Annotated in this window: 119 protein-coding genes and 2 pseudogenes (1 of these 121 only partly in view); 78 read left to right on the top strand and 43 right to left on the bottom strand. The window is 66.6% G+C overall.

The features are described 5' to 3' along the window. The 5 genes from AB4Z42_RS13555 to AB4Z42_RS13535 all read left to right on the top strand — a co-directional run. Positions 1–174, top strand: partial view of a DUF4129 domain-containing protein gene (locus AB4Z42_RS13555; protein WP_442009705.1) — the final stretch only. The gene continues 801 nt to the left of window position 1, outside the view; only the last 174 of its 975 coding nucleotides appear in the window; its start codon lies beyond the left edge, outside the window; it ends in the stop codon at positions 172–174. After that, positions 171–656, top strand: a complete 486-nt coding sequence (locus tag AB4Z42_RS13550) for a hypothetical protein (RefSeq protein ID WP_442009704.1) — start codon at positions 171–173, stop codon at positions 654–656. Before AB4Z42_RS13555 ends, AB4Z42_RS13550 begins: the two co-directional genes overlap by 4 nt. After that, a complete protein-coding gene (locus AB4Z42_RS13545) occupies positions 656–1,615 on the top strand; it encodes an AAA family ATPase (RefSeq protein ID WP_442009703.1) in 960 nt (319 codons plus the stop codon). Before AB4Z42_RS13550 ends, AB4Z42_RS13545 begins: the two co-directional genes overlap by 1 nt. Before the next feature lie 69 nt (positions 1,616–1,684). Next, the gene (locus AB4Z42_RS13540; RefSeq protein ID WP_442010036.1) at positions 1,685–2,887 is read left to right on the top strand and encodes a DUF58 domain-containing protein; all 1,203 of its coding nucleotides are present in this window, start codon (positions 1,685–1,687) and stop codon (positions 2,885–2,887) included. Continuing rightward, positions 2,884–3,315 carry a hypothetical protein gene (locus AB4Z42_RS13535; protein WP_442009702.1) on the top strand — a complete coding sequence of 144 codons (432 nt, stop codon included), beginning with the start codon at positions 2,884–2,886 and terminating at the stop codon, positions 3,313–3,315. The genes AB4Z42_RS13540 and AB4Z42_RS13535 overlap by 4 nt, the downstream gene beginning before the upstream one ends. Here the strand turns inward: AB4Z42_RS13535 and AB4Z42_RS13530 are convergent. Beyond that, positions 3,312–3,977, bottom strand: coding sequence for a DUF899 domain-containing protein (locus AB4Z42_RS13530; protein WP_442009701.1), 666 nt, complete (start codon positions 3,975–3,977; stop codon positions 3,312–3,314). The genes AB4Z42_RS13535 and AB4Z42_RS13530 overlap by 4 nt on opposite strands. Before the next feature lie 117 nt (positions 3,978–4,094). Between AB4Z42_RS13530 and AB4Z42_RS13525 the strand changes: the two genes are divergently transcribed. Further along, complete coding sequence (locus AB4Z42_RS13525) at positions 4,095–5,396, top strand: MFS transporter (RefSeq protein WP_442009700.1); 1,302 nt, start codon at positions 4,095–4,097, stop codon at positions 5,394–5,396. Between the two features lie 4 nt (positions 5,397–5,400). Continuing rightward, positions 5,401–6,045, top strand: coding sequence for a TetR/AcrR family transcriptional regulator (locus tag AB4Z42_RS13520; RefSeq protein ID WP_442009699.1), 645 nt, complete (start codon positions 5,401–5,403; stop codon positions 6,043–6,045). A gap of 29 nt (positions 6,046–6,074) precedes the next feature. Here AB4Z42_RS13520 and AB4Z42_RS13515 read toward each other — a convergent pair whose 3' ends face one another. Then, positions 6,075–6,335: a hypothetical protein gene (locus AB4Z42_RS13515; RefSeq protein ID WP_442009698.1), complete on the bottom strand. Its 261-nt coding sequence runs from the start codon at positions 6,333–6,335 to the stop codon at positions 6,075–6,077. Positions 6,336–6,499: 164 nt separating this feature from the next. Here AB4Z42_RS13515 and AB4Z42_RS13510 point away from each other — a divergent pair, with 164 nt between their 5' ends. After that, entirely contained in the window at positions 6,500–6,772 is a 273-nt protein-coding gene (locus AB4Z42_RS13510; RefSeq protein ID WP_442009697.1) for a hypothetical protein, read from the top strand. On the opposite strand, the gene AB4Z42_RS13505 is transcribed toward AB4Z42_RS13510, so the two are convergent. Further along, positions 6,769–7,113, bottom strand: a complete 345-nt coding sequence (locus tag AB4Z42_RS13505; RefSeq protein WP_442009696.1) for an aminopeptidase — start codon at positions 7,111–7,113, stop codon at positions 6,769–6,771. The two genes, AB4Z42_RS13510 and AB4Z42_RS13505, sit on opposite strands and share 4 nt — an antisense overlap. A 137-nt stretch (positions 7,114–7,250) precedes the next feature. Between AB4Z42_RS13505 and AB4Z42_RS13500 the strand changes: the two genes are divergently transcribed. Continuing rightward, the gene (locus AB4Z42_RS13500) at positions 7,251–8,150 is read left to right on the top strand and encodes a DMT family transporter (RefSeq protein WP_442009695.1); all 900 of its coding nucleotides are present in this window, start codon (positions 7,251–7,253) and stop codon (positions 8,148–8,150) included. Here the strand turns inward: AB4Z42_RS13500 and AB4Z42_RS13495 are convergent. After that, the gene (locus AB4Z42_RS13495) at positions 8,147–10,348 is read right to left on the bottom strand and encodes a SpoIIE family protein phosphatase (protein WP_442009694.1); all 2,202 of its coding nucleotides are present in this window, start codon (positions 10,346–10,348) and stop codon (positions 8,147–8,149) included. The genes AB4Z42_RS13500 and AB4Z42_RS13495 overlap by 4 nt on opposite strands. A 237-nt stretch (positions 10,349–10,585) precedes the next feature. On the opposite strand from AB4Z42_RS13495, the gene AB4Z42_RS13490 reads away from it, so the two are divergent. From AB4Z42_RS13490 to AB4Z42_RS13465, 6 genes are all read left to right on the top strand, one after another. Then, a complete protein-coding gene (locus AB4Z42_RS13490) occupies positions 10,586–10,954 on the top strand; it encodes an STAS domain-containing protein (RefSeq protein WP_442009693.1) in 369 nt (122 codons plus the stop codon). Positions 10,955–11,052: 98 nt separating this feature from the next. Continuing rightward, the gene (locus tag AB4Z42_RS13485; protein ID WP_442009692.1) at positions 11,053–11,313 is read left to right on the top strand and encodes a hypothetical protein; all 261 of its coding nucleotides are present in this window, start codon (positions 11,053–11,055) and stop codon (positions 11,311–11,313) included. A 206-nt stretch (positions 11,314–11,519) separates the two neighbouring features. Next, on the top strand, positions 11,520–11,780 hold the full coding sequence (locus AB4Z42_RS13480; RefSeq protein ID WP_442009691.1) for a hypothetical protein: 261 nt from the start codon (positions 11,520–11,522) through the stop codon (positions 11,778–11,780). A gap of 36 nt (positions 11,781–11,816) precedes the next feature. After that, positions 11,817–13,412 carry a S53 family peptidase gene (locus tag AB4Z42_RS13475; protein ID WP_442009690.1) on the top strand — a complete coding sequence of 532 codons (1,596 nt, stop codon included), beginning with the start codon at positions 11,817–11,819 and terminating at the stop codon, positions 13,410–13,412. Next, positions 13,409–14,611, top strand: a complete 1,203-nt coding sequence (locus AB4Z42_RS13470) for a zinc ribbon domain-containing protein (protein WP_442009689.1) — start codon at positions 13,409–13,411, stop codon at positions 14,609–14,611. The genes AB4Z42_RS13475 and AB4Z42_RS13470 overlap by 4 nt, the downstream gene beginning before the upstream one ends. Then, positions 14,608–15,336 (top strand): hypothetical protein, encoded by a 729-nt coding sequence (locus tag AB4Z42_RS13465; protein ID WP_442009688.1) that lies wholly within the window; start codon positions 14,608–14,610, stop codon positions 15,334–15,336. The genes AB4Z42_RS13470 and AB4Z42_RS13465 overlap by 4 nt, the downstream gene beginning before the upstream one ends. On the opposite strand, the gene AB4Z42_RS13460 is transcribed toward AB4Z42_RS13465, so the two are convergent. From AB4Z42_RS13460 to AB4Z42_RS13445, 4 genes are all read right to left on the bottom strand, one after another. After that, positions 15,333–15,491, bottom strand: a complete 159-nt coding sequence (locus AB4Z42_RS13460) for a hypothetical protein (RefSeq protein ID WP_442009687.1) — start codon at positions 15,489–15,491, stop codon at positions 15,333–15,335. The genes AB4Z42_RS13465 and AB4Z42_RS13460 overlap by 4 nt on opposite strands. A 90-nt stretch (positions 15,492–15,581) precedes the next feature. Further along, positions 15,582–16,211: a sigma-70 family RNA polymerase sigma factor gene (locus tag AB4Z42_RS13455; protein ID WP_442009686.1), complete on the bottom strand. Its 630-nt coding sequence runs from the start codon at positions 16,209–16,211 to the stop codon at positions 15,582–15,584. Positions 16,212–16,288: 77 nt separating this feature from the next. After that, positions 16,289–18,478, bottom strand: a complete 2,190-nt coding sequence (locus AB4Z42_RS13450) for an elongation factor G-like protein EF-G2 (RefSeq protein WP_442009685.1) — start codon at positions 18,476–18,478, stop codon at positions 16,289–16,291. A gap of 115 nt (positions 18,479–18,593) precedes the next feature. Beyond that, the gene (locus AB4Z42_RS13445) at positions 18,594–19,013 is read right to left on the bottom strand and encodes a TIGR03668 family PPOX class F420-dependent oxidoreductase (RefSeq protein WP_442009684.1); all 420 of its coding nucleotides are present in this window, start codon (positions 19,011–19,013) and stop codon (positions 18,594–18,596) included. 141 nt (positions 19,014–19,154) lie between these two features. On the opposite strand from AB4Z42_RS13445, the gene AB4Z42_RS13440 reads away from it, so the two are divergent. Next, positions 19,155–19,757 carry a TetR/AcrR family transcriptional regulator gene (locus AB4Z42_RS13440; protein ID WP_442009683.1) on the top strand — a complete coding sequence of 201 codons (603 nt, stop codon included), beginning with the start codon at positions 19,155–19,157 and terminating at the stop codon, positions 19,755–19,757. A 109-nt stretch (positions 19,758–19,866) separates the two neighbouring features. Continuing rightward, positions 19,867–20,127, top strand: a complete 261-nt coding sequence (locus tag AB4Z42_RS13435) for a hypothetical protein (protein WP_442009682.1) — start codon at positions 19,867–19,869, stop codon at positions 20,125–20,127. Positions 20,128–20,179: 52 nt separating this feature from the next. Here AB4Z42_RS13435 and AB4Z42_RS13430 read toward each other — a convergent pair whose 3' ends face one another. Continuing rightward, positions 20,180–20,710: a hypothetical protein gene (locus AB4Z42_RS13430; RefSeq protein ID WP_442009681.1), complete on the bottom strand. Its 531-nt coding sequence runs from the start codon at positions 20,708–20,710 to the stop codon at positions 20,180–20,182. Positions 20,711–20,857: 147 nt separating this feature from the next. Here AB4Z42_RS13430 and AB4Z42_RS13425 point away from each other — a divergent pair, with 147 nt between their 5' ends. The 4 genes from AB4Z42_RS13425 to AB4Z42_RS13410 are packed head-to-tail and all read left to right on the top strand — an operon-like array spanning position 20,858 to position 24,676. Then, positions 20,858–21,988, top strand: a complete 1,131-nt coding sequence (locus AB4Z42_RS13425; protein WP_442009680.1) for an ABC transporter substrate-binding protein — start codon at positions 20,858–20,860, stop codon at positions 21,986–21,988. A 14-nt stretch (positions 21,989–22,002) separates the two neighbouring features. Then, positions 22,003–22,860, top strand: a complete 858-nt coding sequence (locus tag AB4Z42_RS13420; RefSeq protein WP_442010035.1) for an ABC transporter permease — start codon at positions 22,003–22,005, stop codon at positions 22,858–22,860. After that, positions 22,857–23,630, top strand: a complete 774-nt coding sequence (locus tag AB4Z42_RS13415; RefSeq protein ID WP_442009679.1) for an ABC transporter permease — start codon at positions 22,857–22,859, stop codon at positions 23,628–23,630. The genes AB4Z42_RS13420 and AB4Z42_RS13415 overlap by 4 nt, the downstream gene beginning before the upstream one ends. Next, positions 23,627–24,676 carry an ABC transporter ATP-binding protein gene (locus tag AB4Z42_RS13410; RefSeq protein ID WP_442009678.1) on the top strand — a complete coding sequence of 350 codons (1,050 nt, stop codon included), beginning with the start codon at positions 23,627–23,629 and terminating at the stop codon, positions 24,674–24,676. The genes AB4Z42_RS13415 and AB4Z42_RS13410 overlap by 4 nt, the downstream gene beginning before the upstream one ends. A 4-nt stretch (positions 24,677–24,680) precedes the next feature. Here the strand turns inward: AB4Z42_RS13410 and AB4Z42_RS13405 are convergent, their stop codons facing one another. The 10 genes from AB4Z42_RS13405 to AB4Z42_RS13360 all read right to left on the bottom strand — a co-directional run bounded on the left by AB4Z42_RS13405 (position 24,681) and on the right by AB4Z42_RS13360 (position 34,977). Continuing rightward, complete coding sequence (locus AB4Z42_RS13405) at positions 24,681–25,259, bottom strand: orotate phosphoribosyltransferase (RefSeq protein ID WP_442009677.1); 579 nt, start codon at positions 25,257–25,259, stop codon at positions 24,681–24,683. A 14-nt stretch (positions 25,260–25,273) separates the two neighbouring features. After that, positions 25,274–26,074: a HugZ family pyridoxamine 5'-phosphate oxidase gene (locus AB4Z42_RS13400; protein WP_442009676.1), complete on the bottom strand. Its 801-nt coding sequence runs from the start codon at positions 26,072–26,074 to the stop codon at positions 25,274–25,276. Between the two features lie 14 nt (positions 26,075–26,088). Beyond that, positions 26,089–26,433 carry a YbaB/EbfC family nucleoid-associated protein gene (locus AB4Z42_RS13395; protein ID WP_442009675.1) on the bottom strand — a complete coding sequence of 115 codons (345 nt, stop codon included), beginning with the start codon at positions 26,431–26,433 and terminating at the stop codon, positions 26,089–26,091. Then, a complete protein-coding gene (locus AB4Z42_RS13390) occupies positions 26,430–27,968 on the bottom strand; it encodes a PPE domain-containing protein (protein WP_442009674.1) in 1,539 nt (512 codons plus the stop codon). The genes AB4Z42_RS13395 and AB4Z42_RS13390 overlap by 4 nt, the downstream gene beginning before the upstream one ends. Before the next feature lie 4 nt (positions 27,969–27,972). Further along, on the bottom strand, positions 27,973–29,370 hold the full coding sequence (eccE, locus tag AB4Z42_RS13385; protein ID WP_442009673.1) for a type VII secretion protein EccE: 1,398 nt from the start codon (positions 29,368–29,370) through the stop codon (positions 27,973–27,975). After that, positions 29,367–30,713 (bottom strand): type VII secretion-associated serine protease mycosin, encoded by a 1,347-nt coding sequence (gene mycP / locus AB4Z42_RS13380; RefSeq protein ID WP_442009672.1) that lies wholly within the window; start codon positions 30,711–30,713, stop codon positions 29,367–29,369. Before mycP ends, eccE begins: the two co-directional genes overlap by 4 nt. A 200-nt stretch (positions 30,714–30,913) precedes the next feature. After that, on the bottom strand, positions 30,914–31,171 hold the full coding sequence (locus tag AB4Z42_RS13375) for an HPr family phosphocarrier protein (protein ID WP_442009671.1): 258 nt from the start codon (positions 31,169–31,171) through the stop codon (positions 30,914–30,916). A gap of 34 nt (positions 31,172–31,205) precedes the next feature. Further along, entirely contained in the window at positions 31,206–33,230 is a 2,025-nt protein-coding gene (locus AB4Z42_RS13370) for a PTS fructose transporter subunit IIABC (RefSeq protein WP_442009670.1), read from the bottom strand. After that, complete coding sequence (locus AB4Z42_RS13365; RefSeq protein WP_442009669.1) at positions 33,227–34,213, bottom strand: 1-phosphofructokinase family hexose kinase; 987 nt, start codon at positions 34,211–34,213, stop codon at positions 33,227–33,229. The genes AB4Z42_RS13370 and AB4Z42_RS13365 overlap by 4 nt, the downstream gene beginning before the upstream one ends. Continuing rightward, positions 34,210–34,977, bottom strand: coding sequence for a DeoR/GlpR family DNA-binding transcription regulator (locus AB4Z42_RS13360; protein WP_442009668.1), 768 nt, complete (start codon positions 34,975–34,977; stop codon positions 34,210–34,212). Before AB4Z42_RS13360 ends, AB4Z42_RS13365 begins: the two co-directional genes overlap by 4 nt. A gap of 102 nt (positions 34,978–35,079) precedes the next feature. Here AB4Z42_RS13360 and AB4Z42_RS13355 point away from each other — a divergent pair, with 102 nt between their 5' ends. Further along, a complete protein-coding gene (locus tag AB4Z42_RS13355; protein WP_442009667.1) occupies positions 35,080–36,807 on the top strand; it encodes a phosphoenolpyruvate--protein phosphotransferase in 1,728 nt (575 codons plus the stop codon). Between the two features lie 28 nt (positions 36,808–36,835). Next, positions 36,836–37,783 (top strand): pirin family protein, encoded by a 948-nt coding sequence (locus AB4Z42_RS13350; RefSeq protein WP_442009666.1) that lies wholly within the window; start codon positions 36,836–36,838, stop codon positions 37,781–37,783. Here the strand turns inward: AB4Z42_RS13350 and AB4Z42_RS13345 are convergent. Genes AB4Z42_RS13345 through AB4Z42_RS13335 form a run of 3 tightly spaced genes read right to left on the bottom strand, consistent with a single transcriptional unit; the run spans position 37,764 to position 41,014 of the window. After that, positions 37,764–39,929, bottom strand: coding sequence for an FUSC family protein (locus AB4Z42_RS13345; RefSeq protein WP_442009665.1), 2,166 nt, complete (start codon positions 39,927–39,929; stop codon positions 37,764–37,766). The two genes, AB4Z42_RS13350 and AB4Z42_RS13345, sit on opposite strands and share 20 nt — an antisense overlap. 1 nt (position 39,930) lies before the next feature. Next, positions 39,931–40,455, bottom strand: a complete 525-nt coding sequence (locus tag AB4Z42_RS13340) for a hypothetical protein (RefSeq protein WP_442009664.1) — start codon at positions 40,453–40,455, stop codon at positions 39,931–39,933. Next, positions 40,448–41,014, bottom strand: a complete 567-nt coding sequence (locus AB4Z42_RS13335) for a TetR/AcrR family transcriptional regulator (protein WP_442009663.1) — start codon at positions 41,012–41,014, stop codon at positions 40,448–40,450. Before AB4Z42_RS13335 ends, AB4Z42_RS13340 begins: the two co-directional genes overlap by 8 nt. 145 nt (positions 41,015–41,159) lie before the next feature. Here AB4Z42_RS13335 and AB4Z42_RS13330 point away from each other — a divergent pair, with 145 nt between their 5' ends. From AB4Z42_RS13330 to AB4Z42_RS13295, 8 genes are all read left to right on the top strand, one after another. Continuing rightward, entirely contained in the window at positions 41,160–41,798 is a 639-nt protein-coding gene (locus AB4Z42_RS13330) for a TetR/AcrR family transcriptional regulator (protein WP_442009662.1), read from the top strand. 116 nt (positions 41,799–41,914) lie between these two features. Continuing rightward, on the top strand, positions 41,915–42,853 hold the full coding sequence (locus tag AB4Z42_RS13325) for a class I SAM-dependent methyltransferase (RefSeq protein ID WP_442009661.1): 939 nt from the start codon (positions 41,915–41,917) through the stop codon (positions 42,851–42,853). A gap of 103 nt (positions 42,854–42,956) precedes the next feature. Continuing rightward, complete coding sequence (locus tag AB4Z42_RS13320; protein WP_442009660.1) at positions 42,957–44,366, top strand: aldehyde dehydrogenase family protein; 1,410 nt, start codon at positions 42,957–42,959, stop codon at positions 44,364–44,366. Positions 44,367–44,377: 11 nt separating this feature from the next. After that, complete coding sequence (locus AB4Z42_RS13315; protein WP_442009659.1) at positions 44,378–45,241, top strand: SDR family oxidoreductase; 864 nt, start codon at positions 44,378–44,380, stop codon at positions 45,239–45,241. Next, positions 45,241–46,209, top strand: a complete 969-nt coding sequence (locus tag AB4Z42_RS13310; RefSeq protein WP_442009658.1) for an NADPH:quinone oxidoreductase family protein — start codon at positions 45,241–45,243, stop codon at positions 46,207–46,209. Before AB4Z42_RS13315 ends, AB4Z42_RS13310 begins: the two co-directional genes overlap by 1 nt. Beyond that, positions 46,209–46,913 carry a haloacid dehalogenase type II gene (locus tag AB4Z42_RS13305; protein ID WP_442009657.1) on the top strand — a complete coding sequence of 235 codons (705 nt, stop codon included), beginning with the start codon at positions 46,209–46,211 and terminating at the stop codon, positions 46,911–46,913. The genes AB4Z42_RS13310 and AB4Z42_RS13305 overlap by 1 nt, the downstream gene beginning before the upstream one ends. A 23-nt stretch (positions 46,914–46,936) precedes the next feature. Further along, positions 46,937–47,686: a methyltransferase domain-containing protein gene (locus AB4Z42_RS13300; protein ID WP_442009656.1), complete on the top strand. Its 750-nt coding sequence runs from the start codon at positions 46,937–46,939 to the stop codon at positions 47,684–47,686. A 15-nt stretch (positions 47,687–47,701) separates the two neighbouring features. Next, positions 47,702–48,187, top strand: coding sequence for a DUF456 domain-containing protein (locus tag AB4Z42_RS13295; protein WP_442009655.1), 486 nt, complete (start codon positions 47,702–47,704; stop codon positions 48,185–48,187). Positions 48,188–48,202: 15 nt separating this feature from the next. Here the strand turns inward: AB4Z42_RS13295 and AB4Z42_RS13290 are convergent, their stop codons facing one another. From AB4Z42_RS13290 to AB4Z42_RS13280, 3 genes are read right to left on the bottom strand one after another with little or no spacing between them, the layout of a single operon-like run. After that, a complete protein-coding gene (locus AB4Z42_RS13290) occupies positions 48,203–49,483 on the bottom strand; it encodes a glycosyltransferase (protein ID WP_442009654.1) in 1,281 nt (426 codons plus the stop codon). A gap of 24 nt (positions 49,484–49,507) precedes the next feature. After that, positions 49,508–50,311, bottom strand: coding sequence for a tyrosine-protein phosphatase (locus AB4Z42_RS13285; RefSeq protein WP_442009653.1), 804 nt, complete (start codon positions 50,309–50,311; stop codon positions 49,508–49,510). Then, a complete protein-coding gene (locus AB4Z42_RS13280; protein ID WP_442010034.1) occupies positions 50,308–51,540 on the bottom strand; it encodes an acyl-CoA dehydrogenase family protein in 1,233 nt (410 codons plus the stop codon). The genes AB4Z42_RS13285 and AB4Z42_RS13280 overlap by 4 nt, the downstream gene beginning before the upstream one ends. Before the next feature lie 46 nt (positions 51,541–51,586). Here AB4Z42_RS13280 and AB4Z42_RS13275 point away from each other — a divergent pair, with 46 nt between their 5' ends. Then, complete coding sequence (locus AB4Z42_RS13275) at positions 51,587–52,120, top strand: nuclear transport factor 2 family protein (protein WP_442009652.1); 534 nt, start codon at positions 51,587–51,589, stop codon at positions 52,118–52,120. Here AB4Z42_RS13275 and AB4Z42_RS13270 read toward each other — a convergent pair whose 3' ends face one another. Continuing rightward, complete coding sequence (locus AB4Z42_RS13270; protein WP_442009651.1) at positions 52,121–52,369, bottom strand: hypothetical protein; 249 nt, start codon at positions 52,367–52,369, stop codon at positions 52,121–52,123. It lies immediately after the preceding gene. A gap of 213 nt (positions 52,370–52,582) precedes the next feature. Here AB4Z42_RS13270 and AB4Z42_RS13265 point away from each other — a divergent pair, with 213 nt between their 5' ends. From AB4Z42_RS13265 to AB4Z42_RS13255, 3 genes are read left to right on the top strand one after another with little or no spacing between them, the layout of a single operon-like run. Beyond that, the gene (locus tag AB4Z42_RS13265) at positions 52,583–53,224 is read left to right on the top strand and encodes a response regulator (protein WP_442010033.1); all 642 of its coding nucleotides are present in this window, start codon (positions 52,583–52,585) and stop codon (positions 53,222–53,224) included. Positions 53,225–53,226: 2 nt separating this feature from the next. Beyond that, positions 53,227–54,414, top strand: coding sequence for a sensor histidine kinase (locus AB4Z42_RS13260; RefSeq protein WP_442009650.1), 1,188 nt, complete (start codon positions 53,227–53,229; stop codon positions 54,412–54,414). A gap of 42 nt (positions 54,415–54,456) precedes the next feature. Then, a complete protein-coding gene (locus tag AB4Z42_RS13255) occupies positions 54,457–55,356 on the top strand; it encodes an alpha/beta fold hydrolase (protein WP_442009649.1) in 900 nt (299 codons plus the stop codon). Here the strand turns inward: AB4Z42_RS13255 and AB4Z42_RS13250 are convergent. The 4 genes from AB4Z42_RS13250 to AB4Z42_RS13235 are packed head-to-tail and all read right to left on the bottom strand — an operon-like array spanning position 55,346 to position 60,363. Next, complete coding sequence (locus AB4Z42_RS13250) at positions 55,346–56,485, bottom strand: acyl-CoA dehydrogenase family protein (protein ID WP_442009648.1); 1,140 nt, start codon at positions 56,483–56,485, stop codon at positions 55,346–55,348. The two genes, AB4Z42_RS13255 and AB4Z42_RS13250, sit on opposite strands and share 11 nt — an antisense overlap. A gap of 11 nt (positions 56,486–56,496) precedes the next feature. Next, a complete protein-coding gene (locus tag AB4Z42_RS13245) occupies positions 56,497–57,381 on the bottom strand; it encodes an EamA family transporter (protein WP_442009647.1) in 885 nt (294 codons plus the stop codon). 9 nt (positions 57,382–57,390) lie between these two features. Continuing rightward, positions 57,391–58,836: a Re/Si-specific NAD(P)(+) transhydrogenase subunit beta gene (gene pntB / locus AB4Z42_RS13240; RefSeq protein WP_442009646.1), complete on the bottom strand. Its 1,446-nt coding sequence runs from the start codon at positions 58,834–58,836 to the stop codon at positions 57,391–57,393. 3 nt (positions 58,837–58,839) lie between these two features. Next, on the bottom strand, positions 58,840–60,363 hold the full coding sequence (locus AB4Z42_RS13235; RefSeq protein WP_442009645.1) for a Re/Si-specific NAD(P)(+) transhydrogenase subunit alpha: 1,524 nt from the start codon (positions 60,361–60,363) through the stop codon (positions 58,840–58,842). A 110-nt stretch (positions 60,364–60,473) separates the two neighbouring features. Between AB4Z42_RS13235 and AB4Z42_RS13230 the strand changes: the two genes are divergently transcribed. Continuing rightward, on the top strand, positions 60,474–61,115 hold the full coding sequence (locus AB4Z42_RS13230; RefSeq protein WP_442009644.1) for a DUF3159 domain-containing protein: 642 nt from the start codon (positions 60,474–60,476) through the stop codon (positions 61,113–61,115). On the opposite strand, the pseudogene AB4Z42_RS13225 reads toward AB4Z42_RS13230, so the two are convergent. Then, positions 61,100–61,210: pseudogene (locus AB4Z42_RS13225) on the bottom strand (CAP domain-containing protein); the annotation flags it as partial. The gene AB4Z42_RS13230 and the pseudogene AB4Z42_RS13225 sit on opposite strands and share 16 nt — an antisense overlap. A 141-nt stretch (positions 61,211–61,351) precedes the next feature. On the opposite strand from AB4Z42_RS13225, the gene AB4Z42_RS13220 reads away from it, so the two are divergent. The 5 genes from AB4Z42_RS13220 (at position 61,352) to AB4Z42_RS13200 (ending at position 67,250) form a co-directional block, all read left to right on the top strand. Next, complete coding sequence (locus AB4Z42_RS13220; RefSeq protein WP_442009643.1) at positions 61,352–62,011, top strand: TetR/AcrR family transcriptional regulator; 660 nt, start codon at positions 61,352–61,354, stop codon at positions 62,009–62,011. A gap of 8 nt (positions 62,012–62,019) precedes the next feature. Next, positions 62,020–63,816, top strand: coding sequence for an acyl-CoA dehydrogenase (locus AB4Z42_RS13215; protein ID WP_442009642.1), 1,797 nt, complete (start codon positions 62,020–62,022; stop codon positions 63,814–63,816). Between the two features lie 158 nt (positions 63,817–63,974). Beyond that, the gene (locus AB4Z42_RS13210) at positions 63,975–65,006 is read left to right on the top strand and encodes a tripartite tricarboxylate transporter substrate binding protein (protein ID WP_442009641.1); all 1,032 of its coding nucleotides are present in this window, start codon (positions 63,975–63,977) and stop codon (positions 65,004–65,006) included. A gap of 3 nt (positions 65,007–65,009) precedes the next feature. Beyond that, complete coding sequence (locus AB4Z42_RS13205; protein ID WP_442009640.1) at positions 65,010–65,558, top strand: tripartite tricarboxylate transporter TctB family protein; 549 nt, start codon at positions 65,010–65,012, stop codon at positions 65,556–65,558. 12 nt (positions 65,559–65,570) lie between these two features. Further along, entirely contained in the window at positions 65,571–67,250 is a 1,680-nt protein-coding gene (locus AB4Z42_RS13200) for a tripartite tricarboxylate transporter permease (protein WP_442009639.1), read from the top strand. Here AB4Z42_RS13200 and AB4Z42_RS13195 read toward each other — a convergent pair. The 3 genes and pseudogenes from AB4Z42_RS13195 to AB4Z42_RS13185 form a co-directional block, all read right to left on the bottom strand. After that, positions 67,140–67,730, bottom strand: a pseudogene (locus tag AB4Z42_RS13195) (FadR/GntR family transcriptional regulator); the annotation flags it as partial. The gene AB4Z42_RS13200 and the pseudogene AB4Z42_RS13195 sit on opposite strands and share 111 nt — an antisense overlap. Continuing rightward, positions 67,727–68,848 carry an L-talarate/galactarate dehydratase gene (locus tag AB4Z42_RS13190; RefSeq protein ID WP_442009638.1) on the bottom strand — a complete coding sequence of 374 codons (1,122 nt, stop codon included), beginning with the start codon at positions 68,846–68,848 and terminating at the stop codon, positions 67,727–67,729. The gene AB4Z42_RS13190 and the pseudogene AB4Z42_RS13195, both read right to left, overlap by 4 nt. Before the next feature lie 67 nt (positions 68,849–68,915). Beyond that, entirely contained in the window at positions 68,916–70,028 is a 1,113-nt protein-coding gene (locus AB4Z42_RS13185) for an alcohol dehydrogenase catalytic domain-containing protein (RefSeq protein WP_442009637.1), read from the bottom strand. Between the two features lie 29 nt (positions 70,029–70,057). On the opposite strand from AB4Z42_RS13185, the gene AB4Z42_RS13180 reads away from it, so the two are divergent. Continuing rightward, positions 70,058–70,504, top strand: a complete 447-nt coding sequence (locus AB4Z42_RS13180) for an acyl-CoA thioesterase (protein ID WP_442009636.1) — start codon at positions 70,058–70,060, stop codon at positions 70,502–70,504. A gap of 15 nt (positions 70,505–70,519) precedes the next feature. Beyond that, positions 70,520–70,960, top strand: coding sequence for an SRPBCC family protein (locus AB4Z42_RS13175; RefSeq protein WP_442009635.1), 441 nt, complete (start codon positions 70,520–70,522; stop codon positions 70,958–70,960). Here the strand turns inward: AB4Z42_RS13175 and AB4Z42_RS13170 are convergent. Beyond that, positions 70,957–71,646 carry a GntR family transcriptional regulator gene (locus tag AB4Z42_RS13170; protein ID WP_442009634.1) on the bottom strand — a complete coding sequence of 230 codons (690 nt, stop codon included), beginning with the start codon at positions 71,644–71,646 and terminating at the stop codon, positions 70,957–70,959. The two genes, AB4Z42_RS13175 and AB4Z42_RS13170, sit on opposite strands and share 4 nt — an antisense overlap. A 122-nt stretch (positions 71,647–71,768) precedes the next feature. Here AB4Z42_RS13170 and fadD5 point away from each other — a divergent pair, with 122 nt between their 5' ends. The 17 genes from fadD5 to AB4Z42_RS13085 all read left to right on the top strand — a co-directional run bounded on the left by fadD5 (position 71,769) and on the right by AB4Z42_RS13085 (position 89,179). Further along, the gene (gene fadD5, locus AB4Z42_RS13165; protein ID WP_442009633.1) at positions 71,769–73,412 is read left to right on the top strand and encodes a fatty-acid--CoA ligase FadD5; all 1,644 of its coding nucleotides are present in this window, start codon (positions 71,769–71,771) and stop codon (positions 73,410–73,412) included. A 212-nt stretch (positions 73,413–73,624) separates the two neighbouring features. Continuing rightward, a complete protein-coding gene (locus AB4Z42_RS13160) occupies positions 73,625–74,422 on the top strand; it encodes an MlaE family ABC transporter permease (RefSeq protein ID WP_442009632.1) in 798 nt (265 codons plus the stop codon). A 1-nt stretch (position 74,423) separates the two neighbouring features. Next, positions 74,424–75,293 carry an MlaE family ABC transporter permease gene (locus tag AB4Z42_RS13155; protein WP_442009631.1) on the top strand — a complete coding sequence of 290 codons (870 nt, stop codon included), beginning with the start codon at positions 74,424–74,426 and terminating at the stop codon, positions 75,291–75,293. A 4-nt stretch (positions 75,294–75,297) separates the two neighbouring features. Next, on the top strand, positions 75,298–76,509 hold the full coding sequence (locus tag AB4Z42_RS13150; RefSeq protein WP_442009630.1) for an MCE family protein: 1,212 nt from the start codon (positions 75,298–75,300) through the stop codon (positions 76,507–76,509). Beyond that, positions 76,506–77,537 (top strand): virulence factor Mce family protein, encoded by a 1,032-nt coding sequence (locus tag AB4Z42_RS13145; RefSeq protein WP_442009629.1) that lies wholly within the window; start codon positions 76,506–76,508, stop codon positions 77,535–77,537. The genes AB4Z42_RS13150 and AB4Z42_RS13145 overlap by 4 nt, the downstream gene beginning before the upstream one ends. Beyond that, a complete protein-coding gene (locus AB4Z42_RS13140) occupies positions 77,534–79,117 on the top strand; it encodes a virulence factor Mce family protein (protein WP_442009628.1) in 1,584 nt (527 codons plus the stop codon). Before AB4Z42_RS13145 ends, AB4Z42_RS13140 begins: the two co-directional genes overlap by 4 nt. Before the next feature lie 12 nt (positions 79,118–79,129). After that, entirely contained in the window at positions 79,130–80,776 is a 1,647-nt protein-coding gene (locus AB4Z42_RS13135; RefSeq protein WP_442009627.1) for a virulence factor Mce family protein, read from the top strand. Next, positions 80,776–81,936: a virulence factor Mce family protein gene (locus tag AB4Z42_RS13130; protein ID WP_442009626.1), complete on the top strand. Its 1,161-nt coding sequence runs from the start codon at positions 80,776–80,778 to the stop codon at positions 81,934–81,936. Before AB4Z42_RS13135 ends, AB4Z42_RS13130 begins: the two co-directional genes overlap by 1 nt. A 3-nt stretch (positions 81,937–81,939) precedes the next feature. After that, positions 81,940–83,505 (top strand): MCE family protein, encoded by a 1,566-nt coding sequence (locus AB4Z42_RS13125; RefSeq protein WP_442009625.1) that lies wholly within the window; start codon positions 81,940–81,942, stop codon positions 83,503–83,505. Beyond that, on the top strand, positions 83,475–84,110 hold the full coding sequence (locus AB4Z42_RS13120) for a hypothetical protein (RefSeq protein ID WP_442009624.1): 636 nt from the start codon (positions 83,475–83,477) through the stop codon (positions 84,108–84,110). Before AB4Z42_RS13125 ends, AB4Z42_RS13120 begins: the two co-directional genes overlap by 31 nt. Continuing rightward, positions 84,107–85,084 (top strand): RDD family protein, encoded by a 978-nt coding sequence (locus AB4Z42_RS13115; RefSeq protein ID WP_442009623.1) that lies wholly within the window; start codon positions 84,107–84,109, stop codon positions 85,082–85,084. The genes AB4Z42_RS13120 and AB4Z42_RS13115 overlap by 4 nt, the downstream gene beginning before the upstream one ends. Next, positions 85,081–85,632, top strand: coding sequence for a mammalian cell entry protein (locus AB4Z42_RS13110; protein ID WP_442009622.1), 552 nt, complete (start codon positions 85,081–85,083; stop codon positions 85,630–85,632). The genes AB4Z42_RS13115 and AB4Z42_RS13110 overlap by 4 nt, the downstream gene beginning before the upstream one ends. After that, the gene (locus AB4Z42_RS13105; protein WP_442009621.1) at positions 85,599–86,450 is read left to right on the top strand and encodes a mammalian cell entry protein; all 852 of its coding nucleotides are present in this window, start codon (positions 85,599–85,601) and stop codon (positions 86,448–86,450) included. The genes AB4Z42_RS13110 and AB4Z42_RS13105 overlap by 34 nt, the downstream gene beginning before the upstream one ends. Positions 86,451–86,468: 18 nt before the next feature. Then, positions 86,469–87,179: a YoaK family protein gene (locus AB4Z42_RS13100; protein WP_442009620.1), complete on the top strand. Its 711-nt coding sequence runs from the start codon at positions 86,469–86,471 to the stop codon at positions 87,177–87,179. Between the two features lie 76 nt (positions 87,180–87,255). Continuing rightward, on the top strand, positions 87,256–87,534 hold the full coding sequence (locus AB4Z42_RS13095; protein ID WP_442009619.1) for a hypothetical protein: 279 nt from the start codon (positions 87,256–87,258) through the stop codon (positions 87,532–87,534). A 39-nt stretch (positions 87,535–87,573) separates the two neighbouring features. Further along, positions 87,574–88,404 carry an SDR family oxidoreductase gene (locus AB4Z42_RS13090; RefSeq protein ID WP_442009618.1) on the top strand — a complete coding sequence of 277 codons (831 nt, stop codon included), beginning with the start codon at positions 87,574–87,576 and terminating at the stop codon, positions 88,402–88,404. Position 88,405: 1 nt separating this feature from the next. Further along, positions 88,406–89,179, top strand: a complete 774-nt coding sequence (locus tag AB4Z42_RS13085) for a fructosamine kinase family protein (protein ID WP_442009617.1) — start codon at positions 88,406–88,408, stop codon at positions 89,177–89,179. Here the strand turns inward: AB4Z42_RS13085 and AB4Z42_RS13080 are convergent. Continuing rightward, positions 89,176–90,204, bottom strand: coding sequence for a phosphodiester glycosidase family protein (locus AB4Z42_RS13080; protein ID WP_442010032.1), 1,029 nt, complete (start codon positions 90,202–90,204; stop codon positions 89,176–89,178). The two genes, AB4Z42_RS13085 and AB4Z42_RS13080, sit on opposite strands and share 4 nt — an antisense overlap. Positions 90,205–90,431: 227 nt before the next feature. Here AB4Z42_RS13080 and AB4Z42_RS13075 point away from each other — a divergent pair, with 227 nt between their 5' ends. Both AB4Z42_RS13075 and AB4Z42_RS13070 read left to right on the top strand, forming a co-directional pair. After that, complete coding sequence (locus AB4Z42_RS13075) at positions 90,432–90,881, top strand: SRPBCC family protein (RefSeq protein WP_442009616.1); 450 nt, start codon at positions 90,432–90,434, stop codon at positions 90,879–90,881. Beyond that, a complete protein-coding gene (locus tag AB4Z42_RS13070; protein WP_442009615.1) occupies positions 90,878–91,156 on the top strand; it encodes a GlsB/YeaQ/YmgE family stress response membrane protein in 279 nt (92 codons plus the stop codon). Before AB4Z42_RS13075 ends, AB4Z42_RS13070 begins: the two co-directional genes overlap by 4 nt. Here the strand turns inward: AB4Z42_RS13070 and AB4Z42_RS13065 are convergent. Both AB4Z42_RS13065 and AB4Z42_RS13060 read right to left on the bottom strand, forming a co-directional pair. After that, the gene (locus tag AB4Z42_RS13065; protein WP_442009614.1) at positions 91,153–92,457 is read right to left on the bottom strand and encodes a PQQ-dependent sugar dehydrogenase; all 1,305 of its coding nucleotides are present in this window, start codon (positions 92,455–92,457) and stop codon (positions 91,153–91,155) included. The two genes, AB4Z42_RS13070 and AB4Z42_RS13065, sit on opposite strands and share 4 nt — an antisense overlap. Next, positions 92,435–93,196, bottom strand: a complete 762-nt coding sequence (locus AB4Z42_RS13060; protein WP_442009613.1) for a pirin family protein — start codon at positions 93,194–93,196, stop codon at positions 92,435–92,437. Before AB4Z42_RS13060 ends, AB4Z42_RS13065 begins: the two co-directional genes overlap by 23 nt. A 68-nt stretch (positions 93,197–93,264) precedes the next feature. On the opposite strand from AB4Z42_RS13060, the gene AB4Z42_RS13055 reads away from it, so the two are divergent. Further along, the gene (locus AB4Z42_RS13055; RefSeq protein ID WP_442009612.1) at positions 93,265–93,729 is read left to right on the top strand and encodes a MarR family winged helix-turn-helix transcriptional regulator; all 465 of its coding nucleotides are present in this window, start codon (positions 93,265–93,267) and stop codon (positions 93,727–93,729) included. Here AB4Z42_RS13055 and AB4Z42_RS13050 read toward each other — a convergent pair. Continuing rightward, the gene (locus AB4Z42_RS13050) at positions 93,704–94,828 is read right to left on the bottom strand and encodes an NDMA-dependent alcohol dehydrogenase (RefSeq protein ID WP_442009611.1); all 1,125 of its coding nucleotides are present in this window, start codon (positions 94,826–94,828) and stop codon (positions 93,704–93,706) included. The two genes, AB4Z42_RS13055 and AB4Z42_RS13050, sit on opposite strands and share 26 nt — an antisense overlap. A gap of 200 nt (positions 94,829–95,028) precedes the next feature. Between AB4Z42_RS13050 and AB4Z42_RS13045 the strand changes: the two genes are divergently transcribed. After that, on the top strand, positions 95,029–95,832 hold the full coding sequence (locus tag AB4Z42_RS13045; protein ID WP_442009610.1) for an endonuclease domain-containing protein: 804 nt from the start codon (positions 95,029–95,031) through the stop codon (positions 95,830–95,832). Here AB4Z42_RS13045 and AB4Z42_RS13040 read toward each other — a convergent pair. Next, on the bottom strand, positions 95,829–96,812 hold the full coding sequence (locus tag AB4Z42_RS13040) for a sigma-70 family RNA polymerase sigma factor (RefSeq protein ID WP_442009609.1): 984 nt from the start codon (positions 96,810–96,812) through the stop codon (positions 95,829–95,831). The genes AB4Z42_RS13045 and AB4Z42_RS13040 overlap by 4 nt on opposite strands. A gap of 72 nt (positions 96,813–96,884) precedes the next feature. Here AB4Z42_RS13040 and AB4Z42_RS13035 point away from each other — a divergent pair, with 72 nt between their 5' ends. From AB4Z42_RS13035 to AB4Z42_RS13000, 8 genes are all read left to right on the top strand, one after another. Beyond that, complete coding sequence (locus AB4Z42_RS13035) at positions 96,885–97,724, top strand: alpha/beta hydrolase (RefSeq protein ID WP_442009608.1); 840 nt, start codon at positions 96,885–96,887, stop codon at positions 97,722–97,724. Beyond that, a complete protein-coding gene (locus AB4Z42_RS13030; protein WP_442009607.1) occupies positions 97,721–98,710 on the top strand; it encodes a hypothetical protein in 990 nt (329 codons plus the stop codon). Before AB4Z42_RS13035 ends, AB4Z42_RS13030 begins: the two co-directional genes overlap by 4 nt. 72 nt (positions 98,711–98,782) lie before the next feature. Further along, positions 98,783–99,535 (top strand): DUF2786 domain-containing protein, encoded by a 753-nt coding sequence (locus AB4Z42_RS13025; protein ID WP_442010031.1) that lies wholly within the window; start codon positions 98,783–98,785, stop codon positions 99,533–99,535. Further along, complete coding sequence (locus AB4Z42_RS13020) at positions 99,532–100,026, top strand: TIGR04338 family metallohydrolase (protein ID WP_442009606.1); 495 nt, start codon at positions 99,532–99,534, stop codon at positions 100,024–100,026. The genes AB4Z42_RS13025 and AB4Z42_RS13020 overlap by 4 nt, the downstream gene beginning before the upstream one ends. Before the next feature lies 1 nt (position 100,027). Continuing rightward, on the top strand, positions 100,028–100,699 hold the full coding sequence (locus AB4Z42_RS13015) for an O-methyltransferase (protein ID WP_442009605.1): 672 nt from the start codon (positions 100,028–100,030) through the stop codon (positions 100,697–100,699). 75 nt (positions 100,700–100,774) lie between these two features. Further along, positions 100,775–103,006 (top strand): xanthine dehydrogenase family protein molybdopterin-binding subunit, encoded by a 2,232-nt coding sequence (locus tag AB4Z42_RS13010; RefSeq protein ID WP_442009604.1) that lies wholly within the window; start codon positions 100,775–100,777, stop codon positions 103,004–103,006. Beyond that, complete coding sequence (locus AB4Z42_RS13005; RefSeq protein ID WP_442009603.1) at positions 103,003–103,548, top strand: (2Fe-2S)-binding protein; 546 nt, start codon at positions 103,003–103,005, stop codon at positions 103,546–103,548. The genes AB4Z42_RS13010 and AB4Z42_RS13005 overlap by 4 nt, the downstream gene beginning before the upstream one ends. Next, the gene (locus tag AB4Z42_RS13000; protein ID WP_442009602.1) at positions 103,545–104,537 is read left to right on the top strand and encodes an FAD binding domain-containing protein; all 993 of its coding nucleotides are present in this window, start codon (positions 103,545–103,547) and stop codon (positions 104,535–104,537) included. Before AB4Z42_RS13005 ends, AB4Z42_RS13000 begins: the two co-directional genes overlap by 4 nt. Positions 104,538–104,564: 27 nt before the next feature. Here the strand turns inward: AB4Z42_RS13000 and AB4Z42_RS12995 are convergent, their stop codons facing one another. Continuing rightward, positions 104,565–105,248, bottom strand: coding sequence for an IclR family transcriptional regulator (locus AB4Z42_RS12995; RefSeq protein ID WP_442009601.1), 684 nt, complete (start codon positions 105,246–105,248; stop codon positions 104,565–104,567). A 66-nt stretch (positions 105,249–105,314) separates the two neighbouring features. On the opposite strand from AB4Z42_RS12995, the gene AB4Z42_RS12990 reads away from it, so the two are divergent. From AB4Z42_RS12990 to AB4Z42_RS12975, 4 genes are read left to right on the top strand one after another with little or no spacing between them, the layout of a single operon-like run. Next, entirely contained in the window at positions 105,315–106,652 is a 1,338-nt protein-coding gene (locus AB4Z42_RS12990; RefSeq protein WP_442009600.1) for an FAD-binding oxidoreductase, read from the top strand. After that, the gene (locus AB4Z42_RS12985) at positions 106,652–107,428 is read left to right on the top strand and encodes a DAPG hydrolase family protein (protein ID WP_442010030.1); all 777 of its coding nucleotides are present in this window, start codon (positions 106,652–106,654) and stop codon (positions 107,426–107,428) included. Before AB4Z42_RS12990 ends, AB4Z42_RS12985 begins: the two co-directional genes overlap by 1 nt. 26 nt (positions 107,429–107,454) lie before the next feature. Beyond that, positions 107,455–107,973 (top strand): hypothetical protein, encoded by a 519-nt coding sequence (locus AB4Z42_RS12980; RefSeq protein WP_442009599.1) that lies wholly within the window; start codon positions 107,455–107,457, stop codon positions 107,971–107,973. Between the two features lie 39 nt (positions 107,974–108,012). Further along, complete coding sequence (locus AB4Z42_RS12975) at positions 108,013–108,405, top strand: SRPBCC family protein (protein ID WP_442009598.1); 393 nt, start codon at positions 108,013–108,015, stop codon at positions 108,403–108,405. On the opposite strand, the gene ilvD is transcribed toward AB4Z42_RS12975, so the two are convergent. After that, positions 108,402–110,108, bottom strand: a complete 1,707-nt coding sequence (ilvD, locus tag AB4Z42_RS12970; protein ID WP_442009597.1) for a dihydroxy-acid dehydratase — start codon at positions 110,106–110,108, stop codon at positions 108,402–108,404. The two genes, AB4Z42_RS12975 and ilvD, sit on opposite strands and share 4 nt — an antisense overlap. A gap of 79 nt (positions 110,109–110,187) precedes the next feature. On the opposite strand from ilvD, the gene AB4Z42_RS12965 reads away from it, so the two are divergent. Beyond that, complete coding sequence (locus AB4Z42_RS12965) at positions 110,188–110,826, top strand: DUF305 domain-containing protein (protein ID WP_442009596.1); 639 nt, start codon at positions 110,188–110,190, stop codon at positions 110,824–110,826. Next, positions 110,819–111,166: a metal-sensitive transcriptional regulator gene (locus tag AB4Z42_RS12960; RefSeq protein WP_442009595.1), complete on the top strand. Its 348-nt coding sequence runs from the start codon at positions 110,819–110,821 to the stop codon at positions 111,164–111,166. Before AB4Z42_RS12965 ends, AB4Z42_RS12960 begins: the two co-directional genes overlap by 8 nt. A 1-nt stretch (position 111,167) precedes the next feature. Here AB4Z42_RS12960 and AB4Z42_RS12955 read toward each other — a convergent pair whose 3' ends face one another. Beyond that, positions 111,168–111,557, bottom strand: a complete 390-nt coding sequence (locus AB4Z42_RS12955; RefSeq protein WP_442009594.1) for a PPOX class F420-dependent oxidoreductase — start codon at positions 111,555–111,557, stop codon at positions 111,168–111,170. Positions 111,558–111,942: the final 385 nt, after the last annotated feature.

Here is a 111,942-nt window from a genome sequence, read left to right as displayed (position 1 = left end):
GCGGTGGACAACCGCGCGCTGCGCGCGGACAGCGCCACCGAGCTGGTCGAGTTGTTCGAAGAGGCGAGGTTCTCTCCACATGTCATGACCGAGGCGCATCGTGACGCAGCCGTGCAGGTCTTGGAGCGTGTGCTGGCCGAACTGCCCGACGACGCTGCGCGGAGCCTCGCATGAAAAAGCTTGTCGCAGCGGGGTTCTTGATCGTCATCGGCGTGGAACTCATGGCATTCGCCGGTGCCGACCGACGATTGATCCTCATCATGTCCGGGATCGCGCTCGCCTGTGCGCTGCTTGCCGTGCGGTGGTTCCTGCTGCGCGAGGCCGAGCTCGGCGACGAGGAGCCGCGCGCAGACGATGCCGCAGAGTCGTTGCGCCGCTGGCTGTCCCGCACTGAAACGTTGATCAGCCAGGCCGACGCCACCCGCAGGGACTGGGACCGGCATCTGCGGCCCACGCTGGCCCGGCAGTTCGAAATGGCGACCGGGCAGAAGCGAGCCAAGGACCGCGCCGCCTACAACGCGACCGGACGGATGCTGTTCGGTACGGACCTCTGGGCGTGGGTCGATCCCGAGAACGTGGCGCGCGGCGGGGTCGACGAACCGGGACCGGGGCGCGATGCGCTCGACGAAATTCTGCAACGGCTGGAGCGGGTGTGATGGAGTCCTCGAGCACGACAACCACCGCGAACTGCGAATCGGTTCTCGACGAGATCGGCCGGGTGGTGGTCGGCAAGCGCGGCGCGCTCACCCTCATACTCATCACGGTGCTGGCAGGCGGTCACGTGCTCATCGAGGACCTTCCCGGCCTCGGCAAGACGCTCATCGCGAGGTCGTTCGCCGCGGCGCTCGGGCTGGACTTCAAGCGGGTGCAGTTCACCCCGGACCTGCTCCCCGCCGATCTGCTGGGGTCGACGGTGTACGACATGCAGTCCGGCCGATTCGAGTTCCGCCCCGGACCGATATTCACGAATCTGCTTCTCGCAGACGAGATCAACCGAACACCGCCCAAAACGCAGGCGGCGCTTCTCGAGTCGATGGCCGAGGGGCAGGTCAGCATCGACGGTGTCACACACAAGCTGCCCGCCCCGTTCATCGTGCTGGCCACCGACAACCCGATCGAGTACGAGGGCACCTATCCACTGCCGGAGGCGCAACTGGACCGGTTCACCATCCGGCTCGAACTGCGGTATCTGTCCGAACAGGAGGAGGCGTCGATGCTGCGCCGCCGGATCGATCGTGGTTCCGCCGACCCGACGGTGCACCAGGTCGTCGATGCGCATGAACTGCTCGCGATGCGCGAGGCGGTGGAACAGGTCACCGTCCATGACGATGTGCTCCGCTACGTGGTGTCCCTGGCCGCGGCGACACGTCAGCATCCGCAGGTCGCGGTGGGCGCCAGCCCGCGGGCCGAGCTCGACCTCGTTCAACTGGCCCGGGCCCGCGCGTTGCTGCTCGGCCGCGACTACGTGATCCCCGAAGACGTCAAATCGCTTGCCGTGGCGTCGATGGCTCACCGGATCAGCCTGCGTCCGGAGATGTGGGTGCGCCGGGTCCACGGCAGCGATGTGGTCGAGGAGCTGCTGCGACGGCTGCCCGTACCGCGGACACAGGTGTGACCCGATGTGATCGAGAGCCGTAACACCGAGGCCCAGTTACGTTGGCGCCCTTCGTCACTCACGCTGGCGATGCTCACCTGCGCAGCGGTATTGCTTGCGGTGGCGGTGATCGGCTCGCTGTGGCAGCTCGTGGCGTTCGCGGCGCCGTTGCTTGGCGTGGTGTGCTCGGTCGGTTGGCAGCGTCCTGTCCCCTCGGTCATCGTGCGCGGTAATCCCGGGACGCACCGCTGCTTCGAGAGCGAACCAGCCGAGGTGACGGTGTGGGCGGTCGCCGAACCCGAGACCGATTCCGATGCACTCGAACTCAGCGTCGAGGTGGTCGACGGAATGCGAATCGAGAAATCCGAGAAGGAGTCGCCTGTTCGGGGCACCGCCGTCGTCGCCGCGGACCGCTGGGGCCGGTACCCGATCCAGGGCCGGATCACCGTGGCCGCGCGCGGCGGACTGCTCCAGGGGACCGGCGTCGTCGATGCCGCGGACGTATACGTGTTCCCGATGGCACCGCCACAGTCGACGGCGATTCCGCGGACCGACCTGCTCGACCGCCTCGGCACGCACCTCACCCGGCACATCGGGCCGGGCGTCGAGTACGCCGATGTCCGCAAATACGTGCCCGGTGATCACCTGCGCACGGTCAATTGGCCGGTGAGTGCGCGCCGGGGCAGTCTGCACGTCACACAACGGCTCACCGATCGCGCCGCCGACGTGGTGGTGCTGGTGGACAGTTATCCGCAGCCTGCCGGCCCCGCTACCGAGGCCACCGACCGAACGGTGCGGGGCGCGGTTCAGGTGGTGCAGAGCGCGCTGCGCAGCGGTGACCGGGCGGGGGTCGTCGCGCTCGGCGACCGGCGCCCACGCTGGCTCGGCGCAGACATCGGACGGCGCCAGTTCTATCGGGTACTCGACGCGGTGCTCGCGGTGGACGGCGGCTTCGAAACCACGCCGGGCACACTGGCCCCGCGCGCGGCGGTCCCGCCCGGCGCCATCGTCGTCGGGTTCTCCACTCTCCTCGACACCGAGTTCGCGCTTGCCCTGATCGACCTGCGCAAGCGCGGGCACACCGTCGTCGCCGTCGACGTACTCGAGGGGGTGCCGTTCGCGGACGAATGCGACCCGGTGGTCGCCCGCATGTGGTCGCTGCAGCGGGCATTCATGTACCGGGACATGGGCACCGTCGGCGTCGACGTGGTCGCATGGCGTCAGGTCGACACCCTCGACGCGGCGATGCAGCTGGTACCGGATCATCGGCGCACCTCGCGGAGGCGGCGATGAACCGCGCCCTGTCGACCGCCTTCGGCCTGGTGATGATCGCGGCGGCCGCCGTCGCCGCGGATGATGCGGCGCTGATCGCAGCGGGACTGGCCACGTGTGCAGTGTTGGTGGGCAACGTCTTTCGGCCCTTTGCCACGCTGGCGGTCCTGGCCGCTGCCGCCGCGCTGGTGCTCAACGACGCGCCGGCCATGCTGGCCGCACTGTCCGGACTCTGTGCGGCCTGCTATCTGGTGCTCCGCCACACCGCTGCCATCACGGCGCCGACGGTCATTGGCGCCGTGGGGTTTACGGCAGTCGGGCTGGCAGCGGTGTCACTGCCGCTCGAGCTGCCGTGGGTGCCGCTGATCGCGCCGGTCGCCGTGCTCACGCTGGTTGCGCTCGCCACGCGGCCGTACTGGGCCGACCGAGTGTCCCGCGCCGCCCGTTAACCCGGATACTCGTCGTGCCGATGCCACCACTGGTACGGGGCGCTCTGGGGGTATCCCGGCGGGGAGTCCTCCCAGTCCTCCTGGCGGCCGAACGCGGTGATGTCGAGATAGGCCCATGTCGTACCCATCCCCTCGTCGCCCCGGTTGTCGATGAAGTACGTGCGGAAAATCTCATGGCCGTCACGCAGGAACGCGTTGGTGCCGTGCCATTCGTCGACATCGAAGTCGGCGTCGAAACCATCGGTGATCGTGTACCAGGGGATGTCCCAGCCCATCCGGCTCTTCAAGTCGGTGATCCGCTCCTGCTCGGCCCTGGAGACGAAGACCAGCGTGGTGTCGCGAGCGTTCAGGTGCGCGAGGTGCGCGACCTGATCCGCCATCAGCGAGCAGCCGGGGCAACCCTTGTCAGGCCAGCCGTCGACGTCGGGCTGGTAGAAGAACCGGTACACCACCAGCTGCCGCCTGCCGTGAAACAGATCGTGCAGGCTGGCCGGCCCGTCGGGGCCGTCGAACAGGTAGTCCCTGGCCACGGTCATCCGCGGCATCCTGCGCCGCTGCGCGGCGAGCGCGTCACGGGCCCGCGTGAGCTCCTTCTCCTTGACCAACAGTTCCTCGCGGGCTGCGGTCCACTGCTTGGGCGTGACAATCGGTGGTAGGTCCATGGACAGATAGACCAACCGGACGCGGCGGATTCATCGCGACGACTATGTTGCTTGGTTACGACCTGCGGGTTTGTAAGCGAAATGTTCAGCGAGACGCTTAGATTCGGGAGAGCCGTCATGTCCAGTGATGTGCGCAAGGCAGTCACCGGTGCATCGATCGGCAACGCCGTCGAATGGTTCGACTTCGCGATCTACGGATTTCTGGCGACGTTCATCGCCGCCAACTTCTTCCCCGCGGGCGACGAGACCGCGAACCTGCTGAAGACGTTCGCGATATTCGCCGCAGCCTTCTTCATGCGGCCGCTCGGTGGTTTCGTGTTCGGTCCGCTCGGCGATCGGATCGGACGCCAGCGCGTGCTGGCGGTGGTGATCCTGTTGATGTCCGGCGCAACGATCGCCATCGGTCTGCTCCCCACGTATGCCTCGATCGGCGTCGCGGCCCCACTGCTGCTGTTCTTCCTGCGGTGTCTGCAGGGCTTCTCGGCGGGCGGCGAGTACGGCGGCGGGGCGGTCTACCTCGCCGAGTTCGCATCCGAGAAGCACAGGGGTCTGACCGTCACGTTCATGGCGTGGTCGGGTGTCGTCGGTTTTCTGCTCGGATCCGTGACCGTGACGCTGCTGCAGGCGCTGCTGCCGACGGCGGCGATGGAGAGCTACGGGTGGCGCATCCCGTTTCTGATCGCCGGGCCACTGGGTCTGATCGGTCTCTACATCCGGCTGCGCCTGGACGACACCCCGCAGTTCGCCGAACTCAGCAAGACCGAACAGGTGGCCTCCTCGCCGTTGCGCGAAGCGGTGACCACGTCGTGGCGGTCCATCCTGGCTGTGATCGGACTGTTCATCGTCTTCAATGTCGGCTACTACGTGGTGTTCACGTTCCTGCAGACCTACCTGTCCGTGACGCTGAAGTTCTCCAAGACCGAGGCCTTCATGTCCATGACGCTTGCGACGTTCGTGGCGCTGGTGCTCATCCTCCCGCTGGCGGCGTTGTCGGACCGCATCGGGCGCAAGCCGATGCTCATCGCGGGATCGTTGGCGTTCGCGGTTCTCGCCTATCCGTTGTTCCTGCTGCTGAACTCCGGGTCGCTGGCCGCGGCGATCACCGCCCACTGCGCGCTGGCGGCCATCGAGTCGGTCTACGTGTCGACCGCGGTGTCGGCCGGCGTCGAGATGTTCGCCACGACAGTGCGCTACAGCGGCTTCTCCATCGGTTACAACATCTGCGTCGCGGGTTTCGGTGGCACCACGCCCTACGTCGTCACCTGGCTCACGGCGCAGACCGGCAACAACACGGCACCCGCGATCTATCTCTGCGTGGCAGCTGTGATCTCGCTGTGCACGGTCCTGACGCTACGGGAGACCGCGGGCAAACCGCTTCCGCAGACGAGCGCCCGCGGACTGGCGACAGCGATACAGTGAGTATGTGCCGCAACAATCCGATCGTGAGTCGCGGCCTCGACTGACTTCGCGAGGCGCTGCGACGCGGAACCGGATTGTCCTTGCGGCCGCCGAACTCATGCACGTACAGGGCGTCGCGGCGACGACGATCGATGACGTGCTCGCGGCCAGCTCAACGAGTAAATCCCAGTTCTACCAACACTTTGAGGACAAGGGCGAGCTGGTATACGAGGTCATCACGCAGCGCGCCGACGAGGTGCTGTCGTGGCAGCGGCTGCGCCTGGAGAAGGTGGACTCGTTCCGTGGGCTGCACCAATGGCGAGATGCCATGGTGCAGCGGTGCGCGTTGCGGCGCGGGCTGTGGGGATGCGAACTCGGTTCTCTCGCAGCCGAATTGTCCGATTCCGATGACAAGGCCAGGGCTTCACTGTCCGAGCACTTCACCGAATGGCGGGCGCTGCTCGGGGCCGCACTCGACCGGATGCGCGATAACGGCGCACTGCGCAACGAAGCCGACACCCGCACTCTCGCAACAGGATTGCTCGCTGCGGTCGAGGGTGGCTACCTACTGTCGCAGACCGGGCGCGATCCGCGGCTCATGCAGGCGGCGCTGGATATGGCGATAGGCCATGTGGCGTCGTTCGCGGTCGCCGCCGAAACCGTGCACTGACGGCGACCGCAAACGTCGGGGGAAACCGCTCAGTTGTCGCCGGGTACGGCGGTGGGCGCCGGGGGCGCGATCACCGAGGGTGAGAACGGGTTGGGCCCAGTGGGATTCAGGCGCGGCGCCTTCTCCGTGGGCGTGGGCGCGGGCGTCGTGGTTGTCGTTGTTGTTGTCGTGGTGCTGGTCTCGGGCGCCTTTTCCTCTTCCTTCGCGCACGATGCGGTGAGCACGACCATCGCGGTGATAGCGGCGCCACCGGCGACTGCGGTGAGACGCCGACCCAAAACTGACTTCATGGATTAAGTCCTATCTGTGTGTGAACTGAACTATATCGTCCAAAAACAGACTTCGTCAAGCCTTCATCCCAGGTCAGCTGGTATGTGACCGCCTGGATCAAGACGGCTTAGTCCAGTAACTGCGCTGCCTGCCGATGGAGCGTCACCGCGGTTACTGTGAATGCATGAAGCTTCGCGTGTTGCCCTACGTCACGGTCGAGATCGACGATCGGCTGCGGCGCCGGCTGAGGTCCAGGGGTGAGCGGTTGCGCGTCAACATGAGGGCCTACCTCTTGAGCGCGGTCGACGATGTCGATACGGCCGGCGACAAGGTCCGCGGATTGTGCGGTCGGGCGGTGAACCGGGTCGACTCCGTGGTCGCAGGGGTCAACGACAAGATCGCGCCGACAGACGTGGCCGCTCGCCTGCATCTGGTCTCCAGTCGCGAAGCCAGCTAGGCCGCGCGGGTTTGCCCCGCCCGTCCGCCGAGGAAGAATCCACCGGCGATCACCACGAGCCCGACGATCGCCACGGGAATGGACCACGTGCGCCGCTCCGACACCGCCGACGCGCACTGCGCGGCGTAGTCCGTGTGAGGAACCAGCTCATTGATGATCGGCAGGTTCACGGGATTGCTGTCGTCCGCCTCGCGGGCTGCGGAGTCGTCTGCGGCTATCGCGTTTCCGCATCCGATGTCGCGGCCCTCGGGTCCGGCCACCGAAACGGGTACGAGTAGACCGATGAGGCCAACGACCAACACGACCGCCCCTGCCAGCAAAACCAACCATCGCAGATTCATGTCGGGATTAATGCCCGCTCGACCTCAGGCCAAAACTCGATGAAGTTCGAGGGGGCGCAGTCGGCAAGACGGTGGGTCGCCCCATATGTTGTTCCTGTCGGGTGTGCCGGCCGTGGTCCGAAAGGAGCTGATCCCCGTTGGTAGGCCATGGCCTGGCGATCCTGTTCGCCTTCCTCGCCGCCCTCTTCCTCGCTGTCGGCATCGTGGTCCGGCAGCGTGCCACCATGGACGTCCCCGAGGATCAGGGCGTAAGCGCCTTCATGGTCCTGACGCTGATACGCAGACCGCTGTGGTGGGCCGGAACCGCCGCCGCGGTCGCCGGCTTCGTATTCCAGGCGCTCGCGCTGTCGTACGGCTCGCTGCTTCTGGTGCAACCCATACTCGTTTCGGCGCTGCTGTTCGCGCTGCCGCTGAGCGCACGTCTGGCCAACCGCCGGGTCACCCGCGGTGAGTGGCTGTGGGCCATGGTGCTCACGGCGTCGTTGGCGGTCTTCGTGTTGCTGGCCAAGACCAGCCCCGGTGACTACGAGGCGTCGGTCCCGTTGACGGCGATTGTCGCGTTGGTGTGCACCGTCGCGGTGTCGGCATGCGTGATCGTGGCGGTCCGCAACCCGGGGTGGAAGCGGGCGGTGCTACTGGCGGTGGCCGTTGGTGTGTTGTTCGGCGTCGTCGCGATGCTCACCAAACAGGTGATGCACATGCTGACCTACGACGGCGCCCACGCGGTCCTCACCACGCCGGCGCCGTATCTGTTGATGCTGATCGGGATCATCGCGGTGTTGTTGCAGCAGTCGGCATTCCACGCGGGTTCACTGCAGACGTCGGTGCCGACGATGCTGGTGCTCGAACCCGTCATCGCCGTGGTGCTGGGCGCTGTCGTGCTCGGCGAGCACATGACGGTCAACGGCTTCAAAGCGGTCGCGATCGCCGTCGCGCTCCTGGCGATGGCCGCCGCGACCATCGCACTGGGTCGCGAAGAGGGAGCGCTGGAAGCCGAACTGGAGGCCGCCATGGCGAAAAGAGATCGCCCGACCTAGTGCAGCCGGAATGTCATCTCGACGGACGTCCCGTCGTCGGTGCCGGTGACCTCGACCTCGTCGCTGACCTTGCGGATGAGCAGCAGGCCCCGTCCCCGCGTGCCGGGGTCGGTTGCCGGCGTCTTCCAGGATCCGGAATCGGTGACGCGTATCCGGACATCGCCGTCGCGCAGCTCGGCCTCGACTCGCACGCGCCCGGCGACGTGCCCCCGGTACGCGTGTTCGACGCTGTTCGAGCAGGCCTCGTTGACCACCAGGATGATGTCGTCTGCCAGCGGTTCCCCGATTTCATTGGCGCATAGCCACGCAGCCATCTGGTGCCGGATGTCGCTCAACCGGCGGGGCGCCGCGTCATCATCGATGACCAAGGCGGACGGGGGACATCGATACACCACGATCGCGACGTCGTCGTCGTATCCGGTCGCGGGCGCAAGTCTGGTCAGGATTTCGTCGGCCACGGACTCGACCGGGAGATTGATCGTCTCCGACACCAGCTCGGCGACGCGGCCGATCTGATCGTCGATGGATCGGTCGCGTCGCTCGACAAGGCCGTCGGTGTACAGCAGCAGCGTCGAACCCGCCGACATCGGTCGCGCGGCCTGCGGCCGGGGGCGGGTCCGGTGTACGGCCAGCGGTACCGAATGGCCGTCGGTGAGCAGCTCTCTGGTCGCGGGACTCAAGGCGTACACCGGCGGCACATGTCCCGCGCTGCTGTAATGCAGAGTCTGGGAGTCCACATCGGCGATGGCGACGAACACCGTGGCGCAGAACGCGTCTGTGATGAATTCGGCTACCGAGTCGAGGTGTTCGAGCACACGTGCCGGTTCGGCGCCGGTGAGCAACAGTGCGCGAGTGGACGCGCGCAACTGCCCCATCACCGCCGCGGCGGACAGCCCACGGCCCACGCAGTCCCCGACGATGATGCCGATGCGGTTCTCGCCGACGGGAAGGACGTCGTAGAAGTCGCCGCCGATCTCCAGCGGAGGTACCGCGGGCTCGTACCGCACGGCGCAACCGAGGGGCAGCGTGCTCGCGGGCAACAGCGAACGTTGCAGTGTCAACGACGTCTCACGCGCGATCTCGAGTTGCCGGACATGCTGCATGGCGAGGCTGACGTGTCCGAAGAGCGCCATGACGAGTTGGCGATCCTCGACGCTGACCGAGCGCGGAACCCGATGCTCGAGGCATACGACGACATCGCGCGCGCCCGAAAGCACGGCCACGAATCCGCGCGTCGTGCCGGCACTGGGCACGGCTCCGACCGGGGTGATGGTCAGCGGCAGCCAGTCGCGGGCGTCGGTGAAGGTGCGCCGCCAATCCTCATCGAGGTCAAACCAGTTCGCCACGGTCGGCTCCCCGGCCGTGTGCAACGTGGGAACTGCGTCGCCCTGCGGCCACATGACCGCGATGATGCGTTGCGCGTCCAGTCGCGAGCGTGCCTGATTCAACGCCGCGGACAGCACCTCATCGACATTCCTGGCCGCGCTGACCGCTGTGGCCAATCGCGCCACAGCTCGTTCGCGCTCCACCTGCGCCCGGGTGGCGGTCACGTCACGAATTGTTCCGACATAGGCGTGGTGATCGGTGCGATGGGCGGTGACGGCATTGATGGACAGCGCCACCCATCGAACGGTTCCGTCCCGATGGCGGATCGCCGTCTCGCTGGTGACCCTGCCGGTTTCCATCAGTGCGGACAGTCGTTTGTTGGTCGCGGTTTCGTCGGTCACCCACGGATAGGGCGGCTGGAACGGCAGCTCGTCCTGGCCGTAGCCGGTGATGTCGACGAACGCATCGTTGATCTCGACGATGGCTCCGACGTGATCGGCGACGTAGAAGCCTTCCTGCAGAGAGTTCACCACTGCATCTCGGAACACGTCGCGATCGGCGAGGTCATCGGCACGGGCGCGCTGATGCTCGTAACGCTTTGCGCCGTCGAGGAATCCGCGGGCGGCCTCATCGAACGCCGCCAGCGTCTGCAACAGGAACTGCAACGAAGCGGCGGGGTCGTGCGGACCACTTTCGATGGTGTGGTCGATCTCCTCGACGAGCCGCGAGTGGTTCTCGATGATTTCGAGCATGCTCAGCCGATCGCTGAGCGCATGGCGGCCGAGCTCGTGGCCGACCTCGAGGCTGGCCTCGGACTTGGTCTGCAGGTACGCCGTCAGCGCCGCGGCGTACTGCGCGTGGAAGTCGGTCACGATCCGCCTCGAGGACGTGCCGTCAGCACCAGAGCGTCATCCGTCTCCCGCGGTGGGGCCGCTGATGCTGGAGACGTCTGCGGAATCGGACATCCGACCTCCCGGCTTCGGTTGCAATTTCGACCCTAGCCTGGGTGTCCAGGCTTCGGTATCGAAGCGATCATCTGTCGTTCGGCGGCAACAGGTTAAGCTCGGCGCACCGCCGTGACCGCTTGCGGCGCCGACCAAAGGACGGTTGTGCCCAAGGATCCGATCATCACCTCGGTCAGCTATGACGACGGCATCGCTGTGCTCGCAGTCGGCGGCGAGGTAGATCTGGCCACGATCCCGGCCTTCCAGGCGGCGATCGCAGAGGCGCTGGCGCAGCGGCCGACGGCGTTGATCATCGACCTGTCGGCGGTTGACTTCCTTGCGTCGGCAGGACTGCAGGCGTTGGTGGCCACCCACGAAACCGTCAGCGGCGCGGCAGGCTTCGCGGTCGTCGCCGACGGCCCGGCGACGAGCCGGCCGATCGAATTGACCGGGCTCGATCAGATCTTGGCGCTGCATTCCTCCCTCAGCGAAGCGAAGGCCGCTGTGGCCGGGGGCCCGCAAGCGCCGAGCTGAAATTCGGTGCGCGACTTTTCGGACGTTCAGCTAAAGTTTCGATGGCCGGACTGATCTTGTTCGCAGCTGGCATCGGTCGGGACAGTAAGGACTACATCATGAGGTCAGTTTTGGGTCGCCGTCTGACGGCTGTCGCCGGTGGCGCCGCAGTCACCGCGATGGTCGTGCTCACCGCGTCGTGTGCCAAGGAAGAGGAAAAGGCACCCGAGACCAGCACCACGACCACCACCACGACGACGACGCCCCCGGCGCCCTCGCCGACGGAGAAGGCGCCGCGTCTGAATCCCACCGGGCCCAACCCGTTCTCGCCGTCGGTGCTGGCGCCTCCCGCGCCCACCGCTCCTCCCGGCGACAACTAGCGCCGGGTCGGGCCGGCGGGGGTGGGCTTCCTCGCGTCGGCAGGACTGCAGGCGTTGTGTCCACCCACGAGAACCACAGCGGCGGTGACTCGAGGCTCGCAGACAAATGAATTCGATGCGTCGCTCTCAGGCGTTCGGCTAAGGTTTCGATGGCCGGACTGATCTTGTTCGCAGCTGGCATTGGTCGGGACAGTAAGGACTACATCATGAGGTCAGTTTTGGGTCGCCGTCTGACGGCTGTCGCCGGTGGTGCCGCGGTCACCGCGATGGTGGTGCTTACCGCGTCGTGTGCCAAGGAAGAGGAGAAGGCACCCGAGACCACCACCACGACCACAACAACGACGACGACGGCGCCGCCCGTAAGCCCCACGGAGAACGCCCCGCGCCTGGATCCCTCGGGGCCCAATCCGTTCTCGCCGACGGTGACCGCGCCTCCTGCGCCCAACGTGGGTCCCGGCCGTAACTAGAGGCGAGGTCAGCCGGCGCGCACGTACGCTGGCTCTGTGAAGGCACGGCATATCGGCGTGTTGGCGCTGGTCGCCGCGAGCGTCGTGCTGCTCGTGTCCGACCTGCGCACATCTTCGCGACCTGCCGCGGAGGGCAGCGATGCGATCGCCGGACCGTACTCATACCTGCTCGGCAGCTCGACCGATCTGGGACCGTCGCACAACGACGACACACAACTCACCGTCGCCCTGCACGAGGCGACGCGCCCTGCCGGCGTGTACGAATGGGCGCAACGTCAAGGGTTGTCGGTGCGGTGGAAGACGGGTCAGACCTGGGCCGTCGTGGAGGGCGCCGCGGATCGCGTGGCCAACGCGTTCGACGTCGAGGTTCACGACTACCGCGGTCAGCGCGGACAGGTGTTCTATGCCTCGCCCCAACAGCCGGCGATTCCCGACGCGCTCAGCCCGGAGGTCTCCGAACTGGGCCGGATCCTCGGCTACCTGCCCCACCACATGTCGCGGACTCCGATGCTGCCGCTGGATGTGCCCGACAAGGGCCTGATGCCCGACGCGCTGCTGAACACCTACAACGCCTCGGGGCTGGCCGCCGACGGCTTCACGGGTAAGGGCAGCACCATCGTGTTCTTCGCCTTCGACGGCTTCGATCAATCCGACCTCGACACCTTCGCGTCCAAATACGTTCTGCCGCAGTTCACTCCGGAGGTGGTCGGAGGAGAACTCGAGGAGCCGCGCGGCGAGACAACGATGGACCTCGAGGTGGCCCACGCCGTCGCACCGGATGCCCGCAAGGTTGTGTACAGCGCCCAGTCGACGGTCAGCGGCGACGGAACGTTCGAGAAGATCGGCGAGATGTTCCTCGACGCCGACCGGCGGTATCCCGGTGCGGTCTGGAGCTTTTCGATCGGATGGGGTTGCGACAAGCTGATCACGGCGGCCGATCTCGCGCCCGCGCGCGACGCGCTGGCGACGGCGCAGTCACACGGCACGTCGGCGTTCAACGCGAGCGGAGACCTCGCCGGGCTGGAGTGCAAGGGCGGTGACGACTGGTCCTCTCCGCCTGGCGACGCCGATATCGGGCTGGATTCGCTTGCATCACTGCCGGAGATGACCGATGTCGGCGGGACGACGCTGTCGACCGAGAGTAACGGCAGGTGGCTCGCCGAGCAGGCCTGGTTCGACGTACCGCTGTCGGTGGGTAGCGGCGGCGGGGTGTCGAACCTGTTCGAACGTCCGGACTGGCAGCGGGGGGTGATGCGCGACAGCGACCGTGACCGCAGGCTGACCCCCGATGTCGCGGCCGTCGCCGACCCGTTCACGGGCGTGCGCATCGTGTTCAAGGGGACCGAGCTCGTCGGCGGCGGCACATCGCAGTCGGCGCCGATCTGGGCGGGGCTCGCCGCGGTGATGAATCAGTATCTGCTTGAAAACGGCGGCCGGCTGATCGGCGACTTCAACCCGCAGCTCTACCGGATCGCCGCGGGCGCACCGTTTCCGGCGTTCCGGGACGTGACGCTCGGCGGCAACGCGGTCGCCGACGCCGGGCCCGGGTATGACCTCGTCACCGGCCTCGGCACACCCGACGTCGACAACCTCGTGCGCAACCTGCTCATCCTCCAAGAGGCGAACCAGTGACGACCCCAGACGATTCCGTGCCGACCACGGAGTGCCGCATCTGCAAGACCGACGTCCCGGCGGGCGAGTACTGCGGATTGTGCGGATGTCATCTGGAACCGCGGCGCGGAGAAGGCCCGGACTGGTTACGCATGCGCGACTACGGGGCGGCCCCGAACGAGCACCTGCTGCAGCTGTCGTTGGCCAGCTCACTGTTTCCCCATCTGGCGCAGAGATCACGGACCGCGTTCCGGCTCGGCCTTGCCATCCTGCTGGTGGCCCTTGTCGCGTTCACGCTGCTGCGTCTGCCTGCCGCGCTGATCACCGTCGCCGCCCTTGGCCTGCCGATCCTGTATCTCATCTATCTCCGGGAGTCGGATGCCTTCCGCGACTTCCCTTTTCGGACTCTGCTGCTCACCGTGGGACTGGGTATCGCGCTCGGCGTGGGCTGGGTGACGCTGACGGGCGCGATGGTCGCCCATTCGTACGGTGTCGGTATCGGCACCGCCATCGTGGGGATGCGGATGGTGCGCGTCGGCATCCTCATTCCGCTCGGTGGCGTGATTCTGATGCTGATGCCCGCCGCGATCGTCCGAGTGCTACGGCCGCCGTCACGAGAAGCGTTGGACGGCTTCATGATCGGCGTGCTGGGCGCACTCACCTTCACCGCTGCGGCGACGCTGACGCGGTTGTCTCCGCAGTTCGGTACCGGTGTGGTCAGCAAGCGCCCGATGGCGAGCCTGCTCGTCGAGGCGGGTATCAGGGGCGTCGCGGTGCCGCTGATTGCGGCGGCCGCAGGTGGATTGATCGGTGCCGCACTGTGGTTCACCCGGCCGGAAAGCAAGAAGAGCCAGCACCCCGGCATGGTTCGGCTGGTACTCGTCGGGCTCGCGGCGGCGATCCTTGCCGTCTTCCTGAGCCTGGGACTGATCGACATTGCACGCTTCCCGCAGGTGCTCATGCTCGCGCTGTATCTGGTGTTGGCACTGGTGGCCCTGCTCCTGTTGAGGGTCGGTCTGCACCTCGCACTGCTGCACGAGGCCCATGACGAGATCCAGTCGGATGAGCCACTGCTGTGCACGCATTGCGGTCACGTGGTTCCCGACATGGCGTTCTGTCCCGCATGCGGGGTGGCGACGAGGGCGTCATCACGCTCGTCGCGCCAATCGCGACGCGACGCCCGTCCGGTGCGGGGAGCGGCAGGGGCGGAGGAACCATGACCGCGCCGACGACGTTCTTTCCCGGGTACGCGGTTCGTGGCGATTCCTATCAGGCCGCGGCGCCCCGCCGCACCTCGCGCACCCGGCTGGTGCTGACGTGGGTCGCCGCCATCGCCGTGGTGGCCGGCGCGCTGGTCGGGCTGTCGTCGTTGATCAGCAAGCCGCCCGCGCGCTACATGTGTCCGCCGCAGTGCGGCAGTCCGCCCACCGGCACGCCGGTCGCGATCAATCCGGTGTTCACGGCCGCAGACGGCTCGTTCTCGGTGTCGCATCCCGCGGAGAGTTCGGCCTATCGCATCACCACCAAGCCCAACGGGGTGACCGCTGACTTCCTCGCCGGTGACGGCGGCACGATGCAGTTCTTCAGTGAGTCCGCGGCCAACCGCTCGGCCGATGCGATCGCGAAGGAACTGGTGAAGAAGACCTTTCCCGACACCCGTACTGCGTACGAGATCCCCAATGCGATGGTCGGCTACCAATCCGGTTACGGCGAGGTCGCCGACTGCTGGCCGCAGGGCGCCAACGCCAACTACATGAGGATGCGCGTGCTGATCATGGTCGCCATCAAGAACGATGTGGCGCTCGTGGCGGCCGCGGTCGGGCCCTACCACGAGTTCGGACCCGACTTCGGGTTCGGCAAGCCGTCGGGCGCGAACACTCAAATCGCTTTGGATATGGGCAAATACGTCAACAGCTTCAGCTGGCGGGGCGACCCGCCGCGTTAGTGACCCGAAACCGTGGACCGATGTGACGAGGCGGTCCCGGCCTGCGGCGCGGCGGCGCTGAACATGAACTGCCACGCCGCCAGCAGCACGACGACCCCGAGGACCAGCGTGGTGGCCAGGTGCGCGACGAGCGATCTGGCGGTCGTGGCGTTCATGACTGACCGCGGGTGAACGGAGCGCCCGGGGACGCGGCGGTCGATGTGCGTGGTGATCATTCGTCGGCTCCGGGCACTCCTCCGGCGGCCCTAGGCAGCCTCATCGAGTGCGTACCCCCTTGCCCTTGCGACATCCGCAAGCAGACCGCGCAGGCGATGCCGCGCACGGTGTACGCGTGTCATCACCGTCCCGGCCGGTGCACCGGTGATTTCGGCGATCTCGTTGATGCGCAGACCCTCGACGTCGGCGTAATACAGCGCGGTGCGCAATTTCTCGGGAAGCCGGCGCATCGCCGTCTGGATGTCGTCGTCGCCGATCAGGTCGAGCACCTCGTCCTCGGCCGATCGCAGACCGCCCGAGGAGTGTCTGGCCTCGGCCACCAGCTGTCCGTCGGTGAACTCGTCGGTCAGCCACTGGGCCGGGCGCCGTTGTTGTCTGCGGTACGAGCTGATGTGGCTGTTCAGCAGAATCCTGTACAGCCAGCCGCCAAGATTGGTGCCGTCCCGGAACCCGTGGAAGCCGGCGAACGCTTTCGCCGCCGTCTCCTGCAGCAGGTCTTCGGCATCGGCGTGATCGTGGGTCAGCTTCAGCGCGTGGCGGTAGAACTCGTGGATCAGTGGAATAGCGTCCCGCTCGAAGCGGGCGGTGAGCAACGCATCGTTTTCAGGCACGGATGCGACTTTTCCGTTTCCGCGATGCAGTGTCTGCATGGCTGGCATCCATCTGAGGTCGCGAAACCCGCACCCCGACTACCGGCTAACCCCCATAGCCCCGACGATGCGCCGTCGGGCAGGCGTCAGTGAGCGGACGTCTTCACCTTCGCCGCGGCCTGCTCGGGCATCGCCTCATATCGCGCGAAGGTCCGGGTGAACGACCCGGCGCCGTGGGCCAGGGACCGGAGATCGATCGCGTAGCGGGTCAACTCGACCTCGGGTATCTCGGCCTTGACGACGGTGCGGTCGTCGCCGACCCTGTCGGTGCCCACCACGCGCCCGCGCCGCCCGGCCAGGTCGCTCATCACCGCGCCGACGAAATCGTCGGGTACCACGACCGAGACCTCGTCGACCGGTTCGAGCAGGTTCACCTTGGTCGCCGACGCCGCCTCGCGCAGCGCGAGCCCACCTGCCATCTGGAACGCGAAGTCCGAGGAGTCGACGCTGTGCGCCTTGCCGTCGAACAGCGTCACCCGGATGTCCACAACGGGGTAGCCGGCGCCGACTCCCTTCTCCATCTGGGCGCGGACGCCCTTCTCGACGCTGGGGATGAAGTTTCGCGGGACGGCGCCGCCGACGACCTTGTCGACGAACTCGAATCCGGAGCCTTCCGGCAGCGGTTCGACCTCGATGTCACACACCGCGAACTGACCGTGGCCGCCGGACTGTTTCACGTGTCGCCCATGGCCTTTGGCCTTGCCGCCGAAGGTTTCTCGAAGCGGCACCCGTAGCTCGACTGAGTCGACGGCGACACCGTACCTGCGGGACAGCGCGTCGAGAACAACGCCGGCGTGGGCCTCGCCCATGGTCCACAGGACGATCTGATGCGTCTCGGGGTTCTGCTCGATGCGCAGCGTCGGATCCTCGGCGGCGAGCCGCTGCAGTCCGACCGCGAGCTTGTCCTCATCCGTCTTGGCGTGCGGCTGGACGGCCATCGGCAGCAGCGGTTCCGGCATCGTCCACGGCTTGAGCACCAGGGGATCGGACTTCGCGGACAGGGTGTCGCCGGTCTCGGCGCGGGACAGCCGTCCGATGGCACAGATGTCGCCCGCGACCACCGACGGCGCCGGGCGCTGTTGCTTGCCGAGCGGGAACGAGAGGGTGCCGATGCGCTCGTCTTCGTCATGGTCGGCGTGGCCTGCCATGGAACCCGCGTCGGCGTGGCCCGCTGCACCGTTGGATCCCGGCGATCCGAAGAACGACGAGAAGTGGCCGGAGACATGCACTGTCGCGTCGGGGGAGATGGTTCCGGAGAACACCCGCACCAGACTGACACGGCCCACGTACGGATCCGAGGTGGTCTTGACGACCTCGGCGAGCAGCGGTCCCGACGGATCGCACGGCAGGCTGTTGCGGGACTTGCCCTGCTGCGTGAACACCTCGGGGAGCTGGTGCTCGGGAGGGGACGGGAAGCCGGCGGTGATGATCTCGAGCAGCTCGATCGTGCCGACGCCCGTGGTGCTGCACACGGGGATCACCGGGAAGAACGACCCGCGCGCGACCGCCTGCTCGAGATCGTCGATCAGCACCGACTGGTCGATCTCCTCGCCGCCGAGGTACCGCTCCATCAGTGTCTCGTCCTCGGACTCCTCGATGATTCCCTCGATCAGGCTGCCGCGCATCAGCTCGATCGCCTCGCCGTAGGAGGCGTCGTCGGGCTCGTGGGATGCGGTGCGCTTGCCGTTGGCGTATTCGAAGTGGGTTTGCGAGAGCAGTCCGATGAGCCCGGTGCAGGGCGAGTCGGCGGGCAGATACAGCGGCAGCACCTTGTCGCCGAATGCGTGCTGGGCCGCGGTCAGTGCGTTCTCGTAGTTCGCGCGGGCGTGGTCGAGTTTCGTGACGAGGACGGCGCGGGGCATGCCGACCTGACTGCATTCCAGCCACAGCGACCTGGTCGGCTGGTCGATCTCCTCGTTGGCCGCGATGACGAACAGCGCGCAGTCGGCGGCGCGGAGCCCGGCCCGGAGTTCACCGACGAAATCGGCGTAACCGGGTGTGTCGATCAGATTGACCTTGACCCCGTCGTGTCGCAGCGATGCGAGTGCGAGACCGACGGACCGCTGTTGGGAGACCTCGGCTTCGTCGCAGTCGCAGACGGTGGTTCCGTCGACGATCGAGCCGGGTCTGTTGAGTACTCCGGCGGCGACAAGCAGTGCCTCGACGAGTGTGGTCTTGCCGCCACCCGAAGGTCCTACCAGGACCACATTGCGGATGGCGGCCGGACTGTCCGCGGTGGGGGCTCCGGCCGCCGAGGTTGTCGTCTTATCAGCCATGACGCTTCCCTCTCCCGGGAAGCTACTCTGCTTCCCATCGGGTCTGCTGATCCACAATTCTCTACAACCGGCACCGAGCACAAGAGAGTCGGCCAACTCGCAGAGCGCGTGGTGTTCACGCCTGCCATGCCGACCATCGGTCGACGGTGACCGTCACGACGGGCCCGTCCAGCGCAAGTCGTTGGTACTGAACGTATTTGCGCCGCAGCAGGGCATAGCCGTTCGCCATTTCGTCACCGCTGTAGTGGATGTCGGCCGTGCCGTCGGCCCGCACCCACCACAGCTGGTCCCAGTCGTCGTCATAGTGGTCGACGAGCATGCTCACCCGTGGGTTGGCTTCGATGTTGGTCAGCCGTCGCAGCCGTCGGGTGGTCTTACGTTTGGCGTCGACGGCGGTGTACACGACAGGCGGGTCGCGGTCCGTGTTCACCGCGAACACGACGGGCACCACGTGTGGCGCGCCACCGGATCCCACCGTGGCGAGTGTCGCGACGGGCGATTGTGCGAACAAGGCCGCGGAGTCGAGGTCGGCCACCGGTCCAGAGTATTCCGATTGCCCGAGGTTTGGGATCACGTTGATTCGTGGGTGCCGCACCCCAGCTGACCCCCGCGTCCTGCGCGCCGGGAAAACGCATTTGAGCTTGCGGCACCCCGCGGGTGGCCGATAGTTGTATGCGTGAGTCCCAGCACCGCGGAGGATGCCCAGGCGCGCAGCCCGGGCCGCCCGCGCAGCGAGCAGTCGCGCGTCGCGGTGCTGCGCGCCACCTCGGAGCTGTTGGGGGAGGTCGGAGTGCGGGCGATGACCACCGAGGAGATCTCCAACCGCAGCGGCGCCAGCAAGGCGACCATCTACAAGTGGTGGCCCAACAAATATGCCGTGGCCGTCGAGGCCTTCCTGACCGAGATGATGGCCGACTCACCCGATCCGGATACCGGCTCCGCACACCAGGACTTCCGACTGGTCATCCGGGGACTCGCGCACTTCTACACCGGTGGCAACGGCCGGGTCTTCGCCCAGCTGGTCGGGGAGGCACAGTCCGATCCGCTGGTGAAGGCGGAGCTTCACACGCATCTGGTCGAGCCTCGGCGCGCACTGATGAGAACGATCTGGGACCGCGGCGTGGCGCGGGGAGAGCTGAGACCTGACGTCGACCCGGACGCCGCGCTCGACCAGCTGATCGGACCCATGCTCTACCGCCTCCTGCTCGGGCATGCGCCGCTGGACGACGCGGCCGCCGACGCGCTGGTGGATGGCGCGATGTGCGGCTTCGCGGTCTGACTCGGTGTGACGTAGAGCACTGCCTTCCGGTGGACTGATTCGTGCGGCCGCGCACGTTGTATCTAATGAAACTGAACGTTCAGTTTCGAAACCAAGCGAGGAGGATGCAATGAAGAGTCGTTTCATTGCGACACTTGCCATGGCGGGAGCCGCGGGAGCCATCGTGCTCGCCCCGGTCGCCGCTGCGGCGCCCACTGGAACCACCGAGACCACCAACACCGGTGGCGCGACCGTCGTCGAATCGCCGGGCAACGCCCAGGTGACTGCGCTGCCGGGCAGTGCCGCAGTACAGGCAGGCCAGCTGCAGTACCCGTTCTTCGGATACGGGGTTCCGGGAATCGTGTTTCACCACGGCGGTCACGATCGCTGATCGTCGACGAGCCATCAGGCGGGAGGCGACAGTCTCCCGCCTGATCCGTCTCTCAGCGCTGTCCGGGCCGCTGCGGTGCGACGCTGATGGGTGACCGCGTGACCGGTGTGCGCGTGACCCCGATTTCGGGCGGCTTGGTGCCTCTCGGCGGCGGACTCTGCGGGCGAGCCGTCTCTGCCGGCCGGGGATCGATGGGCTGCGCCGACGTCTCGGGCGGCGGCGGCGGCGGTGGCGGCGTACGGCTGGTCGCGACTTCGGTCGACACCGACGTCGTCGGCGTGGTCGGGGCGACCGGCGTGCTCTCGTCCTCGGGGACGTCGGGACTGCGGAACAGCAACAAAACCGCGGACACCACGAGCGCCGCGGCGGCGGCAACCACGGCGATCCACACAATCAGCGTCTGCTTGCGGCGATACCACGGCGGCGGATCGGGTTCGAAATACCAGGTGTCCGCGTCGAACGCGTCGAAGGCGCCATTGCGGGCGGGCATGGGCACGACATCCGGCGCGTCCGGTTCTACAGGGACATCGGCCGGATCGTCGGTCACGAAGTCGAAGTCCCCCGCGGCTTCGCGTTCCCCCACACACCGATGTTAATCCCTGTTCCGGCACATATGCGCGACGCCGCCACGGTAGGGTCGGCTGCCGCAGATGCAATCGTTTAACGCCGCGACGCAGTGCCGTCACCATCGCGCCACTGCGCCGTTTCCTGCCCATCGGAAGGTTCGGCAATGAAGTCCTCACGCCTTACGGCGGCCGCGGCCGCATCGGTCCTTCTGTTCACCGGTCTGATCGGCTGTGCGCCGCCCGAAAAGAAAGGCCCCGAAGAGCAGACGGAGTCCGGTGTGAACGCCCGCGAGGCCACCTCGGCCGAGGACTTCGGCGGCATGGACGGTCTCGTCGAGGCGGCCAAGAAGGAGGGCGAGCTGAATGTCATTGCCCTGCCGCCGGATTGGGCCAACTACGGGGCCATCATCAAGGCGTTCGAGGACAAGTACGGCGTCAAGGTGAACTCGGCGCAGCCCGACGCCGCAAGCCAGGACGAGATCAACGCCGCCAACCAGCAACGGGGCCGGGGCACCGCGCCCGACGTATTCGACCTCGGCCAATCGGTTGCGCTCGCCAACACGTCGACCTTCGCGCCCTACAAGGTGTCTGTATGGGACGACATTCCCGCGGCATACAAGGACGCCGACGGCGCCTGGGTCAATGACTACGGCGGCTACATGTCGATCGGCTTCGACTCGGCCAAGGTCCCACCCGTCACATCGGTCAACGACCTCCTCAAGCCCGAGTACAACGGCAAGGTCGCGCTCAACGGCGATCCGACACAGGCCGGCGCGGCGTTCTCCGGCGTGCTGATGGTCGCGCTCTCCCAGGGCGGGTCCGCCGACGACATCGCGCCTGGTGTGGAGTTCTTCCGCAAGCTCAAGGCGGCGGGTAACTTCCTGCCGGTCGACCCGACGCCGGCCACCATCGAGTCCGGGCAGACGCCCGTCGTCATCGACTGGAACTACCTCAACGGGACGGAAACCAAGAAGCTGCCGTCGTGGCAGGTGGTGGTTCCGCCGGAGCACGCCGTCGCCGGCTACTACTACCAGGCGATCAACAAGGACGCGCCGCATCCGGCCGCCGCGCGGCTGTGGCAGGAGTTCCTGTTCAGCGACGAAGGGCAGAACCTGTACGCGGTCGGCGGTGTCCGCCCGGTGCGTGCCGACAACATGATGGCGGACGGCACCCTCGACAAGACGGTCGCGGCCGCGATCCCGGTGATCGACGGCCCGGTCACCGTGCCGAGCCCGGACCAGACCGACAGGGCCACCGCCTATCTCGCGGACAACTGGGCCAAAGCGATCGGCTGACATTGGTTGGCCGACTGCCGGGCGGAACCCTTCGACGAGTCACAGAAGCCCTGCCGCTGCTGCCGTTCCTCGCTGTCGTGACGGTGTTTCTCGTCGTCCCGACTGTCACGGTGATCGTCAACGCATTCATCGTCGACGGTGCGTTCTCGCTGGGCCGTATCGCTGCGCTCTTCTCGTCCACCGCGCTCTCGGCGCTGGGATCGAGCGTATTGCTTTCGGCGAGTACGGCGATCATCGGCGCGGTCCTCGGCGCGGTGCTGGCGTGGCTGATCGTGAGCAGCCCGCCCACGTCCGTCATCCGCCGCGCCGTGATCTCGCTGTGCAGCGTGCTGGCCCAGTTCGGCGGCGTCGCATTGGCATTCGCGTTCCTGGCGACCATCGGGCTCAACGGTGTGCTGACATTGTGGGTTCAGCAGGCTTTCGGCTGGAACCTGGCAGGCTCGGGATGGCTCTACAGCCTGACCGGACTCATCCTGGTGTACACATACTTTCAGATTCCGCTGATGGTGATCGTGTTCGTGCCCGCGCTCGAAGGTCTGCGCGCGCAGTGGCGTGAGGCGGCGATCAGCCTCGGCGCTTCGCGGTGGCAGTACTTCCGCGAAGTGGCGGTGCCCTTGCTGACCCCCGCATTCCTCGGCTCGACATTGTTGTTGTTCGCCAACGCTTTCGCGGCCTACGCGACAGCGGCCGCACTGGTGAGCCAGGGCAGCCCGATCGTTCCGCTGCTGATCCGCTCGGCGTTGACCAGTGAGGTCGTCCTCGGTCAGTCCGGGTTCGCCTACGCGCTCGCGCTCGAGATGATCGTCGTCGTCGCGGTGGTGATGGTGGCCTACAACCTTCTGGTCCGTCGCACCGCGCGGTGGCTGCGATGAAACATGTGCTGCGCGCGGCCCTCTGGGTGATCTTCGGGCTGTTCTTTCTCTTCCCGCTGTACGCGATGGCCGACTTCTCGACCCGCAACCTCATCGCCGGCGGCCGCACCTGGCAGGCGTGGGCGAACCTCGTCACCGATGACGCGCTGTATCAGGCGATCGTGATCTCGCTGCTGCTCGCGGTGTTCACGGTCGTCGCGATGCTCGTGATCCTGGTGCCGACGATGATCTGGGTCCGGCTGCGTGCGCCGTGGGCCAAGGGTGTGGTGGAGTTCCTGTGTCTGCTGCCGTTGACGATCCCCGCCCTGGTGATCGTCGTCGGGTTGCGCAACGTATACCTCTGGGTGGCTTACTTTCTCGGCGAATCCGCATTGACACTGACGTTCGTCTATGTGGTGCTGGTGCTGCCGTTCGCCTATCGGGCACTGGACGCTGCGCTGTCGTCGATCGATCTGCAGACCCTCACCGAAGCGGCGCGGTCGCTGGGCGCCGGCTGGACGACGACGATACTGCGGATCGTGGTGCCCAACATCTGGTCGGGAATTCTGTCCGCTGCGTTCATCTCGATCGCCGTCGTGCTCGGCGAGTACACCATCGCATCGCTGTCCGGATACGACACGTTGCAGGTGCAGATCGTGGCGATCGGAAAGACGGACGGCCCCACATCGGTGGCCGCCTCGCTGGCGGTGTTGTTGTTCGGCTTCGTTCTGCTGCTCGCGCTGTCACTGGTGACGCGCGGGCGCAGGCGCGTCCAAGGAGTGACTGCATGAACGCGAATAGAGCAGGCACCGCCGTCGACCTGACCGGCCTGACGCGGGTCTACGGAGAGGTCAAGGCCCTCGACGGGCTCACCCTTCACATCGAAGCGGGGGAACTCGTTGCGCTGCTTGGACCGTCGGGCTGCGGGAAGACCACCGCCCTGCGCATCCTCGCGGGCCTCGACGATGCCACGTCGGGAACCGTGTCCGTGGGCGGGCGCGATGTCAGCCGCGTACCTGCCAACAAACGCGATATGGGCATGGTGTTTCAGGCCTACAGCCTCTTCCCGCATCTGACCGTGCTCGACAATGTCGCATTCGGTCTCAAGATGCGCGGTAAAGACAAGCGTGAGCGGACTTCTCGGGCCGCCGACATGCTCGAACTGGTGGGGTTGGCGGCCCATAAGGAGAAGTACGCGAACGAGCTGTCAGGTGGGCAGCAGCAGCGGGTCGCGCTGGCTCGCGCGCTGGCTATCCAACCGCGCGTGCTGCTGCTCGACGAGCCGCTCTCGGCGCTGGACGCCAAGGTACGCGCACAGTTGCGCGACGAGATCCGCCGCGTTCAACTCGAACTCGGCATCACCACCTTATTCGTCACCCACGATCAAGAGGAGGCGCTTGCCGTCGCCGACCGGGTCGGCGTGATGAGCCAGGGCAGGCTCGAACAACTGGCGGCGCCCGCCGACCTTTACGCCAATCCGCAGACGCCGTTCGTCGCGGAGTTCGTCGGCCTGAACAACAAAGTGCCCGTACAGGTCTCGGATGGGCAGGCTCACCTGCTCGGCACCGCGGTCGCGACATTACCGGGCTCGATCACATCGGGTCCGGGGCTGGCGATGGTGCGCCCTGAGGCAGTCACCGTCACCGCAGAGCCCGCGGGCACGGCGACGGTCAGCTCCGTGGCATTCCTGGGGCCGATCTCGCGGGTCTACATCGCGATGCCGGATGGCTCGGTGATCAACGCGCAGATCTCCGGCTCGAGGGCACGGGCGTTGGCGCCGGGCGATCGGGTCACCGTCGGTGTGGACCAGGGCGAGGTGCTCGTCGTCGCCGCCTGAGCCCTCAGACGTCCTTGACGGGTTCAATGCCGAGATCGCGGTAGGTGACCAGCGCGGCGAACGCGACATTGCGCTTCGCGAAGCGCTTGGCCGCCACATCGCCGCGGTCCACCATCGGGATCACGCCTGCGACGACGGCGCCCGCGGCGACGACGCGCTCCAACGCGATCTCGGTCGAACCGCCGGTGCTGATCACGTCGTCGACGAGCAGCACCCGGGTACCGGGTTCCAGCCGGGTCCCTTCGATCCACTGCTCACGACCGCGTGACTTCTGTTCCTTGCGTACCGAGAACCAGGCCTTACCGGTGACCATCGCGACACCGATGGAAATCGAGTCGGCGCCCATGGTGAGCCCGCCGACCGCATCGAACTCGATGCCGTTGCGCGCTGCCAAGTCGGCGATGGCGCGGCTGACGATCGTGAGGCGTTCCCCGGTGTCGATGGCGTACTTGCCGTCGATGTAGTCGTGGCTGAGCTGGCCGCTGGCCAACTTGAACGGTTCGGCGCGATGCTCGTAGCCGCGGGTGCGGATCAGCTCGAACGCTGCTTGCCAGGTCTCCGGGCGATCGTTCGCGTCTGCCATACGGCGATCGTATTTCAGCCCTTCTTGGCGCGGCGCGTCAGCTCGACGGTCGCCGAACGCAATTGGTCGTACGAGTCGATCGGCGCGGCGTACCCGACCCGGGTATAGGCGATGCCGCGGTCGGTCTCCACGCGCAGATCCAGACCGTAGCGATCCGCACCGGTGCAGGTCGCCGCCGTCGTGTCCGGATAGCCGCCGAGCGCCTTGGCCATCGCGGTCAGCGCGTCGGCGTGATCGGCGTTCAGATGCGCTATCGCGCCCGCCGCCTTCGGCTGAACCGGATCGGGCGTGGCCGCTGAGTACTCCTCGCCGGTGGTGGACTCCATGCGCCCGTAGCCGCCGACCCAGCGCACCCGGTGCACGCGCAGCACCCACAGCGTGAAGTCGCTGTAGTCGATGTAGTACTTGGCTGCCGCGACGGCGTTCAGATGCGCGTCCCGGGCCGCGCTCAGTTCGTCGCCGACGGGTGTCTGGACCACCCCGGCGAGCGTGACGCGACCACTGGCGAGTGGATCGGACTCGGCGGTCGGGGCGACGATCGCGATGCTGGCCCTCGGGTCGCCAGCGAGATTGCGGCCGTGCTCGGCGAGGTTGGAAACACACAGCACCGGTGCGCCGTCGAGCAATCCGTACGTCACATACGACGCCCACGGATCGCCGTGTTCGGTCAGCGTCGCCAGTGTGCCGGTGTTCGTCGATCCCGCGATGGTGCGGGCTTCCTCCGCAGCGGACGGGCGGGTGGAATCAGCCACCGTTGTGAGTGGGGGAGGGACCGAGGGGGCATCGCCCGGGTCCCCGTGATCGCGGGACGGCACGGTCGAACGATACGTTACGACGGTTCGTCTCTCTGCAGGTCGGCGGTGATATCGGCGACCGCGGCATCGATACGTTCCCTGTCGAGTTCGATCGACTCGGTGGCGGCGGCCGTCGCGTTGTGCAAGGCCTCGTTGAGTCGCTGCTCCACCGTCGGCGCGCCGAGTCGCAGCAGGCCGTCGGCGATGAACGTCCCCGTCAGGTGGTGGTGACCGTTCAGGGTCACCTCGACCGTCTCGGCGTCATCGGTGGCCACGAACGTCTGGCTGTTCATCTTGTGCAGCTGCTCGTCCATCAGCGACTGCAGTCGCGCGGCCTGCGCCAGGACAGCGGCGACCTCCGGATGCATCTCGTCGGTCACGGTGTTTCCCTGCCACCGGTGCCGTCAGGGCCTTCGCTGCCATCTCTGAAGTCCTGGACCTCCTTGCGGCGGCGATTGCCGACGACCCCTTCGGTCCACGCGCGGTCCTCGGTGTAGAGGTCTTCGTCGGGAGCCGTGCGCGGGTCGCGGCGCTTCTCCTTGCCCTGCATCCCGCCCTGCCCGCCGTGCATGGGTGCCATACCGCCCATTCCACCGCCCGCCACGCCCGGCGTCGCCGTCGCGGCTGCGTGGCCGGTGGCGACCGGCATCGGTGGGCCGGGGGCAACCGTCTCGGCCGTCACCGCCGGCGACAGCGGTGTGTCCGATCCACCGCCGCGGGCGCCGCCCCCGCCGCCGCCGCTTCCCGACGATGCCGCGGGTCGCAGGCTCGGATCGGTGGGGAGCTTCGGCGTCCCCGTCGACGGTTCACCGCCGGGCGCCGCACCCTCGCCTCCGCCGGAAGCGCCGCCGCCCGAGGGCGATTCACCACCTGACGGTGATCCACCGCCTGCGCCGCCGTCTTGCTGGCCCGCCGCGGTATCCGACTGCGGCGTTCCCAAAGACTGAGCCATCTTCTGTGCCATCGCCGCCGGATCGCCGGTGGGCGCAGCGCCCCCGCCACCGCCACTCGTGGTCGTCGACCCGTGCGAACCATCGGACGGTGGGTCGGCCGGGCGGACGGGCGAGAACGTTGCGCCGCTCGCATAGTCCTGGCGCACCTCGTCGGACTGCGCCTGAAGCTCCTCCATCCGCTGGCGGATCTTCTCCATCTCCATCTGGACCCGGACGCCGCCGTGGGGCCCGGTGAGGCCGGCGAGCTGCATCATTCGCGCTTCGAGCTCGATGTACTCGTTGGCGATGGGGTCGTGCGCGCTCTTCGCCTTGTCATGTGCCGCAATGATTTTCGACGCGGCCTCGGCCAGGTCGTACCACGCATCGGATAGCTGGGTCAGCCAGCTGCCGAAGGTGGTCATGCGTGCGTAGGCGGCGTCGGCGGCCTCGCCCTCCCAACTGCCGGGCGGCGGCTTCGGCCTGTTGTTCTCGACGCGCTTGGACGCCACCCCCCACTGCAACATCGCGGTCTTCAGCGACGTGCCGGTGTCAGGTGCACTCAGCTCGGTCTGGGTCTGGTTCACGTTGCTGTAACCACCCGCGCCGAGGAGGCGCGGAGCGCCTGCGGGACCGGGGATCTCGGGCGGCTGCGTCGGCGGATCGGGAATGGTGATGGCCTCGACCGCCGCGGCGCGTTCGGGATTCTCGATCGCCTTGCCGTACTGGTCGTCGACCTTCTGGTAGGCCGCCGCCGCGATGTCGAGCATCTCGGCGATGCGCAGGTTCTCGACTGCGGCCCACTGCTCGAATGCCTTCAGCGACTGTGCGTTGTCGTTGAGGTTGGCGATCGCGTCGTTCGTCGAGGGCAGCGCATCCGGCGGCGTCACCGCGTCCTCGGCGGGGTTGTGCCAGTTCTGGCCCTTCATCTCGGCGGCTTGGGTCCTAAGCGCACCAGGCTCTACCCGCTGTACATCGCCTGCCATCGCCTCAGCCCTCCAGCGCCATCTGATAGCGGCTTTCCTCGCGGGGGTTGATCAGCCGGATCGGCAACTGGCGATGTCGGGGCGTGTCGATGAAGTTGTCGCGCAACACCACTCGCCCGACACCGGCGTGCGGACCAAGGTATGTGGTGGCGTTCGGCCAGGCAATCTTCGCCTCCGGCCCGATATGGCCGTTGACGGCGCCGGCGAACTCCGCGAACTGCGGTAAGAGTGTGACCACCGCGCCCGCGGCGGCCGACCGCACGACGAACTGGGTGAACAACCGTGCGTCGCCGAGGTTGATGCTCGCGTCGGTGTCATCGAACGGCATGTACACCGGATAGCGGTCCGCGGTCTCGCCGACAAGAACCCCGGCGGATCCGACAGGCAGTTCGTAGTGACGGTCGTTGACGGGACTGATGCCGAGCAATGCAGCCCGCTGACCGCCGAACAGACAGGAAAACCCGCGTGGCGTCGAAGGATTCGCGAGCGTAGTCAGCAGCACCGTTGTGGTGGGAGCCTCGCCAGGCCGGATACGGACGCGGGTGATCGTGTGATCGGCGCGCGCCGACCACCACACGTCGGGACCGCCGGGTGCGCTGTACGCGGCGGTGAACGTGCTGCGTCCCTTGATCGACGACCACGTCTCACGCTCGAAACTGATTTCGGTCGCACGGTCGAGATCATCGAAACTGCGGATCGGTCTGGCATCAATACCGTTGCTCGCCAGCTGATCTGCGACGCGCGTGACAGACGCGACGATGTACCGCGCCAGTCCCGCCACGCCGGACTCGCGCCGCTGTGAGGACTTGCGGGTGTGTTCGGGATCGGCTCTCACCACGATCCACGTGCGCCGGTTGGCCGGTGCGGGGTACGGGCCGACCACCTGCTCGTAGAGTGCGACCAGGCTGGCGGGCGCTGTCCTGCCCGTTCGGTAGCCCGCCGACACGACGTCGGCTTCGAGGTCCGGACAGTGCGCCGCCACGAGTCGCTCGACGAGCCGGGTGTCGATGACGTCGTCGGTGAACGCCTCGCCGTTGACGATCACCGTCGGTGTGAACGGCCGCGGGACCAGCTCGATCGCCGACACCAGGTAGCCGTCCTGCCAGCGGACGGCGACGTGATCGCCGGGCATGACGGTGGCGCCGACAGCGGGTTCGGACGGCCGGGCGGGAATATTGCGGTGGCGCCGCCGCCAGGCGAACACCGCTGCGACCCAGCCGGTGATCCGTCGGCCGCGAACCGTCAATACCGCTGCGAGCGCGATGATCACCGCCAGGGTGATACCCAGCCAGAGCAGGTCGAGCTTGGTGAACACCAGGATGCTCACCGGAATCAGCACGGCCGCCCAGATGGCATGGCCGGTGGTGAAGCGCAGCCCGAACAGGGACGTGATCTTGTTCATCGGCGCCTCAACGCGCGCCGAGCAAGGGCGCCGAGTCCGAGGGCCACCGCAAGGGCGACGCCGGTGATGACGACGGCCGTGATGGGTCCTCGATCCGGCGGCGGAATGTACACCGGCGGCGGAACTTCCTTGACCTGGAAGGGAACTCGCTCCGGCCCGTCGGGCACATCCCACGTCAACGCGGCCACCGGATCGATCACGCCGGCGCCGACGTAGTTGTCGACGCCTCCACCGGGATGCCTTGCGGTGGCGGTGATCCGGTTGATGATCTGAGCGGGTGTCAGCAGGGGGAAACGTTGTCTCAGCAACACCGCGAGCCCGGACACGTAGGCGGCCGCGAACGAGGTGCCGCTGATCGGGATCGGACCGTCCTGACCCTGCAGCGCGTTGACCGGCCGTCCGTCGTAGCCGAGCGCGACGAGATTCTCCGCGGGTGCCGCGGCCCCGACCCACGGTCCGGACATCGAGAAGGTGCTCGGCTGACCGTTCTGGGCGACGCCACCGACGGTGAGCACCAGCGGCGCGTACCACGCTGGACTCGCGATCGTCTGTACCTGTTTCCAGCCGCGCGGATCCGAAGGTATCGCGGGATCGGGCGGTGGGTTCTGGCTGCAATCCTGGCCCGTGTTGCCCGCGGCGACGATGACGACCGCTCCCTTGACGTTGACCGCGTAGTTGATCGCGGCGCCGAGGCCCGATTCGTCGATCGGCCTGGTCACCTTGTAGCAGGCGGCCTCGCTGATGTTGATGACCTGCGCGCCCAGATTCGCCGCATGTACGACCGCCCGCGCGAGGCTGCGCAGCGAACCCGCCGTCTGCGTCGAGTTCGGATCGTTGGGATCGGTGCGTGCGCCGACCGGCTGGAAGGCTTCCGAGGTCTGCCGCAACGACAGGATCCGCGCCTCGGGCGCGACCCCGACGAATCCGTCCGTCGGCGCAGGTCGGCCCGCGATGATCGACGCGGTCAGCGTTCCGTGAGAGTCGCAGTCGGACAGGCCATTACCGCCTTGATCGACGAAATCTCCGCCGGGTTCCGCGGGCACTCTCGGCGAGGCGTTGACCCCGGTGTCGATGACGGCGACGGTGATCCCGGCGCCCGTCGCGAACTTCTGCGCGTCACTGATCCGTAGGTAGTCGTTCGCCCACGGCTTGTCGGCGAAATTCGCGTTCGGGAAAGCCGTCGGGGCCGAGCAGACCCGGCGCTGTTCGGTCGGCTGATCGGGTCCGGTGTCGTCCGGCGGCATCGCCGCCGGGTCGATCGTGGGCGGCTCGATAGCCGCTGCCGGTGCAGCGCTGAACAATGCCAGCAACAGCACCGCCAGCAGCACGCCAAGGCGCTGCACTCCCTACGCACCTCCCCCGATGCGCATCCGGGCGGGATTGTGCTGACGTGCCCACAGCAAACTCTTGACCATCCCCCGGATAACGCAAATTGTCACGTCAAGCCGATTACCAGACTGCACGCAGCCAATCTTAGGGTGCCGCCGAGGGGGTCAGGTCCGCAAATCTTGATGTCCGGGCCTGGGCCAGGTCGAGCCAGGCTTTACGCGTCGAGGTCCTGCTGAACCAGTCCGGCCACGGACGCCAGCACGTCCGCGTCGTCGCAGGCGACGGTGACCTGTGCGCCGTTACCCGCGCCCAGCGTCATGATCATCAGCGCCGAACCCGCGTCGACGGGCTCACCGCCGTCCAGCGAGAGGGTGACGGGCACTCCGGCCTTCACCACCTCCTCGGCGATGATGGCCGCAGGGCGGGCGTGCAGACCTATGGCCGAACCGACGATGACGGTCTTGGCGGGCATGGGGTGATCTCCTTCAGTGGTGGTGGGTGGTGAATCAGGCGGTCGCGAGGGCAGGCTCTTCTTGCTCGGCACCGGGCTTCGCGAATTGCTTGGCGGCGACGACGGCGAGTGCGCTCGCCACCGTTCCCGCGGCGAGGGCGACGAGGAACCAGATCAGGTTTCCGATCGCGAAGAATACGAAGATCCCGCCGTGCGGCGCCTTCAACGTGACGTCGAAGGCCATGATCAGCGCACCGGTGATGGCGCCGCCGAACATCATCGATGGGATCACCCGCAGCGGATCGGCGGCGGCGAACGGGATGGCGCCTTCGGAGATGAACGAAGCACCGAGAAGCCAAGCGGCCCTGCCGTTCTCCCGCTCCGGCTCGGTGAACAACCGCGGCCGGACCGCAGAGGCCAGCGCCATCGCCAGCGGCGGCACCATCCCCGCGGCCATCCCCGCGGCCATGATGCGCAGTGAGGCCGGATCGGCGACGTTGAGTCCCGCGGTCGCGAACGCGTAGGCGGCTTTGTTGACCGGGCCGCCGAGGTCGAAGCACATCATCAGACCGAGGATGACGCCGAGGATGATGACCGAGCTGCCCGACATGCCGCCCAGCCACTTGGTCAGACCGGACGTGATGGCCGCCAGCGGACGGCCGAGCAGCAGGAACATCAGCAGTCCCACGCTCAGCGACGCGAACAACGGGATGATGACGACGGGCATCAGACCCCGCAGCCACCGGGGCGCGGCGATCCGGCTGATCCACAGCGCCGTGAACCCCGCGATCAGGCCGCCGACGATACCGCCGATGAATCCTCCGCCGACGAAGACGGCGACGGCGCCCGCGGTGAACCCCGGGGCGATGCCCGGCCGGTCGGCGATCGCGAACGAGATGTAGCCGGCCAGTGCAGGCACCAGGAACATGAATGCGAGGCCGCCGAGGGTGAACAGTACCGCCCCGAGGTATTGCACCAGACCGCCGCTCGGCAGGTTCGTCAACGAGTTCGAACTTGCGATGACATGTCCGATCGATCCGAATCCGTAAGGCAGTGAGGGTTTGTCGCCGTCGGGGGAGTTCGCGATCTCGTATCCGCCGAGCAGGAAGCCGAGCGCGATCAGCAGGCCGCCCGCGGCGACGAACGGGATCATGTAGCTCACGCCGGTGAGCAGAATCTGCCGGGTGCGGGTGCCCCAGCCGACGCCGCCCGACGGTGCCGTGCTCGGCGCAGACGCCCCGGCCGCACCGTCGACGCGGGCCGAGTTCGGATCGTCGGCGGCGGACAGGGCCTCGGCGATCATCGTGTCGGGCTCGTTGATCGCCCGTTTCACGCCGGATGCGATGACGGGCTTGCCCGCGAAGCGGTGCTTGTCCTTGACACCGACATCGGTGGCGAAGATGACCGCATCGGCGCTCGCGATCGCCGACGCATCGAGCGGGGTGCTGCCGGAGGAGCCCTGCGTTTCGACATGCAGTGTGACGCCGGCCTTCTTGGCCGCGGCGGCCAGCGAGTCGGCCGCCATGTAGGTGTGCGCGATACCGGTCGGGCACGCGGTGACGGCGAGCAGTGTCCTGGCCTGTGCCTGAACGGGTTCCTTTACCGGAGCGGGCTTTTCGGGATTCAGCACACCTTCGACGAGGGCGACCACGTCGGCGGACGTCGACGCCTGTCGCAGCGACTCCACGAACTCCTTGCGCACCAGGGCCCGTGCCAGGCTGGACAGCAGTTTCATGTGCTCGGCGCCGCCGGATTCGGGTGCGGCGATCAGGAACGCCAGATCGGCGGGTCCGTCAGGTGCCCCGAAGTCGACGGGTGGCTTCAGCCGCGCGAAACCGATGGAGGCACTCTCGACGTGCGGCGACCGGCAGTGCGGGATCGCAATTCCGCCGGGTAGTCCGGTGGCCGACTGCTCTTCGCGCGCCATCGCCGCGGCCAGCAGGCCGTCGGCGTCCGTCGCGCGTCCGGCGTCGGCGAGACTCCGTACGAGGCTGCCGATCACTGCCTGCTTGTCCGGTCCTGCGTCGACGTCGAGCAGGACCAGATCGGTGGTGATGATCGACGTGGTTGAGCTGGTCATGGCGTTACTTTCGTGTTGACGGCGGGTGCGACGGGAAGGACGTGCACGGCCTCGAGGTCGAGGTCTGTGGGGCTCGGCAGGGCCGACCCGGGCAGCGCGGCGGCGGCGCTGCCGTATGCGACCGCCATGCGCAGCCGCTGCGGTGGTTCGGCGCCGCCGACTTCGGCACGGACGTATCCGGCGAGCGAGGCGTCGCCCGCGCCGACCGTGCTGCGCGGCGCGATCTTCGGCGGCGTGGCCAGCCAGCTGCCGTTCTCGTCGACCAGCACGGCCCCTGCGGCACCGAGCGTGGCGAGCACCGCGCCAACCCCCTGATCGATCAACCGGCTTGCTGCGGCGACCACCGGCTCCGGATCACCCTGTGCGACTGCGGCTTCCAATGCGTGAGGGGAGAACCCCAGTACCCCTGCGAGTTCCTCGGCGTTGGGTTTGACGAGGTCGGGAGCCGCCCGGCCGAACGCTCCGACGAGGGCGGTCAGCGGTCCCTCCGACGTGTCGACCGCGACGCGGCACGGGGATGTGGCGAGGATCTCGACGATCTGCGCGTACCAGCCGTCGGGCATTCCGGGCGGCAACGAACCCGACAAGACAACCCAGGACGCGGACTCGGCGGCGGCGACCACCGACCGGGTGAGCTCGTCGACGGTGGACGCATCCAGGGGTGCGCCGGGTTCGTTGAGCTTCGTCGTGGTGCCGTCGTGTTCGGTGATCGTGAGATTGGTTCGGACGGCGCCGTCGGTGGCGACGCAGCGAAATGGCACCGCGGCGGCATGCAGGGCACCGATCATGGGGTCGGTGGCGGATGCGGGCAGCAGGGCGACGGCGTCTACGCCTGCCAGCGTCAATGCGCGCGCGACGTTGACCCCCTTGCCGCCGGCCTCGGTGGTCACCGACATCACCCGGTGCACCGCGCCGCGCGTCAATGGGGTGGCAAGCGTGACGGTTCGGTCGATGCTGGGGTTGGGCGTGACGGTGACGATCATGCGACCACCACCTCGACGCCGTGCTCGCTCAAATCCGCGCGGTCGGTGTCGCTGATCTCGGAGTCGGTGATCAAGGTGTCCACACTCGAAAGAGGTGCAAAGCTGACGAAGTCTTCTCGCCCGACCTTCGTGGAGTCCGCAACCGCCACAACATAATTCGCTGAGCTGACCATGGCGCGCTTCACCGCTGCTTCTTCGCTGTCGGGCGTGGAAAGACCGTGGCGGACGGTGATCCCGTTGGTGCCGATGAACGCCATGTCCACGCGCAAGGTGTCCAGCACGCGCAGCGTCTGCTCGCCGACCGCCGCCTGGGTGACACCGCGAACCTTGCCGCCGAGCAGTTGAAGGGAGACCGACGGCATGGCTGCCAGGCGTGCGGCGATCGGCACCGAGTTGGTCACCACCACCAGTTCGCGATCGGTGGGCAGGTGCGCGGCGATCCGTGCTGTGGTGGTGCCGGCGTCCAGCAGCACCGTCGCACCGCTGGGTGGCAACAGGTCGGCGGCCGCCGCTGCGATCGCATCCTTGTGCTCGGCCCGGGTGGTTTCCCGTTCGCCCACACCGGCCTCCACGAGGTGAAGCGCCCGCACCGGAACCGCGCCGCCGTGCACCCGTCGAAGCACCCCGGCCTTGTCCAGGGCGGCGAGGTCGCGCCGGACTGTTTCGGTGGTGACGTCATAGGCCTGTGCCAATTCAGTGACCGAGGCGCGGCCGTTGGCGATCACCAGCGAGGCGATCGCTTGCTGACGCTCTTCGGCATACATGCGGCTCCGTATGTGTGGGTATCGCGCTGATTGGATGTTGATTTAATTGGTTTTACTACTGTTTGTGTTGACTTGTCAACCGTTTCTTGTAATCTGGTTCACATGACCGCCTCACCCGCGCCTACCTCACATCCGTCCGGCAGCATCTCCGACGAGGTGCCCGCAGGCACTGTTCTTCGCGGTGTGCCGGTGGTTCCCGGTGTTCAGTACGCGCCCGTGATCAGGCCGGGCCGGCTGCCCTCCCTGGACGACGACGGCCCCGTCGACATCGCCGAGCCCGAACGTGCCGCCGAGGCGGCCCGTTTCGTGGCGGCGGCGGGCGCAGTCGCCGCGCGCTTGCGCGACCGCGCGGCCCATGCGACGGGTGCCGCCTCGGAGGTGCTTGCCGCGACCGCGACGCTGGCGCAGGACCGGGCGTGGTTGAGCGCCGCGGAGAAACGCATCAACGCCGGCACGCCGGCAGTCGGCGCGGTGATAGCCGCAGTCGACCAGTTCGTCGACATGTTCACTCAGCTCGGCGGGCTGATGGCAGAACGCGTCACCGACCTGCGAGACATTCGGGACCGCGTGATCGCAGAACTCAAGGGCGTCCCCGAACCAGGGGTGCCGGTGCCTGCAGTGCCCTCAATCCTGTGCGCGGAGGACCTCGCGCCCGCCGACACCGCGGGCCTGGACCCCGTGCTCGTGGTCGCGCTGGCGACGACGCTCGGCGGGCCGACCAGTCACACCGCGATCATCGCGCGCCAACTCGGAATACCCTGTGTCGTCGCCATCGAGGGCCTCGACGGCATCAGCGTCGACACCATGGTTCTCGTCGACGGCACCCTCGGCACGGTCACCATCGCACCCGACGCCGCGGAAGCCGAAGATGCTGTCCTGCGCGCACGGCACGAGGCCGAGCGTGCCGCCCGCTGGTCGGGCCCCGGCGCGACCTCCGACGGGCACACGGTCGCGATCCTCGCCAATGTGCAGGACGGCGCCGCGGCGCGGGCCGCCCGCGAAACACCGGCAGAGGGTGTCGGGCTCTTCCGCACCGAGCTGTGCTTCCTGAACCGCGACACCGAGCCAAGCGTCGACGAGCAGGCCGACATCTACGCCGAGGTGCTCGACGCGTTCGCCGGGCACAAGGTCGTCATCAGGACGCTCGATGCGGGTTCGGACAAACCCCTGAAGTTCGCCGGGCACCCCGAGGAAGCCAACCCCGCGCTCGGCGTGCGGGGCATTCGCATCGCGGTCGGCAATCCCGGTCTGCTGGACCGGCAGCTCGAGGCCATCGCCACTGCCGGTCGGCGGACCGGCAACTCACCCTGGGTGATGGCCCCGATGATCGCCAAGGCAGCCGAGGCCGAACACTTTGCGGCACAGGTTCGTTCGCACGGGCTGGCGCCCGGCGTGATGATCGAGGTTCCGGCGGCGGCACTACTGGCCGACCGGATTCTCGATCACGTGGATTTCCTGTCGATCGGCACCAACGACCTGGCTCAGTACACGATGGCCGCCGACCGCATGTCGGCCGAACTCGCCTCGCTCACCGACCCGTGGCAGCCCGCGGTGCTGACGTTGGTGGCGATGGCGGTGCGGGCGGGCGCCGCCGTCGGAAAGCCCGTCGGCGTCTGCGGGGAGGCCGCCGCGGATCCGTTGCTGGCCTGCGTGCTCACCGGTCTTGGCGTGACGTCATTGTCCGCGGCCGCCGCGGCTGTGCAGGGAGTCGGCGCGAAACTCTCACAGGTGTCTCTGTCGCAGTGCCGCGCCGCCGCCGAAGCGGTGCTCGCCGCGGGCACCGCGGCGGACGCACGCGCAGCCGCGCTGGCGGTGTTCGAACCGGAATAATGCGGACCGTAGTCCGGTTATCCATCGCATGCCCGCTATCACTGCCGACACCCTGACACTTCCGCGGATCGCCGCTGCCGGCCCGTCGGACACCGAACGCCCCGTCCGCTCCATCACCACCGGCCCCCGAGGTTATGAAGGCGAGGGCTTTCCCGTCGTGCGCGCGTTCGCCGGAGTCAGTTCCGCCGACCTCGATCCATTCGTCCACATGGACCAGATGGGTGAGGTCGAATACGAGCCCGGCGAACCGAGGGGTACCGACTGGCATCCGCACCGCGGGTTCGAGACGGTCACGTACATGCTCGACGGGCGGTTCGCCCACCAGGACTCCCACGGTGGCGGCGGTCTGATCACCGACGGCGCGACGCAGTGGATGACCGCGGGATCCGGGATCCTGCACATCGAGACGCCGCCCGCCGAACTGGTCGAGAACGGCGGTGTGTTCCACGGCGTCCAGTTGTGGGTGAACCTGCCGCGCAAGGACAAGTTCGCAACCCCGCGCTACCAGGCCATCGAGGGCGGCCAGGTGCAGCTGCTGTCATCCGATGACGGCGGCGCGCTCGTGCGGCTGATCGCCGGCGACGTCGCGGGAGCGCAGGGTCCCGGCGCCACGCACACACCGATCACCCTGGCGCACGCGACGATTGAGCCGGGGGCCCGCCTCAACCTGCCGTGGAACCGCGATTTCAACGCGCTCGTCTATGTGCTGTCCGGCCGCGGCGCGGTGGGGCCGGTCGCCCATCCGATCCTCCAGGGACAGCTGGCCGTGCTCGGGCCGGGTGACCGGATCACCGTGAGCGCCGACGACAAGCTCGACGTCCTTCTCCTGGGTGGTAAACCCATCCGCGAGCCCGTGTTCCAGTACGGCCCCTTCGTGATGAACACCAAGACGGAAGTGATCGAGGCGCTGGAGGATTACAACAAGGGCAAGTTCGGCCAGATCCCGCCGGACGCGCTCATGCCGCACCGCGTCTGACGTTCGCGTCGTCTGGGTGGCCGGGATCGCTTCTCGGATAGAGCAATTCCAGCTCGCCGATGTGCGCAGCGGCGGTCACCAGCGGCAGGGCCGCCGCGACGGCGAGCTCATCGTCCGAGGCGTCGGCGCGGAGGGCGATCACGAAGTCGTCGCTGATGGGTTGCAGCGCGGCCCCGGGAGAACCGCCCGTCACGTGTTGGCACACCGCCTCGGTGTGCGTCTCCAGCACTGTGCGGGTGCGTGCGTACACACCGTGCGGCGGCGGGACGACGTCGGCGATCAGCTCGGCGGCGGCGCGCAATCGGACTGCGCGGTTGGCCCGCCGCACCACCGGCGCGCGGACGTCAGCTGCCCCGCTGCTCTCCGAAAGGTATTGCCGAACTGCGTCATCGACCGTGCGGGAGGCCTCGAGGGCATCGTGGCTGAGCGCGATGACCCGATCGGTGGCGTCCTCGGACGCGCCGCGGGTGACGCGCAGAACGGCCGCCGTGAGAAAGCGTGCACCAACGGCGAATGACTCGTCGATGACCTTCGACACCCGGGTGCGTACACCGCGCGGCCACATCAGGACCGACACGACGATTCCGACCAGGGCGCCGATGATGACGTCCTGGATGCGGATCAGCCCGACGCTCCATCCGGTCGGGGCGATCAGATTGAAGATGATCAGCACCATCATCGTGAACGCCGCCTGGCCGGCGATGAATGACGCGACCTCCGGTACGAACGCGGAACCGAACGCCACCAGCGGCAGCATGGCCCACATGACGATGGGATCAACGCCGACCAGTTCGATGACGACGACGCCCACCATGAATCCAATCGCGGTGCCTGCCACTGCGCGCACAACCCGGGTGCCGGTCGTGAGCGCGCTGCTGCGCAGCACGGACAGCGCTCCCAGCACCACCCAGAACCCGTTCTGTATCGGGAACACCTGGGTGACGGCGACCGCCACGGCCAGGCCCAGACCGGTGCGCAGACTGTTGCGCAGCACCACTGCCCGAGTGGCAAGCAATCCCTTGGTGATCGCCGCGACCGCGGTCGTCTCCGGCATCACCCAATCGGCGGTTCCGGTCGGCGGCAGGCGGCGGCCCAGAACGCGCGCCCACACCGGGCGGGCGTCGGCCTCGGCGGCATTGCGGATGATCCGACCGGTTACGCCCACGGTCGCCGAGAACGTGCGGCGCCCCAGCAGCTTGCGGCCGACGGCTACGGCCTCTGCGTCATCGGGCACCCCGAGTATCTCGACGATGTCCTCGCGGTAGCGTCCCTGCGCAATGGAACGCAATTCGGCCAGTGCCGAGTTGAGATCGGCTCCCCGGGCCGCACGCGCGGAGGGCTCGGAAATGCTGAGCACCGCAGCGCAATCCCGCAGCACCCGGATCAGTGGCGCCTTCAGATCGCCCAGCAGGCGACCGGTGTCGTCGGTGATCCGGTCCGACAGGAAGCCGAGGTCGTCCACGACCCGCACCAGTGCCCGACTGCCCGCGGTCAGACCTACCGGACGGAAGTCGGCGCCCAGAAAGCTTTCCCACAGTGCGTTCATGGCGCGGGTCGCGTCTTTGGCCGTCCCGGTGCCCTCCAACGCATCGGCCAGCTCGCTGCATACCTGTGCCGAGTGGCGGCGCAACTCGTCGTGATGTCGCGGCGCGAAGACGAACAATGCCGCGGGAACGCACACCGCCAGCGCGATGAGCCAGCCGAACAGGCGCTCGGAAATGGGACCGACCGGGGTGCACGCCGGCAGCACGAATGTCAGCAATGTGGCGCGCTGGCCCGCGGCGACGATCTCGCTGAGGACACCGGAAAACGTCACGACCACACCGAGAACGAACATCACCGCGACACTCACCCAGGGGTGGTCGGCCACCAGCGTGCCGAGGGTGATCAAGACCAATCCATTGATGCCGAGACCGAGATAGGCGAGCGCGCGTGCCGGGCGGTTTCCGGGAAAGTCCACCAGTATCAGTAGCGCCACCGACCCGAAAATGCTGAACATCGGTGTCTGCGAACCACTTCCGAGGGTGAATCCGACTGCAGCCGCAATCGGAACCACGATCGCCGCCCGCGCGGCGCGCCGCAGCGCGTCGAATTCGGGGTCGCGCTGCCGAAGCAGGTCGACTAAACGATTCCACAGTCCGGACACGTCAGTGCGCAATGATCTTGACGGCGACGACGAGCAGGCCCACACCGACGAGGCCGGCGACCGCGATCGTCTTCTGCCACCACGGCAGCTGCGTCCGTCGCACCGCCAGCAGCGCGATGACGCCGACTTCACCCACCAGCGTCCACATCGCGATCCACATCGCGGTATCGGTGTCGAGAACCCCGAACACCGCGAGCAGCAGGAGGATCAGCGGTGGAACGGCGGCCTGCAGAATCTGAAACGACGCCTGCAGGATCTGCCATCCCTCCCGCCCTCGCGGTGCGCGCCCGAACACGGCCACGTGCGCCACCCAGTGCGAGAGCAGGCCGGCGGCCCACAGGCCGCCGGTGGCCACCGCGACGTCGAGAATCCTCGCCAAGGCGCTGGTGTCCTCGTCGCTGTACCGGGCCAGTACGGCAAGGGTCGCGAGGCAGGAGATCGCGCCGTAGAGGCGCTCGCGCAGCAGTGCGACGACGTGGGCGACCTCGGCCGGCTGATCGTCGGCTTCGCGCGTTGCCTCAGTCACCGTCGGGCACCGAGGCGAACCCGTCCGAGTCGAGCGCGGTCTGCAGCCGTCCGGCGATCCACTCGAGCGCATCGCTGTCGGGAGGCAGGGCGGCCTGCTCGTAGCCGACGAGCAGGTACACCGCCCATGACGCGAAGACCTCCGCCTGACGCCTGTTTCGCAGGATCTCGTGGGCCGACTCGCACATGATGTCGAAACGCTGCCGGTCGACCGCGGCCTGTACGGACTGCACGTGCGGGTCCAGCGAGCTCCATACCCGGATCGCCGCCTCGGCCCCGTGAGGTAGCCCCAGCCCCGCCTGGATCAGGGTGTCGATGCGGCGGCGCGGATCGGTCTCGCCGCGCACCGACTCGATCACCATCACGGTGCGGTCCTGCACCCAATACGCGACCAGCTCCTTGGTGTACGCGGGCCAGTTGGTGAAGTAGTGATAGAAGGAGCCGGTGGTGACGCCAAGACGGCGGCAGACCTCCGCAAGTTTGAGCCCCCCATAGCCGAGATCGGACAACACATCGAGGCCGGTCTCGAAGTAGGCGTCCCGAGAAACGACGCTGGCCATGGCAACGGACCCTAGTGCTCACCTCGTCGAATCTCCACGGAAATGCCCGGCGCCGTTCCCGCGAATATTTGCTGAATTTGCATCTTGAGGTATGTGACAGAAAATACCGGTCGGCCTTTGCAGTGGGCTATGGCACAATTTGACTGTGCCGCAACATACCGCTAAGCGGGGTCCTGGTCGCCCACCCGCAGCGAAGGCCGCCGAGACGCGGGATCGCATCATAAGAGCCGCCCGCGAGGTCTTCAGCGAACTCGGATACGACGCTGCCACATTTCAGGCAATTGCGATTCGTGCCGGTCTTACGCGTCCCGCGATCAACCACTACTTCGCGAGTAAACGGGTCTTGTGGAGTCAGGTCGTCGAGCAAACCGATGCGCTGGTAGTTAGCGCGGGTCGGAAACGCGCCACGGGCGAGACCAACCTGCTGGGCCGATTGTCCGCGTTCTTCACCGCGGCGATTCAGACCGAGGGCGAAGATCGTTCGGCGGCAGCCTTTCTGGTGACGTCGGTGTTGGAGACTCAGCGACATCCCGAACTCGCCGGCGACGCCCATGATTCGTTACGGACTTCGCGCGAGTTCATTGCGTGGGCGGTCAACGACGCGATCGAAAAAGGCGAGCTCACGACGGAAACCAACGTCTCTGAGCTCGTTGAGATGCTGGTAGCGATGATGTGGGGGATGGGTTTTTACGCTGGTTTCGTCGGCAATCACGAGGAACTCTCCGCGGTCGTGGAGAAGTTCGAGCTGCTGATGGCCAACAAACTCTGGAAACTTCGCGACTGACGCTCGGCGCCCGCGTGCGCTCAGGCGGGTGACATCGCCCACAGTTCGTATAGGTTAGCTAAGTTAATTGATAGCATGGCAAACGACCTGACCCACCGGATTGAGGGAGCTCGGCGATGAGCTCGTTGCGTACAGACAACGACACCTGGGATATCGCGACCAGCGTCGGCTCGACGGCCGTGATGGTGGCTGCGGCCCGCGCCGGCGAGACCGCCAAGGCCGATCCCCTGATCCGCGACCCGTACGCCGAGGTGCTCGTCGCCGGCGTCGGACCAGGTGTGTGGGATTTCGTGCGCAGCGAGGAGTTCGCCGCCAAGGTCGCCGAGGCCGACGCCGAGGTCGCCGCGATCTTCGAGCACATGGGCAATTACCAGGCCGTCCGTACGCATTTCTTCGACGCGTTCTTCGCCGACGCCGTGGCGGCCGGCATCCGCCAGGTCGTGATCCTTGCCTCTGGCCTCGACGCGCGCGCCTATCGGCTTGAGTGGCCGGCTCAGACGGTCGTCTTCGAGATCGACCAGCCCAAGGTGCTCGACTATAAAGCCGCACGGATGGCCGAGAACGGTTCGCTGCCGTCCGCCAAGCGTCACGCCGTGGCCATCGACCTCCGCCTGGACTGGCCGAAGGCGCTGCTCGACGCCGGCTTCGACACGAACGCACCCACCGCGTGGCTGGCCGAAGGCCTGCTGATGTACCTGCCCGCCGACGCCCAGGACCGGTTGTTCGACCAGATCACCGCGCTGTCCGCCCCCGGAAGCCGGGTGGCGGCCGAGACCGTCGGCGTGCGCTCCGAGGAGAGGCGTGCTGAGACCCGGGAGAAGTTCGACCGCATCAGGGCGCAGTTCGGGATGGAGAACACCCCCGACGTCGCCGAGCTGATGTACAACGATCCCGACCGGGCCGACGTCGCTCAATGGCTCGCCCAGCATGGCTGGCGGTCGTCGGCCGTGACGTCCGCCGACGAGATGCGGCGCCTCGATCGCTGGGTGCTGCCGCCCGAGGAATCCGATCAGGACGCGTTCTCGTCGTTCGTCACCGCAGAGATGGTGGGCTGACCGCCCGAACGGACGAACAGAGGGGGGAAAACTTGCCCCTTCAGGACGGCCCAACCGGTTGGTTAGGATTCGGGTGTTCCCAGGGTCAGGAAGGACACCCACCATGACCACAGAATCCGCCGCACCCGAAACCGCCGTCGCGACCACCCCCGACATTCCCGGCACGGTCCGCAGGCTGCGGGAAACCTTCAAGACCGGTCGCACCCGCAGCGTCGAATGGCGTAAGCAGCAGCTCCAAGCGCTGGAGCGGATGATGCTGGAGAACGAGGCCGCCATCGCCGACGCGCTGAATCAGGACCTGGGCCGCAGCCCGTTCGAGGCGTGGCTGGCCGACATCGCCAGCACCGCCGGTGAGGCGAAGGACGCCGCGAAGAACGTCCGCAAGTGGATGCGCCGCAAGTACCGGCTGCTGGAGATGTCGCAGCTGCCCGGTCGCGGATGGGTCGAGCACGAGCCGTACGGCACCGTGCTGATCATCGGCGCGTGGAACTTCCCCTTCGTGTTGACGCTGGGACCTGCGGTCGGGGCGATCGCCGCGGGCAACACCGTTCTGATGAAGCCCTCCGAGGTCTGCCCGGCATCGTCGGCGCTGATGGCCGAGCTGGTGCCGCGGTATCTCGACAACGACGCGATCGCCGTCGTCGAGGGCGACGGAGCGTGCAGTCAGGAGCTCATCGCGCAGGGCTTCGACCACATCTGTTTCACCGGCGGCACCGAGATCGGACGCAAGGTCTACGAAGGCGCCGCGCCGCACCTGACGCCGGTCACCCTTGAACTCGGCGGCAAGAGTCCGGTGATCGTCGCGGCCGATGCCGACATCGAGGTGGCGGCCAAGCGCATCGCATGGACGAAGCTGATCAACTCGGGACAGATCTGCATCGCGCCGGACTACGTGCTCGCCGACGCGAAGATCCGCGATCAACTCGTCGACAAGATCAAGGAGGCGGTGACGACCTTCGAGGCTGAAAACCCCTCGGGCAAGCGCATCGTCAACGAGCGGCACTTCGATCGACTGACCACGTCGTTGGCCGCGACCAAGGGCAATGTCGTCATCGGCGGCGGCTCCGACTCCGCGAAGATCAGCATCGAGCCGACCGTCGTCGTCGACCCCGATCCCGCCGAACCCTTGATGACCGACGAGATCTTCGGGCCGATCCTGCCGATCATGACCGTCCAATCCCTCGACGATGCAATCGGTTTCGTGAACTCGCGGCCCAAGCCCCTCGCGGCCTACCTGTTCACCAAGACCAAGAGCGTGCGTGAACGCGTGATCAAGGAAGTGTCCGCGGGCGGCATGGTCATCAACCACCTGCTGTTCCAGTTCTCGACCAACAAGCTGCCCTTCGGCGGTGTCGGACCGTCGGGCATGGGCGCCTACCACGGCAAGTTCGGCTTCGAGCAGTTCAGCCACAAGAAGAGCGTGATGACCAAGTCGACCCGACCCGACGTCGGCGCGTTCATCTACCCCCCGTATACAGAGAAGGCGTTCAAGCTCGCCAAACGTCTTTTCTAGAGAGGAACCCCATGCCAGGAGTGCAGGATCGCGTCATCGTCGTCACCGGTGCCGGAGGCGGACTCGGACGTGAGTACGCGCTGACTCTCGCCAAAGAGGGCGCCAGCGTTGTCGTCAACGATCTCGGCGGCTCCCGCGACGGAACCGGCGCAGGCCACAACATGGCCGACGAGGTCGTCAACGAGATCAAGGCGGCCGGCGGCCGTGCAGTCGCGAACTACGACTCGGTCGCCGAATCCGAGGGCGCCGAGAACATCATCAAGACCGCAATCGACGAGTTCGGCAAGGTCGACGGCGTGGTGAGTAACGCGGGCATCCTGCGCGACGGCACGTTCCACAAGATGGAGTTCGCGAACTGGGACGCCGTGCTCAAGGTCCACCTCTACGGCGGCTACAACGTGATCCGCGCGGCGTGGCCGCACTTCCGCGAGAACAACTTCGGCCGCGTCGTGGTGGCCACGTCGACGAGCGGACTGTTCGGCAACTTCGGTCAGGCCAACTACGGCGCCGCCAAGCTCGGCCTCGTCGGGCTGATCAACACGCTCGCCCAGGAGGGCGCGAAATACAACATCAAGTCGAACGCCGTCGCGCCCATCGCGGCCACCCGGATGACGCAGGACATCCTGCCTCCGGAGGTATTCGAGAAGCTCACCCCCGAGTACGTCGCCCCCGTGGTCGCGTACCTGTGCACCGAGGAACTCCCCGAGACCGCATCGGTGTTCATCGTCGGCGGCGGCAAGGTGCAACGCACCGCGCTGTTCCAGAATGAGGGCGTGACATTCACCGAGGTGCCGTCGGTCGATGACGTCGCGGGCAAGTGGGGCGAGATCACCGATCTGTCCGCGGCGCAGCGCGCCACGTTCTCGCTCGGCTAGTGAAGGCGCTTGTCGCACAGGAGCTTTCCGGACCGTCAGGGTTGGCGTACACCGACGTACCAGACCTCGCCGACAATGACGATGTGGTCGTCGTCGATGTCGGTGCCGCCGGGGTGAGCTTTCCCGACCTCCTGCTGCTGCGCGGTGAGTACCAGTTGCGGCTGGAGCCGCCGTTCATCCCCGGGATGGAGGCGGCGGGCGTCGTGCGTTCGGCGCCGTACGAGTCGCAGTTCAAGCCGGGTCAACGGGTGACGGCACTGACCATGCTCGGTGGCTGGGCGGAGCAGGTGGCGGTTCCACCCGCCAACCTGCGGGCCACTCCTGACGATCTCGACGACGCCGAAGCCGTCGCGCTGCTCGGCAACTACCAGACGATGTATTTCGCGTTGGCCCGCCGCGGCGCACTGCGACAGGGCGAGACGGTGTTGGTGCTCGGGGCGGCCGGAGGTGTCGGCACGGCCGCCATCCAGGTCGCGAAGGCATTGGGCGCCAAGGTGATCGCCGTGGTGCACCGCCCGCAGGGCATGGAGTTCGTGAAGTCACTCGGTGCCGACGTCGTGTTGCCGCTGGCCGACGGTTGGTTGCAGGCGGTCAAGGACCACACCGATGGCCGCGGCGTCGACCTCGTGGTCGATCCCGTCGGCGGTGACGCGTTCGACGACGCGATTCGTGCGCTGGCCACCGAGGGGCGGCTGCTCGTCATCGGCTTCGCGTCCGGGGGCGGCATCCCCACCGTGAAGGTCAACCGATTGCTGCTGCGCAACGTGTCGGTCATCGGCGTGGGGTACGGCGAGTTCGTCAACCGCACCGAAGGCGCGCAGGCTCTCTTCGAATTCGGTGTGGGAGAACTGGTCCGGGCTGGTCTGCGACCGCCACCGCCGGTGCGATTCCCGTTGGCCGACGGCGCGGATGCGCTGCAGAGCCTGGCGGACGGCGGCGTGCTCGGCAAGGTGGTGTTGGAGCCCTAATGAGTCCGCAAGCATTGGCCTTCGATGTGTTCGGCACCGTTGTCGACTGGCGCTCGAGCATCATCGCCGAACTCGAGGCATTCGGCAAAAGCCATGGCGTCGTACAGGATTGGGCGACCTTCGCCGATCGCTGGCGAAAGGGATACCTCCCGGCGATGGACCGAGTGCGTCGCGGCGAGCTGCCGTGGACACGGATCGACGACCTGCACCGGATGATCCTCGAAGACCTGCTCCGCGAAGCCAGGATCACGACCGTCAGCGACGCGGACCTCGAGCACCTGAACCGTGCCTGGCACCGCCTCGACCCGTGGCCGGACAGCGTGGCGGGCCTGACGCGGCTGAAGTCGCGCTTCGTCATCACGACGCTGTCGAACGGAAACGTCTCGCTGCTGACGAACATGGCCAAGCGCGCCGGACTGCCGTGGGACTGCGTGATCTCGGCGGAGTTGTTCCACCATTACAAGCCCGACCCCGAGGCGTATCTGGGGTGTGCCGACCTCCTCGGTGTGCCGCCGGCCGACCTGATGCTCGTGGCGGCCCATCCGGGCGACCTGCGGGCGGCCCAGCAGGCGGGCCTGCGGGCCGCATACGTCACCCGACCACTCGAGTACGGCCCCAACCAGCGAACTCATAAGGTCACCGACGGCGAATTCGACTTCACGGCAACGGATTTTCTGGATCTCGCCGACAAACTCGGTGCCTGATGACCGCGGCGTAGCGTGGAAGCGTGACCGACCAAGTGACCACCGATCTTCCGCAGGCGATCCGCAGGGCGCTGGACCTGCTCGCCTATCCGCCCGCCCATCCCGACGCCAGCTTGGGCTACCTGGACCTGCTCGGCCATCTCCCCGAGACCGACGTCGCGCCGCCGAAGAACACCGGCGCGATCCAGGCGGCGTGGGCCTCCGGGCTCGGTTCGATGCTCTACGACAATGCGCAAGCGCTGGCTCGCAGGGTCGTCAGCGCCTGGCAGCTGCCGATCGATTGGCTGAGCATCCCGGCAGGCGGCGTCGCGCTCGACGTCGGTAGCGGACCCGGGAACGTGACGGCGGCACTGGGCGGTGCGGCGGGGCCGGAGGGCCTCGCACTCGGCGTCGATATCTCCGAGCCCATGCTGGCCCGTGCGGTCGGCGCCAACGCCGCGGACAACGTCGGGTTCCTTCGCGCCGACGCCCAACAGCTGCCCTTCCGCACCGAGACGTTCGACGCCGTCATCTCGCTGGCCGTGCTGCAGCTCATCCCGAATCCGACGACGACACTGGCCGAGATCGTGCGCGTGCTGAAACCCGGCGGCCGGGTGGCGATCATGGTGCCGACGGTCGGCCGCGGCGGCGAGCTGTTGCGCCTGCTGCCCAACGGCGGAGTGCACTTCTTTGCCGAAGACGAGCTCGGCGACTCCTTCGAAGACCTGGGACTCGTCGGCGTGCGGACCAAGACCCTCGGCAACATCCAGTGGGTGCGCGCCAGACGCCCCTGACACTAGATTCGTGTCGTGGGTACCGGCGGCATCATCGGAGTAGCGCTCGCCATCGCGGTGGGCATCATCGGCATCGTGGTGCCGCTCCTGCCTGGCACGCTGCTGGTGTTCGCCGCGATCGCGGTGTGGGCGGTCGTCGAGCACAGCGTGACCGGCTGGGTGACGCTCGGCGTGGTGACCGCGTTGCTTGGCGCGTCCATGTTGATCAAGTACACGTGGCCCGTGAAGCGGATGCGGGCCGCCGACGTGCGCACGCGCAGCCTGGTGGCCGGTGGCGTGCTCGGCATCATCGGCTTCTTCGTGATCCCCGTGATCGGCCTGGTGATCGGCTTCGTTTTGGGCATCTACCTGGCGGAGTGGGCGACCAGGGGCGATCAGCGACTGGCGTGGACGTCGACCAAGCACGCGCTGAAGGGTGTCGCACTGTCCATGGGTGTCGAGCTGGCCGGGGCGTTGCTCGCCACCGTCGCATGGGTTCTCGGCGTTTATGTGACCGAGTAGCCGCCGCTGGTCGGATCAGCGACCGGGGGCCGACTGTTGTTTGGACAGCTCCTGGGCGAGGGTGTCGGCGATCGTGTCGAACGGCGCCGTCTGCGAGATCTGGTGGCCGAGCCGTCGAGCAGCGGCGCGATGCTCATCGCCGATGCTACGGACGGCGGCCGAAATTCGAGCGGCATCGGGATGCGCCGTCTTGAGGTTCACGCCCACGCCGGCATGCGCCACGCGAGCGGCCACTTCGGCCTTGTCGCCCGATTCGCCGGCTACCACCACGGGTACGCCGTACCTCAGAGCGTGGTGCACCCCGCCGTATCCGCCGTTCGTGACCATCACGTCGACGTGCGGAAGCAGAGCGGAGTAAGGCAGCCACGCGACGACATGAGCGTTGGCCGGCACGTCGAACGACAGACGCTGACCTGTGCGCTGACCCGTTGTCGCGACGACGACGACGTCGGCCTCACCGGCGAACGCTGCGAGCGTCGGTCCGATGAGCTGGTCGAGATCGCCGTTGTCGTGTGTGCCCTGGGTGACGTGGACCACCGTCCGGGCTCTGATGATTTCGCTCCACCAGGACGGTTCCTCGAACCGCTCTGCTTCGCTGTCGGGCAGGACGGGCCCGACGAATTCGACGTTCGGTGCGAGGTCGCGTCGAGGGTACTCGAAACCGGGGACTGTCAGCTGCACCAGTCGGTCCGCCAGTCGTGGCCAATCCATGAGAGGTACCGGGCACCGTCCACCGACAGCTCGCAGCGCGCTGTCGAATTGTTTTTCTATGTCGCGGAACAGAACTCGATTGACGACGGTGTGCATGCCGGTGTAGTCCATCCCCGGTCTCGGCGGCCAGGCCATCCCGAACGGCGCGGTGTCAGCACTCGTCAAGGTCATTGGGCCGACACCACATACCAGCACCGAGGGGCGCGGATTCGTGGCGAGGAGAGGCAGGGCTCCAGTGAACGCAAGGTCGACGAGGACGGCGTCTGCAGCGTGTGAGTCGACAGCCGCGTTGAGGCTTCGGTATTGCGCGGCGAGTGGGGCGATGAAGGTGGATCGGACATCGCTTCTGCCGAGGGAGTAACGGCGGAACAGCTCCGGCAGCAGTCGGTCGATCTTCGATGCCGGTGTCGGTGAGCGCACGCCGGCGTCCGGGTCAAGTCGCTCGAACGTCAGGCCGGAGCGCTCCACTACGCCGCGGTGATCGTCGTCCGTGAGCATGACGACGTCGTGCCCGACCTGGCGGAGGTGTGCACCGATCAGCGCCATCGGCAGGACGTGGCCTGCCAGCGGGCTGGCCGCTATCACGATGCGAGGCAAGGAATTCCCGTATCAGCCAAGCAGTGACACCCGCAGCTTCGCGAGATCGGCGTCGGTGACGCCGAGGGCTTCGAGGTAGCCCGTCAAGCCGCCGAAGTTGTCCTCGATCGCCTTGCGCGCCGTGTCCAGGTATCCCTCGCGGACGCCGAGCACCTCCTCGGTGAGCCGCGCCTCGGCGAAGGTCACCATCTCGTCGGTGGTGTCGTCGGCCCGATTGCGAATCGATTCGAGAATGCTCTCCCGCAGTTGGGGCACCGCGGCGTTGCTGCGCAGAAAGTCGGCCATGATCGCATCGCGATCGACCCCTACCGCCTCCAACACCGTCGACACGGTGAAGCCGGTCCTGTCTTTACCCGCGAAGCAATGCGTGATGACCGGCCGGCCCTCGGTCAGCATCGAAATGACCTGCCGCACAGCCAATTGCGCACCAGCCAGCCCCGGGAAGTTCTGGTATTCCTCGGTCATGAACCGGCCGGCCGCGACAGCGACATCCTCGTCGTCGTCCTTCTCGGTCATCATCCGTTGGAAGCTCTGCTCGTGCGGCGCCTCCGAGCCCGGTTTGGCGAGTTCGTGGAACGGTAGGCGGTGAATCACGACACCGCCGGGCACTTGACCCTCGCCACGGCGTTCGACCTCGCGATCCGACCGCAGGTCTGCGACATCGGTGATGCCTAAGCCGAGCAGCGCCGCCCGCCCGGAGTCGTCGAGCCCGCTCAACTCGCTGGACCGGAAGAAGCGGCCCGGCCGGATGCCCGTCTCCTCGGCGATGTCGCGGAAATTCCACGCCCCTGACAGGGCGTCAGGGTCCGGGGTCACCGAGATGATCCTGCAGTCACGGCAGCCGCGAAAGCTGACTTCTCCCTGCCGAGTTCGGCACGCGCGATGGTCCGCATGTGCACCTCGTCGGGCCCGTCGAACAAGCGCATCGCGCGGTGCCAGCCGTAGAGCCGGGCCAGCACGGTGTCGTCGCTGATGCCTGCGGCGCCGTGCACCTGGATGGCTCGGTCGATGACGTTGCAGGCCATCTGCGGCGCCACCGACTTGATCATCGCGACCAGCTGCTGGGCGTCCTTGCTCCTGTTGCCGTGCTGGTCGATGGTCCATGCCGCCTTATGACACAACATGCGACTCTGCTCGATCTCGTTGCGGGACTGCGCAACCTGCTGCTGCACCACACCCTGATCGGCGAGCGGTTTACCGAACGCGATGCGCGTGTTGACCCGGTCGACCATCAATGCCATCGCGCGCTCGGCGACGCCGATGGCGCGCATGCAGTGATGGATACGTCCCGGCCCGAGGCGGGCCTGGGCGATGGCGAAGCCGCCGCCCTCTTCGCCGAGCAGGTTCGCGACGGGCACCCGCACGTTGTCGAAGGTGATCTCGCAGTGCCCGTGCTGGTCCTGCCAGCCGAAAACGGGAAGCGACCGAAGGACTTCCACCCCGGGGGTGTCGATCGGAACCAGGATCATCGACTGCTGCTGATGGCTGGCCGCGTCGGGATTGGTGCGGCCCATCACGATGAGGATCTTGCAGCGCGGGTCGGCCGCGCCGGAGATCCACCACTTGCGGCCGTTGATGACGTAGTCGTCGCCGTCGCGCAGCATGGTCGTCTGGATGTTGCGCGCGTCGCTGGATGCCACCGCGGGCTCCGTCATCGCAAAGGCGCTGCGGATCTCACCGTTGCGCAGCGGCTCGAGCCACTGCTTACTCTGCTCTTCGGTTGCGAACAGGTGCAGTGTCTCCATGTTTCCGGTGTCGGGAGCCGCGCAGTTGGTCACCTCGGGCGCGATCTCCATGCTCCACCCGGTCAGCTCGGCCAGCGGTGCGTACTCGAGGTTGGTCAGCCCCGACTCCGAGGGAAGGAACAGGTTCCACAGGCCGCGGTCGCGGGCCAGCTTCTTGAGGTCCTCGATCACCGGAGGGACGGTGTGGTCGTCGGGACCCTTCTCGTGCCGGTACGCCTCGTAGTCCTTCTCGGCCGGGAACACGAACTCGGTCATGAACTCGCTGAGCCGATCGTGGAGGTCCTGACCCTTGGCCGACATCGCGAAGTCCATGCCAGTCACATTAAACGGTGCCGACAATGGGGTGATGACCGAGCATCTCCCACCCTTCCCGCCCGAGCATCTCCCACCCTTCCCGCCCGAGCATCTCCCACCCTTCCCGCCCGAGAGCCGTCCACCGTTCCCGCCCTTCACGCGCGAGACCGCTATCCAGAAGGTTCAGGCCGCCGAGGACGCCTGGAACACCCGAGATCCGCAGCGGGTCAGCCTGGCCTATACGCCCGACTCGCAGTGGCGCAACCGCGACGTGCACGTCGTCGGGCGCGGCGAGATCGTCGCCTTCCTCACCCAGAAGTGGCAGCGCGAACTCGACTATGCGTTGCGCAAGAGCCTCTGGGATTTCCACGAGAATCGCATCGCCGTGCGGTTCCAGTACGAATGCCGGGACGCCGACGGCCAGTGGTACCGCAGCTACGGCAACGAACTGTGGGAGTTCAGCGGCGACGGCCTGATGGCCCGCCGGGAGGCCAGCATCAACGACGTGAAGATCGAGGAGGCGCAGCGTCGGTACTTCGGTCCGCGACCTGAGTCCGAGCACGGGTTCGAGATCCCGCTCTGGTGATTACTCGCCCGAGCCCAGGTCGATGACGAGCCCTCCGCCGCCCTGGTAACCGCGATGGCGGGGCAGCACGATGACCGGCGGATGGGCGATGGTGTTCGGGGTGGCGACGAGGCCCGGACGCGGCACCGGCTGGTAGGAGTAGGTGCCTGCGTTGGCCATACCCGCCAGGCCGAGCGCGGCTCCGCCGAGGATCCCCGTGGCGATGACCGGAAGGGCGAAATACTTGGCGAAGGTTCGGCTGGCGGTCATGTGAGTGTCCTGTCTGGTCGGGGCTCTTGATCTGCCCTGCCGGCTGCTCCGGCGTTGAATCAACTATCGCCCGGTCAAGCCGCCGCGTCTGTCCGCTGATCGACCGGTGACCGGGGGATTCCGTTGTCCCCCGATCGGGGGAACGGCGAGCCGTTGCGAATAGCGAGGAATTGCACAGGTGGCTGTGCGAAGCTGACAGCTGTGTCGACAGGCCTGACCAGCGAAAAAGTGCGTGTGGTGGTGGGTGACGATCACCCGATGTTCCGCGACGGTGTCGTGCGCGCGCTGGTATCCAGCGGGTCGATCGAGGTGGTCGCCGAGGCCGACGACGGCTTGTCGGCCCTGGAGGCGATTCGCACGCATCTGCCGCAGGTGGCCCTGCTGGACTACCGCATGCCCGGGATGGACGGCGCCGAAGTAGCCGCCGCGGTGGTGCGCGACGAACTGCCCACCCGCGTGTTGCTGATCTCCGCACACGACGAGTCGGCGATCGTCTTCCGTGCTCTGCAGGAAGGCGCAGCCGGATTCCTGCCCAAGGAGTCGAGCCGCTCTGAACTCGTGAACGCCGTGCTCGACTGCGCCAAGGGCCGTGACGTCGTGGCACCGAGCCTCGCGGCGGGGCTGGCCGGCGAGATTCGTAAGCGCGCCGAGCCCGAAGGGCCGGTGCTGAGCCCGCGCGAACGCGAAGTGCTCAAGCTGATCGCGGCCGGAGGAAGCATTCCGGCGATGGCCAAGGAGCTGTTCCTGGCGCCGTCGACCGTCAAGACCCATGTGCAACGCCTCTACGAGAAGCTCGGCGTGAATGACCGGGCCGCCGCCGTCGCCGAGGCGATGCGGCGCAAGCTGCTGGACTAGCGGTGCTGGACCGCCTCGCCGGTTATCTCGCGGCGGAACCCGTGCGCGTCACCGCCTTTCTGCGGCTGCCGTTGATCGCGCTGATCGGCCTGCTGGTGTGGACGTGGGAGGTCGACCACTGGCTGCCTGAGGTGTACGAGGTGGTGCTTGGGGTCTACGCCGCCGCTGCCGTGGTGTGGCTGATCGTCGTGTTGCGCGGCCCGGTGCCCCGTTGGGCGGACTGGTCGTCGACGGCATTCGACGTCCTCGTCGTGGTGGTGCTCTGCCTGGTGTCCGGCGGAGCGACCGCGGCGCTGCTGCCGGTGTTCTTCCTGCTGCCGGTCGCGGTGGCGTTCCAGGACCGGCCGATGCTCACCGCGATCCTCGGAACCGGCACTGCCCTCTGCTATCTGGCGGTGTGGATCGTGTACTCCAAGCGCGACGACACCGTCGGCATGCCCGACCTCGTGTACACCCACTTCGGGTTCCTGCTGTGGGCGGCGGCCGCCACCACCGCGCTGTGCCTGGTGCTGGTGTGGCGTCGTGCACGTGTCACGAAGCTGCAGGATGTGCGTCGGCAGTTGGTGTCCGAGGCGATGCAGGCCGATGAGCGACACAACAGGGAAGTCGCCGAGCATCTGCATGACGGCCCGTTGCAAACGCTGCTGGCGGCGCGCCTCGACCTCGACGAAGTCCGCGAACGCAATGACGATCCCGCGCTCGAAGCCGTGCACGCCGCGTTGCAGCAGACCGCCGCGGCGTTGCGCTCGACGGTGACCGAGTTGCATCCGCAGGTGCTCGCCCAGCTGGGTTTGACACCGGCGATACGAGAACTGTTGCGGCAGTTCGAGTCTCGAGGGGACTACACGGTGGAAGCCGATCTCGACGACGTCGGGAAGCCGGACTCTCAGCAGCTGCTGTACCGGGCGGCAAGGGAACTGCTTGCCAACATCGGAAAGCACGCGCGTGCGAGCACCGTCCAGATCGGACTTACGCGCCGGGCGGGGCGGGTCGTGCTGACCATCACCGACGACGGAAAGGGATTCGATCCCGCGATGGTGGCGAGTTACGTCGCCGACGGGCACATCGGCCTGGGCTCGCTGCTTGCGCGGTTCGACGCGATGGGCGGCGCGATGGAGATCGACTCGGTGGCGGGTCGCGGCACACAGGTGACGGCCACATCGCCCCCGGAAGACGACGCGACGCAATAAATCGTTGGCGCCCAACGTGTCATCGCCGGTAGCGTCGCGCCGATGAAGTGGCGGATCGTGGCGATCGCGATCGCCGTCGTTGTTGCGGCGCTGGTGGTGAACGCACTCGTGGTCACGAGGTCTACGCGTCCTGCGGAGGCTTTCGACGGTGGCCGGGTGCTCGAACTCGACGGCCCGGACCTCAACGTCAAGGAGTTCGGACCAGCTTCCGATCGTGCGGTGGTGCTGCTGCACGGGTATTCGGCGTCGGTTCAGTGGTGGGACCGTGTCGCCGCCGCTCTTCCCGGTCAGCGGGTGATCACCGTCGATCTCGTCGGACACGGTGGGTCCGAGGCCCCGCGTGATGCCGGGGATTACAGCGTCGACGGGCAGGCTGAGGCCGTGCGCCGGGCACTGGATGCCCTCGGCGTTCGGCGCGCGGTGCTGGTTGGGCATTCGATGGGCGGGCTTGTGGCTACAGCGCTCGCCGAACAGAACCCGGAACGTGTTGAGCGCGTAGCGATTTCCGATACTCCCGCCGCCGAGGACCTGGTCGAGTCCTCCGCGCTGGCCGGACTGGCCTGCACGCCGATCATCGGTCCCCTCGTGGACCGCCTACGGCCCGTGGACGCCATCACCGACAGTGCACTGCAGACGGGTTTCGCCGCCGACTATCCGGTGCCCGCGCTGGCGCATCGCTCGCTGGAGCAGCTCACGCACACCGGTGTGTGCGATTCGGGCAAGCAGGGCGATCAGCGCGCGACGGCGGACCGTCTCGCCGGACTCGGGAAACCGGTGCTCGTCGTCTGGGGTGAGCACGACGTCCTGACTCCGACCGCGGCCAACGTCGAGCGTTACCGCGAGGCGGGGCTGACCCCGACGATCATCCCCGGGGTGGGGCACAGCCCACTTGTCGAATCCCCTGGCGAGTTCGTGAACGCCATAACGGAATTCATTCAGTGAGACCCCGCGCAATGACCAGTCGCTGAATCTGGTTGGTGCCCTCGAAGATCTGCATGATCTTGGCCTCGCGCATGTAGCGCTCGACACGGTAGTCACGGGTGTAGCCGACACCGCCGAACACCTGCACGGCATCGGTGGTGACCTTCATCGCCGCATCGGTGGCGACCAGCTTGGCGACGCTGGCCTGCGCCGAATACGGAAGGCCGAGATCACGTCTGCGCGCGGCATCGAGGTAGGTCGCCCGCGCGCTCACGACCGCGGCACTCATATCCGCCAACAGGAATCCGAGCCCTTGGTGGTCGATGATCTTGCGTCCGAACGTCGTTCGTTCGTTCGCGTAGCGGACCGCTTCGTCCAGCGCGGCCTGCGCCAGCCCCGTGGCGACCGCGGCGATGCCGAGCCGGCCCGAGTCCAGTGCACTGAAGGCGATGGTCAGCCCCTGGCCCTCGTCGCCGATCAGCCGGTCCTCGTCGATGTGCGCCTGGTCGTAGAACGCTGCCGTGGTGGGCACGGCGTGCAGCCCCATCTTCTCCTCGGGCTTGCCGAAGCTGAGCCCGGGCAGATCGCCCGGCACCAGGAAACACGATATGCCCCTTGCCCCTTCGCCGGTGCGGGCGAACAACGTGTAGAAGTCCGCACGCCCGCCGTGGGTGATCCACGACTTCGATCCGTTGAGCACGTAGCCGCCATCGGCCTTGGCCGCCTTGCACTGCAGCGCCGCCGCATCCGACCCCGCCTGCGGTTCGGAGAGGCTGTACGCCCCGATCTGCTCGCCGGACAGCATGCCGGGCAGCCACCGCCGCTTCTGGTCGTCGCTGCCGAACGCCAGCAGCGGATGCGACGACAGGCTGTGTACGCTGACCGCGACCGCCACCGCCGCCCACCGCGCCGCGATCTCCTCGAGCACCTGCAGGTACACCTCGAAGGGCTGATCGCCGCCGCCCCACTTCTCGGGCTGCGGAAGGCTCAACAACCCCGCCGCGCCGAGCGCACCGAATACCCCGTCGGGATATGTCTCGGCCTTCTCATGGGCGTCGACGATCGGATCGAGCACCTTGTCGGCTACATCGCGTGTCAGCGCGATCAGCTCGTTGGCTTCCTGGGTGGGTAACAACCGGTCAACGGCCATAGTTGGGCATCCTAGTTTCCGGGCACCGGAGCCTGCCCGGCCTGGTCGCCGTGCGCGCTGATGACGAGCGCGACCATCACCAGGGCTATGCCGGACACCTCGGCTAGCGTGGGCCGCTGCGCCAGTAAGAGGGCCCCGATCACGGCAGCCGTGCCCGGAAGTAGCGCCAGCAGCAGCGCGAAGCGGGCTCGTCCGACGGCGGTCAGCACCACTTGGTCGAGGGCGTAGGGGATCGCGGTCGACAACACGCCGATGCCGACCGCCAGGATCCACGTCCTCGGCTCGGCGAACGTGGATGGGTCGGACACCACTTGATGGGCGAGCAGCGGCGCGGCCAGCAGCACCGCGGCGGACGCCATGCCGACTGTCAGCGAGTCGAGTCCGGCGCCCGCATCGGCGACGCGCTTCCCGAGCAGGATGTAGCCCGCCCACAGTGCGGCGGCCAACAGCGCGAAGCCGACGCCGAGCGGGTCCACCCCCGCCTGCACGCCTGCGAGCAGTGCAACACCACCGGCCACCAGGAGGACAGCCAGCAGATCGCGTGGCCGGCGAGAGCCGATGGTCGCCACGGACACCGGCCCGATGAACTCGATCGCGACCGCAGTGCCGAGCGGGATCCGCGCGATCGCCTCGAAGAACGCCACATTCATTGCCACGGTGACGATGCCGAACCCGGCCGCGACGGCGAGCCCGCGGCGCGTCCACCGCACGCGCCACGGTCGTCGCCACAGCACCAGCGCGACAGCGGCGGCGGCGCAGCGCAGCCAGGCCACCGCCGCCGGATCCGTGGTCTCGAACAGGTAGACACCCAGCGCAGCCCCGATGTACTGCGACACCGCGCCGACGACGAAGTACAGCGGCACCGACCACGCGGGCACGCGGGATCGGATCGTCACGGCGAAACGCTAGTGACCGGCGGAAACCGCTTCGGAGAGTGCGGAGTTGATCGCATCCACCCGGTCCTTGGCGTCGCCGAACAACATCTGGGTGTTCTCCCGGAAAAACAGCGGGTTCTGCACTCCCGCGTAGCCCGACGCCATGGACCGCTTGAACACGATGACGTTCTTGGCGTTCCAGACGGTGAGCACGGGCATACCGGCGATCGGGCTGGTCGGGTCCTCTGAGGCCGCCGGGTTGACGGTGTCGTTGGCACCGATCACCAGCACGACGTCGGTGTCGCCGAAGTCGTCGTTGATCTCGTCCATCTCCAGCACGATGTCGTAGGGCACTTTCGCCTCGGCCAGCAGCACGTTCATGTGGCCGGGCAGCCGGCCCGCGACGGGGTGGATGCCGAACCGGACGTTGACGCCGCGGTCGCGCAGCCTGCGCGTCAGGTCGGCGACGCCGTACTGGGCCTGGGCGACGGCCATGCCGTAGCCCGGGGTGATGATCACCGAACTGGCCGACGCCAGCAGTTCGGCCGCGCTCTCGGCGTCGATCTCGCGGTGGGTGCCGTAGTCCTTGTCGTCGGCGGGCCCGGCCTCGATGCCGAAGCCGCCTGCGATGACCGAGATGAACGAGCGGTTCATCGCCTTGCACATGATGTAGGACAGATAGGCACCGGAGGAGCCGACCAGCGCCCCGGTGACGATGAGCAGGTCGTTGGACAGCAGGAAGCCCGACGCCGCCGCGGCCCAGCCCGAATAGCTGTTGAGCATCGACACCACGACGGGCATATCGCCGCCGCCGATCGACGCGACGAGGTGCCAGCCCAGCAGCAGCGCGAGCACCGTGACGACGATCAGCAGCCACAGCTGCGGGTCGATCACGAACCACACGGTGAGCGCGGCGAAGACCACCAGCGCCCCGACGTTGAGGAAGTTCTTGCCGGGCAGCATCATCGGGGCGGATTTGATCCGGGCCGAGAGCTTCAGGTTGGCGACGATCGAACCGGTGAACGTCACCGCACCGATGAAGACGCCGATGACGACCTCGGAGGAGTGGATGCCGAGCATGCCTTCGGTGCCGAGCTGCAGCGCTTCGGCGCCCGCGGCATCACCCTCGATGTGCAGATAGCCGTTCCAGCCGACAAGCACGGCGGCCAGGCCGACGAAGCTGTGCAGCAGCGCGATGAGCTCGGGCATGCCGGTCATCTCGACGACCTTGGCGCGCCACAGGCCGATCGCCGCTCCGATGGCCATCGCGCCGACCAGCAGGCCGAGGCCCAGCGGTTCGATGTGCCGGGTCAGCGCGAGCGCGATGGTCGCGAGTAGCGCCACGGCCATCCCGGCGATTCCGAAACTGTTTCCCGCCCTTGATGTCTCGTGCCTGGACAGGCCTGCAAGTGCCAGGATGAACAACAGGGCGGCGACGACGTAGGCCGCGGTGGCGGTGGTCTCTATCGTAAACATCAGCTAGCTCCTCGAGAACATCGCCAGCATGCGGCGGGTCACCGCAAAGCCACCGAAGACGTTGATGCTGGCGAGCAGGATCGCTGCGGTGGCCAGCGCGGTGATCACCACATCCCCGTGGCCGATCTGCAGTAGCGCGCCGACGACGATGATGCCGGAGATCGCATTGGTCACCGACATCAGCGGCGTGTGCAGTGCGTGATGCACGTTGCCGATGACGTAGTAGCCGATGACGATCGCCAGCGCGAAGACCGTCAGGTGTATCTGCAGCGCGGCGGGCGAGAGTGCGATCAGCGCGAACAGAACGGCCGCGGCGGCGAAGGTGACGCCCAGCCGGCGTCCCGTCGTCATCGGTGTCTTGGCAGGCTTGTGCTCGACCGGGGCCGCGGCGGCCGCCACCGGCGCCGCCGACACCTGCACGGGAGGTGGTGGCCAGGTGGTCTCGCCATCGCGGACCACGGTCACCGACCGCTGCACGACGTCGTCGAAGTCCAGGGTGAGCTGCCCGTCCTTCTCCGGCGTCAGCAGCTTGAGCAGATTCACGAGGTTGGTGCCGTAAAGCTGCGAGGCCGTGGCGGGCAGGCGCCCGGCCAGATCGGTGTAACCGATGATCGTCACGCCGTGGTCGGTGACGACCGCCTGATCCTTGACGGTGCCCTCGACGTTGCCGCCGTTGGCGGCGGCCATGTCGACGAGCACGCTGCCCGGCTTCATCGACGCGACCATGTCCGCGGTGATGATGCGCGGCGCGGGCTTACCCGGGATCAGCGCGGTGGTGATGATGATGTCGACGTCGGAAGCCAACTCGGCGTACAGCGCGGCCTCTCGGGCCTTGTAGTCGTCGCCCATCTCCTTGGCGTAGCCGGTCGCCGACACCTCGGCAGCCGCCGGATCGACGGACATGTACTCGCCGCCGAGGGACTTGACCTGATCGGCGACCTCGGGCCGCGGATCGGTGGCCTTGACGATCGCGCCGAGGCTGCCTGCCGCGCCGACGGCCGCCAGCCCGGCCACCCCCGCCCCGACCACGAGCACCTTGGCAGGCGGGACCTTGCCCGCCGCGGTCACCTGACCGGTGAAGAACCGGCCGAAGGCGTGCGCGGCCTCGACGACTGCGCGGTACCCGGCGATGTTCGCCATCGACGACAGCACGTCCAGCGACTGCGCCCGCGAGATACGCGGAACGGCGTCCATCGCCAGCACCGTGATCGGGCGAGCGGACAGCTTCTCGACGAGCTCGGGATTCAGGGCCGGGGAGATCAGGCTGACCAGTGTCGCGCCGTCGCGCAGCGCTGCGATCTCATCATCGGCGGGGGCGTTGACCTTGAGAACGATGTCCGCACCCCACGGGTCACCGATCTCGGCGCCCGCCTCGACGTAGGCCGTATCGGCGAAGCTGGAAGCAGCGCCTGCGCCCGATTCGACGACAACGGAGTAGCCCAATTTGAGCAGCGCTCCGACGGTCTGCGGCGTGGCGGCTACCCGCGTCTCACCCCCGTGGGACTCGCGAGGTATCCCGATGATCATGCGAAAAGTCTCCCATCCTCCCCTTGCCGGCCCGCGTGCCCCTCCAGCGGTAAGTAGTGCGCTTATCCGTGGATCGGGGGGCGGCCGAGTTCCACGTAAAGTACGTCGTAATGAACGTGAAGGCCGAATCCAGGTCGCCGGCCGCCGCCTTGCTGGTTCGCGCGGGCGGGATCCGGGGCCTGGTCTACACGGCGCTGCCGGTGACCACATTCGCCGTGACCAACGCGGTCACCGGCCTCGCCACGGCGATCATCGCCGCGGTCAGCGTGGGGTCGATCATCCTGGTCTGGCAGCTGTTCCGGCGAGAATCAGTCCGCCCGGCGCTGTTCGGTTTCGCGGCGGTATCGGTGTGTGCGGCGTTCGCGTTCATCACCGGCAAGGCCAAGGATTTCTATCTGCCCGGCATCTGGATGTATCTGGGCCTGGCGATCGCGTTCACCGGCTCGATCCTGATCCGCAGGCCACTCGTCGGTATCGGGTGGGCGTGGGTGACGGGGCGGGACGGCGCGTGGCGCACGGTGCCGCGGGTCCGGTGGGCGTTCGACATAGCGACCGCCGTGATGGCGACGGCGTCATGGGCGCGATTTCTGGTGCAGAACTATCTGTACGACACGAATCAGGAGGGGCTGCTCGCGGTGGCCCGCGTCGCGATGGGTTGGCCGATCTTCCTGGTCACCTCATCGGTGATTTACCTGGCCATCCGGGTGGCCATCCGCGCGTTACCGCGTGCGACTGCTCAAACGGGGGGATAGGCGGGCGGCGGATACACACCGCGCAAAATCCAGGCGAACCAGTTCGCGCCGTACTCGATCTCATCGCTCGCGTCATAATCCGGGTTGGGATCCACGTCATCACCTCTCGCGTCGCGGCTGGTCCACGGTCGAGTCTAGACCCGCTGCCATGGCGGCGACAGCCTCTACACATAAACTAGCCAACCAGTTGATTGATACCCGGACGCCCGCTCCGGCCCTGCCTATAGTGAGTCGCCATGACCGCCTCGTCATCCGCCGTCCCGAGCAACGGGATGTCACGGCGGGAAGAGTTGTTGGCCGTCGCCACAAAGCTCTTCGCCGCCAGGGGGTATCACGGCACCCGGATGGATGATGTCGCCGACGCCGTCGGCCTGAACAAGGCCACGGTGTATCACTACTACGCCAGCAAGTCGCTGATCCTCTACGACATCTACAAAGGTGCGGCCGACTTCACGGTGGACGCTCTGCACGACGACCCGTCGGCGTCGGCCAGGGAGACCATCTACCACTTCACAAGACGGCTGCTCGTCGGCATCGCCAGCGACATCGAGCGGGCGGCGGTGTACTTCCAGGAGGGGCCGTACATCACCGAGTGGTTCACCGAGGAACAGGTCGCCTACATCCGTGAGAAGGAGTCGCAGGTCTACGAGCATGTGCGCGACGTCATCGACCGCGGCATCGCCAGCGGCGAGTTCTACGACTGTGACAGCCACGTGCTCGCTCTCGGCTACATCGGGATGACGCTCGGTTCCTACCGCTGGCTGAGGCCGCATGGCAGGCGCACGGCACAGGAGATCGCCGTCGAGTTCAGCACCGCGTTGCTGCGCGGGCTGATCCGCGACGAGGCGGTGCGGGAGTCCGAGCCGCTCGGCGTGAACATCAGCGCGGCCAACTAGCCGTCGCGATGAAGTCGAACCTGCTGTCACGCCGCGACCTCGACTTCCTGCTTTACGAATGGCTTCAGGTCGACGAGCTGACGAAGCGGACTCGTTTCGCCGAGCATTCACGCGAGACGTTCGACGCCGTGCTGGATTTGTGCGAGCAGTTGGCGACCCGGTATTTCGCGCCGCACAACAAGAAGAGCGACGCCACCGAGCCGCAGTTCGACGGTGAGAAGGTCACGGTCATCGGTGAGGTCAAAGAAGCGCTGGACGCGTTCACCCAGGCGGACCTCGTCGGGATGACGATGGACGGTGAGTTGGGCGGATCGCAGCTGCCCTTCACGGTCGCCGAAGCCGGCTTCGCCTGGTTCTCCGCGGCCAACGTCAGCACGACCGGCTATCTGATGCTGACCATGGCCAACGCCAACCTGATCGCGAAGTTCGGCACCCCCGACCAGATCGATGCGTTCCTGCCGCCCATGCTGGCTGGGCGGTTCTCCGGGACGATGGCCCTGTCCGAGACACAGGCCGGATCGTCGCTGGCCGACGTCCTCACGCGGGCCGAACCGCAGGCGGACGGCACCTACCGGCTGTTCGGGTCGAAGATGTGGATCTCCGGCGCCGAACACGAGCTCACCGACAACATCGTCAACCTGGTGCTCGCCAAGATCCCGGGCGGGCCGGCGGGTACCAAGGGGATCTCGCTGTTCATCGTGCCCAAATACCTTGTGGGGCCAGATGGTTCGGTGGGTGAGCGCAACGACGTCGTGCTTGCGGGGCTGAACCACAAGATGGGGCAGCGGGGTATCACCAACACGGTGCTGAACTTCGGCGAGGGTCGCTTCCGCCCCGGCGGCGAGCCCGGCGCGGTCGGTTATCTCGTCGGCGAACCGCACCGCGGCATCACCTACATGTTCACGATGATGAACGAGGCACGCCTCGGTGTCGGGATGGGCGCGGTGTCGCTGGGCTATACGGGATACCTCAAATCGCTGGAGTATGCCCGCGAACGTCCACAGGGCAGGCCGGTGACGGCCAAGGATCCGACGACGCCGCAGATCCCGATCATCGAACACGCCGACGTGAAGCGGATGCTGTTGGCGCAGAAGGCATATGTCGAAGGCGGGATGGCGCTGCTGCTGTACTGCGCCAAGCTCGTCGACCTGCAGCACAGTGCGGAAAGCGATGCCGAGCGCGATGCGGCGACGCTGTTGCTCGACATCCTCACACCGGTAGGTAAGAGCTGGCCGTCTCAGTGGTGTCTGGAGGCCAACAGCCTGGCGATCCAGGTCCACGGCGGCTACGGCTACACCCGTGAATACGACGTCGAACAGCACTACCGCGACAACCGGCTCAACCCAATCCACGAAGGAACCCACGGCATTCAAAGCCTGGACCTGTTGGGCCGCAAGGTAACTCAGCGCGGTGGTGCCAGTCTGGCGGCACTGGGGGCGGCCATAGACGGCACGATCGGGGCCGCGACCGCCGCGGGCGGAGATGCCGCCGAAATGGCAGAGGACCTGCGCACGTCGTGGCAACGTCTGGTCGAGGTGACCGCGTCGATGTTCGCATCCGGTGACATCGATGCCGCCCTCGCCAACAGCGTGGCGTATCTCGAGGCGTTCGGCCACATCGTCGTCGCCTGGATCTGGCTGGAGCAGGTGGTGGCCTGCAACGGCCGCACGGGCGACTTCTACGACGGCAAACGGCACGCCGCGCGGTATTTCTTCCGCAGTGAACTGCCCAAGACCGGTCCCGCGCTCGATCTGCTCGCGGCACTGGACCGCACGACGCTGGACATGCGCGACGCCTGGTTCTGACTGATACCCAAAGCGCATCAAGTAATGCGATAAGAGGGTTGGACAGGTATCACTGCCGTTTCCTACCGTGGAGTGACAACGACCACTTTTCGCCACGCCGTGGGCGTCCGGTCACACAGTGAAGCCACACAGGAAGTCACACGATGAGGAGTGATTCCATGTCTGCAAACCAGACTGCCCACCACACGTTCCGCCGCAACCGCGTGCGCACCGGCCTGGCCGTCGCGGCCGCCGCCGGACTGGCGCTCACCGGCTGTAGCGGCGTTCAGAACTCGACCGGAGGCGGCGGTGGTGACTCATATCCGTCCGGCGCCGTCGAGATGTACGTCGGCGCATCCGCGGGCGGTTCGAGCGACCTGATCAGCCGCGCGGTCTCCAAGGGCCTCAGCGACAGCCTCAAAGCGTCGTTCCCGGTCATCAACCGCGAAGGCGCCAACGGTGCGCTCGCCGCCGCCGAGGTCGCCAAGGCGGAACCGAACGGCTCGATCATCGCCATCCAGAACGCATCGCTGTTCACCATCACGCCGATGGCCGTCAGCCCCGACGAGGTCACCAACATCGACGACTTCGACGTGGTGCAGGGGGTGTCCCGCGACGACTACGTGCTGGTGACCAATCCGGCGAGCGGCTTCCGCACGCTCGACGACATCAAGAAGGCCAACCGCGTCATCCGCTACGGAACCACCGGAGTCGGCACCGGCGCGCAACTGTCCGCCGCCCTGTTGTTCAAGACGAGCAACGTTGAGTCCCAAGCCGTTCCGTTCGACGGCGGCGCACCCGCGCTGGCTGCGGTGCTCGGAAACCAGGTCGACGTGGCGAGCATTCAGGTCGGCGAGGCCATCGAGAACATCCAGTCCGGCAAGCTGACCCCGCTGGCCGTGTTCGGCCCCGATCGCATCGAATACCTGCCGGACGTGCCGACCGCCAAGGAGCAGGGGCTCGATGTCGAGGTGACGCAGTACCGCTTCATGACGGTCCCCAAGGGCACACCCCAGGAGATCCAGGACAAGATCGCCGAAGGTATGAAGACCACGTTTGCGACCCAGAGCTACAAGGATTTCAACAAGCAGAACAGCCTGACCCCGATGGAACTTTCGGGCGACGAGGTTCTCGCGCAGCTGCAGTCCGACAAGAAGCGGTACGAGGACCTGGTCAAGCAGTACGGCATCAACCTGCGCGACGAGGGCTAGACCATGAACGATGCCGTATCCGACAAGACCCCGCATCCGCACACCCGCGACATCCTCGCCGAACTCGAGGCCGAGGTCGCCCACGAGATGGAGGAGGAGCGGCCACCCGCCGGTGGCCCCTCCTACCAGATCGCCGGCGCACTGGTCGGTGTCGCGATCGGCATCGCAGGGGCCGTGCTCTCGGCCGGATACGGTCTCGGTTCACTCAGTGAGCCGGGTCCCGGGTTGTGGCCGTTCGTCATCAGCGTTCTGATCGCGGCGATGTCGGCGGTGCTCCTGGTCGTCGGCCGCGGGCTGACAGATGCCGAGGCGTTCACGCGAAGCAGTGTGCTTCCCGTCGTCGGTGTCATCACCTTCGTCGCGTTCGGCGTGCTGATGCCCATGACCGGATTCGAGATTCCCGCGCTGGCGCTGTGCGTGATCTGGCTGAAGTTCCTCGGCGGCGAAAGCTGGCGCAACACGGTGGTGATCAGTGTGGTGACCGTCGCGGCTTTCTACTTCCTGTTCCTCTATGGGCTGCGAATCCCGTTGCCCCACTTGATTGCACTGTAAGCGACCCGAACCATGGACCTCACCGCATTCCTCGACGGGTTCGCCCTCGTCGTCGAGCCCAAGAATCTGCTCTACTGCCTCGTCGGCGTGCTGATCGGCATGATCATCGGCGTCCTGCCGGGGCTGGGGCCGGCGGCCACCATCGCGATCCTGCTGCCCATCACCTACACCATCGATCCGGTTTCGGCGATCATCATGCTCGCCGGGATCTACTACGGCGCCCAGTACGGCGGCACCATCACCTCGGTCCTGCTGCGACTGCCCGGTGAGGCGTCGTCGGTTGTCACCGTGTTCGACGGGTTCGCACTGGCCAAACAGGGCAAGGCGGGTACCGCCCTTGGCATCGCAGCGATCGGTTCCTTTGTGGGAGCGACGATCTCGATCATCGGGCTCACCCTGCTGGCTCCGGTTGTCGCGAGCATCGCGCTGGACTTCGGACCGCCGGAATACGCCGCCCTTGCGCTGCTCGGCGTGTTGCTGGTCGCCACGATCGGCAGCGGCAACAAGCTCAAGGCGCTGATCGCCGGCACGGTGGGCCTGTTGCTGGCCACGGTCGGGCGCGACACCTTCACCGGGGCGTCGCGGTTCACGTTCGACAGCCTGCAGCTCGCCGACGGGATCGACTTCGTGGTGGTGGCGATGGGCTTGTTCGGGGTGGGCGAGATCCTCTACAACCTCGAGCAACGGCACGGTAAGAAGCACGTCCCCGCCGAAGTCGGCAATGTGTGGCCGTCCCGCAAAGACCTCAAACAGTCATCGGGAGCCATCGGCCGCGGCTCGATCATCGGCTTCGTCCTCGGTGTGCTCCCCGGCGGCGGCGCCGTGCTCTCCTCGATCGTGGCCTACGCCACCGAGAAGCGAATCTCCAAGAATCCCGAACGATTTGGGCGCGGCGCGGTCGAGGGCGTCGCCGCGCCGGAGACCGCGAACAACGCCGCGGCCACCTCGTCGTTCATTCCGCTGCTCACGATCGGATTGCCCGCCAACGCCACGATGGCGATGCTGTTCGGTGCGCTACTGATCCTCGGTGTGTCACCTGGTCCGCAGTTGGTCGACGAACACCCGGATGTCTTCTGGGGAGTCATCAACTCGATGTACATCGGCAACATCCTGTTGCTGATCCTGTCCATCCCGCTGGTCGGCCTGTTCGTGCGGATTCTGAAGATCCGGCCCGCGATCCTGGCGCCGATCACCGCGCTGATCACGATCCTCGGCGTCTACACCATCAACAATTCGGTGTTCGACATCTACCTGATGGTGGCGTTCGGCATCATCGGCTACCTGATGAAGAAGGCGGGATTCGATCCCGGTCCGATGGTGCTGGCCTTCGTCCTCGGATCGATCATCGAGTCGAGCACGCGACGGTCCCTGCTCATCTTCGGCGGTGACCCAACGGGATTCGTGACCCGGCCGATCTCGGGCGTCATTCTCGCGGTCTTCGCGGCCCTGATCCTGCTGCCACTGATCCGACTGCTGTGGAAGCGGCGCGCGTCAGCGCGGGTCGAGCCTGCGGCGGGAGTTGGCGAGGTGGACACGCATCGCGGCACGGGCGGCGGTGGGGTCACCGGCGAGGATGGCGGAGACGATGTTGTCGTGCTCCCGCCGGACCCGGTCGACGTGCCCGGAGTCGGTGAGCGAGTAGGAGTCACCCAGCCGCATACGGGGAAGCATGATCATCATCGGCCCGAGTGAGTCGAGCAGGTCCACGTAGAAGCGGTTGCCGGTGGCCGCCGCGATAGCCCGGTGAAACCGGAAGTCGGCTTCGACGGCATCTTCGGGTGCCGCAGCGACGAAGGCGTCCATCGCCGACTGGATCGTGCCGCGGCCCGCCGCGTCCAGCCGGGCCGCCGCCAGCGCCGCGGCCTCCGTCTCGACCCCGAGCCGGAAGTCGATCACGTCGAGCACGTCCTGGTGGGTGCGGATCGCGGCGGATTGCACGGTGAACGACGTCGGTTCGGGGACGGTGAGGACGAATGATCCACGGCCGTGGAAGGTTTCGACCAGGCCCTCGGCGCGCAGCCGGGTCACCGCTTCGCGGACGACGGTGCGCGACACCCCGAACTCCTCGATGAGTTCGGCCTCCGACGGGAGCTTGTGACCCGCGGGCAGTTCGCCCGCGAGGATCTTGTCCTTCAACCCCGAGACCACACGCGCGGCCAGTGTCGTCGTCATGGGGCGCCGAACTGAGCGGTCTCCTTGGTGAGTGCGCGCATCTGGTCGCTGAGTGTGAAGCCGAGGCCCGGCCGGTCGGGTAACCACATCCGGCCATCGTGAATGTCGATGCGCTCGTTGAACAGTGGATTGAGCCATTCGAAGTGTTCGACCCACGGCTCGGTGGGATACGTCGCCGCCAGGTGCAGGTGGATCTCCATCGCGTAGTGCGGGGCCAGGGCCAGCCCGGCGTGGGCGGCCAGCGTGGCGAAGCGCAGGAACGGGGTGATGCCGCCGATCCGTGGTGCGTCGGGCTGGACGATGCCGCGGTAGCCGGCGTCCAGCAGCGCCATGTGTTCGGGCACGGACGTGAGCATCTCGCCCGTCGCGATCGGGGTGTCGAAGATGTGGCTGAGGTCCGCGTGCCCGACGGCATCCCACGCGTCCAGCGGTTCCTCGATCCACACCAGGTCGTAACGTTCGAGTTCACGGCACATCCGGCGGGCCCGATCCCGGTCCCACTGCTGGTTGGCGTCGACCATCAGCGGGGTGTCGCCGAGATGCTCCTTGATGGCCGCCACCCGATCCAGGTCGGTCTTCCAGTCCGGTTGCCCCACTTTGATTTTGATGGCGCCGATGCCGGACGCGAGCGAGGCGGTCGCCTTCTCCTTGATCTCCGCGACAGAGGCCTGCAGGAAGCCTCCGGAGGTGTTGTAGACGCGGCACGAGTCACGGTGCGCGCCGATGAGCTTGGCCAACGGGAGTCCGGCCCGTCGGGCCTTGAGGTCCCACAGCGCGACGTCGAGCGCTGCGATCGCCTGGGTGGCCACACCGGATCGGCCCACCGAAGCGCCCGCCCACAGCAGTGACTGGTAGATGCGGTCGATGTCGGACGGGTCGGCCCCGATCGCGGTGTCGGCGATCTCGGCGAGGTGGGCGAACTGCGCCGGTCCGCCTGCGCGTTTCGAGTAGCTGAAGCCCATGCCCTCCACGCCCTGTTCGGTGGTGACTTCGGCGAACAGCAGCACGGTCTCCGTCAGCGGCTTCTGCCTGCCGGTGAGGACCTTGGCGTCGCTGACCGGGTTGGCCAGCGGGAGCACGACATGGGAAAGCGTGATGTGACGAACGCGGTCGGACATGAGGAGCTCCTAGAACAAGTCATATGATGAGTAGTCAACTCATCATACAAGTTGTCGAAAGAATCGACTAGGGCTGGTCGAAGCTGATGATCTGCCGCACCGCTGCGCCGTCGGCGAGCTGGTCCATGCCCGCGTTGATGTCGTCGAGCGCGATCGTCGATGACACCAGCGACTCGACCGGCAGCCGGCCGGCCCGCCACAGCCCGACGAAGTGCGGGATCTCGCGCGACGGCACGGCCGAGCCGAGGTAACTGCCGATCAGCGAACGGCCTTCGGCCACAAAGCCCAAGGGCGACAAATTGATTCGTGCGTCGGGCCGGGGCAGCCCGACGCAGACGGTCCGTCCGCCCGCGGCGGTGAGGTCGACGGCCGTCTCCACCGCCCGTGGATGGCCGACCGCCTCGATCACGACTGCGGCCTTGAGTCCGGCGTCGCGCGCCTCGTCGGGGGTGTACGCGGCGTGCGCGCCCATGGACCGAGCCAGGTCGAGCTTGGCGGGCAGTTGGTCGACGCCGATGACACGGACGTCGTCATGGGAAAGGGCGGTGAGCACCGCCGCCATGCCGACTCCGCCGAGCCCCACGACGATCACGGTTTCGCCTGCACGCGGGCGGCCCGCGTTGATCACCGCGCCGCCGCCGGTCAGCACGGCGCACCCGAGTAGCGAGGCGACTTCGGCAGGCACGTCGGCGGGCACCGGCACGACAGAACGACGGTCGACGACGGCGTGGGTGGCGAAACCCGAGACCCCGAGGTGGTGGTGGACCGGCTGACCGTCACGGGAGAGCCTGCGGTCACCGGCCATCAGGGTGCCCGCTGCGTTGGCCGCGCTGCCGGGCACGCACGGCGTGAGTCCGTTGGTCGCGCATGCGTCGCATTTGCCGCACCGCGGCAGAAACGTCATCACCAGGCGCTGGCCGACGGGTGCATCGGTCACGCCCGGCCCGGCCTCCTCGACGATGCCGGCCGCCTCGTGTCCGAGCAGCATCGGCACCGGCCGGACCCGATTGCCGTCGACGACCGACAGGTCCGAATGACACATCCCGGCGGCCTCGATGCGGACGAGGAGTTCACCGGGGCCGGGCGGGGCGAGGTCGAGGTCGTGCACCGCGATCGGTCTCGATTCCGCGTACGGCCTCGCTAGACCGATCTGTTCGAGTACGGCGCCGCGGATCCTCATGACTACAGCGTGCCTGCGAGACTGCTGCCATGACCAGTAGCGAGCAATCGCTCACCAGTGCCGACTTTCCCGTGCACTGGCCGGTGACGACCCGATGGACCGACAACGACATGTTCGGTCACCTCAACAACGCGGTCTACTACGAGATGTTCGACACGGCGATCAACGGCTGGATCAACACCACCTCGGGGATCGACCCGCTGACGGTGCCCTGGCTGGGCGTCGTCGCCGAGTCTGGGTGCCGGTATTTCTCCGAACTGCGTTTCCCCGCACCACTTTCCGTCGGGCTGGGGGTCGCCCGGTTGGGCAACAGCAGCGTGACGTACCGGCTGGGGGTCTGGCAGGACGGCGAGGCCACCAAACCCACAGCGGCCGTCGGCCACTGGGTGCACGTGTACGTCGACAGAGCGGCCCGCCGGCCCGTGCCGATCCCCGAGGTGATTCGCTCCCTGCTCGAAAAGGCGCGCGTCGACTAGTCATATGCTCGTCCGATGCCGTTTGTGAGCACGACTGTCGAGGTCGCCGCCTCCGCCGAACAGATCATGGGCATCGTCGCGGACTTCGAGTCGTACCCGTTGTGGAACGAGGAGATCAAGGGGTGCTGGGTGCTGGCGCGCTACGACGACGGCCGTCCCAGCCAGTTGCGTCTCGACGTCGTCGTCCAGGGGCAGTCGGGCACGTTCATCACCGCGGTCTACTACCCCGCCGAGAACCAGATCCAGACGGTGCTGCAACAGGGTGAGTTCTTCGAGAAGCAGGAACAGAAGTTCTCGGTGGTCGCGATGGGGCCGACCTCACTGCTGACGGTCGACCTCGATGTCGAGACCAAACTGCCGATCCCGAGCCAGATGGTGAAGAAGGCGATCGGAGACACCCTCGACTACCTGGCAGGCAATTTGAAGACCCGCGCCGAGGAACTGTCCGGCGCTTAGCCCCACAACCTCGTCTCGTCGAGCCGGGCGATGAGTCGCCGTGCGCCATCGGTGAATTCGCCACCGGTCAGCCTGACCACCGTATCCACATCGCCCCGGCGAAGCGCCGTGATCATCTCGCGGTGCCCCGCCAATGCGGAAACCCCCCAGTGCGGATCGCCCGCATAGATCTGCCCGGGCAGGTAGCGCGCGACGTGTAAGAGGAACCACGCCAGCTTGATGCGGCCGGTGGACCTGTTGAACGCCCGGTGGAATGCGAACTCCGCCGACGCGATCTCCTCGATTTCGTGGCGGTCGATGGCCGCAGCCAGCCCGTCGTTGAGTTGCTCCAGTTCGTCGATCTCCGACTCGGTGATCCGCTCGGCCGCCGTCGCAGCCAGCTCCTTGGCGATCGTCTCCTGCAGCCAGAAGATGTCCTCGACGTCACCTCGGCTCAGTGGCACAACCACATGACCGCGGTGCGGTTCGAGCGCCACCATGCCCTCGCCGCGCAGGGTGCGCAGCGCCTCGCGGACAGGTGTGATGCTGACCCCGAGCTGCGCGGCTGTCTCGTCCAACCGGATGAAGGTGCCCGGCCGCAGGGTTCCGGTCATGATGTCTGTGCGCAGCCGGGCGGCGACCTCGTCGGAAAGCTGCTCGCGCCGCACGCGACGGGGCCGGCTTCGGGGCTTCGGGGGTGCGTTCACTGGGCTCTCCGGTCCGTCTGGCGTGGGGTTGTACCTGAGCGGCCGAGGCCATACTGTGACCGGGGCAACACCATGTTTGATCAAATGTAAAAGCTGCGCAAGCCAGGGGAGGGCACTCACTGTTGACTTCTCCTTCTGGTCCGGACCCGACCGAACAGCCGTATCTCGCGCGCCGGCAGAACTGGACGAGCCAGCTTGCGCGGCACTCCCTGATGCAGCCCGATGCCACCGCGCTGCGCTTCCTCGGCCACACCACGACCTGGCGCGAGCTCGACAACCGCGTCGCCACCCTGGCAGGGGCGCTGCGGCGGCGCGGAGTCGAGTACGGCGACCGCGTGCTGATCCTGATGCTGAACCGCGCGGAGTTCATCGAGTCGTTCCTCGCGATCAACAAGCTCGGAGCCATTGCGGTGCCGGTGAACTTCCGGATGACCCCGCCGGAGATCGCGTTCCTGGTCAGCGACTGTCAGGCCAAGGTCGTGATCACCGAAGCGGTGCTCGCCAGTGTGGCGACCGCGGTCCGCGACATCGACTCCGCGCTGACGACTGTGGTGGTCGCCGGTGGCGCCACCGAAGATGGCGTCATCGGCTACGACGACCTGATGGCCGAAGAGGGCACCCCGGCCGATGTCGTCGACATCCCCAACGACTCCGCCGCGCTGATCATGTACACGTCGGGGACCACCGGCAGACCCAAGGGCGCGGTGCTCACCCACACGAACCTCGCCGGGCAGGCGATGACGTTCCTGTTCACCAACGGCGCCGACCTCACCAACGACGTCGGCTTCGTCGGTGTGCCGCTGTTCCATATCGCGGGCATCGGCAACATGATCATCGGTCTGCTGCTCGGCAGGCCGACGGTGCTCTATCCATTGGGTGCGTTCGACCCCGGTGCACTGCTCGACGTCCTGGAGGCCGAGGCGGTCACGGGCATCTTCCTGGTGCCCGCGCAGTGGCAGGCGGTCGTCGCCGAGCAGAGCGCACGTCCGCGAAACCTCAAACTCCGGGTGCTGTCGTGGGGTGCGGCACCGGCCTCAGATACGTTGCTGCGCAGCATGTCCGATACATTCCCTGGAACGCAGATCCTCGCCGCCTTCGGCCAGACGGAGATGTCCCCGGTGACGTGCATGCTGCTCGGCGAGGACGCGATCCGAAAACTGGGCTCGGTCGGCAAGGTCATTCCGACGGTCTCCGCGCGCGTCGTTGACGAGAACATGAACGATGTCGAGATCGGCCAGGTCGGCGAAATCGTCTATCGGGCACCCACCCTGATGGCCGGCTACTGGAACAACCCCACGGCGACCGCCGAGGCCTTCGCAGGCGGCTGGTTCCACTCCGGTGACCTGGTGCGCCAGGACGCCGAGGGCTACATCTGGGTCGTCGACCGCAAGAAGGACATGATCATCTCCGGCGGCGAGAACATCTACTGCGCCGAGGTCGAGAACGTCCTCGCCGGGCATCCCGCGATCGCCGAGGTGGCGGTGATCGGCCGCGCGCACGCCAAATGGGGCGAAGTGCCCGTCGCCGTCATCGCCCTGGGCTCCGACACCGAACTCGGGCTCGCAGATCTCGAGAAATTCCTGTCCGATCGCCTCGCGAGGTACAAGCATCCGAAGGCTATGGAGATCGTCGACGCGCTTCCCCGCAACCCTGCTGGCAAAGTGCTCAAAACGGAACTGCGTGTGCGTTTCGGCGCGGGGAAGCGGATTGACGTAGGCGAAAGCGCCACTCCGACAACGGTTTCAGCTGGCGCACAAGAGGTTTAAGGAATTGGGACGAGTTTGCTAACGGTTAAGGGCTCAAATTTTCCGATGCGGTCCACCGCGGGGATGGCATCGGGTACAGTCCTGTGGTCTGTCTTACTACTGACGAGTAGGGAGACGCTGGTCACAGTCACCGGGTTGGGGCAAGGAGGCCGCGTGCGACAGGGGACGCCGGTGTACGGCCATGGCCGCGGTTACGTCGTGGGAGGGCGTCGATGACGGCGTCGACCGACGTCGTCGGTTACGTCCGCGACCAAGTACGGCCGGGTCTGACCGCGGTCGGTGGATTCGTCCGCATGTGCGTGCTGACGGCCAAGGCAACTTTCAAGTCGCCGTTCCAGTGGCGCGAGTTCATCCTGCAGAGCTGGTTCCTGATGCGGGTGGCGTTCCTGCCGACCGTCGCGGTGTCGATCCCGCTGACCGTGCTCCTCATCTTCACGCTGAACATCCTGCTCACGGAGTTCGGCGCGGCCGATATCTCCGGTGCGGGTGCGGCGCTGGCCGCCGTCACCCAGCTCGGTCCGCTGGTCACCGTGCTCGTGGTGGCAGGCGCCGGTTCGACGGCCATCTGCGCCGATCTCGGTGCCCGCACCATCCGCGAGGAGATCGACGCGCTCGAGGTGCTCGGCATCGATCCGATCCACCGGCTGGTCGTCCCGCGCGTGATCGCCTCGACGTTCGTCGCTCTTCTGCTGAACGGCGCCGTCATCACGATCGGCCTCGTCGGCGGCTTCATCTTCGGTGTCTACCTGCAGAACGTCTCCGCGGGCGCCTACGTCTCCACCCTCACTCTCGTCACGGGACTGCCCGAGGTGCTGATCTCGGTCGTGAAGGCCATGACCTTCGGCCTCATCGCCGGTCTCGTCGGCTGCTACCGCGGCCTGACAGTCGCGGGCGGTGCGAAGGGCGTCGGCACGGCGGTCAACGAGACGCTCGTGCTGTGCGTCATCGCCCTGTTCGCTGTCAACGTGGTGCTGACCACGATCGGTGTCCGTTTCGGAACAGGGAGCTGACGTGTCGACAACCCAGGTCCTGCGTTCTCGGTTCCCGCGGGGGTTCTCCCGCGGAGCGGGTGTCGTCACCGCTCCCGCGAAATTCCTGGACAGCGTCGGACATGTCGCGTGGTTCGTCGTCACCGCGGTCGGTTCGATCGGCCACGCGCTGCGCTACTACCGCAAGGAGACCCTGCGGCTGATCGCCGAGATCGGCATGGGCACCGGCGCGATGGCGGTCATCGGCGGCACGGTGGCGATCGTCGGCTTCGTCACGCTGTCGGGTTCATCGCTGGTCGCCATCCAGGGCTTCGCGTCGCTGGGGAACATCGGCGTCGAGGCGTTCACCGGGTTCTTCGCCGCGCTGATCAACGTGCGTATCGCCGCACCCGTGGTCGCGGGCCAGGCGCTGGCCGCCACGGTCGGTGCGGGCGCCACCGCCGAACTGGGCGCCATGCGGATCAGCGAGGAGATCGACGCGCTGGAGGTGATGGGCATCAAGTCCATCTCCTACCTGGTGTCGACCCGGATCATGGCCGGCTTCATCGTCATCATCCCGCTGTACGCGATGGCGATCATCATGAGCTTCCTGTCCGCGCAGGTCACCACGACGATCTTCTACGGGCAGTCGAGTGGCACCTACGAGCACTACTTCCGCACGTTCCTGCGCGCCGACGACGTCATGTGGTCGTTCGTGCAGGCGATCATCATCTCCGTGATCGTGATGCTCAACCACTGCTATTACGGCTACTTCGCCAGCGGCGGGCCGGTGGGCGTCGGTGAGGCGGTCGGCCGGTCGATGCGCGCATCCCTCGTCGCGATCGTCTGCGTGGTCCTGTTCGCATCGTTGGCGCTCTACGGCGTCGACCCGAACTTCAACCTGACGGTTTAGCGCCATGACAGCACCGATCAACTCGCCTCGCACCCCGCCGTACAAGCTGGCCGGCCTGGTGCTGACGCTGTTGGTGATCGTCGCCGTGGTGCTGGTGTACTTCCAGTTCCGTGGCGACTTCCTCAAGCGCGAACAGCTGACGATGATGTCCGCGCGGGCGGGTCTGTCGATGGATCCGGGCGCGAAGGTCACCTTCAACGGGGTCGAGATCGGCCGCGTGGCAACCGTCAACGCCGTGGACGTCGGAGGCGAGCCGCAGGCCAAGATCGTCCTCGACGTGGATCCCAAGTACATCAAGTTGATTCCGAAGAACGTGACCGCCGACATCAGCGCCACCACGGTGTTCGGCAACAAGTACATCTCCTTCACGTCGCCGAAAGATCCTTCACCGCAGCGGATCACGACGTCCGACGTGATCGACGTGACCAAGGTGACCACCGAGTTCAACACCCTGTTCGAAACCGTGGTGTCGCTGTCGTCGCAGGTCGATCCGATCAAGCTGAACCAGACGCTGGCGGCCACGGCCGAGGCGCTGGACGGCCTGGGTGACCGCTTCGGCCAGTCGATCACCAACGGCAACGAGATTCTCGGCGACCTCAATCCGCAGATGCCCCAGATCCGCAAGGACAACCAGCTGCTGGCCGACCTCGGCGACGTGTACGCCGATGCGGCACCCAATCTGTTCGACGGTCTGCAGAACGCGGTGACCACCGCGCGCACCCTCAATCAGCAGCAGGGCAACATCGACCAGGCGCTGATGGCCGCGGTCGGCTTCGGCAACACCGGAGCAGACGTCTTTGAACGCGGTGGTCCGTACCTGGTCCGCGGCGCGGAGGATCTCATCCGCCCATCGGAGATCCTCGACGAGTACAGCCCGGCGTTGTTCTGCACGATCCGCAACTTCCATGATGCCGAGCCCAAGGTGGCGGCATCGCTCGGCGGCAACGGCTACTCGCTGCGGACGCTGTCGGAACTGATGGGCGCGGGCAACCCGTACGTCTACCCGGACAACCTGCCACGCGTGAACGCCCGCGGCGGCCCAGAAGGCAAGCCCGGCTGCTGGCAGCCCATCACGCGTGACCTGTGGCCGGCCCCGTACCTCGTGATGGACACCGGTGCGTCGATCGCGCCGTACAACCACTTCGAGTTGGGCCAGCCGATCCTGATCGAGTACGTCTGGGGCCGCCAGATCGGGGAGAACACGATCAACCCATGAAAATCACCGGTACAGCCATCAAGCTCGGCGCCTTCTCCTTGGTGCTGTTGCTGTTCACCGCGATCATCATCGTGGTGTTCGGTCAGATGCGTTTCGACCGCACCACCGGCTACTCGGCGGTGTTCTCCAACGCCAGCGGGCTCCGTGCTGGACAGTTCGTCCGTGCGTCCGGTGTGGAGGTCGGCAAAGTCTCCAAGGTCGAGCTCATCAACAACGGATCGTTGGTCAGAATCGACTTCGAAGTGGACCGCTCACTGCCGCTGTTCGACGGCACGACCGCCTCGATCCGCTACCTGAACCTGATCGGCGACCGGTACATGGAGCTCAAGCGGGGCGAGAGCAACACCCGGTTGCCCGGTGGCGGCACCATCCCGATCGAACGCACCGAACCCGCGCTGGACCTCGACGCATTGATCGGCGGATTCCGTCCGGTGTTCCGGTCCCTTGATCCGGACAAGGTCAACACCATCGCCCAGTCGATCATCACGATCTTCCAGGGCCAGGGCGGCACCATCAACGACATCCTCGACCAGACCGCATCGCTGACCTCGGCGCTCGCCGACCGCGATCAGGCGATCGGAGAGGTGATCAAGAACCTCAACACGGTGCTCGATACGACGGTCAAGCACCAGCAGCAGTTCGACGAGACGGTGCAGAACTTCCAGACCCTGATCACCGGGCTGAACGACCGGCGCGATCCGATCGCCTCGTCGGTGGCCGATATCAGCGACGCCGCGGGCACCATCGCGGATCTGCTGGCCGACAACCGCCCGTTGCTGCAGAGCACGGTCGGCCATCTCGAGACCCTTCAGCAGCCGCTGGTCGACCAGCGCGACAAACTCAACGACATCCTCACCAGGCTTCCGACGGCATTCAAGATCATCGGGCGCGCGGGCGGTATCTACGGTGACTTCTTCAACTTCTACTCCTGCGACATCTCGATCCGGATGAACGGTCTGCAACCCGGCGGTCCGATTCGCACGGTCAAACTCTTCAGCCAGCAGTCGGGTAGGTGCACGCCCCAATGAGAACTCTGGAGGGATCGAACCGCGTCCGTAACGGCATGATGGGCATTCTCGTGCTCATCCTCGTCATCGGCGTCGGACAGAGCTTCGCCAGTGTGCCGATGCTTTTCGCCACACCCACGTACTACGCGGAGTTCTCCGACACCGGCGGCCTCAACAACGGCGACAAGGTTCGCATCGCCGGCGTCGATGTCGGCGTGGTGCGCAGCGCGGAGATCAACGGGGACAAGGTCGTCATCGGCTATTCGCTCGACGGCACGCAGATCGGGACCGAGAGCCGCGCGGCAATCCGCACCGACACCATTCTCGGCCGCCGCAATATCGAGATCGAGCCTCGCGGCACAACGGCTTTGAAGGCCAACGGCACAATACCGCTGGGCCAGACCACGACGCCGTACCAGATCTACGACGCGTTCTTCGATGTGACCGAGGCGTCGTCGGGCTGGGACACCCAGACTGTGAAGAAGTCGCTGAACGTCCTTTCGGAAACCATCGACCAGACCTATCCGCACCTCAGTGCCGCACTCGACGGCGTGGCCCGATTCTCCGACACCATCGGCAAGCGCGACGACCAGATCAAGCAACTGCTGGCCAATGCCAATCAGATCGCGGGCATCCTCGGCAACCGCAGCGAGCAGATCAACAAGCTGCTCGTCAACGCGCAGCAGCTGCTCGGCGCCATCAACGAACGTCAGTACGCGGTCAGCATGCTTCTCGAACGCGTCGGCTCCTTCTCCGAACAGGTCAAGGGATTCATCGACGACAACCCGAACCTGAACCGGGTGCTCGAGCAGTTGCGCGTGGTCAGCGACGTCCTGACCGAGCGTCGATTCGACCTGATGGACACCCTCACCACGGTCGCCAGCTTCGTGGCGTCGCTCGGTGAAGCGGTCGCCTCCGGTCCCTACTTCAAGGTCATGCTGGTCAACCTGCTGCCCGGCCAGATCCTGCAACCGTTCGTCGACGCCGCGTTCAAGAAGCGCGGGATCGACCCCGAGAAGTTCTGGGGCGACGCCGGTTTGCCCGCTTGGCGATTCCCGGATCCGAACGGGGCCCGGTTCCCCAACGGCGCTCCGGCGCCGGGGCCTGCCGTGCTGGAAGGCACGCCCGAGCATCCCGGACCCGCGGTGCGAGCGGGAACGCCGTGTTCCTACACGCCGGCACCGGACGGCATACCGACCGCAGCCAACCCGCTGCCGTGTGCCGGCCTGTCCGTCGGTCCGTTCGGCAACAACCCGTACGGCGCCAACTACGGACCGCCCGACGTGGTGACCTCCGATCCGAACGCGCACGGGCCGCAACCGTCGCCTGGTGTGCCATCGGCGGCGATCCCGGGCCAGCTGCCGCCGGATATGCCCGGCGCCCCGGCGCCGCTTCCGCCGGCCCCGCCCGGTGCCCGCACAGTTCCCGTTGGTCCGATGCCTCCGCTGCCGCCGGACTTCACACCGGGTATCGCCCCGCTGCCGCCGGCCATGAACGGGCCGCCGCCACCGGCCGGTCCCGGTCCGGATGCGGGACCTGCCGGAACTCCGCCATTGCCAGGGAACCCGCCGTTCCTGCCGCCACTATCGCAGGGACAGTAGGGGGTGTAACTGATGACAACGATCTTCAATGTTCGAAAACTGCAGCTGCCGAAGGTATCTCGCGCGACGGTGATCATCGGCACGCTCGTCGTGATTCTCGCGCTGGTCGCCGCCATCGTCGGGTGGAACCTGTACAAGAAGCTGACCACGAACACCGTCGTCGCCTACTTCCCTGAGACGCTTGCGCTGTATCCCGGCGACAAGATCCAGATCATGGGCGTCAAGGTCGGCACCATCGAATCGATCGATCCCGCAGGCGACAAGATGAAGGTCACCTTCAACTACGACAACAAGTTCAAGGTGCCCGCCAACGCCACCGCGTCGATCCTGAACCCCAGCCTGGTCGCATCGCGCACCATTCAGTTGTCACCGCCGTACACGGGCGGACCGGTCATGGAGGACGACGCGGTCATCCCGATAGACCGCACGCAGATCCCGGTGGAGTACGACGAGCTGCGCGACTCGATCAACCGCATCCTGACGGACCTTGGCCCGACGCCGGAGCAGCCCAAGGGGCCGTTCGGCGACATCATCGAGTCGGCGGCTGACGGGTTCGCGGGCAAGGGTGAAGAGCTCAACCGGACGCTGAACGGCTTGTCCGAGGCGCTGTTCACGCTCAACGAGGGCCGTGGCGACTTTTTCGGCGTGGTCAAGAGTCTGGCGCTGTTCGTCAACGCGCTCTATAAGAGCGATCAGCAGTTCGTCGCGCTGAACGACGATCTCGCGACGTTCACCAATGCGTTCACCAACACCGACCGCGAGGTCGCCAACGCGCTGCAGGACCTCAACACCCTGCTGACGACCACCCGCGGGTTCCTCGACGAGAACGCCGAGGTGCTGACCCACGACATCAACAACCTGGCCGACACCACCAACGCGATCCTGCAGCCAGAGTCGAAGAACGGGCTCGAGACCGCGCTGCACGTGTTCCCCACGCTGGGCGCCAACCTGATGAACATCGTCTCGCCGACCACCGGTGGTGTGATGGGCATCCCGGTGATCAACAACTTCGCCAACCCGATCCAGTTCATCTGCAGCTCGATCCAGGCAGGCAGCCGGCTGGGCTATCAGGAGTCGGCCGAGATGTGCGCGCAGTACCTCGCCCCGATCCTGGACGCGATCAAGTTCAACTTCCCGCCGTTCGGGCTCAACCAGTTCAGCTCGGCGATGACGTTGCCCAAGGACATCGCCTACTCGGAGCCGAGGCTGCAGCCGCCCGCGGGATACAAGGACACGACCGTGCCGGGTATCTGGTCGCGCGACACCTTGTTCTCCCACGGCAACCACGAGCCCGGCTGGGTGACGGCACCCGGTATGCAGGGTGTCGACGTGCAGCCGTTCACCAAAAACATGCTGATGCCCGAGTCGCTTGCCGAGTTGATGGGCGGACCCGACGCCCCCATCCCGCCCGCGCCGCCGACCTTCGGTGGTCCGCATCAGGCAGGCCCGCCGAACGCCTACACCGAGAACACCCCGCTGCCTCCGCCCTGGTATCCGCAGCCCGGTCCGCCGCCGGGTCCTGCGCCCGGTGTGATCCCCGGCGATCCAGGTAGCGCGGCACTCACCGGTCCGCTGCCCGTCCCGGGGCCCGGACCAGGACCCGCCCCCGCCGCACCGCCGGCGCCGGTCGGACCGCCGCTACCCGCTGAGGCAGGCTGATGATGACCAGTCGCAGATGGAGTCGAATCGCGCTACGCACCGTCGCGCTGGTGGCAGTCGCGCTGACGCTGAGCTCGTGCGGAGTGTGGCCGTGGCGCGGCATCGCCAATGTCGAGCTGCCCGGCGGTCCAGGGACCGGCTCGGACAGCATGACGGTGTACGTCCAGATGCCGGATACGTTGGCGCTCAACGTCAACAGCCGCGTCCGGGTGGCCGACGTCTTCGTCGGTCGCGTTCGGTCGATCGAGTTGAAGAACTGGGTGGCGACGCTGACCCTGGATGTGACGCCCAACCTCGGGCTGCCGTCCAACGCGCTCGCCAGGATCGGCCAGACCAGCCTGCTGGGCAGCCAGCACGTCGAGCTGGAGCCGCCGCCGGATCCGTCGGGTACCCCGTTGAAGTCCGGCGACACGATTCCGTTGAAGAACAGCTCGGCGTTCCCGAGCACCGAACGGGTACTGGCGAGCATCGCCACCATCCTGCGCGGTGGCGGTGTGTCGAACCTCGAGACGATCCAGACCGAGATCTTCAACGTGCTCAACGGCCGGGCCGACCAGATCCGTGAGTTCTTGAACAAACTCGACACCTTCACCTACGAGCTGGACCAGCAGACCCAGGACATCACGCGCGCCATCGATTCGACGAACCGGCTGCTGTCGATCGTGGCTCAGCGCAACGACACCCTGGATCAGGTGCTGACCGAATTCCCGCCGCTGATCAAGCATTTCGCCGACACGCGGGATCTGTTCGCCGATGCGGTGGAGGCGCTGGGCCGGGTGAGCGTGGCCGCCGACAACGCGTTGTCGCCTGCGAGCGACAACCTGCACACCAACCTGGCCAACCTGCAGCGGCCATTAAAGCAGCTGGGGCGGGCATCGCCGTACGTCATCGGGGCGCTCAAGCTGATGCTGACGGCGCCGTTCTCGATCGAGAACGTGCCCAAGGTCGTTCGCGGTGACTACCTCAACGCATCGTTGATGGTCGACCTGACGCTGTCGGGCCTCGACAACAGCATTCTGTCGGGCACAGGTGTCTCGGGCATGCTGCGCGCGCTCGAACAGTCGTGGGGCCGCGACCCGGCGACGATGATCCCGGATGTTCGGTTCACGCCGAACCCGCACAATGCTCCGGGCGGACCGCTGGTTGAAAGGGGTGAGTGAGCAGTGCTGACAAGGTTCATCAAGATTCAGTTGGTGCTGTTCACTGTCCTGACGATCATCGCCATCACGGTGTTGGGCTGGTACTACCTGCGGATACCGAGCCTGGTCGGCATCGGGCAGTACGAACTTCACGCCGAACTGCCCCGTTCCGGTGGTCTGTACGCCACGGCCAACGTGACGTACCGCGGCAGCCAGATCGGCAAGGTCACCAGTGTGGTGCCCACCGAGAATGGCGCACGCGCGACGATGAGCATCGACAACCGGTACAAGATCCCGGCGGACGCCTCGGCGAACGTGCATTCGGTGTCGGCCATCGGTGAGCAGTACCTGGATTTGGTGTCGGAAGGTAATCCCGGCCAGTTCCTCGCCCCCGGCAGCACCATCACCGAGAGCACCGTGCCCAGTGAGGTCGGTCCTGCACTGGACGCGGCCAACAACGGTCTCGCGGTGCTGCCCAAGGAGAAGATCGACGCGTTGCTCACCGAAACCTCAAACGCCGTAGGCGGTTTGGGGCCGGCGCTGCAACGCCTCGTCGACTCGACCACCAATATTGCGCAGGGCTTCAAGGACAATCTGCCGCAAGTCAACGACATCATCGCCAACTCGGCGCCGATCCTGGACAGCCAGGCTCAGTCCGGAGACAACATCGAGCAGTGGTCGCGAAACCTGGACATCATCGCGTCGCAGTCGGCCGAGCAGGATGCCGCCTTGCGCAGCGGTCTGGAGCAGGCCGCCCCGACGCTCGACCAGGTGAACAATGTCTTCAGTGGTGTGCGCGATTCGCTGCCCCAGACACTGGCCAACCTGTCGATCGTCATCGACATGCTCAAGCGCTACAACAAGGGTCTGGAGCAGACGCTGGTGATCCTGCCGCAGGGCGCGGCGGTCGCCCAGGCGGGAACACTCTTCGAGGATCTCGGCCAGCTGCCGCTGGCGCTCTCGATCAACCAGCCCCCGCCGTGCCTCACCGGGTTCCTACCCGCATCCGAATGGCGCTCTCCGGCGGACACGAGCATGGCACCGCTGCCCAAGAACACCTACTGCAAGATCCCCAAGGACTATCAGGCCAACGCGGTTCGCGGCGCGCGCAACTATCCGTGCGTCGACGTGCCGGGCAAGCGTGCGGCCACGCCGATGGAATGCCGAAGCAACGAACCGTACGTCCCGCTCGGCACGAATCCCTGGTACGGCGACCCGAACCAGATCCTGTCCTGCCCGGCGCCGGGTGCGCGCTGCGATCAGGGCGTCAACCCGGGACGCGGTGTCATCCCGGCCCCGACGGTCAACAACGGCGTGAACCCTGCGCCCGCCGACCAGCTGCCTCCGCCACGGTCCACGGCACCGATCAGTGACCCGTTGAGCCCCCCTGGCCAGGGCACGGTCAGCTGCAGTGGACAACAACCCAACCCCTGCATCTACACTCCGGCACCAGGGCCTCCCGGCTCAACGGCCGTTTACAGTCCCTCGAGCGGTCAGGTAGTGGGACCTGACGGCGTCAGGTACAACGTCAGCAATTCGAGTAACCCAGGAGACGACGGATGGAAGGAGATGCTGGCACCCGCCAGCTGAACCCCACCGATGCTGATCAGGCGCCCGAAGAGTCGTTAGCAGTATCTGAAACACCGGACCCACAGACCCAGGAAGACCCGGTCGAGCCGACCGAGGATCGCCGCCCGCCGCGGCTGGGACGTGGGTTGGTCGCGGCGATCTGCGCCGGACTGCTGGTGCTCGCTGTTGGCGGCGGAGTGGCAGGGTATCTCCTGCTGAAGTCGAACCGGCAGAGCGAGAACATTGCCCGGGAGGAATCCGCGGCGCTGCAGGCGGCACGGGATTGCGTGGCCGCGACGCACGCGCCCGACGTCACGGCCATGACCGCCGCGCAGTCGAAGATCATCGAATGCTCGACGGGTGACTTCGGCGCTCAGGCCAGCCTGTACAGCGGCGTCCTGGTCGACGCCTATCAGGCCGCCAACGTGACGGTGCAGGTTTCCGACATGCGTGCCGCGGTCGAACGGCACAACGACGACGGATCGTTCGAAGTCCTGGTCGCCGTGCAGGTGAAAGTGACCAACTCCGAGGCCGCCGACCAGCAGCAGGGCTACCGGCTGCGACTGCAGATGGCGCCCGACGAGGGCACCTACAAGATCGCGAAGCTCGACCAGGTCACGTCGTGACCTCATCTTCGCTAGTACTGGACACCGTGTACGAGCCCGACACCGACGCGGCGCCCGGACCTCCGCTGGCGACATGGCCGGCAAGGGCCGGCGCGTTCGCGATCGACGTTCTGCTCGGCGTTGCGGTGATCGCGACGATGGCAGTGTCGGCGTGGAGCGCACCCTGGCGCGGGTGGCTGTGGTGGGTCTTCGTCGGTGTCGGCGCGGCTGTGATCGTGGCGATGGCGGTCAACCGGCTGCTGATGCCGACGATCACCGGCTGGAGCGTGGGCCGCGCACTCGTCGGCATCGGGGTGCGCACGCGTGACGGCGCCTCGCCGGGGGTGCTGCGCCTGGTGGGCCGCGACGTGGCGCACCTGCTGGACACCGCGGCGCTGTTCATCGGCTGGCTGTGGCCACTGTGGGACCGCCGCCACCGCACGTTCGCCGACCTGCTTCTGCGCACCGAGGTGCACGAGGTCGAGCGCCCGCAGCGCGATATGCGCAGGCCCGCGGCACTGGTGCTGATCGCGGCGACGGTGTTGTCCGCGCTCGCCGTCGGGCTGAGTTATCTGATGGTGTACCGGCCGGAGCGGGCCGTGGACGTCGCCCGTCAGCAGATCGCCGAGCAGGGACCACGAATCGTCGAGCAGATGCTCAGTTACAGCAAAGAGTCACTGCAGCAAGACTTTTCGCACGCGCAGTCGCTTACGACCGACGGCTATCGTGATCAGCTGATCGCGCAGCAGCAGATCGTGCAGCAGGCCGGTGCGACGTCCAACGAGTACTGGGCGGTGAGCAGCGCGGTGCTGTCGTCGACGGCGAACCAGGCGTCGATGTTGATCGCGATGCAGGGCCAACGTGGCACCGATCCGAATGACCTCAAGTTCATCACCGCGACCCTGCGGGTGGAATTCGAGAAGTCCGGCGATCAGTGGAAGGTCGCCAACCTCATCGTGCTGAAGAAGCCGCAGATGAATGCCGGTGGACAATGAGCCCACGCCGCAAGATCGAGGCCGACGAGCCCGACTTCTTCGAGGTCACACCGCAACCGCCACGGCGTTGGGGCCTCGGTGTCGTCGCCGCTGTGGCGTCGGTGTTGATCGCCGCCGTCCTGACAGCGGGCACACTGATGATGGTCAGCCACAGGACCGACGTCCGAAACCGGACCGAAGACGCCCAGGTGCTGGACTACGTGCAGGCGTTCATGACGACATACACCACGTTGGATCCGTTCAACGCCAACGCCTATACCGACCGGGTCCTCGCCCAGGGCACCGGTGATTTCGCGAAGATGTTCAAGGAGAAACAGAACGAGATCCTGATCCAGGTCGCGCAGGCCGAGCCCACGACGGGCACGGTGGTAGCCGCCGGTGTGCAGCGGTGGAACGACAACGGTAGCGCCGACGTCCTGGTCGCGACGAAGATCAGCTCCAAGTCGCCCGACCGGAAGTCGACGATCGAGAGCGGAAACCGTTGGGTTGCAACGGCGATCAAGGAAGGACAGCAGTGGAAGATCAGCCAGCTGATTCAAGTGATCTGACCACCGAAGCTGACCCGCCGACGGAAGTCGGGTCGTCGGACCAGCCACGCCGGCGCCGATTCTCGCTGCGGCGCCGGGCGAAAACCTCTGAGCCAGAGACGGTTTCCGAATCTCCCGAGCAGTCGGTCCAAGAGGCCGAGCCCGTATCGCGCACACCTGTCGGCAAGTCGCGGCGCACAGCCAAGGCGCCTTCGGCGGTCGCCGACGAGGCTGATGAGCCTGTCGACTCCGAGGTTGACGAATCCGAATCCGAGCCGGGGGACCCCGAACCCGCCGAAGACGTGATCCTGGTTCCGCATCGCCCCGCGGGGAAGCGCCTGCTGATCGCTGCCACGGTGGCGTCAGCCCTCGTGGTCGCGGCCGCCGCATTCGCGGGAGCAGCGCTGCAGCCCTATCTGGCCGAACGCGCTGCCGTCGCCACGAAGCTCGATGTCGCCCGCACGGCGGCCAGCGCGATCTCCACGCTGTGGACCTACACGCCCGACAACATGGAAGCGCTGCCGGACCGCGCCGAGGTCTTCCTCGGTGGCGACTTCGCCAACGAGTACCGCAAGTACATCGACGCGATCGTCGCGCCCAACAAGCAGGCTCAGGTCACCAACACCACGGAGGTGATGGGCGCGGCGGTCGAATCGCTGTCCGCCGACGAAGCCACCGCGCTCGTGTACACCAACTCGGTGGCCACCAGCCCGGTCACCAAGAACATCCCGTCCCTGCGCTATCTGTCGTATCGGCTGACGATGAAGCGCGATCATTCGAAATGGTTGATCACCAAGATGTCCACCGTGACGTCCTTCGATCTCACACCGCAGCTGTAGGACGGACCACCGCAGACCGTGGCCGTCGAATCACCGGTTTCCGACCGCTTGACCCACGTCGCGTTGCTGCTACTGACCTTCGCGACCGGCATCGTCGATGCGGTCAGCGTGCTGGAACTCGGCCATGTGTTCGTCGCGAATATGACCGGCAACGTCGTCTTCCTCGGCTTCTGGCTGGCCCCGCACACCGTCGTGGACGTGATTGCCGCGGTGGTTTCGGTCTCCTGCTTCGTGATGGGCGCGATACTCGGCGGCCGGCTGGCCCGGCGCTTCGACTACGAGGTTCGCCGCTGGCTCGTCCTGACGCTGGCACTCGAGGTCGTGATGCTCGTCGGGCTATCGATTCTCGCGGGTACCGGCATCCTCGACTACCGCGACCACACGAAGCTGTTCCTGATCGCGGGGCTGGCCGTCACATTCGGGATCCAAAACTCCACGGCACGGCAGTTCGGCATCCAGGAACTGTCCACCACCGTGCTGACGACGACGATCTCCAGCATCGGGTTCGACAGCCGCCTGGCAGGGGGCACCGGTGAGCGCCAGAAGCTGCGCTACTGGGTCATATTCGCGATCTTCTCCGGTGCCGCCGTCGGAGCGACGCTGACCCGGTTCGCCGTCGCGCCCGTGATCGCACTTGCGGCCGCCGTGGTGGCGAGCAGCGCGGCCATCTTCTGGTTCGGCGCACCGCAGGAAGCGGATCCGCCCGTGCCGGAAGGACAAATTTCCTAGCCTTTTCAAGTACCCGAAAAATGGGTGTTTGCATGGGGTGGCCTGAGGAATAGTTTGTTTGCGGGAGGTGGTTTCGGTGGTTCGAATACTCGGGGTGATCTCAGCTTTCGTCGGCGCTGCGATTCTGGCTGCGCCGTCGGCCGCAGCGGACGAAGTCGAATACCTGAACAAGCTGCAGGACAAGTACGCCTTTCTGACACCGCAGCAGCTCGTCAGCGAGGGCAATAGGGTGTGCACCGCTGAACAGGCCGGCGCGCTTGCACCCGACAGGACCACGATGGTGAGCAATGATCTGACCGTCGGGGTCAATGTGGCGCTCGAGATCGTCAGCGCCGCCGAGTGGGACCTCTGCTGAGAGTGCGGAATCCGAACCCGAAGTGACTAGTCTCGGCGTATGCCAACTGTTCTTGTCACCGGCGCGTCACGTGGAATCGGCAAAGGTATCGTCGAACGCCTGGCTGCGCGCGGCTGGGATGTCATCGCCGGGGTCCGCAGCCAGCAGGATGCCGACGCGGTAACCAAGCTCGATCCGCAGCGGGTGTCCTCGGTGATCCTCGATGTCACGTCGGCCGACGACATTTCCGCGCTGGAGGAATCGCTACCGCAGCAGCTGGACGCGATCGTGAACAACGCAGGCATCGCCGTCGGCGGCGCGATGGAAACGCTGAGCCCCGACGAGTGGCGAAAGCAGCTGGAAATCAACGTGATCGGGGCGCTCGCCGTCACACAGGCGGTACTGCCGCGGCTCCGCAAGTCCCGCGGGCGCATCGTGTTCATCTCCAGCGTCAACGGGCGATTGTCGATGCCGCTGGTCGGTGCGTACGCGGCGAGCAAGTTTGCACTGGAGGCTGCCGCCGATGCACTCCGGATGGAGCTGTCCCCCTGGAAGATTCGCGTGGTCGTTGTCGAGCCCGCACAGACCGACACCGATATGTGGCGCACTGCGGACGACATGGTGGCGGAGTTGGAGGCGGGACTGTCCGCGGAGCACCGCGGCCTCTATGCCAAACACATCGCAGGCTTCAAGAAGATGATCCCGATGTCACAGCGGATCGCCGTTCCCACCGAGAAGGTGGCCGCCGTCGTCGAAGACGCGCTCACCGCCCGGCGGCCGCGGGCCCGCTACATCGTCGGCTTGGGCCCTAAGGCGCAGGTCGCGTTGATGGCCGTCATGCCGACGAAGCTGCGCGATATCGCGCTGCGGAAGGTGGCTGGCCAACCGTAGGATGCCGACCTTCGTCAAACGCAATCCCGGCGCGCCCGCAGGCTTCTTCGCGTGCGAAGCGGCGGGGCTGCAATGGCTTTCGGCTGCCGATGGGGGAGTGCCGTGTGTCGAGGTCATCGACTACGACGACACCCGACTGATATTGGGGCGGCTCGATACCGTCCGGCCCGAACGCACCGCGGCGCACGAATTCGGCACTCGCCTGGCCGGTACCCACGACGCGGGCGCGGACGCGTTCGGTGCCCCGCCGGATGGCTGGAGCGGTGCGGGCTTCTTCGGCCCGCTGCACCACCCACTTCCGATGTCGCTGAACGGATATGACACCTGGGGGATGTTCTACGCCCGTGAGCGGTTGGTGCCGATGGCGGCGCGCGCCGCCGGCCGCCTCAGCGCCGACGCCCGCGACGCCGTCGATGCCGTGATAGCGCGCTGCGAGACCGGGCACTTCGACGACGGGGACCCGCCGGCACGGCTGCACGGCGACCTGTGGTGCGGCAATGTGATGTGGACGCCGGACGGGGTCGTGCTGATCGACCCCGCCGCACACGGCGGCCACCGCGAGACCGACCTCGCGATGCTGGCATTGTTCGGCTGCCCGCACTTCGATGCCGTCGTCGACGGATACCAGTCCCGGCGGAGGTTACGGGACGGCTGGCGCGACCGGGTGGGCCTGCACCAGCTGTATCCCCTTCTCGCCCATGTCGTGTTGTTCGGCGGCGGTTACGCGGATCAGACGGCCGCAGCCGCGCGTAGCACTCTTGACGCCGTTCGCTAGTTGAACGCGAGCCAGGCCGGCAGTGCTCGCTCGCGCGAGTCGCACAACACCTGGCGGGTGTCGCAGTTGCCGTCCGGCACACCGGCACCCGACCACATGCCCCCGGTGTCGCGGCGCAGCACGATCGCCGATGAGCCGCCACCGTCGAGCAACAGCGCGGTATCGCTGCCGAGACCGCGGAACAGATCCTGAATCTGATCCGGTGTGTAGCTGCCGCCCTGGAAGACGTACATCTCGTCCTTGCCCCTCGCATATGCGAGAGCGGTGCGGGCAGCGCTCGGGCCACCGTCGTTGAGCTGACCGGTGTCACCGGGCGACAACAATCCGATTCCTGCGACCGCGACGAATCGGACCCCCTTGTCGAGCAGGCCCGCGACGACGGGCGACGCGGCGTCGTAGTCATCCGGGCTCTTCGGCGGCACCATATACGGTGCGCCTGCGACGGGAATGATCATGGTGGACAACGCACTCCAGGTTTCGTTGCCGCCCGAGAGGCCCTGCTTGCCCGCATACGCCAGTGTGCCGGTCACCGCGGCGTTGGCACGGCCCTGCCCACGGGTGTTGTCGACATAGGCGCCCAATGGCGAACTGCAGCCGGTCGACTTCCATGAGCCGCCCTTCTGTCCACGAATGTCGAAGAAGTTGGCGTTGATCGCGATGGTCGGTTGGCCGAGCGCCTGCCACGCCTGCAGCGGTGAGAAGACCTCGGACGCCTGCAGGAGTCCTTCGCCGGTGCGGGCCCGCGGATCACGTTCACACCGGGACTGATATCCGCTGTGCGAGTCGACGAGCAGCCGCGGCGCGAGGCGCTGCGATGCCGACTTGATGATCATCAGGTGCCCGCCGTTGCTCATCTCGTACCAGCTGCCGCCGGCGTTGAGCATCGGCGCGGGGTGCCCGCCGCCGAAGTTGTACACCAGGTATGACCCGCGGGTGTTGGCGATGGCGCCGGCGAGCAAATCGCGGCCGCTGGCTGCTTCCGCGGTCGGAACCCCGGCCGTCGTCGACATCACAGCACACAACATCAGCGCCGCGGCCCATGCCGCGAAGCGCCGAAGAAACGTGACTGCGATGGACAAGGTGGGGCCTCCCGGAGGTGAATGGACCAAAACAACACTAGCCACACCAGCAACACTGTCAACTTTCATAACAAGTGCGTCACAGTAGGGTTTCGCCCTTGCGGGCACGGCGCCGGCAACCTGTGAGGCATCGCATGCGCTTACTTCGGCGAGAACGGGGTAATCCGCAACCCATGCCAACCGTGTCTCGAACGTTCTCCGTCAGCCCGGCACCACAGCAGGTGATCGACTACCTCAAGGATTTCGCCAACGCCGTCGAGTGGGACCCGGGCACACAGCAATGCACCCGTATCGACAGCGGTGCCATCGCTGAAGGCGCATCGTGGCACAACGTTTCGAAGATCTTCGGCGTGACCGCGGAACTGACGTACACCCTCGACAGCCTCAGTGGCAGCAACATCGTGTTCGTCGGGAAGAACAAGTCGTCGACGTCGGTCGAGAACATCGTCATCGATGCCGCGAACACGGGCTCGGTGATCACCTATCGCAACGACCTCGAGATGCACGGACTGCTCAAGCTTTTCAACCCTGTACTGAAGTTGGCCTTCGAAAAGCTGGCCAATGACACCGAGCAACAGTTGACGTCGGTGCTCAACCGGCTACCCGCAAAGGAGCAGAAATGATCGGGACCATCCTCAGCGCGCTCGTCGTCGGATTGATCGTCGGTGCACTCGCCCGGCTGATCATGCCCGGCAAGCAGAGCATCGGTGTGATCATGACGATCGTCCTCGGCGCCATCGGTTCGTTTCTGGGGACGTGGCTCACGTATGAGCTCGGATACTCGAACTCCAACGGCGGCTTCGAGATCATTCCGTTCCTCGTCGGGATCATCATCGCGATCGTGTTGATCGCGATCTATGTGGGCATCACAGGCCGCAAGAACAATCCCGTGCGCTAAGGCGGCGGTGCCAGGCGGTACACCGCGTCGGCGTAGTCGTCGGTGATGTAGACCGCGCCGTCCGGTCCCATCACCGCGGCCACCGGGCGTCCCCACCGCGAGCCGTCGGCGGACTGAAATCCGCCGACGAACGTCTGCTGATCGCCCAATCCGCCGTCGCGCCAAGCGAAGAACGACACCTCGGGCTCGCGCGGCGGTTCCCGGTTCCACGATCCGTGTACGCCGACGAGCGCTCCGCTGGCATACGGCTGCGGCAGCACGCCTTCGGTGAAGCTCATACCCAGCGGTGCCGCGTGCGAGCCGAAGCTCTGCTCGATGGGCGGCAGCAACGCGCAGTCCATGCGGCTGCCGTCGGCGTTGGTCTCCACATCGCGGATCAGCGGCAGGTTCGCCGGGCCGCCATCGGGATTGCAGTAGGGCCAGCCCAATTCGCGTCCGGGCGTCAGGCGAGCGAGCGATTCGGGCGGATGCTCGCCGACGTACGCGGGATCGGCCTGCCCGGTCTGCGGATCCACGACATTGTCGCGGTTGTTGACCGCCGTCCACACCGAACCGTCGGGCGCGATCGCCAAACCGGTGCCGTTGCGGACTCCGGTCGCGAACGGTTGTGCGGGACCGCCGCCGGGCGGCACGCGCATGATGGTGGCGCGCGGCGGATTGGCGGCGCGATCGTCGGCGGTGATATTTCCTCTCGATCCGATCGAGAAGTAGACGGCGCCGTCGGGACCGATGGCAACGCTCTTGAGCGCGTGGTGATAGCTGCCGCGCAGTTCCGGACTGTCCGCATCGGGCAGTCCGCCTGCGACGACGCGCCCGTTGACCGCGCGACCGTCGGCGTAGTCGTAGACGTCGATCTTGTCGCTTTCCGCGACGTACAACGTGGTGCCCGCAAAGGCCAACCCATGTGGTTGGGTGAGTCCGTCGAGGAGCACCGACGACGTCGGACCGTTGTCGCCCGGACGCAGGCCGACGACTTCGCCTGTTCTGGGGACGGATACCAGGAGAACTCCGTCCGGCGTCCACGCCGCCAGTCTCGGCTTGGGCATGCGCGCCCACACCGACAACGTCCATCCCGTCGGCACCACAACCTGGCGGGGCTCATCGAACGGTGTCTGGGCCAATTTCGGATCGACCTGAACCGTCACAGGTGTCATACCTGCTGCCGACTCGGTCGTCGTGGCAGCGGGCGGGGGCGAAGGGGCGGCGGTCTGTCGGGCCGTCGGCGCCGTCGAGCACGCCGCAAGCAGTGCCGTGACGGCTATGCAGATTCCAATTCGACTATGCCGCAGACAAACCCGCATGCATCTCCCAGACCAGTATTTCGGAGTTCTCCGTTGCGGTGACGCGCTGGCCGCCCGAGGAGGTGAACCGCACGGCGTCACCTTCGTGCAACGGGCCCGCCCCTTCGAGGGTGACGTCACCGCGCGGCACGAACAGGTGCACGTACGGCGCCGCGGGTAGTTCGACGCTCTCGCCGGGCTGCATGCGGGCGCCGTGCAGCGCCGCGTACTTGTTGCGGATCGTGATCGCGGCCTGGTCGCGGTGTTCAGCCATCCCGGAGGCGATCGTCACCAAGCCGCCGCGCAGCAACTCGTCGTCGATCTCGAGTTGTTGGTAGCCGGGGTCGATGCCGGATTCGTCGGGCACGACCCACATCTGCACGAAATGCACAGGCTCAGAATGAGATTGCTCGCCGGTCAGTGTCCAGGAATCGTTCTTCTCGGAATGCAGGATCCCGCGTCCCGCCGACATCCGTTGAGCCAGGCCGGGATAGATCACGCCGGAGTGCCCTGTCGAATCCTGGTGTACGAGCGATCCGCGCAGTACCCAGGTGACGATCTCCATATCGCGGTGCGGGTGGGTATCAAATCCGGTACCCGGATTCACGATGTCGTCGTTGTTGACCAGCAGCAGTCCGTGGTGGGTGTTCTCGGGTTCGTAGTGACTGCCGAACGAGAACGAGTGCTTGGAGTCGAGCCAGTCGATCTTCGTCTTCGCGCGGCCGTCGGCACGCCGGATGTCTACTGCGGGGGCGGTCATGCGCGATCCTCTCGCTCGGGGCCCAGCCTAGGTGTGCCCACTGGACACGACAACATGTATGATGTGTCATGTATTCCGTGTGGCTGACCGAGGACCAACAGCGGATCTGGCGCAGTTATCTGGCCATGGCGAGTCGGCTACAGACCGCGATGCACCGCCAGCTTCAGCAGGACTGTGAACTCTCCCTTTCGGATTACGACGTGCTGGTCGCCCTGAGCGAGCGCGGGTCGCTGCGGATCAACGAACTCGGCGAGGCGCTGGCGTGGGAGCAGAGCCGGCTGTCGCATCAACTGCGCCGGATGCGCGGTCGTGGTCTGGTCGCGCGTCAGGACAGCGGCGACGACCGGCGCGGTGCCACCGTCGAACTCACCGACGGCGGTCGCGCCGCACTGGAGTTGGCCGCGCCGGGACACGTCGAGTTGGTGCGCAGTGCGATGTTCGACGGAATGCCGGCAGCGCAACTGCGGGCATTCGGCGAGGTGGTCGAGGCGGTCGCCGAGCGCTTGGCTACCAGTCCGTCTCGTCGAACGTGATGACACCGCGGATGTTGCGGCCCTCGAGCATGTCCGTATAGCCCTGGTTGATGTCTTCGAGGCGGTAGGTCCTGGTGACCATGTCGTCGATGTTGAGCAGGCCCGACTTGTACAGCCCGACCAGCTTCGGTGTTTCGACGTGCGAGCTGCCACCGCCGAAGATGTTGCCCTTCAACGTCTTCTGCAACATGGTGAACAAGAACATGTTGAGCTTGACGTCGACGTCCATCATCGAGCCCATGCCGGTCAGCACGCAGGTACCGGTCTTGGCGGTCAGGATCATGGCCTCTTCGAGATACTCGCCCTTCATGTCGCCGACGGCGATGATCGTCTTGTCGGCCATCAAGCCGTGCGTGACGTCGATCATCGGCGCGATCGCCTCGGCCATCGACGGGTAGGCGTGGGTGGCGCCGAACTTGATCGCCTGATCGCGCTTCCAGTCGTTGGGATCGATCGCGATGACGTTGCGGGCGCCCGAGATCACCGCGCCCTGCAGTGCGCTCATGCCGATGCCGCCGACGCCGACGATCACCACGGATTCGCCGGGCGCGACCTGGGCGACGTTGGTGGCCGACCCGAAGCCTGTCGGCACGGCGCAACCCATGATGGCGGCGGTCTCGAACGGGATGTCCTTGTCGATCTTGACGACGGAGTCCTTGTGGACGGTCATGTACGGGGCGAATGTGCCGAGGAGGTTCATCGGCGACACCTCGGTGGTGCCTGTGTGGACGCGGGAGGTGCCGTCGGCGATGGCCTTGCCGCCCAGCAGGACGGCGCCGCGGTCGCACAGCGAGCGGTAGCCCTTGAGGCACGGCGGGCATTCGCCGCATGAGGGGATGAACGCCAGGATGACGTGGTCGCCCTCCTCGATGCCGGTGACGTTGCGGCCGACCTTGGTGACCACGCCTGCGCCCTCGTGGCCGCCGAGCGCGGGCAGGCCGATCGGCGTGGCGCCGGTGGTCAAGTGGTAATCGGAGTGGCACATGCCCGCGGCGTGCACGCGAATCTGCACCTCGTCGTCGATCGGGTCGCCGACATCGATCTCGTCGATCCGGAACGGCGAGTTCAGCTCCCAGAGGAGAGCGCCCTTGGTCTTCATGGAGCCCAGAATAGAACAGGTTACAGAACGAGTGACAATCTAGGCCTCTAGCTGCGCATTTGCACCCTACTTATCCTCGTCGAGTGGCCAGTTATCGAGCAAATTCGGGCTAAAATCGGCCGCTAAGTGGCCACTTGGGCCTGTGGATAACTTGCCGTGCGTGCCCCGGATTGGTCGGAGCCCGTTGACACCGTTGTCGCATGACAGCGCTTCCGTTCGTCGGCACCGAAGCCATCGCGAGTGGCGCATTGACTGCGCACGCCCTCATGAGTCGATACGACCGTGTCTACCGAAACGTGTACCTGCCGAAGGGTGTGGAACTCGACGCGGCGAACCGGGCCGTCGGGGCGTGGCTCTGGTCGGAACGCCAGGGCATCGCGATGGGGTTGTCGGCAGCGGCGTTGCACGGTTCGGACTGGATTGACGCGAGTGCCTGCCGAGCTGTAGCGGCGAAACGGCAAGAAGGTCGATGGGATCGTGATCCACCGAGACGAACTGCTCGCCGACGAAGTGACCAAGATTCGCGGTGTCGACGTGACGACGCGCTGGCGAACGCCAGCCGGTTGAAACCGGTCGACGTCCGACCGCTGATCAAGAGACATCGGGGTGTTCGCGGTCTTGTGCAACTGCGCGAGGTGCTCGACCTGATGGACGGCGGGCTCGGAATGCCACAGGAGACGCGAACGCGGCTGGTGCTCGTCGGCGCCGGTTTACCGCGACCGCGTACGCAGATCTGCCTGGAGCGCTGGCGCGTTGATATGGGTTATGAGGAGTTCAAGGTCGCCATCGAATACGACGGTGCACAGCACTGGGAAGATCCGACTAGACGTGCCAAAGACATCGACAAGTATGCGGAGTTATCGGACCTCGGCTGGGTCATCATTCGGGTGGGCGCCGACATGCTGCGCTACCGCAGGCATGTGATCGTCGAAGCTTGCGGGGGATTATCGGGCGAATTCTTGGCGATTTCGCGGCATAAGTGGCCACTCAGCGACGCGGGTTAGAGCGTGTCGGGAAGGCCCCACTTCTCGAACGACTTCATGTGGAACGCGACGACGTGCGAGATGCCGCCCTCGGTCACGGCCATCACGTGCATCTGGAAGCACTCGTGCACACCGGTATCCGGGTTGCGCAGATACATCGCTCCGGCCGGCTGACCGTTGGCCACGGTGGGGATCAACCGCATGTCGCCGGGGCCTTCGGCCGGGCAGTGGGTCTTCGACAGCAGCACGATGTTCTCCGGCCCCTGGTACCAACCGTCGAACGGCGGCATCTCCCACACCGCCTCGGCGGTGAACAACTCGACGAGCTTGTCCATGTCGTAGGTCTCGAAGGCATCGATGTACCGCGTCAGCAGATCCTGCGCCGCCGGCGACTCCGGGGTCTGCAGGTGGTCGTCCTCGCTGGGGCCGACCGCGTCGAGCTGCGCTCGGGCCCGCTGCAGCAGGCTGTTGACCGCAGCCGTCGACGAGCCGACCGCGTCGGCGACCTCCGCCGCCTTCCATTGCAGCACCTCACGCAACACGAGCACCGCACGCTGCCGCGCGGAGAGATGCTGCAGCGCCGCGACGAAGGCGAGCCGCACCGATTCGCGGGAGCCCACGATGTTCGACGGGTCGGTCGAATCGTCGGGAATGGGCTCCAACCACGGCACCTCATCGCGCGCGACGATGTCGTCGACGGGATCCGAACTCGGCGCCCCGAGCCCCGTCGGCAGCGGCCGCCGCTGCCGGCTGTCCAGCGCCGTCAGGCACGTATTCGTCGCGATCCGGTACAGCCAGGTCCGCACCGATGACTTGCCCTGGAAATTCTTGTACGACCTCCAGGCCCGCAAGTACGTTTCCTGCACCAGGTCTTCGGCATCGTGCAGGGAACCGGTCATCCGATAGCAGTGCGCGAGCAGCTCGCGGCGATAACGCTGGGCATCCGCCAGGAAGGCGTCCTCGGCGCTGCTGTCATCCAGATTGTGGGCCAGGACAGTCACGTCGCCGAGCCTAGTCACTACCGGTGACAACCGTCACCGTCGCCGGATCGGGCAGCCCGTTAGTCTCGCGGGGTGGCAACTACCCGCAGCGAGCGCAGCTTCGACGGCATCGGCGGCGTCCGCATCGTCTACGACGTCTGGACCCCTGAGGTGGCCCCGCGCGGCGTCGTGGTGCTGTGCCACGGATACGCCGAGCACGCGCGCCGATACGACCATGTGGCGCAGCGGTTCGGGGAGGCGGGGCTGATCACCTACGCACTCGACCTTCGCGGACACGGACGCTCCGGCGGCAAGCGTGTGTACCTGCGCGACATCTCCGAGTACACCGGCGACTTCCACACCCTGGTCGGCATCGCCACCGCCGACCACCCCGACCTGCCGCGGATCGTGCTCGGCCACAGCATGGGGGGCGGCGTCGTGTTCGCATACGGCGTCGAGCGCCCGGACGACTACACCGCGATGGTGTTGTCCGGGCCTGCCGTCTACGCCCAGGACTCGGTGTCGTCGTTCATGATCACCGTCGCCAAGCTGGTGGGCAGCATTCTTCCCGGCCTGCCCGTCGAGAAGCTTCCGACCGAGGCTGTCTCCCGCGACCCCGACGTGGTCGCCGCGTACATGGCGGATCCACTGGTACATCACGGCAAGCTGCCCGCGGGAATTGCCAAGGCGCTGCTGAATGTCGGCGAGAACATGCCACAGCGCGCCGCCGCGCTGACGGCGCCACTGCTCGTCGTGCACGGCGAGAAGGACATGCTGATCCCGGTTGCGGGAAGCGAGCACCTTCTCGAGTGTGTGGGGTCGACGGACGCTCACCTCAAGGTGTATCCGGAGCTGTACCACGAGGTGTTCAACGAGCCGGAGAAGGCGCTGGTGCTCGACGACGTCACCTCGTGGATCGAGGCCAAACTTTGAAAGCCATTGCAGGCATCCTTCTTTCGCTGGTCTTGACGCTGACGGCGTGTGGGTCCTCGGACGAGGGCCCCCGCTGGGTCGACGAGGAAGTGACCTTCACCGCCGACGGTCTCACCATCCACGGCACATACCGCCACGAGCCCGACGCCGCACCCGGCCCGGCGGCACTGCTGATCTCCGAGAGCGGTGCCACCGACCGCAACGGTGACAACGCTGTCGCGGGTCCGGTGGGCAACATGAGACAAGTCGCAGAACTGTTGTCCGGCAAGGGTGTGGCCAGCCTGCGGTACGACAAGATCGGTACGGGCAAGACAGGTTTGGGCCCGTATGCGCAGCGGCCCAAGGATGTCGTCAGCGCCGTCTACACCTCGGGTGCGAAGTCCGCGGTGAACTTCCTCGCCGAACAGTCCGCGACCGACAAGTCCCGCATCTCCGTGTACGCGGTCGGTGAAGGTACGGTCCATGCGATGTCGCTGGCGACCGACACCGACGTGGGCGCGCCGAAGATCCACTCGCTGGCCCTCTTTCAGCCGCTGGCGGGCCGGTATCTGGACATCATCACCAACCGGGTGCGCACCAGCGCCGCCCCGGAGGCCCTCACGACCTGGCTGGCCGCCGTCGACGAGGTCCGGACCAAGGGCACCGTCGCGAAGAACCTTCCCGAGGGACTCGGCGCGCTGCTCAATCCGGGCAACGTCAAGGCGGTGATCGAGGCCGACAAGATCGACCCGGTCACGCTGGCCGCCAAGGTGCCCGCCGGTACGCCCGTGCTGGTGACCTGTTCCGACGCCGACGCTCAAGCGACCTGTGAGGCCGTCAAGCCGCTCGTTGCCGCACTCGAGCACACTGCGCTGACCGTCGTCGAACTCAAGGGCGTCAGTCACGTGTTACGCGACGACCCGACCGACAACGTCGCCAACTACTCGAAGCAGGATCCACTTTCTCCACAACTCGTCAATGCGATCGACGCGTTTGTCGGCAAGTAGTCCTAATCTGGCGCCATGGGGTCAGCGAAAAGCGGTGGGCCCACGCTCGAAGGGCAGGGGACGGGATCGCGCATGAGTGACGACAAGATGCTGGCGCGCATCGCCGCTCTGCTGCGCCAGGCGGAGGGGACGGACAACACGCACGAGGCCGAGGCGTTCATGGCCGCCGCCCAGCGGTTGGCCACGGCGACGTCCATCGACCTGGCGGTCGCGCGGTCGCATTCGTCCAACCGCACCAAGGCGCAGATGCCCGAGCAGCGCACCATCACCATCGGCAACGCGGGCGCCCGCGGACTGCGCACCTACGTTCAGCTGTTCACGGTGATCGCACTGGCCAACGACGTGAAGTGCGACGTGGCGTCGAACTCGACCTTCGTCTACGCCTACGGATTCGGCGAGGACATCGACGCCAGCCATGCGCTCTACGCCAGCCTGGTGATGCAGATGGTGCGAGCGTCGGAGGCCTACATCGCGTCGGGTGAACACCGGCCGACCCCGACGATCACCGCGCGCATCAACTTCCAGCTGGCCTTCGGCGCGCGCATCGGCAGGCGACTGTCGGAGGCGCGCGACGAGGCGCAGCGCGAAGCCACCGGAGGACTGTTCCGCAGGAAGCCCGGCACCGCTATCGCGTTGCGGAACAAGGACATCGAGCTCAAGGACTTCTACAAGCACACGTCGCCGGCGCGGGGGACCTGGCGGGCGACCAGTGCGACGGCGGGGTACTCACGTGCGGCGCAGCGGGCCGGCGACCGTGCGGGGCGCAGGGCCCGGCTGGGTAGCAGCGCGGAGCTGGGTGGAAAGCGTTCGGCCCTGGAGAAGTGAGCGTCAGAGACACCCAGCGGGCGAAGGTCTACGCGGCGGAGGCGTTCGTCCGGACGCTGTTCGACCGGACGAGCGAGCACGGCAACCGGGTGGTCGAATTCTTCGGCACGCAGTTGACGCTGCCGCCGGAGGGGCGCTTCGCGTCGACGGAGTCCGTGGCCAGCTACGTCAACGATGTGATGGATCTCGCGGCGGTGCGCGAGCGCTGGCCCGACAGCGGACCATTGGCCGTGCGCGCCAGGCGCGGGGAAACCGCGGCGCATTACGAGCGTGTCGGCGACGACGCGAGCATCGCCGTCCCAGGCGGCCGCACCACCTGGGCGCTTCGCGAGCTGGTGGTGCTCCACGAAATCGCCCACCACCTCTGCGTTGCCGAGCCACCCCACGGACCCGAGTTCGTGTCCACGTTCTGCGAACTCGCAGAGGCGGTGATGGGGCCGGAGGTGGCCCACGTGCTGCGAGTGGTGTACGCGAAAGAAGGTGTTCGATAGCGTGTCCCGCGTGGCTGAGCCAGATCCGAAGGCGCTCGACGAGTTGTTCAACCGCGTGTTGGGCACCGAGGACGACGCGCTCACCGCGGCGAGGGATGCGGCCGACGCCGCGGGCATGCCCGCCATCGAGGTGTCGGCGCAACATGGAAAGCTGCTGTATCTGCTGGCGGCGACAACACGTGCGCGCCGCGTGCTGGAGATCGGCACCCTCGCCGGGTACAGCACCATCAACCTCGCGCGGGCCGTCGGCCCCGGCGGTGCCGTCGTCACGCTGGAGTACGAACCCAGGCACGCCGAGGTCGCGCGCCAGAACCTCGCACGCGCCGGCGTCGAGGACCGGGTCGAGATCATCGTCGGCGCCGCTCTGGACACCCTGCCCGCGCTGGCCGAGCGCGGCGAATCGTTCGATCTGATCTTCATCGACGCCGACAAGGAGAACAACGTCGCCTACGTCGAATGGGCGATCAAGCTGGGCCACCCCGGGTCAATCATTGTGGTGGACAACATCGCTCGCTTCGGCCGGGTGCTCGAGCCTGCCGACGACGATCACCAGGCCCGCGCCGTGCGCGACATGCTCGAGATGATGGGCGAGAATCCGCGGCTCGACGCCGCTGCGATCCAGACGGTCGGCACCAAGGGCTGGGACGGCTTCGCGGTCGCGTTGATCAAGTAGCAGAGTCTGCTTCCAACCGACATGATTGCGGCCAGCCAGGACAATATGCCGACAGGCGATAGACGGAGGACGAACGTGGCCGATTCAGCAATCGGCGAGCCGGTGAACCGCGTTGAGGGTGCCGCCAAGGTCACCGGGTCCGCCACTTACACCGCAGACGTCACGCTTTCCGGACAGGTGTACGCGGTGCTGGTTCAGTCCGAAATTCCATGCGGCAGAGTAACCGTGCAGTCGCTACGGTCCAGCGCCGAACGTGTCGGAGCGGCTCACGGCGTCGTGTACGTGTTGACCCCGCTGAACTGTCCGCCGCTGCACGATGTGCCCCCGGAACTGAGCTGGGATCTGCCGCTGGAGCGGCGTCCGCCCCTGTCGGACCTCACCGTGCAACACGTCGGGCAGCACATGGCGCTCGTCGTCGCCGACACCCTTGAGAACGCCACTGCAGCGGCGGACCTCTTCGACCTGGAGTACGAGACGCATCCGGCGGTGACCGACGCGCATGAGGTCCTCGCCGCGGCCGCTGAGCCCGACGAGCGGGACGGCCGGATTCGCCACGGCAGTTACTGCCCCGACCACTTCGTGAAGTTGTCCGAAGAAAAGCTGCAGGACAGCCGCGGGGAAAGGCCGACGCATTCCGCGCACCGCGTCGCAGTCCGGTACACCACGCCGCACAACGCGCACTACCCGATCGAGTTGTCGTCCACGGTCGCTTCGTGGTCCGACGGCGGGTTGACGGTGCACGACAGCACGCGCTGGATCGCCGGTGAGCGCACTGCGCTGGCTGCGTGTCTCGGCATCGACGAGGACCGGGTGCGCGTGCTCGCCCCCCTCGTCGGGGGCGCTTTCGGTGCAAAGAGTTTCCTGTGGATGCACGTCGTCCTGTGCGCCGTTGCGGCCCGCGAGGTGCGTCGTCCGGTCAAGCTGGTTCTCACCAGGGATCAGATGTTTACCTCCACGGGGCACCGGCCGCGCACCGTGCAGGACCTCGTCCTGCTTGCCGACGACGTCGCAACGGTGCTCAGCACCGAACATCACACCTTGACCGAGACCTCGACCGTCGCGCACTTCTGCGAACCCGCCGGACTGTCGACCCGATTTCTGTACCACTCGCCCCACCTCGAAGTGTCACACCGCACTGCCCGGATCAACGCACCGACGCCGTGCTTCATGCGTGGTCCCGGAGAAGCGCCGGGACTGTTCGCCCTCGAGTCGGCAACCGACGAACTCGCCCACGCGGCGGGCCTGGATCCGTTGGAGCTGCGGGTGCGCAACCACGTAGACGTCGACCAGGTAAGCGGCAAGCCGTGGTCAGGGAAGCATCTGCTCGAGTGTTATCGGACGGGGGCCGCGCGGTTCGGCTGGGGCGACCGCCCGCGTGAGCCACGAACGCTGCAACGGGGTGGCGTGCAGGTGGGATGGGGAATGGCGACTGCGACGTATCCCGGCCGGCGCATGCCTGCGAGCTGCCGGGTGCGGACCGCTGCCGACGGAACGGTTGAGTTCGCCTCGGCGACACACGAAGTCGGTAACGGGGTACGCACCGTCATGACCCAGATCGCGGCCGACGTTTGTGGGCTGCCGAGTTCCCGCGTCACATTCGTCTCTGGCGACTCAGCCTTTCCGACCGCCCCCTACAGCGGCGCCTCACAGACGACCGCGACCGTCGGTTCGGCGGTCTTCACCGCGGCATCCGAATGGAAGCGCCGACTGCTCGACCTCGTCACTACTCACGCAGCCGGGGACCGCGGGGATGTCGACATCGCGGACTGCGCAGCCCGTTTCGCGGGCGAGTATCGCGATGACCTGAGCTTCACCGTCGCCAGCGATGCCGGTGACCAAGCCGGACTTGCCGTTCAGTCCTTCGGCGCTCACTTCTGCGAGGTGGAAGTCGACGAGCAGATCGGATCGGCCAGGGTCGTGAGGTGGGTCGCCGTGATGGACTGCGGACGTGTGCTCAACCCGAAGCTCGCCCGTAGTCAGGTGATGGGCGGCATCACCTTCGGGTTGGGCATGGCGCTCCTCGAACAGGTGCCCTACGACGCCAACACCGCAAAAATGATCGGCGAGTACTACCTACCTACGCATGCCGATAGACCTGAGTTCGACATCACGTTCATTGACGAACCAGATTTCAGCCTTGATCCGATCGGGGTGCGGGGTATCGGTGAGATCGGCACCTGCGGTGTGCCGGCAGCCATCGCCAACGCGATCTTCCACGCCACTGGAAAACGATTGCGCCACTTACCGATCACATTGGAGGACCTGATGAAGCCCTACCAGCCACCAACCGCTGCGGGTGGGGAATGAGTCAGGACACCGGCCACAGCCTTAAGTTGCTGATCAACGGCAAGCCCTATCGCGTTGAGGCCGACATCCGGACCACACTGCTCGACCTGCTGCGTGAACACCTGCACCTGACGGGCACCAAGAAGGGCTGCGACCACGGGCTGTGCGGCGCGTGCACGGTCGCCGTCGACGGTGAACGTGTGGTCAGCTGCCTGACACTCGTGGCGTCCATCGACGGCTCGCAGGTCCTGACCATCGAGGGGATCGCCGACGGGGATGACCTGCACCCTCTGCAAAGCGCCTTCCTGGACTGCGACGGATTTCAATGCGGTTACTGCACGCCGGGACAGATCATGTCGGCGCATGCGATGGCGACCGAGTTCGCCCGCGGCGACCTCAGCACGACCTCATTCGACGGCCCACGGGTAAATGTGACGTCCGGGTGCTCGGATCTCACCGCCGCGGAGATCCGAGAGCGCATGGCAGGCAACATCTGTCGGTGCGGCGCGTACGCCAACATCGTCGAGGCCATCGCGATGGTGGCAGAGGAGCAGACGAGTTGAAGACCTTCCAGTTCCGACATGCTGTCTCGGTCGAGGATGCGATGGTGGCCGGCGCCGAGTGCGGCGCGAAATACCTCGCGGGCGGCACAAACCTGCTCGACCTGATGAAGAACGGCGTCGAGGAGCCAGCGGCGCTGATCGACCTGCGGCGGCTCGGTCTGACGAGCATCGCGGCGACGAGCGACGGCGGAGTGTTCATCGAGGCCGGAGCGACCAACAGCGCCATCGCCAACCACCCCCTGATCCGCACGCAGTATCCGGTGCTGTCGCTGGCCATTCTGAGCGGCGCAACCACTCAACTCCGGAACATGGCCACGGGTGGCGGAAATCTGTTGCAGCGCACCCGGTGCCCCTACTTCATGCAGACCACCTTCACGTCCTGCAACAAGCGCAACCCCGGCAGTGGTTGCGCGGCCCGGCGTGGCTTCCATAGGGAGCACGCCATTTTCGGAGCCAGTGAAGCCTGCGTGGCGATCCACCCATCCGACATGGCGGTGGCCCTCGCCATCCTCGACGCGGTCGTGCACGTTGAGAGCGTCGGAGGGCGACGAACCATTCCGATCAACGAATTCTTTTCGCTGCCGGGCGATACCCCGGATGTTGACAACACACTGCGCCACGGTGAACTCGTTCTCGCCATCGAGTTGCCGCGGTCGAACTTCGCCGACCACTCCTGGTATCTCAAGTTGCGTGATCGTCACAGTTACGCGTTCGCGTTGGTGTCGGTGGCGGCGGGGCTTCGGTTCGACGGTGATGTCATCAGCTCGGCCGCTCTCGCACTCGGCGGTGTGGCCGCCGTGCCGTGGCGGGCGCGCGTGGCCGAGCACGCTCTGATCGGGAGGCGTGCCAACGGCGAGACCTTTCACACGGCAGCGGCCCTTGCGATGAGTGGGGCGCAGCCGTTGGCGCAGAATGCCTTCAAAGTCGATCTGGGCCGCCACAGTGTCGTACGCGCCCTAGAACGTGCCGCCGAGGTGCGCGCTGCGTGATCATCTGAGCGCGCCGTCAGCTCAGGGTCACTGAGTCCAGGCGGTAGACGTCGCGGCCGTTTGCAGAGCCGCCGTGATCGCCTTCTCGTTCTGGTCGAAGCGACCGCTCGGCGCGGGCACCGAGATCGCGACGATGTGTCCGCCGGCCGTCCGTGCGGCGATACCGGCCGCGGAGATTCCGGCGGTGTGCTCGTCGCGGTCGAAGGCGATGCCGCTGACGCCTGCCGTCGGGTCGGTCAGCAGCGCAAGTGCGGCCTTGCCATTCGCCGTGGACTCCAGCGGGAACCGGATGCCGACCGCCGATACCGCCCGCAGCCGGTGGGTGGACTGGACCTGGTCGATGAACAACATCTGCTGCCCGCGCAGGACCGAAAGATCGACGGTCTCTCCCGTCGCGCGCGCCAGCTTCTCGAGTGTCGGCCGGAACTGCATCGTGATGCTCGCGTCGTCGGTACCGCCGAGCCCGAGCAACCGTTCGCCGAGGTTGATCCGGCCCTCCTCGTCGACGGTCGCGAAGCCGATCTCCACCAGTCCGACCAGCAGCCGGCGCACGGTGGACTTGGCCAGGCCGAGCCGGCCGCCGAGGTCGACGAGCCGTAGCTGCCCCGGTGCGGCAGCAATCTCGTCGAGGACGGCGGCGGCGCGCCGCAGTACTTGAATGCCGTCTGAACGTGCGGACGGGGTTGGCTGATTCTCTTCCGCACGGGGCATTCCATCACTATATTGATCCGCATTACGAATCACAAAGATTCGAAATGTGAATCTAGGAGGTTCACGGTGGCACTTCCAGATGGGCGACATTTCGTTCGCGGCGATGACGGTTACGAGGGCGCTCGGCGCTCGACGGTGTGGAACCAGCGGGTGCCGGACCGGTATCCGGCGGTCATCGTTGCGGCCCTCGACGACGACGACGTCATCGCTGCGCTCGCGTACGCGAGGGCCAACGATCTTCAGGTCGGCATCCGGTCGGGCGGACACAGCTGGGCCGCCAACCATCTGCGCGACGGCGGGCTGCTCCTCGACATGAGCGGGTTCGACAAGGCGGTGATCGACAAGGACAAAATGCGCGCGGTGGCGGGCCCCGGAAAGGGTGGCAGCATCCTCGCGGCCGAACTCGACGCCGAGGGCTTGTTCTTCCCCGCCGGGCACTGCAAGGGCGTCTGTATCGGCGGTTATCTGCTGCAGGGCGGTTACGGCTGGAACAGTCGGGTCTTCGGGCCGGCATGCGAGAGCGTGATCGGCCTCGACGTCGTCACCGCCGACGGCGAGAGGCTCTACATCGATGCCGAGAATCACCCCGACCTCTACTACTCGGCGCGAGGCGCGGGCCCCGGCTTCTTCGCGGTCGTCACGGCGTTTCACCTCAAGGTGTATCCGAAGCCGGCCGTATGCGGCATGAGCATGTACGCGTACCCGTTCGAGTGCGCCGACGAGGTGTTCACCTGGGCCCGCGCGATCAGCGCCGACGTGGACCGCCGAGTGGAGTTGCAGATCGTGGCGACCAAGAGCGTGCCGGACATCGGCATCGACGGCCCGGCGATCGTGCTCGCCTCGCCGGTGTTCGCCGACAACGAGAAGGAAGCCGAGGAAGCGCTCGCGCTGCTCGGCACCTGTCCGGCCATCGACAAGGCGCTCGCCAAAGTTCCTTATGCGCCAACGGATCTGCCCACCTGGTACACCGCCGTGATGGGCAACTACCTGGAGGATCACCGCTACTCCGCGGACAACATGTGGACGTCGGCGCCCGCCGAGGATCTGATGCCCGGCATCCACCGCATCCTCGAGACCATGCCGCCACACCCGGCGCACTTCCTGTGGCTGAACTGGGGCCCGTCACCCGCTCGCCAGGACATGGCTTACAGCGTCGAAGCCGAGATCTACCTCGCGCTCTACGGGGGCTGGATGGACGAGGCCGACGACGACAAATATTCGGACTGGCCGCGCGCCAACATGGCCGAGATGGCGCATCTGGCCGCCGGAATCCAGTTGGCCGACGAGAATCTCGGCCGGCGGCCCGCCAAGTTCGCCACCGATGATGCCATGGCACGTCTCGACAAGGCACGTGCCGCATACGATCCCGACGGTCGTTTCTACGCATGGATGGGACGGGTCTGATGGGCGCATATCTGGGATACCGCGACGGCGACAGGGACACCCCGTGGGGCGGGTACTTCAATCCCGAGATGGCCGAATTGCCGCGGCATGTGGTCGTCGCGCTGGAGCACGGTCCGCAAGCGGATCAGACACTTCTCGGATTCGATGATGCGGGAGCGATTCTCGACGAGGGCTATCAGCAGACCGAGAACGGCTACGGTCGACTTCGCGGCGGCGGATTCCAGGTATCGGTGCGTACCGCCATGCCCGGCGTCACCCCCGCCATGTGGGATTGGTGGTTCGGTTGGCACGGAAGCGATTCGCGGCGTTACAAGCTGTGGCATCCGCGCGCGCACGCGTCGGCCCGGTGGGGCGACAGCGACGGTAGCGGCTGGGTGGGCCGGACGTCGGTTATCGAGGAATACCTGGGTTCGGCCTATGCCAAGGCGGCGATTCAGTTTCTCGAGCCGACGGCGCTCGGGCTCGACCCGGCGCGTCTCGGTGACGACGTCGCGGTGTGTGCGCGGCTCGGCTCGAGCGATGTACCCGTCGACATCGGCTGGTTCATCCACCACGTGCGTGTGACCGCAGACGGCGCCGAAATGCGCTCGCGGTTCTGGATGGGCGGCCCCTACATCGGGCTTCGCAAAGGAAACATGTTGGCCGACGCGGTGATTCGGCCGATCGCCGCCAACCAGCTGCCCGATCCGCGTGACCTCATGGTGCACTGCGCACAGGAGATGAACCACTTGGCGGGTTTCCTGCCCGAGCTGTTCAGCCGATTCGCCAGCGAGTGAGCGCGCCGGTGTGTTATCCGTGAGGGATGTCGAAACCTCTGTCGATAGCCGTCTTTGCCGCGTGCGCTGCGCTGACCGTCGCACCCGTCGCACATGCCGATCGCGCTGAACCACCGCCCCTGTACGGGTACTACAACGTGTTCGTCGACTTCGCGAAGCAGACGTTCAACGGGATGCCGACACCGATGGAGTCGAAAACCTTCCCCGTCCAATTCACCACGCAATGCGACGTGAACGGGTGTGTCGCGACCTTCGACAACAAGGACGACCAAGCCCGCAATCCCGGCGCTCCCTTGGTGTACGAGTACCGGTGGAACAACAACCGCTGGGAGACCAACGAGGAATATTCCTACCTGTGTGAGCGCACCAACCCCGACAGTGCCGTGCCGTCTCAACGCTCGGACTACTTGATCCCACGACCGGATGGCAGCTTCTTCGGAGAGCGGACCTTCGTCATGACCGGAGCCGGATGCCCAGGTGAGGGACCCGGCACCCACTGGGTGCCGATTTCGCTGACACCGATCGATCCACCGCCGCCGGGCTAGCGCTCGTTTGGCGTTCGCGCATTGGGGCACAAACCACACATGGATCTTGTCCTGCGGCATCGCATGCCGACGATAGAACGGCACGTCGCGGCGCGGCCCGAGGCCGTGTGGAGCGTTCTGGTGGACCTCGACGCGTGGCCGCGCTGGGGGCTGTCGGTGCAGCGGGCCGAGCTCGACGACGCGGGCCCGCTGAAGCTGGGTTCGCGCGGAAAAGTCTGGACGCCGTTCGGAATTGCGCTGCCGTTCGAGATCACCGAGTTCGACGCGGGCAGGCGCTGGGCGTGGGATGTGGCAGGCGTCGGCGCCACACGGCACGAGGTCCAACCCCGCGAGGGCGGATCCCGTGTGGCATTCGGCGTGCCGTGGTGGGCGCCGGCCTACCTACCCGTGTGCGCGATCGCGCTGCAGCGGATCGACCGGATGACGGCCTAGCTGCAGACGGCGCCACCGGCGGCAGAACCGACCAGCTTCGTGTACTTGGCAAGCACGCCGGACGTGTAGACGGGCGGCAACGGCTCGAAACCTTGCTTGCGCGAGTCGAATTCGGACGGATCGACCAGCACGTCCAGCGTGCCCTTGCCGACGTCGAGGCGGATGCGGTCACCGTCGCGCAGGAAGGCGATGGGGCCGCCGTCGACCGCCTCGGGGGCGACGTGTCCCACGCACAACCCCGTGGTGCCGCCGGAGAACCGGCCGTCGGTCATCAGGAGCACGTCCTTGCCGAGGCCCGCGCCCTTGATGGCACCGGTGATGGCGAGCATTTCGCGCATACCGGGTCCGCCCTTGGGGCCCTCGTAGCGGATCACCACGACGTCGCCGTTGGTGATGGTGCCGTCTTCCAGCGCATCCAGCGCCGCGCGTTCACGCTCGAAAACCCTTGCGGTGCCCTCGAACACGTCGGAGTCGAAGCCTGCCGACTTCACCACGGCGCCCTCGGGCGCCAGTGACCCGTGCAGGATCGTGATACCGCCGGTCGGGTGGATGGGGTTGTTCATCGCGCGCAGCACCTTGCCGTCGGGATCCGGCGGCTCGATGTGGGCGAGGTTCTCGGCCATCGTCTGGCCCGTGACGGTCAGGCAGTCGCCGTGCAGCAGGCCGGCGTCCAGCAGCGCCTTCATCACCACGGGCACGCCGCCAATCTCGTCGACGTGCTTCATCACGTGGCTGCCGAACGGTTTGACGTCGGCGAGGTGGGGGACCTTTTGCCCGACGCGGGTGAAGTCCGCCAGCGTCAGCTTCACGTTGGCTTCCCAGGCGATGGCCAGCAGGTGCAGCACGGCGTTGGTGGAACCGCCGAAGGCCATCACGACGGCGATGGCGTTCTCGAACGCCTCCTTGGTGAGGATGTCGCTGGTGGTGATGCCGCGGCGCAGCATCTCGACGACGGCTTCCCCGGACTGGCGGGCATAGGCGTCGCGGCGTTTGTCGATCGCCACCGGGGATGCGCTGCCCGGCAGCGACATTCCGAGAGCCTCGGCGGCCGACGCCATGGTGTTGGCGGTGAACATCCCGCCGCACGCGCCTTCCCCGGGACAGATCGCGCGCTCGATGATGTCGACGTCCTCGCGTGACATCAACCCGCGGGCACAGGCACCGACCGCCTCGAAGGCGTCGATGATGGTGACTTCCCTCTCGCTGCCATCGGTCAGCTTTGCGACGCCCGGCATGATCGAGCCGTTGTAAAAGAAGACGCTCGCCAGGTTCAGCCGGGCGGCGGCCATCAGCATCCCGGGGATCGACTTGTCGCAGCCGGCGAGCAGCACCGTGCCGTCAAGGCGCTCGGCCTGCACCACGGTCTCGACGCTGTCGGCGATCACCTCGCGCGACACCAGCGAGAAGTGCATGCCCGCGTGGCCCATCGAGATGCCGTCGGACACGGAGATGGTGCCGAATTCCAGCGGGTAACCGCCGGCGGCATGCACTCCGGCCTTCGCCGCCTGCGCCAGCCGCTGCAGCGACATGTTGCACGGCGTGATCTCGTTCCACGACGAGCCGACGCCGATCTGCGGTTTGGCCCAGTCGTCGTCGCCCATGCCTACCGCGCGCAGCATCCCGCGGGCCGCGGTCTTCTCCAGGCCGTCGGTGACGTCGCGGCTTCGGGGTTTGATGTCGATCGAACCAGGATCTGAGGGCATGAGTCACAGTATGCCCTCGGTGTTTGACCCGGCCAAACCCTTATTAATACCCCTAAGGGGTATCCGGTACGGTGGAGTCATGCCGTCTCGCATCACTCGCTTCGCAGCAGTCCTGATAGCCCTGTGCGCCGCCCTGTTCCTGACCGCGTGTTCGGGGTCCGACGAGAAAACCGACGCAACCAAGACAGACGACGCGGCCAGCACGGCCGCGCCACCCGGCTTCAACGCCCAGGATCACGAGTTCGCGACCATGATGATTCCGCACCATCAGCAGGCGATCGAGTTGGCGGGCATGGTGTCGGACCGTTCCACCGACCCCGACCTCATCGCGTTGGCCGCCAAGATCTCGGCCGAGCAGGATCCCGAGATCAAGGCCCTGAGGGTGTTCCTCGTGCAGTGGGACGAAAATCCCGACGACAACACGTCTCAAGGCGGCGACGACGGCGGCCACGGCGGGGACGGCGGCCATGGCGCGATGGCGGGCATGGTCGACGAGGCCACAATGGCCAAACTTCAAACGCTCAACGGCGCCGAGTTCGAAACACTGTGGCTGCAGTCGATGATCAGCCACCACCAGGGCGCGATCGACATGGCCGAGGCCGAGGTCGCCAACGGTCAGAACATCGACATCAAGCGGATGGCGCAGACCATGATCGACACACAGCAGGCGGAGATAACCCAGATGAATCAGATGCTGGAAGGTGGCCACAATGGCTGACGGGCTGGGTGACGGGCTGGCTGACGGGCTGGCTGACGGGAACGCCGATAGTGCTGGCGCCCACGGCTATTCGCCGCACAAGGAGAACTACGCGAAGCGGCTGCGCCGGATCGAGGGCCAGGTCCGCGGAATCGCGAAGATGATCGACGAGGACAAGTACTGCATCGACGTGCTCACCCAGATCAGCGCCGTCAACAGCGCGCTGCAGTCCGTCGCGCTCGGGCTGCTTGACGAGCACCTCGGGCACTGCGTGAGCCAGGCCGTCGCCGAGGGCGGAGAAGAAGCCGACGCCAAGCTGGCCGAAGCGTCCGCCGCCATCGCCCGGCTGGTGCGCTCCTAGCTCACTGCTTGCTGAATCCGGTCGGTCGCACGACCAGGATCACGCGGTCGGCTTTGTCGGGCGGCGGTTCCGTCAGTGGGCCGTCGTAGCGGTCGTTGAGTTCCAGATAGAACGCGCCTGTCGGATCCGGCACGATCTCCTCGACCACCCCGCGCACCTCCAGATACCGGTATGGGTCCTCCGGGTCGCTGATCGACATCGCCACGTTCGGGTTGGCGGCGATGTTGCGGTACTTCTGCCGTTTGGTGGTGTGGGTGAAGCGCAGGACTTCCCCGTCCCAGGCGAACCACATGGGAGTCACCTGCGGGTTCCCATCCGGTCTGACAGTGGCCAGATGTCCGTACAACGGACGCTCCAGAAGCGACTCGTAACCCTGCGGTATGGCGACCATCACGATCCTCTCTGCGGCTGGACGGTGTTCCGACGCCATGTTCCCTGAAGTAACGCTCGAACGCTTCAGGCGATAAACACACCAGGTCAGCGCTGTCTGCGGCGCGGTAGTCAGGGGTTGGGCGACATCCTGATGGAGAAAACCGCTCCGCGCGCTGTGCCACACTGGATGAAATTATGCGACTGGGAGGTCACGTATGCGGCAGCCGATGAGAAGGCGCCTGCTCACCGCTGTGATGGCGGCTGGGCTGATCGGTGGAATGGTGCTGAGCACCCCGTCAGCGCTGGCTCAACCCGGTGTTCCACCTCCGCCGCCCGCGCCGGTCGATCCGGCCGCCGCGGTGGTACCTGCGCCCCCGGCCGCGCCGCCCGGACCGCCGCCGCCC

It is taken from the genome of Mycobacterium sp. 2YAF39, from assembly GCF_052114565.1.
In the GTDB taxonomy this organism is placed as follows: domain Bacteria; phylum Actinomycetota; class Actinomycetes; order Mycobacteriales; family Mycobacteriaceae; genus Mycobacterium.
This window is presented reverse-complemented; position numbering and strand designations above follow the sequence as displayed.

Bases quoted from the DNA above. Each gene is read 5' to 3' on its own strand.
- AB4Z42_RS13550 (WP_442009704.1), top strand. From the start codon at position 171: ATGAAAAAGCTTGTCGCAGCGGGGTTCTTGATCGTCATCGGCGTGGAA.
- AB4Z42_RS13545 (WP_442009703.1), top strand. From the start codon at position 656: ATGGAGTCCTCGAGCACGACAACCACCGCGAACTGCGAATCGGTTCTC.
- AB4Z42_RS13540 (WP_442010036.1), top strand. From the start codon at position 1,685: ATGCTCACCTGCGCAGCGGTATTGCTTGCGGTGGCGGTGATCGGCTCG.
- AB4Z42_RS13535 (WP_442009702.1), top strand. From the start codon at position 2,884: ATGAACCGCGCCCTGTCGACCGCCTTCGGCCTGGTGATGATCGCGGCG.
- AB4Z42_RS13530 (WP_442009701.1), bottom strand. From the start codon at position 3,977: ATGGACCTACCACCGATTGTCACGCCCAAGCAGTGGACCGCAGCCCGC.
- AB4Z42_RS13525 (WP_442009700.1), top strand. From the start codon at position 4,095: ATGTCCAGTGATGTGCGCAAGGCAGTCACCGGTGCATCGATCGGCAAC.
- AB4Z42_RS13515 (WP_442009698.1), bottom strand. From the start codon at position 6,335: ATGAAGTCAGTTTTGGGTCGGCGTCTCACCGCAGTCGCCGGTGGCGCC.
- AB4Z42_RS13510 (WP_442009697.1), top strand. From the start codon at position 6,500: ATGAAGCTTCGCGTGTTGCCCTACGTCACGGTCGAGATCGACGATCGG.
- AB4Z42_RS13505 (WP_442009696.1), bottom strand. From the start codon at position 7,113: ATGAATCTGCGATGGTTGGTTTTGCTGGCAGGGGCGGTCGTGTTGGTC.
- AB4Z42_RS13485 (WP_442009692.1), top strand. From the start codon at position 11,053: ATGAGGTCAGTTTTGGGTCGCCGTCTGACGGCTGTCGCCGGTGGCGCC.
- AB4Z42_RS13480 (WP_442009691.1), top strand. From the start codon at position 11,520: ATGAGGTCAGTTTTGGGTCGCCGTCTGACGGCTGTCGCCGGTGGTGCC.
- AB4Z42_RS13465 (WP_442009688.1), top strand. From the start codon at position 14,608: ATGACCGCGCCGACGACGTTCTTTCCCGGGTACGCGGTTCGTGGCGAT.
- AB4Z42_RS13460 (WP_442009687.1), bottom strand. From the start codon at position 15,491: ATGAACGCCACGACCGCCAGATCGCTCGTCGCGCACCTGGCCACCACG.
- AB4Z42_RS13455 (WP_442009686.1), bottom strand. From the start codon at position 16,211: ATGCCAGCCATGCAGACACTGCATCGCGGAAACGGAAAAGTCGCATCC.
- AB4Z42_RS13450 (WP_442009685.1), bottom strand. From the start codon at position 18,478: ATGGCTGATAAGACGACAACCTCGGCGGCCGGAGCCCCCACCGCGGAC.
- AB4Z42_RS13435 (WP_442009682.1), top strand. From the start codon at position 19,867: ATGAAGAGTCGTTTCATTGCGACACTTGCCATGGCGGGAGCCGCGGGA.
- AB4Z42_RS13425 (WP_442009680.1), top strand. From the start codon at position 20,858: ATGAAGTCCTCACGCCTTACGGCGGCCGCGGCCGCATCGGTCCTTCTG.
- AB4Z42_RS13415 (WP_442009679.1), top strand. From the start codon at position 22,857: ATGAAACATGTGCTGCGCGCGGCCCTCTGGGTGATCTTCGGGCTGTTC.
- AB4Z42_RS13410 (WP_442009678.1), top strand. From the start codon at position 23,627: ATGAACGCGAATAGAGCAGGCACCGCCGTCGACCTGACCGGCCTGACG.
- AB4Z42_RS13405 (WP_442009677.1), bottom strand. From the start codon at position 25,259: ATGGCAGACGCGAACGATCGCCCGGAGACCTGGCAAGCAGCGTTCGAG.
- AB4Z42_RS13390 (WP_442009674.1), bottom strand. From the start codon at position 27,968: ATGGCAGGCGATGTACAGCGGGTAGAGCCTGGTGCGCTTAGGACCCAA.
- eccE (WP_442009673.1), bottom strand. From the start codon at position 29,370: ATGAACAAGATCACGTCCCTGTTCGGGCTGCGCTTCACCACCGGCCAT.
- AB4Z42_RS13375 (WP_442009671.1), bottom strand. From the start codon at position 31,171: ATGCCCGCCAAGACCGTCATCGTCGGTTCGGCCATAGGTCTGCACGCC.
- AB4Z42_RS13370 (WP_442009670.1), bottom strand. From the start codon at position 33,230: ATGACCAGCTCAACCACGTCGATCATCACCACCGATCTGGTCCTGCTC.
- AB4Z42_RS13365 (WP_442009669.1), bottom strand. From the start codon at position 34,213: ATGATCGTCACCGTCACGCCCAACCCCAGCATCGACCGAACCGTCACG.
- AB4Z42_RS13360 (WP_442009668.1), bottom strand. From the start codon at position 34,977: ATGTATGCCGAAGAGCGTCAGCAAGCGATCGCCTCGCTGGTGATCGCC.
- AB4Z42_RS13355 (WP_442009667.1), top strand. From the start codon at position 35,080: ATGACCGCCTCACCCGCGCCTACCTCACATCCGTCCGGCAGCATCTCC.
- AB4Z42_RS13350 (WP_442009666.1), top strand. From the start codon at position 36,836: ATGCCCGCTATCACTGCCGACACCCTGACACTTCCGCGGATCGCCGCT.
- AB4Z42_RS13335 (WP_442009663.1), bottom strand. From the start codon at position 41,014: ATGGCCAGCGTCGTTTCTCGGGACGCCTACTTCGAGACCGGCCTCGAT.
- AB4Z42_RS13325 (WP_442009661.1), top strand. From the start codon at position 41,915: ATGAGCTCGTTGCGTACAGACAACGACACCTGGGATATCGCGACCAGC.
- AB4Z42_RS13320 (WP_442009660.1), top strand. From the start codon at position 42,957: ATGACCACAGAATCCGCCGCACCCGAAACCGCCGTCGCGACCACCCCC.
- AB4Z42_RS13315 (WP_442009659.1), top strand. From the start codon at position 44,378: ATGCCAGGAGTGCAGGATCGCGTCATCGTCGTCACCGGTGCCGGAGGC.
- AB4Z42_RS13305 (WP_442009657.1), top strand. From the start codon at position 46,209: ATGAGTCCGCAAGCATTGGCCTTCGATGTGTTCGGCACCGTTGTCGAC.
- AB4Z42_RS13280 (WP_442010034.1), bottom strand. From the start codon at position 51,540: ATGTCGGCCAAGGGTCAGGACCTCCACGATCGGCTCAGCGAGTTCATG.
- AB4Z42_RS13275 (WP_442009652.1), top strand. From the start codon at position 51,587: ATGACCGAGCATCTCCCACCCTTCCCGCCCGAGCATCTCCCACCCTTC.
- AB4Z42_RS13270 (WP_442009651.1), bottom strand. From the start codon at position 52,369: ATGACCGCCAGCCGAACCTTCGCCAAGTATTTCGCCCTTCCGGTCATC.
- AB4Z42_RS13255 (WP_442009649.1), top strand. From the start codon at position 54,457: ATGAAGTGGCGGATCGTGGCGATCGCGATCGCCGTCGTTGTTGCGGCG.
- AB4Z42_RS13250 (WP_442009648.1), bottom strand. From the start codon at position 56,485: ATGGCCGTTGACCGGTTGTTACCCACCCAGGAAGCCAACGAGCTGATC.
- pntB (WP_442009646.1), bottom strand. From the start codon at position 58,836: ATGTTTACGATAGAGACCACCGCCACCGCGGCCTACGTCGTCGCCGCC.
- AB4Z42_RS13235 (WP_442009645.1), bottom strand. From the start codon at position 60,363: ATGATCATCGGGATACCTCGCGAGTCCCACGGGGGTGAGACGCGGGTA.
- AB4Z42_RS13230 (WP_442009644.1), top strand. From the start codon at position 60,474: ATGAACGTGAAGGCCGAATCCAGGTCGCCGGCCGCCGCCTTGCTGGTT.
- AB4Z42_RS13220 (WP_442009643.1), top strand. From the start codon at position 61,352: ATGACCGCCTCGTCATCCGCCGTCCCGAGCAACGGGATGTCACGGCGG.
- AB4Z42_RS13215 (WP_442009642.1), top strand. From the start codon at position 62,020: ATGAAGTCGAACCTGCTGTCACGCCGCGACCTCGACTTCCTGCTTTAC.
- AB4Z42_RS13210 (WP_442009641.1), top strand. From the start codon at position 63,975: ATGTCTGCAAACCAGACTGCCCACCACACGTTCCGCCGCAACCGCGTG.
- AB4Z42_RS13205 (WP_442009640.1), top strand. From the start codon at position 65,010: ATGAACGATGCCGTATCCGACAAGACCCCGCATCCGCACACCCGCGAC.
- AB4Z42_RS13200 (WP_442009639.1), top strand. From the start codon at position 65,571: ATGGACCTCACCGCATTCCTCGACGGGTTCGCCCTCGTCGTCGAGCCC.
- AB4Z42_RS13190 (WP_442009638.1), bottom strand. From the start codon at position 68,848: ATGTCCGACCGCGTTCGTCACATCACGCTTTCCCATGTCGTGCTCCCG.
- AB4Z42_RS13185 (WP_442009637.1), bottom strand. From the start codon at position 70,028: ATGAGGATCCGCGGCGCCGTACTCGAACAGATCGGTCTAGCGAGGCCG.
- AB4Z42_RS13180 (WP_442009636.1), top strand. From the start codon at position 70,058: ATGACCAGTAGCGAGCAATCGCTCACCAGTGCCGACTTTCCCGTGCAC.
- AB4Z42_RS13175 (WP_442009635.1), top strand. From the start codon at position 70,520: ATGCCGTTTGTGAGCACGACTGTCGAGGTCGCCGCCTCCGCCGAACAG.
- AB4Z42_RS13160 (WP_442009632.1), top strand. From the start codon at position 73,625: ATGACGGCGTCGACCGACGTCGTCGGTTACGTCCGCGACCAAGTACGG.
- AB4Z42_RS13150 (WP_442009630.1), top strand. From the start codon at position 75,298: ATGACAGCACCGATCAACTCGCCTCGCACCCCGCCGTACAAGCTGGCC.
- AB4Z42_RS13145 (WP_442009629.1), top strand. From the start codon at position 76,506: ATGAAAATCACCGGTACAGCCATCAAGCTCGGCGCCTTCTCCTTGGTG.
- AB4Z42_RS13140 (WP_442009628.1), top strand. From the start codon at position 77,534: ATGAGAACTCTGGAGGGATCGAACCGCGTCCGTAACGGCATGATGGGC.
- AB4Z42_RS13135 (WP_442009627.1), top strand. From the start codon at position 79,130: ATGACAACGATCTTCAATGTTCGAAAACTGCAGCTGCCGAAGGTATCT.
- AB4Z42_RS13130 (WP_442009626.1), top strand. From the start codon at position 80,776: ATGATGACCAGTCGCAGATGGAGTCGAATCGCGCTACGCACCGTCGCG.
- AB4Z42_RS13120 (WP_442009624.1), top strand. From the start codon at position 83,475: ATGGAAGGAGATGCTGGCACCCGCCAGCTGAACCCCACCGATGCTGAT.
- AB4Z42_RS13110 (WP_442009622.1), top strand. From the start codon at position 85,081: ATGAGCCCACGCCGCAAGATCGAGGCCGACGAGCCCGACTTCTTCGAG.
- AB4Z42_RS13090 (WP_442009618.1), top strand. From the start codon at position 87,574: ATGCCAACTGTTCTTGTCACCGGCGCGTCACGTGGAATCGGCAAAGGT.
- AB4Z42_RS13085 (WP_442009617.1), top strand. From the start codon at position 88,406: ATGCCGACCTTCGTCAAACGCAATCCCGGCGCGCCCGCAGGCTTCTTC.
- AB4Z42_RS13080 (WP_442010032.1), bottom strand. From the start codon at position 90,204: ATGTTGTGTGCTGTGATGTCGACGACGGCCGGGGTTCCGACCGCGGAA.
- AB4Z42_RS13075 (WP_442009616.1), top strand. From the start codon at position 90,432: ATGCCAACCGTGTCTCGAACGTTCTCCGTCAGCCCGGCACCACAGCAG.
- AB4Z42_RS13070 (WP_442009615.1), top strand. From the start codon at position 90,878: ATGATCGGGACCATCCTCAGCGCGCTCGTCGTCGGATTGATCGTCGGT.
- AB4Z42_RS13065 (WP_442009614.1), bottom strand. From the start codon at position 92,457: ATGCGGGTTTGTCTGCGGCATAGTCGAATTGGAATCTGCATAGCCGTC.
- AB4Z42_RS13060 (WP_442009613.1), bottom strand. From the start codon at position 93,196: ATGACCGCCCCCGCAGTAGACATCCGGCGTGCCGACGGCCGCGCGAAG.
- AB4Z42_RS13055 (WP_442009612.1), top strand. From the start codon at position 93,265: ATGTATTCCGTGTGGCTGACCGAGGACCAACAGCGGATCTGGCGCAGT.
- AB4Z42_RS13050 (WP_442009611.1), bottom strand. From the start codon at position 94,828: ATGAAGACCAAGGGCGCTCTCCTCTGGGAGCTGAACTCGCCGTTCCGG.
- AB4Z42_RS13045 (WP_442009610.1), top strand. From the start codon at position 95,029: ATGACAGCGCTTCCGTTCGTCGGCACCGAAGCCATCGCGAGTGGCGCA.
- AB4Z42_RS13025 (WP_442010031.1), top strand. From the start codon at position 98,783: ATGAGTGACGACAAGATGCTGGCGCGCATCGCCGCTCTGCTGCGCCAG.
- AB4Z42_RS13005 (WP_442009603.1), top strand. From the start codon at position 103,003: ATGAGTCAGGACACCGGCCACAGCCTTAAGTTGCTGATCAACGGCAAG.
- AB4Z42_RS12995 (WP_442009601.1), bottom strand. From the start codon at position 105,248: ATGCCCCGTGCGGAAGAGAATCAGCCAACCCCGTCCGCACGTTCAGAC.
- AB4Z42_RS12985 (WP_442010030.1), top strand. From the start codon at position 106,652: ATGGGCGCATATCTGGGATACCGCGACGGCGACAGGGACACCCCGTGG.
- AB4Z42_RS12980 (WP_442009599.1), top strand. From the start codon at position 107,455: ATGTCGAAACCTCTGTCGATAGCCGTCTTTGCCGCGTGCGCTGCGCTG.
- AB4Z42_RS12975 (WP_442009598.1), top strand. From the start codon at position 108,013: ATGGATCTTGTCCTGCGGCATCGCATGCCGACGATAGAACGGCACGTC.
- ilvD (WP_442009597.1), bottom strand. From the start codon at position 110,108: ATGCCCTCAGATCCTGGTTCGATCGACATCAAACCCCGAAGCCGCGAC.
- AB4Z42_RS12965 (WP_442009596.1), top strand. From the start codon at position 110,188: ATGCCGTCTCGCATCACTCGCTTCGCAGCAGTCCTGATAGCCCTGTGC.
- AB4Z42_RS12960 (WP_442009595.1), top strand. From the start codon at position 110,819: ATGGCTGACGGGCTGGGTGACGGGCTGGCTGACGGGCTGGCTGACGGG.
- AB4Z42_RS12955 (WP_442009594.1), bottom strand. From the start codon at position 111,557: ATGGTCGCCATACCGCAGGGTTACGAGTCGCTTCTGGAGCGTCCGTTG.